At 59.2% G+C, this 113,815-nt stretch carries 106 protein-coding genes, 1 tRNA gene and 2 pseudogenes (1 of these 109 cut by a window edge); 24 read left to right on the top strand and 85 right to left on the bottom strand.

Translation table 11 applies throughout. From position 1 onward, the window contains the following. The 9 genes from prfB to AC6CIA_RS05290 all read right to left on the bottom strand — a co-directional run. Positions 1–363 (bottom strand): peptide chain release factor 2 gene (gene prfB / locus AC6CIA_RS05330; RefSeq protein ID WP_339531639.1). Its coding sequence is split into 2 segments (ribosomal slippage): positions 1–290 and positions 292–363, totalling 1,095 coding nucleotides (it extends 733 nt beyond the left edge of the window); the frame shifts between segments, so codons are not numbered across the junction. 167 nt (positions 364–530) lie between these two features. Next, positions 531–1,532, bottom strand: a complete 1,002-nt coding sequence (locus AC6CIA_RS05325) for a diguanylate cyclase domain-containing protein (protein ID WP_498310937.1) — start codon at positions 1,530–1,532, stop codon at positions 531–533. Between the two features lie 54 nt (positions 1,533–1,586). Continuing rightward, the gene (locus AC6CIA_RS05320; protein ID WP_498310936.1) at positions 1,587–2,594 is read right to left on the bottom strand and encodes a chemotaxis response regulator protein-glutamate methylesterase; all 1,008 of its coding nucleotides are present in this window, start codon (positions 2,592–2,594) and stop codon (positions 1,587–1,589) included. After that, positions 2,591–4,870 carry a hybrid sensor histidine kinase/response regulator gene (locus tag AC6CIA_RS05315; protein ID WP_498310934.1) on the bottom strand — a complete coding sequence of 760 codons (2,280 nt, stop codon included), beginning with the start codon at positions 4,868–4,870 and terminating at the stop codon, positions 2,591–2,593. The genes AC6CIA_RS05320 and AC6CIA_RS05315 overlap by 4 nt, the downstream gene beginning before the upstream one ends. Next, on the bottom strand, positions 4,867–5,559 hold the full coding sequence (locus tag AC6CIA_RS05310; RefSeq protein ID WP_498310933.1) for a chemotaxis protein CheW: 693 nt from the start codon (positions 5,557–5,559) through the stop codon (positions 4,867–4,869). The genes AC6CIA_RS05315 and AC6CIA_RS05310 overlap by 4 nt, the downstream gene beginning before the upstream one ends. Continuing rightward, on the bottom strand, positions 5,556–6,833 hold the full coding sequence (locus AC6CIA_RS05305) for a CheR family methyltransferase (protein ID WP_498310932.1): 1,278 nt from the start codon (positions 6,831–6,833) through the stop codon (positions 5,556–5,558). The genes AC6CIA_RS05310 and AC6CIA_RS05305 overlap by 4 nt, the downstream gene beginning before the upstream one ends. After that, the gene (locus AC6CIA_RS05300) at positions 6,830–7,354 is read right to left on the bottom strand and encodes a chemotaxis protein CheW (protein ID WP_498310931.1); all 525 of its coding nucleotides are present in this window, start codon (positions 7,352–7,354) and stop codon (positions 6,830–6,832) included. The genes AC6CIA_RS05305 and AC6CIA_RS05300 overlap by 4 nt, the downstream gene beginning before the upstream one ends. Continuing rightward, positions 7,354–8,976, bottom strand: a complete 1,623-nt coding sequence (locus tag AC6CIA_RS05295) for a methyl-accepting chemotaxis protein (RefSeq protein WP_498310929.1) — start codon at positions 8,974–8,976, stop codon at positions 7,354–7,356. The genes AC6CIA_RS05300 and AC6CIA_RS05295 overlap by 1 nt, the downstream gene beginning before the upstream one ends. A gap of 149 nt (positions 8,977–9,125) precedes the next feature. Beyond that, a complete protein-coding gene (locus AC6CIA_RS05290) occupies positions 9,126–9,839 on the bottom strand; it encodes a tellurite resistance TerB family protein (RefSeq protein ID WP_498310928.1) in 714 nt (237 codons plus the stop codon). Positions 9,840–10,163: 324 nt separating this feature from the next. On the opposite strand from AC6CIA_RS05290, the gene AC6CIA_RS05285 reads away from it, so the two are divergent. Beyond that, on the top strand, positions 10,164–11,789 hold the full coding sequence (locus AC6CIA_RS05285; RefSeq protein ID WP_498310927.1) for a glucan biosynthesis protein D: 1,626 nt from the start codon (positions 10,164–10,166) through the stop codon (positions 11,787–11,789). A gap of 48 nt (positions 11,790–11,837) precedes the next feature. On the opposite strand, the gene AC6CIA_RS05280 is transcribed toward AC6CIA_RS05285, so the two are convergent. From AC6CIA_RS05280 to AC6CIA_RS05265, 4 genes are all read right to left on the bottom strand, one after another. Next, the gene (locus AC6CIA_RS05280; protein ID WP_498310926.1) at positions 11,838–12,023 is read right to left on the bottom strand and encodes a hypothetical protein; all 186 of its coding nucleotides are present in this window, start codon (positions 12,021–12,023) and stop codon (positions 11,838–11,840) included. A 321-nt stretch (positions 12,024–12,344) separates the two neighbouring features. Then, positions 12,345–13,451, bottom strand: a complete 1,107-nt coding sequence (locus tag AC6CIA_RS05275) for an NADH:flavin oxidoreductase/NADH oxidase (RefSeq protein WP_498310925.1) — start codon at positions 13,449–13,451, stop codon at positions 12,345–12,347. Positions 13,452–13,619: 168 nt separating this feature from the next. Then, positions 13,620–15,329 (bottom strand): single-stranded-DNA-specific exonuclease RecJ, encoded by a 1,710-nt coding sequence (recJ, locus tag AC6CIA_RS05270; protein WP_498310924.1) that lies wholly within the window; start codon positions 15,327–15,329, stop codon positions 13,620–13,622. Between the two features lie 160 nt (positions 15,330–15,489). Next, the gene (locus AC6CIA_RS05265) at positions 15,490–16,032 is read right to left on the bottom strand and encodes a YaeQ family protein (RefSeq protein ID WP_084377281.1); all 543 of its coding nucleotides are present in this window, start codon (positions 16,030–16,032) and stop codon (positions 15,490–15,492) included. A gap of 148 nt (positions 16,033–16,180) precedes the next feature. Between AC6CIA_RS05265 and AC6CIA_RS05260 the strand changes: the two genes are divergently transcribed. Continuing rightward, entirely contained in the window at positions 16,181–17,380 is a 1,200-nt protein-coding gene (locus AC6CIA_RS05260; protein ID WP_498310923.1) for a CaiB/BaiF CoA transferase family protein, read from the top strand. A 203-nt stretch (positions 17,381–17,583) separates the two neighbouring features. Here the strand turns inward: AC6CIA_RS05260 and AC6CIA_RS05255 are convergent, their stop codons facing one another. The 11 genes from AC6CIA_RS05255 to ffh all read right to left on the bottom strand — a co-directional run bounded on the left by AC6CIA_RS05255 (position 17,584) and on the right by ffh (position 27,070). Further along, complete coding sequence (locus tag AC6CIA_RS05255) at positions 17,584–17,868, bottom strand: DUF3509 domain-containing protein (RefSeq protein WP_498310922.1); 285 nt, start codon at positions 17,866–17,868, stop codon at positions 17,584–17,586. A 270-nt stretch (positions 17,869–18,138) separates the two neighbouring features. Further along, the gene (gene thrC, locus AC6CIA_RS05250; protein ID WP_498310921.1) at positions 18,139–19,548 is read right to left on the bottom strand and encodes a threonine synthase; all 1,410 of its coding nucleotides are present in this window, start codon (positions 19,546–19,548) and stop codon (positions 18,139–18,141) included. Positions 19,549–19,650: 102 nt separating this feature from the next. Further along, positions 19,651–20,955 (bottom strand): homoserine dehydrogenase, encoded by a 1,305-nt coding sequence (locus tag AC6CIA_RS05245; protein ID WP_498310920.1) that lies wholly within the window; start codon positions 20,953–20,955, stop codon positions 19,651–19,653. A 127-nt stretch (positions 20,956–21,082) separates the two neighbouring features. After that, positions 21,083–21,814 (bottom strand): thioredoxin fold domain-containing protein, encoded by a 732-nt coding sequence (locus AC6CIA_RS05240; protein WP_339531656.1) that lies wholly within the window; start codon positions 21,812–21,814, stop codon positions 21,083–21,085. 140 nt (positions 21,815–21,954) lie between these two features. Beyond that, positions 21,955–22,851, bottom strand: coding sequence for a site-specific tyrosine recombinase XerD (gene xerD, locus AC6CIA_RS05235; RefSeq protein ID WP_498310918.1), 897 nt, complete (start codon positions 22,849–22,851; stop codon positions 21,955–21,957). Between the two features lie 150 nt (positions 22,852–23,001). Continuing rightward, positions 23,002–23,415 carry an acyl-CoA thioesterase gene (locus AC6CIA_RS05230; RefSeq protein WP_084377295.1) on the bottom strand — a complete coding sequence of 138 codons (414 nt, stop codon included), beginning with the start codon at positions 23,413–23,415 and terminating at the stop codon, positions 23,002–23,004. 84 nt (positions 23,416–23,499) lie between these two features. Continuing rightward, entirely contained in the window at positions 23,500–23,850 is a 351-nt protein-coding gene (gene rplS / locus AC6CIA_RS05225) for a 50S ribosomal protein L19 (protein WP_003175895.1), read from the bottom strand. 45 nt (positions 23,851–23,895) lie between these two features. Continuing rightward, entirely contained in the window at positions 23,896–24,669 is a 774-nt protein-coding gene (gene trmD, locus AC6CIA_RS05220; protein ID WP_498310917.1) for a tRNA (guanosine(37)-N1)-methyltransferase TrmD, read from the bottom strand. After that, positions 24,651–25,187: a ribosome maturation factor RimM gene (gene rimM, locus AC6CIA_RS05215; protein WP_084377299.1), complete on the bottom strand. Its 537-nt coding sequence runs from the start codon at positions 25,185–25,187 to the stop codon at positions 24,651–24,653. Before rimM ends, trmD begins: the two co-directional genes overlap by 19 nt. Positions 25,188–25,192: 5 nt before the next feature. After that, a complete protein-coding gene (gene rpsP / locus AC6CIA_RS05210; RefSeq protein WP_084377301.1) occupies positions 25,193–25,444 on the bottom strand; it encodes a 30S ribosomal protein S16 in 252 nt (83 codons plus the stop codon). Between the two features lie 249 nt (positions 25,445–25,693). Then, on the bottom strand, positions 25,694–27,070 hold the full coding sequence (ffh, locus tag AC6CIA_RS05205) for a signal recognition particle protein (RefSeq protein ID WP_498310916.1): 1,377 nt from the start codon (positions 27,068–27,070) through the stop codon (positions 25,694–25,696). Between the two features lie 234 nt (positions 27,071–27,304). Between ffh and AC6CIA_RS05200 the strand changes: the two genes are divergently transcribed. The 3 genes from AC6CIA_RS05200 to AC6CIA_RS05190 all read left to right on the top strand — a co-directional run bounded on the left by AC6CIA_RS05200 (position 27,305) and on the right by AC6CIA_RS05190 (position 30,916). After that, a complete protein-coding gene (locus AC6CIA_RS05200; RefSeq protein WP_498310915.1) occupies positions 27,305–28,117 on the top strand; it encodes a cytochrome C assembly family protein in 813 nt (270 codons plus the stop codon). Between the two features lie 12 nt (positions 28,118–28,129). Further along, positions 28,130–29,368: a transporter associated domain-containing protein gene (locus AC6CIA_RS05195; protein WP_498310914.1), complete on the top strand. Its 1,239-nt coding sequence runs from the start codon at positions 28,130–28,132 to the stop codon at positions 29,366–29,368. A gap of 237 nt (positions 29,369–29,605) precedes the next feature. Next, positions 29,606–30,916, top strand: a complete 1,311-nt coding sequence (locus tag AC6CIA_RS05190; RefSeq protein ID WP_498310913.1) for an MFS transporter — start codon at positions 29,606–29,608, stop codon at positions 30,914–30,916. A 105-nt stretch (positions 30,917–31,021) separates the two neighbouring features. Here the strand turns inward: AC6CIA_RS05190 and purT are convergent, their stop codons facing one another. The 5 genes from purT to AC6CIA_RS05165 all read right to left on the bottom strand — a co-directional run bounded on the left by purT (position 31,022) and on the right by AC6CIA_RS05165 (position 34,269). Next, positions 31,022–32,203 carry a formate-dependent phosphoribosylglycinamide formyltransferase gene (gene purT, locus AC6CIA_RS05185; protein WP_498310912.1) on the bottom strand — a complete coding sequence of 394 codons (1,182 nt, stop codon included), beginning with the start codon at positions 32,201–32,203 and terminating at the stop codon, positions 31,022–31,024. A 70-nt stretch (positions 32,204–32,273) separates the two neighbouring features. Continuing rightward, positions 32,274–32,741 (bottom strand): preQ0 transporter, encoded by a 468-nt coding sequence (locus AC6CIA_RS05180; protein ID WP_498310911.1) that lies wholly within the window; start codon positions 32,739–32,741, stop codon positions 32,274–32,276. Between the two features lie 151 nt (positions 32,742–32,892). After that, a complete protein-coding gene (locus AC6CIA_RS05175) occupies positions 32,893–33,108 on the bottom strand; it encodes a DUF1289 domain-containing protein (RefSeq protein WP_498310910.1) in 216 nt (71 codons plus the stop codon). Then, the gene (locus AC6CIA_RS05170) at positions 33,105–33,629 is read right to left on the bottom strand and encodes a gamma carbonic anhydrase family protein (protein ID WP_498310909.1); all 525 of its coding nucleotides are present in this window, start codon (positions 33,627–33,629) and stop codon (positions 33,105–33,107) included. Before AC6CIA_RS05170 ends, AC6CIA_RS05175 begins: the two co-directional genes overlap by 4 nt. 37 nt (positions 33,630–33,666) lie before the next feature. Beyond that, positions 33,667–34,269, bottom strand: a complete 603-nt coding sequence (locus AC6CIA_RS05165; RefSeq protein WP_339531667.1) for a CoA pyrophosphatase — start codon at positions 34,267–34,269, stop codon at positions 33,667–33,669. A gap of 146 nt (positions 34,270–34,415) precedes the next feature. Between AC6CIA_RS05165 and AC6CIA_RS05160 the strand changes: the two genes are divergently transcribed. The 7 genes from AC6CIA_RS05160 to nagE all read left to right on the top strand — a co-directional run bounded on the left by AC6CIA_RS05160 (position 34,416) and on the right by nagE (position 42,929). Further along, positions 34,416–34,964 (top strand): NUDIX hydrolase, encoded by a 549-nt coding sequence (locus AC6CIA_RS05160; RefSeq protein WP_498310908.1) that lies wholly within the window; start codon positions 34,416–34,418, stop codon positions 34,962–34,964. Between the two features lie 35 nt (positions 34,965–34,999). After that, positions 35,000–35,503, top strand: coding sequence for a L,D-transpeptidase family protein (locus AC6CIA_RS05155; RefSeq protein WP_498310907.1), 504 nt, complete (start codon positions 35,000–35,002; stop codon positions 35,501–35,503). Positions 35,504–35,766: 263 nt separating this feature from the next. Then, positions 35,767–36,525: a GntR family transcriptional regulator gene (locus tag AC6CIA_RS05150; RefSeq protein ID WP_498310906.1), complete on the top strand. Its 759-nt coding sequence runs from the start codon at positions 35,767–35,769 to the stop codon at positions 36,523–36,525. A gap of 10 nt (positions 36,526–36,535) precedes the next feature. Beyond that, entirely contained in the window at positions 36,536–37,642 is a 1,107-nt protein-coding gene (gene nagA / locus AC6CIA_RS05145) for an N-acetylglucosamine-6-phosphate deacetylase (RefSeq protein WP_498310905.1), read from the top strand. Further along, positions 37,635–38,645, top strand: a complete 1,011-nt coding sequence (locus AC6CIA_RS05140) for an SIS domain-containing protein (RefSeq protein ID WP_498311207.1) — start codon at positions 37,635–37,637, stop codon at positions 38,643–38,645. The genes nagA and AC6CIA_RS05140 overlap by 8 nt, the downstream gene beginning before the upstream one ends. A gap of 36 nt (positions 38,646–38,681) precedes the next feature. Further along, a complete protein-coding gene (gene ptsP, locus AC6CIA_RS05135) occupies positions 38,682–41,195 on the top strand; it encodes a phosphoenolpyruvate--protein phosphotransferase (RefSeq protein WP_498310904.1) in 2,514 nt (837 codons plus the stop codon). A gap of 27 nt (positions 41,196–41,222) precedes the next feature. Then, positions 41,223–42,929: an N-acetylglucosamine-specific PTS transporter subunit IIBC gene (nagE, locus tag AC6CIA_RS05130; RefSeq protein ID WP_498310903.1), complete on the top strand. Its 1,707-nt coding sequence runs from the start codon at positions 41,223–41,225 to the stop codon at positions 42,927–42,929. 167 nt (positions 42,930–43,096) lie between these two features. Here the strand turns inward: nagE and AC6CIA_RS05125 are convergent, their stop codons facing one another. Together AC6CIA_RS05125 and purL are read right to left on the bottom strand one after the other, a co-directional pair. Continuing rightward, on the bottom strand, positions 43,097–43,408 hold the full coding sequence (locus AC6CIA_RS05125) for an NGG1p interacting factor NIF3 (protein WP_498310902.1): 312 nt from the start codon (positions 43,406–43,408) through the stop codon (positions 43,097–43,099). A gap of 4 nt (positions 43,409–43,412) precedes the next feature. Next, the gene (gene purL / locus AC6CIA_RS05120) at positions 43,413–47,309 is read right to left on the bottom strand and encodes a phosphoribosylformylglycinamidine synthase (protein WP_498310901.1); all 3,897 of its coding nucleotides are present in this window, start codon (positions 47,307–47,309) and stop codon (positions 43,413–43,415) included. A gap of 286 nt (positions 47,310–47,595) precedes the next feature. On the opposite strand from purL, the gene mltF reads away from it, so the two are divergent. Next, a complete protein-coding gene (gene mltF, locus AC6CIA_RS05115) occupies positions 47,596–49,056 on the top strand; it encodes a membrane-bound lytic murein transglycosylase MltF (RefSeq protein ID WP_498310900.1) in 1,461 nt (486 codons plus the stop codon). Between the two features lie 50 nt (positions 49,057–49,106). Here mltF and AC6CIA_RS05110 read toward each other — a convergent pair whose 3' ends face one another. The 5 genes from AC6CIA_RS05110 to treP all read right to left on the bottom strand — a co-directional run bounded on the left by AC6CIA_RS05110 (position 49,107) and on the right by treP (position 56,688). Beyond that, positions 49,107–49,391, bottom strand: a complete 285-nt coding sequence (locus AC6CIA_RS05110) for a PTS sugar transporter subunit IIB (RefSeq protein WP_498310899.1) — start codon at positions 49,389–49,391, stop codon at positions 49,107–49,109. A 3-nt stretch (positions 49,392–49,394) separates the two neighbouring features. Next, positions 49,395–51,923: a phosphoenolpyruvate--protein phosphotransferase gene (gene ptsP / locus AC6CIA_RS05105; RefSeq protein WP_498310898.1), complete on the bottom strand. Its 2,529-nt coding sequence runs from the start codon at positions 51,921–51,923 to the stop codon at positions 49,395–49,397. A 186-nt stretch (positions 51,924–52,109) separates the two neighbouring features. Continuing rightward, a complete protein-coding gene (locus AC6CIA_RS05100) occupies positions 52,110–53,330 on the bottom strand; it encodes a maltoporin (protein ID WP_498310897.1) in 1,221 nt (406 codons plus the stop codon). A gap of 148 nt (positions 53,331–53,478) precedes the next feature. Then, a complete protein-coding gene (gene treC, locus AC6CIA_RS05095) occupies positions 53,479–55,125 on the bottom strand; it encodes an alpha,alpha-phosphotrehalase (RefSeq protein ID WP_498310895.1) in 1,647 nt (548 codons plus the stop codon). 120 nt (positions 55,126–55,245) lie between these two features. Further along, positions 55,246–56,688, bottom strand: coding sequence for a PTS system trehalose-specific EIIBC component (gene treP / locus AC6CIA_RS05090; protein ID WP_498310894.1), 1,443 nt, complete (start codon positions 56,686–56,688; stop codon positions 55,246–55,248). Between the two features lie 308 nt (positions 56,689–56,996). On the opposite strand from treP, the gene treR reads away from it, so the two are divergent. Beyond that, positions 56,997–57,701 carry a trehalose operon repressor gene (gene treR, locus AC6CIA_RS05085; protein WP_498310893.1) on the top strand — a complete coding sequence of 235 codons (705 nt, stop codon included), beginning with the start codon at positions 56,997–56,999 and terminating at the stop codon, positions 57,699–57,701. Between the two features lie 142 nt (positions 57,702–57,843). Here the strand turns inward: treR and guaA are convergent, their stop codons facing one another. From guaA to AC6CIA_RS05070, 3 genes are all read right to left on the bottom strand, one after another. Further along, positions 57,844–59,421, bottom strand: coding sequence for a glutamine-hydrolyzing GMP synthase (gene guaA, locus AC6CIA_RS05080; protein WP_498310892.1), 1,578 nt, complete (start codon positions 59,419–59,421; stop codon positions 57,844–57,846). 82 nt (positions 59,422–59,503) lie between these two features. After that, on the bottom strand, positions 59,504–60,973 hold the full coding sequence (guaB, locus tag AC6CIA_RS05075) for an IMP dehydrogenase (RefSeq protein ID WP_339531688.1): 1,470 nt from the start codon (positions 60,971–60,973) through the stop codon (positions 59,504–59,506). A 218-nt stretch (positions 60,974–61,191) separates the two neighbouring features. Then, a complete protein-coding gene (locus tag AC6CIA_RS05070; protein ID WP_498310890.1) occupies positions 61,192–61,740 on the bottom strand; it encodes a sugar ABC transporter ATPase in 549 nt (182 codons plus the stop codon). Positions 61,741–62,129: 389 nt separating this feature from the next. On the opposite strand from AC6CIA_RS05070, the gene xseA reads away from it, so the two are divergent. From xseA to leuA, 3 genes are all read left to right on the top strand, one after another. After that, a complete protein-coding gene (gene xseA, locus AC6CIA_RS05065) occupies positions 62,130–63,509 on the top strand; it encodes an exodeoxyribonuclease VII large subunit (protein ID WP_498310889.1) in 1,380 nt (459 codons plus the stop codon). 3 nt (positions 63,510–63,512) lie between these two features. Continuing rightward, on the top strand, positions 63,513–64,334 hold the full coding sequence (locus AC6CIA_RS05060) for a peptidoglycan DD-metalloendopeptidase family protein (protein ID WP_498310888.1): 822 nt from the start codon (positions 63,513–63,515) through the stop codon (positions 64,332–64,334). A gap of 333 nt (positions 64,335–64,667) precedes the next feature. Continuing rightward, on the top strand, positions 64,668–66,347 hold the full coding sequence (leuA, locus tag AC6CIA_RS05055; RefSeq protein ID WP_339531692.1) for a 2-isopropylmalate synthase: 1,680 nt from the start codon (positions 64,668–64,670) through the stop codon (positions 66,345–66,347). A gap of 190 nt (positions 66,348–66,537) precedes the next feature. Here leuA and AC6CIA_RS05050 read toward each other — a convergent pair whose 3' ends face one another. The 21 genes from AC6CIA_RS05050 to trmJ all read right to left on the bottom strand — a co-directional run bounded on the left by AC6CIA_RS05050 (position 66,538) and on the right by trmJ (position 85,631). Further along, positions 66,538–67,329, bottom strand: a complete 792-nt coding sequence (locus AC6CIA_RS05050) for an amidohydrolase (protein ID WP_498310887.1) — start codon at positions 67,327–67,329, stop codon at positions 66,538–66,540. Next, complete coding sequence (locus tag AC6CIA_RS05045; RefSeq protein ID WP_498310886.1) at positions 67,317–68,465, bottom strand: pyridoxal phosphate-dependent aminotransferase; 1,149 nt, start codon at positions 68,463–68,465, stop codon at positions 67,317–67,319. Before AC6CIA_RS05045 ends, AC6CIA_RS05050 begins: the two co-directional genes overlap by 13 nt. A 241-nt stretch (positions 68,466–68,706) precedes the next feature. Beyond that, on the bottom strand, positions 68,707–70,176 hold the full coding sequence (gene der / locus AC6CIA_RS05040) for a ribosome biogenesis GTPase Der (protein ID WP_084380037.1): 1,470 nt from the start codon (positions 70,174–70,176) through the stop codon (positions 68,707–68,709). Between the two features lie 262 nt (positions 70,177–70,438). Then, positions 70,439–71,590: an outer membrane protein assembly factor BamB gene (bamB, locus tag AC6CIA_RS05035; protein WP_498310884.1), complete on the bottom strand. Its 1,152-nt coding sequence runs from the start codon at positions 71,588–71,590 to the stop codon at positions 70,439–70,441. Continuing rightward, positions 71,583–72,224, bottom strand: a complete 642-nt coding sequence (locus AC6CIA_RS05030) for a YfgM family protein (RefSeq protein ID WP_498310882.1) — start codon at positions 72,222–72,224, stop codon at positions 71,583–71,585. The genes bamB and AC6CIA_RS05030 overlap by 8 nt, the downstream gene beginning before the upstream one ends. A gap of 41 nt (positions 72,225–72,265) precedes the next feature. Then, a complete protein-coding gene (hisS, locus tag AC6CIA_RS05025; protein ID WP_339531697.1) occupies positions 72,266–73,555 on the bottom strand; it encodes a histidine--tRNA ligase in 1,290 nt (429 codons plus the stop codon). A gap of 23 nt (positions 73,556–73,578) precedes the next feature. Continuing rightward, positions 73,579–74,688 (bottom strand): flavodoxin-dependent (E)-4-hydroxy-3-methylbut-2-enyl-diphosphate synthase, encoded by a 1,110-nt coding sequence (gene ispG / locus AC6CIA_RS05020; protein ID WP_084380033.1) that lies wholly within the window; start codon positions 74,686–74,688, stop codon positions 73,579–73,581. 2 nt (positions 74,689–74,690) lie between these two features. Then, on the bottom strand, positions 74,691–75,716 hold the full coding sequence (locus AC6CIA_RS05015) for a RodZ domain-containing protein (protein ID WP_498310881.1): 1,026 nt from the start codon (positions 75,714–75,716) through the stop codon (positions 74,691–74,693). Further along, positions 75,716–76,474: a type IV pilus biogenesis/stability protein PilW gene (gene pilW / locus AC6CIA_RS05010; protein ID WP_498310880.1), complete on the bottom strand. Its 759-nt coding sequence runs from the start codon at positions 76,472–76,474 to the stop codon at positions 75,716–75,718. Before pilW ends, AC6CIA_RS05015 begins: the two co-directional genes overlap by 1 nt. Positions 76,475–76,486: 12 nt before the next feature. Next, positions 76,487–77,635 carry a dual-specificity RNA methyltransferase RlmN gene (rlmN, locus tag AC6CIA_RS05005; protein WP_498310879.1) on the bottom strand — a complete coding sequence of 383 codons (1,149 nt, stop codon included), beginning with the start codon at positions 77,633–77,635 and terminating at the stop codon, positions 76,487–76,489. A 29-nt stretch (positions 77,636–77,664) separates the two neighbouring features. After that, positions 77,665–78,090 (bottom strand): nucleoside-diphosphate kinase, encoded by a 426-nt coding sequence (ndk, locus tag AC6CIA_RS05000; protein ID WP_003175956.1) that lies wholly within the window; start codon positions 78,088–78,090, stop codon positions 77,665–77,667. A 91-nt stretch (positions 78,091–78,181) separates the two neighbouring features. Next, on the bottom strand, positions 78,182–78,382 hold the full coding sequence (iscX, locus tag AC6CIA_RS04995) for a Fe-S cluster assembly protein IscX (protein WP_230152048.1): 201 nt from the start codon (positions 78,380–78,382) through the stop codon (positions 78,182–78,184). 14 nt (positions 78,383–78,396) lie between these two features. Next, a complete protein-coding gene (gene fdx / locus AC6CIA_RS04990) occupies positions 78,397–78,738 on the bottom strand; it encodes an ISC system 2Fe-2S type ferredoxin (RefSeq protein ID WP_084380029.1) in 342 nt (113 codons plus the stop codon). A 3-nt stretch (positions 78,739–78,741) separates the two neighbouring features. Continuing rightward, a complete protein-coding gene (hscA, locus tag AC6CIA_RS04985; protein WP_498310878.1) occupies positions 78,742–80,604 on the bottom strand; it encodes a Fe-S protein assembly chaperone HscA in 1,863 nt (620 codons plus the stop codon). A gap of 51 nt (positions 80,605–80,655) precedes the next feature. Then, positions 80,656–81,177: a co-chaperone HscB gene (gene hscB / locus AC6CIA_RS04980; protein ID WP_339531705.1), complete on the bottom strand. Its 522-nt coding sequence runs from the start codon at positions 81,175–81,177 to the stop codon at positions 80,656–80,658. Positions 81,178–81,185: 8 nt separating this feature from the next. Further along, positions 81,186–81,509 (bottom strand): iron-sulfur cluster assembly protein IscA, encoded by a 324-nt coding sequence (iscA, locus tag AC6CIA_RS04975; RefSeq protein WP_028620147.1) that lies wholly within the window; start codon positions 81,507–81,509, stop codon positions 81,186–81,188. A gap of 29 nt (positions 81,510–81,538) precedes the next feature. Then, positions 81,539–81,925, bottom strand: coding sequence for a Fe-S cluster assembly scaffold IscU (gene iscU, locus AC6CIA_RS04970; protein ID WP_028617851.1), 387 nt, complete (start codon positions 81,923–81,925; stop codon positions 81,539–81,541). A gap of 99 nt (positions 81,926–82,024) precedes the next feature. Next, positions 82,025–83,239 (bottom strand): IscS subfamily cysteine desulfurase, encoded by a 1,215-nt coding sequence (locus tag AC6CIA_RS04965; RefSeq protein WP_339531706.1) that lies wholly within the window; start codon positions 83,237–83,239, stop codon positions 82,025–82,027. A gap of 50 nt (positions 83,240–83,289) precedes the next feature. Next, the gene (gene iscR, locus AC6CIA_RS04960; protein ID WP_339531707.1) at positions 83,290–83,781 is read right to left on the bottom strand and encodes a Fe-S cluster assembly transcriptional regulator IscR; all 492 of its coding nucleotides are present in this window, start codon (positions 83,779–83,781) and stop codon (positions 83,290–83,292) included. Positions 83,782–84,074: 293 nt separating this feature from the next. Beyond that, positions 84,075–84,857: a serine O-acetyltransferase gene (gene cysE / locus AC6CIA_RS04955; RefSeq protein ID WP_498310877.1), complete on the bottom strand. Its 783-nt coding sequence runs from the start codon at positions 84,855–84,857 to the stop codon at positions 84,075–84,077. A gap of 3 nt (positions 84,858–84,860) precedes the next feature. Next, positions 84,861–85,631: a tRNA (cytosine(32)/uridine(32)-2'-O)-methyltransferase TrmJ gene (trmJ, locus tag AC6CIA_RS04950; protein WP_498310876.1), complete on the bottom strand. Its 771-nt coding sequence runs from the start codon at positions 85,629–85,631 to the stop codon at positions 84,861–84,863. A gap of 145 nt (positions 85,632–85,776) precedes the next feature. Here trmJ and suhB point away from each other — a divergent pair, with 145 nt between their 5' ends. After that, the gene (gene suhB / locus AC6CIA_RS04945) at positions 85,777–86,592 is read left to right on the top strand and encodes a type III secretion system regulator SuhB (RefSeq protein ID WP_498310875.1); all 816 of its coding nucleotides are present in this window, start codon (positions 85,777–85,779) and stop codon (positions 86,590–86,592) included. A 222-nt stretch (positions 86,593–86,814) separates the two neighbouring features. Here suhB and AC6CIA_RS04940 read toward each other — a convergent pair whose 3' ends face one another. The 6 genes from AC6CIA_RS04940 to queA form a co-directional block, all read right to left on the bottom strand. Then, complete coding sequence (locus tag AC6CIA_RS04940) at positions 86,815–87,357, bottom strand: glycine zipper 2TM domain-containing protein (RefSeq protein ID WP_084380022.1); 543 nt, start codon at positions 87,355–87,357, stop codon at positions 86,815–86,817. 124 nt (positions 87,358–87,481) lie between these two features. Continuing rightward, positions 87,482–88,396, bottom strand: a complete 915-nt coding sequence (gene secF, locus AC6CIA_RS04935; protein ID WP_498310874.1) for a protein translocase subunit SecF — start codon at positions 88,394–88,396, stop codon at positions 87,482–87,484. 9 nt (positions 88,397–88,405) lie between these two features. After that, positions 88,406–90,274, bottom strand: coding sequence for a protein translocase subunit SecD (gene secD / locus AC6CIA_RS04930; RefSeq protein ID WP_498310873.1), 1,869 nt, complete (start codon positions 90,272–90,274; stop codon positions 88,406–88,408). Between the two features lie 62 nt (positions 90,275–90,336). After that, positions 90,337–90,675: a preprotein translocase subunit YajC gene (gene yajC / locus AC6CIA_RS04925; protein WP_003175975.1), complete on the bottom strand. Its 339-nt coding sequence runs from the start codon at positions 90,673–90,675 to the stop codon at positions 90,337–90,339. A gap of 43 nt (positions 90,676–90,718) precedes the next feature. Further along, a complete protein-coding gene (gene tgt / locus AC6CIA_RS04920; protein ID WP_339531721.1) occupies positions 90,719–91,834 on the bottom strand; it encodes a tRNA guanosine(34) transglycosylase Tgt in 1,116 nt (371 codons plus the stop codon). A gap of 5 nt (positions 91,835–91,839) precedes the next feature. Beyond that, positions 91,840–92,904, bottom strand: coding sequence for a tRNA preQ1(34) S-adenosylmethionine ribosyltransferase-isomerase QueA (queA, locus tag AC6CIA_RS04915; protein ID WP_339531712.1), 1,065 nt, complete (start codon positions 92,902–92,904; stop codon positions 91,840–91,842). A 108-nt stretch (positions 92,905–93,012) separates the two neighbouring features. Between queA and AC6CIA_RS04910 the strand changes: the two genes are divergently transcribed. Then, positions 93,013–93,097 (top strand) — tRNA-Leu (locus AC6CIA_RS04910). 164 nt (positions 93,098–93,261) lie between these two features. Here the strand turns inward: AC6CIA_RS04910 and AC6CIA_RS04905 are convergent. The 10 genes from AC6CIA_RS04905 to AC6CIA_RS04860 all read right to left on the bottom strand — a co-directional run bounded on the left by AC6CIA_RS04905 (position 93,262) and on the right by AC6CIA_RS04860 (position 104,687). Beyond that, a complete protein-coding gene (locus tag AC6CIA_RS04905; protein WP_498310872.1) occupies positions 93,262–93,570 on the bottom strand; it encodes a DUF3077 domain-containing protein in 309 nt (102 codons plus the stop codon). 697 nt (positions 93,571–94,267) lie between these two features. Then, positions 94,268–94,714, bottom strand: a complete 447-nt coding sequence (locus tag AC6CIA_RS04900) for a hypothetical protein (protein ID WP_498310871.1) — start codon at positions 94,712–94,714, stop codon at positions 94,268–94,270. Positions 94,715–95,717: 1,003 nt separating this feature from the next. Then, entirely contained in the window at positions 95,718–97,217 is a 1,500-nt protein-coding gene (locus tag AC6CIA_RS04895) for a TolC family outer membrane protein (protein WP_498310870.1), read from the bottom strand. Then, on the bottom strand, positions 97,214–98,587 hold the full coding sequence (locus tag AC6CIA_RS04890; protein WP_498310869.1) for an HlyD family type I secretion periplasmic adaptor subunit: 1,374 nt from the start codon (positions 98,585–98,587) through the stop codon (positions 97,214–97,216). Before AC6CIA_RS04890 ends, AC6CIA_RS04895 begins: the two co-directional genes overlap by 4 nt. A gap of 18 nt (positions 98,588–98,605) precedes the next feature. Continuing rightward, positions 98,606–100,336, bottom strand: a complete 1,731-nt coding sequence (locus AC6CIA_RS04885; RefSeq protein ID WP_498310868.1) for a type I secretion system permease/ATPase — start codon at positions 100,334–100,336, stop codon at positions 98,606–98,608. Between the two features lie 106 nt (positions 100,337–100,442). Next, entirely contained in the window at positions 100,443–100,868 is a 426-nt protein-coding gene (locus AC6CIA_RS04880; protein ID WP_498310867.1) for a hypothetical protein, read from the bottom strand. A 44-nt stretch (positions 100,869–100,912) separates the two neighbouring features. Continuing rightward, positions 100,913–101,590 (bottom strand): calcium-binding protein, encoded by a 678-nt coding sequence (locus AC6CIA_RS04875; protein ID WP_498310866.1) that lies wholly within the window; start codon positions 101,588–101,590, stop codon positions 100,913–100,915. 589 nt (positions 101,591–102,179) lie between these two features. Next, on the bottom strand, positions 102,180–102,254 hold the full coding sequence (locus AC6CIA_RS04870; protein ID WP_498311206.1) for a DUF3077 domain-containing protein: 75 nt from the start codon (positions 102,252–102,254) through the stop codon (positions 102,180–102,182). Positions 102,255–102,278: 24 nt separating this feature from the next. Continuing rightward, positions 102,279–103,850: a GMC family oxidoreductase gene (locus tag AC6CIA_RS04865; protein ID WP_498310865.1), complete on the bottom strand. Its 1,572-nt coding sequence runs from the start codon at positions 103,848–103,850 to the stop codon at positions 102,279–102,281. Positions 103,851–103,913: 63 nt separating this feature from the next. Continuing rightward, positions 103,914–104,687 (bottom strand): alpha/beta hydrolase, encoded by a 774-nt coding sequence (locus tag AC6CIA_RS04860; protein ID WP_498310864.1) that lies wholly within the window; start codon positions 104,685–104,687, stop codon positions 103,914–103,916. An 88-nt stretch (positions 104,688–104,775) separates the two neighbouring features. Here AC6CIA_RS04860 and AC6CIA_RS04855 point away from each other — a divergent pair, with 88 nt between their 5' ends. Next, positions 104,776–106,215 carry an HD domain-containing phosphohydrolase gene (locus AC6CIA_RS04855; protein WP_498310863.1) on the top strand — a complete coding sequence of 480 codons (1,440 nt, stop codon included), beginning with the start codon at positions 104,776–104,778 and terminating at the stop codon, positions 106,213–106,215. A 23-nt stretch (positions 106,216–106,238) separates the two neighbouring features. Here the strand turns inward: AC6CIA_RS04855 and AC6CIA_RS04850 are convergent, their stop codons facing one another. Then, positions 106,239–107,156: a LysR substrate-binding domain-containing protein gene (locus tag AC6CIA_RS04850; protein ID WP_498310861.1), complete on the bottom strand. Its 918-nt coding sequence runs from the start codon at positions 107,154–107,156 to the stop codon at positions 106,239–106,241. A 106-nt stretch (positions 107,157–107,262) separates the two neighbouring features. On the opposite strand from AC6CIA_RS04850, the gene AC6CIA_RS04845 reads away from it, so the two are divergent. Next, positions 107,263–107,595, top strand: a complete 333-nt coding sequence (locus AC6CIA_RS04845; RefSeq protein ID WP_498310859.1) for a nuclear transport factor 2 family protein — start codon at positions 107,263–107,265, stop codon at positions 107,593–107,595. Then, complete coding sequence (locus tag AC6CIA_RS04840) at positions 107,589–108,365, top strand: SDR family oxidoreductase (protein ID WP_498310858.1); 777 nt, start codon at positions 107,589–107,591, stop codon at positions 108,363–108,365. Before AC6CIA_RS04845 ends, AC6CIA_RS04840 begins: the two co-directional genes overlap by 7 nt. 158 nt (positions 108,366–108,523) lie before the next feature. Here the strand turns inward: AC6CIA_RS04840 and AC6CIA_RS04835 are convergent, their stop codons facing one another. Further along, positions 108,524–108,901: a MerR family transcriptional regulator gene (locus tag AC6CIA_RS04835; RefSeq protein WP_339533274.1), complete on the bottom strand. Its 378-nt coding sequence runs from the start codon at positions 108,899–108,901 to the stop codon at positions 108,524–108,526. 46 nt (positions 108,902–108,947) lie between these two features. Further along, positions 108,948–109,421, bottom strand: a complete 474-nt coding sequence (locus tag AC6CIA_RS04830) for a carboxymuconolactone decarboxylase family protein (RefSeq protein ID WP_498310857.1) — start codon at positions 109,419–109,421, stop codon at positions 108,948–108,950. 429 nt (positions 109,422–109,850) lie between these two features. Between AC6CIA_RS04830 and AC6CIA_RS04825 the strand changes: the two genes are divergently transcribed. Both AC6CIA_RS04825 and AC6CIA_RS04820 read left to right on the top strand, forming a co-directional pair. Beyond that, positions 109,851–110,180 carry a hypothetical protein gene (locus tag AC6CIA_RS04825; protein WP_498310856.1) on the top strand — a complete coding sequence of 110 codons (330 nt, stop codon included), beginning with the start codon at positions 109,851–109,853 and terminating at the stop codon, positions 110,178–110,180. A gap of 81 nt (positions 110,181–110,261) precedes the next feature. Then, positions 110,262–110,633 (top strand): PH domain-containing protein, encoded by a 372-nt coding sequence (locus AC6CIA_RS04820; RefSeq protein WP_339533286.1) that lies wholly within the window; start codon positions 110,262–110,264, stop codon positions 110,631–110,633. 38 nt (positions 110,634–110,671) lie between these two features. Here AC6CIA_RS04820 and AC6CIA_RS04815 read toward each other — a convergent pair whose 3' ends face one another. The 6 genes and pseudogenes from AC6CIA_RS04815 to AC6CIA_RS04790 all read right to left on the bottom strand — a co-directional run. Continuing rightward, positions 110,672–110,929 (bottom strand): hypothetical protein, encoded by a 258-nt coding sequence (locus AC6CIA_RS04815; protein ID WP_498310855.1) that lies wholly within the window; start codon positions 110,927–110,929, stop codon positions 110,672–110,674. Between the two features lie 397 nt (positions 110,930–111,326). Then, the gene (locus AC6CIA_RS04810) at positions 111,327–111,587 is read right to left on the bottom strand and encodes a hypothetical protein (RefSeq protein WP_498310854.1); all 261 of its coding nucleotides are present in this window, start codon (positions 111,585–111,587) and stop codon (positions 111,327–111,329) included. A 220-nt stretch (positions 111,588–111,807) separates the two neighbouring features. Beyond that, a pseudogene (locus tag AC6CIA_RS04805) lies at positions 111,808–112,155 on the bottom strand (RHS repeat domain-containing protein); the annotation flags it as partial. Between the two features lie 108 nt (positions 112,156–112,263). Then, a complete protein-coding gene (locus AC6CIA_RS04800) occupies positions 112,264–112,536 on the bottom strand; it encodes a PAAR domain-containing protein (protein WP_498310853.1) in 273 nt (90 codons plus the stop codon). A gap of 529 nt (positions 112,537–113,065) precedes the next feature. Further along, a complete protein-coding gene (locus AC6CIA_RS04795) occupies positions 113,066–113,425 on the bottom strand; it encodes a hypothetical protein (RefSeq protein ID WP_498310851.1) in 360 nt (119 codons plus the stop codon). After that, positions 113,422–113,815, bottom strand: a pseudogene (locus AC6CIA_RS04790) (hypothetical protein); the annotation flags it as partial. The gene AC6CIA_RS04795 and the pseudogene AC6CIA_RS04790, both read right to left, overlap by 4 nt.

Here is a 113,815-nt window from a genome sequence, read left to right as displayed (position 1 = left end):
TCACCGCTGAACATGCGGCGGAATTCGAGTTTTTCCAGGGATTCGCGCAGGCGTTCGACCTCGGCGGCCACGTCATCGACGGCAGCCTGGTCTTCTTCCTCGGCGGACATCAGCAGCAAGTCTCTGGCATCGGCCAGGCCCGAGTGCATCTCATCGAGGGTTTCCACGATCTGCGCCAGCAGGGAGCGCTCGCGCCCCAGTTCCTGGGCGTAGGTTGGGTTGTTCCAGACAGCCGGATCTTCAAGCTCGCGATTGACTTCGGTCAGACGCTCATGCTTTTGATCGTAGTCAAAGATACCCCCGAATAGTTTCGGAGCGCTCGGACAGGTCCTTGATGCTGTTAAGGATCGGGTTGATTTCCATGGCGGGCAGCACTCGTTGGCGAACTTTTGAAAGCCGGCGAGTATAACGGCAAACGGCTGAAAACGGCAGCCCGCTGGGCCGAAAAGGCTCGACGGCGGCTACGAGGCGCTAAAGTCACGCGCGCGCCTCAACAGCCCTCTTTCAGGCTGGATCACCGGCGTTTCCCATCACTCAATGCCCACCTGATTGCGCCCGTTGTTCTTGGCCAGGTACAAGCCCTTGTCCGCCGCCGAAATCAGCAGTCGGCAATCGGTACCCTGCTGGGGCGTCAGGGTCGCCAGGCCGATGCTGACGGTCAGGCTTGAACCATTGACCGGAGCGATGTGCGGGATTTTCAGCGCCGCGACGGCCAGGCGCAGTTTTTCAGCCACCAGGCGCGCTCCGCCCTGCGAGGTATTGGGCAGCACCAGGGCAAACTCTTCCCCGCCGTAGCGCGCCGGCAAGTCCGATGGGCGGCTGCTGGCATTGCGAATGGTCTCCGCCACTTGGCGCAAGGCTTCATCACCGTCCAGGTGACCGAAGGTATCGTTATAGGTCTTGAAGAAATCCACATCGATCATCAGCAATGACAACTGCAGCTGGTCGCGCATGGCTCGACGCCATTCCAGCTCGAGGTATTCATCAAAATGCCGGCGGTTCGACAGCCCGGTCAGGCCGTCGGAATGCATCAGGCGTTGCAGCACCAGATTGGTATCCAGCAACTGCTGCTGGCTGACCCGCAGCGCGCGGTAGGCCGCATCGCGCTGCAACAGGGTCATGTAGGAACGCGAGTGGTAGCGAATGCGCGCCACCAGTTCGATGTTGTCCGGCAGTTTCACCAGGTAATCATTGGCGCCGGCGGCAAACGCCGCACTTTTGATCAACGGGTCTTCCTTGGTGGAAAGGACAATGATCGGAATATTCTGCGTGGCTGGATGGTTGCGGTATTCGCGCACCAGGGTCAGGCCATCCAGGCCCGGCATCACCAGGTCCTGGAGAATCACCGTCGGCTTGATGCGGATCGCCTGGGCAACCGCCTGGTGCGGGTCGGCGCAAAAGTGAAAGTCGATATTGTCCTCCAGGGCCAGACCTCGCCGCACGGCTTCGCCGATCATCGCCTGGTCGTCGACCAGCAACACCATGGCGGCGTTTTCGTCGGTCTTGAAGTCGTCGAGCTGTAAATCATTCATTTGCGGTCACCTGAATCACTATCTGCAAGCCAGGACAGCGAGCGGTATCGGTCATTATGCGAATACCTCCAGCAATCGTGGCGCAATTCTGTCCAATGGGCGAATTTCAACAGCGGCATCGATGGCCGCCGCCGCTTTGGGCATGCCATACACCGCAGAGCTCGCCTGATCCTGAGCGATGGTCAGATAGCCCCGCTGACGCATCAATTTGAGTCCTTGGGCGCCATCACGCCCCATGCCGGTCAGCAAGACGCCGACGGCATCGCCATTCCAATGGCGGGCGACGCTTTCGAAAAACACGTCGATAGACGGCCGGTAAATCTCGTTCACCGGTTCCGCCGTATAGGCCAGCGTGCCGTTTTTCAGCAGCCGGATATGATGATTGGTGCCCGCCAGCAGCACCACGCCGCTTTGCGGTGGCTCGCCCTGACGGGCCAGGCGCACAGGCAGGCCCGAGGCGCTGCTCAACCACTCGGCCATGCCGGCGGCGAACACCTGGTCTACGTGCTGCACCAGCACAATGGCCACCGGGAAGTCTCGGGGCAAGCCCTTGAGCAGGATTTCCAGCGCTGCCGGGCCGCCCGCCGAAGACCCAATGGCGACCAGTCTCTGACGCTTGCCTGTAGCCCGCTGGGGCGGCGGCTCCGAACGCACCTGGCTGCCGCGCTGGCCAATCAGCCAGCCAATGTTGAGGATCTTGCGCAACAATGGCGCCGCTGCATCTTTCGGATCGCCAACGCCCAGCGCCGGTGTATCCACCACGTCCAGGGCGCCATGGCCCATGGCTTCGAACACGCGGCTGACGTTCTGCTGCCGATCCACTGTAACGATGACGATAGCGCAGGGTGTTTCGGCCATGATTTGCCGAGTGGCCTCCACGCCATCCATCACCGGCATGATCAGGTCCATCAGGATCAGGTCCGGAGTCAGTTCAGCACAGCGCTGCACCGCCTCCAGACCGTTGGTGGCAACCCAAACCAGCTCATGGGCCGGCTCCAGGCTCAGTGCCCGGCGCAGGGCCTCGACCGCCAGCGGCATGTCGTTGACGATGGCGATCCTCATACCCTGGCGCCTCCGATCAACTCGACCACCGCATCCAGCAGGGCATCGTCATGGAAGCTGGCCTTGGCCAGATAGTAATCGGCACCGGCATCCAGGCCCCGGCGGCGATCTTCCTCGCGATCCTTGTAGGACACCACCATCACCGGCAGCGACTGCAGGCGAGTATCACGACGCAACAGTGTGACCAATTCAATACCGTCCATGCGAGGCATATCAATGTCGGTAATCAGCAGGTCGAAGTCTTCCGAACGCAAGGCATTCCAACCATCCATGCCATCGACGGCGACCGCTACGTCATACCCACGGTTAAGTAATAGCTTGCGCTGCAATTCGCGCACGGTAAGCGAGTCATCCACCACCAGAATCCGCTTGCGTGTCACTTCGGCGGTTTGCTGGGCACGTCGGGCGATACGTTCCAGGCGGCCGGTATTGAGCAGTTTGTCCACCGAGCGCAGCATGTCTTCGACATCCACGATCAACACCACCGAGCCATCATCCAGCAGCGCGCCGGCGGAGATGTCCTGAACCTTGCCCAAGCGCTCATCCAGCGGCAGCACCACCAGTGTGCGCTCGCCAATGAAGCGCTCTACCGCAATGCCGTACACCACGTCCCGCTCACGGATGACCACCACTTTGAGGGTGTCATCGCTGGCTGGTCCGGCTGGGCGCTGCAGCAATTGGTGGGCCGCCACCAGACCGACGTGCCGGCCCTCGTGCCAGAAATGCTGACGCCCTTCCAACTGCACGATTTCGTCGGGCGCAAGATCACACATGCGTTCGATGTGCGCCAAGGGAAAGGCATAGGCCTCTTCGCCCACTTCCACCACCAGGCTGCGCACCACCGACAGGGTCAGAGGCACTTCCAGATGGAACCGACTGCCCTGCCCCGCCGTTTGCTCCAGCACCACTGCGCCGCGCAACTGGCGGACCATGTGCTGTACCGCGTCCAGTCCCACGCCGCGCCCGGAGACTTGCGTGACCTTATCGCGCAGACTGAAGCCCGGCAGGAACAGGAACGTCAGCAATTCTTCCTCGCTCAGGCGCAAGGCGGTTTCCAGCGGCGACAGATTGCGATCGACAATCGAGCCGCGCAACCGCTCAAGATCGACGCCATTGCCGTCGTCGCTCAACTCCAGCACCAGCAGACCGGCCTGGTGCGATGCGCGCAGGCGAATCACGCCTTCGGCCGGTTTACCCGCCAGCAGACGCTGTTCGGGCATTTCAATGCCGTGGTCGACGGCATTGCGCAATAAATGGGTCAGTGGCGCTTCCAGCTTCTCCAACACGTCGCGATCGACCTGGGTCTTTTCGCCTTCGATTTCCAGGCGCACCTGCTTGCCCAGGCTGCGCCCAAGATCCCGGACCATCCGCACCTGCCCGGTCAGCACATCGGCAAACGGGCGCATGCGACAGGCCAGCGCGGTGTCATAGAGTACTTGTGCGCGTTGCCCGGCGTGCCAGCCGAACTCATCAAGTTCGGCGGTCTTTTCCGCCAGCAACAACTGGGCCTCGCTCAGCAAGCGGCGGGAGTCGGCCAGCGCTTCCTGCGCTTCCAGGCTCAAGTTGAGGTTCTTGAGCTGGCCGTCCAGGTTGTCCAGGGCACGGGCGCTGTTGCTTTGCACCCGCTTGAGGCGTTGCAGGCTGGCCAGATAAGGCTTGAGACGCTGGGTTTCAACCAGAGATTTGCTGGACAGGTCCAACAGACTGTTCAGGCGTTCGGCCGTGACCCGCAGTACCCGCTCGCCACCTTCGGTCATGCGTTTGCTCTGTGGCGGCACATCACTGCTGACCGATGCGCTGCTCTCTGGCGACAGCGCCAACGGCTCCTCCACCGTGGGGATTGGCTGCGGAATCGGTGCCGGTGCTGGCGCCTTCGCGGCGGGTTGCGACGGGTCGAGCAACTGCTCCATCAAGGCCACGTAGGATTCGATATCCGCGTGGCCGACGGTATTACCCGGCGTGGCAATACGCATGAGCAAGTCGGTACCTTGCAACAGTGCGTCGATATGTTCGGGCTGCAGGTAGAGCCGGCCTTCCTGGGCGCTGACCAGACAATCCTCCATGACGTGGGCGACGCTGACGCCAGCATCCACGCCGACAATCCGCGCCGCGCCCTTGAGGGAATGAGCGGCGCGCATACAGGCTTCAAGCTGGTCGGCCTGGGTCGGATTGCGCTCCAGCGCCAGCAGGCCGGCGCTGAGCACCTGGGTCTGGGTGTCGGCTTCCAGGCTGAACAGTTCCAGCAGCGAGGCATCGCGCATCTGGTCGGGGGTCATGTGAGACTCCGAGTCACGGCGGACAACAGTTGAACCTCGTCCAGCCAGCGCAGGCTGCGACCTTTGAATTGCAATACACCCTGGGTGTAGCGAGCGCTGGCCTGGGTGCCGGAGGCCGAGGCGGCCTTCAACTCGCGTTCATCAATGGCGTGGATGCCGTCCACTTCATCCACCGGCACCACCACCGGGCCGTCCTGCGCCGCGATAATCAGCATTCGCGGCATGATCCGTGCGCCACTCGCACCGCCGCCCGTACTGTCCAACCCGAGTAACTCCACCAGGGACAGGCAAGCCACCAACGCACCCCGTACATTCGCGACGCCAAGCAATGCGCGAGAACGCTGGTGGGGCAAGGAATGGATCGGCTGCAACGGCGCGACTTCCACCAGGCAGCGCGTGGCAATGCCCAGCCATTCCTCGCCCAGGCGAAACATCAACAACGAACGGGTGACCACATCTGCCTGCGCCTCTACCGGCGTCATGCCATGCCGGTCGTCCTGCTGCAAGGCATAGCGATCCAGCAGACGGGTAGCGGCGGCGGAATACACCGAGCAGTTGCGACAGTGAATATGCTCGACCAGCAACGGGCAGGATTTATCACCGTGGATGCCGATACGGTTCCAGCAGTCGTCGATCGCCTGGGTATCGGTCAGCGTCAGGCCTGTGTCCATGGCGTCAGAGCTACTCATCGTTCACGCTCACTGTCAGCGGCTCGCTCGCTGCGGGCGGCCCGTGCTTGCAAGCGACGGGCCCCCGCGGTATCACCCTGGGACTCCAGCAGCGTAGCCAAGTGCAGCAAGGTCTGCTGATGCTGGGGCTCCAGGTACAAGGCTTTTCGATAATAACCCTGGGCTTCCAGGGAGCTGCCGGCTACGTCACTGAGCAGGCCCAGCCAATAGAACACCTGTGCCGATGGCGGATGACTCTGCAAGTAATGTTCGCAGGCGGCACGCGCCTCAAGGCTTTTGCCTTCGTTGGCCAACGTGGCGATCTGCCCGAGCAAGGCGCCCGCGTCCGACTGCACGGGCGCGGGCCTGATCGGCTCCACCGGCGCGATCGAGGTACTGAAAGGCCGGGGTCGCTCGGCAACAGGCGCTGCGCTACGGCGCAACACCGGCGTCGGTAGCGGTGCAAAGACCGGCTCGGGTACCGGCGCTGGTGCGACCTCGGCGTGACGACTGAAGGCGAAGGATTGCGCGACACCAATCGAGCGCATGCCCAAGCGCCCCAACAGGCTGCCTTCGGCAGGACCGATAAAGAGCACACCCTCGACATGGGTCAGGCCTTTAAGCACCTCGAACACCTGTTTCTGGGTCGCCTGGTCGAAATAGATCAACAGGTTGCGGCAAAACACAAAGTCATAGGTCGGCTCATTGGCCAGCAATTGCGGATCCAGCAGATTGCCGACTTGCAGGAACACTTGTTCACGTACCCGGTCGGCAATCCGGTAGCCGTCATCCTGAGCACTGAAATGCCGCTCGCGGTACCCGATGTCCTGGCCGCGAAACGAATTCTTGCCATACACCCCGCGTCGCGCGCGCTCTACCGACAACGGACTGACGTCCATGCCCTGGACCTTGAACTGGTGCGGAGCGAGACCGGCATCGAGCAAGGCCATGGCGATGGAATAGGGTTCCTCACCCGTCGAACACGGCAGGCTGAGGATACGCAGGGCGCGCAGGTGCTTGATCTCGGCCAGGCGCGCGACCGCCAGCCGGGCCAGGGTGGCAAAGGACTCGGGATAGCGGAAAAACCAGGTCTCGGGAACGATCACCGCCTCGATCAATGCTTGCTGCTCGTCAGCGCTGGTTTGCAGGCGCTGCCAGTATTGATCGGCGCTCAGTCCTTGCAGTGCCTGGCTGCGCTGGCGCACGGCGCGTTCGATGATCGCTGCGCCAACCGACGCAACGTCAAGGCCGATGCGTAGTTTAAGGAAATCGAAGAAGCGTTGGTCACTGCTCATTGCGCCTCCCCAGCGGCCAGGCCGGGCGCAAAGAGCATGGCGCGGACGTCTGCCGTCAGCAGATCGGCGACACCGATCCACTGCATCAAGCCCTGTTCATCTTCGCGCACCGGCCCCAGATAAGGCGCCTGGCGATTGTCCAGTCCGTAGGGTTGGAAATCCGCGGGATCGCAACGCAGGGTGTCAGTCGCCTGCTCGAGAACCAACCCCAGCCAGCAGGACTTCTGCGAAGGTTCCGGTGGGTAGTTGACCAGCACCAGCCGCGTGCTGGTGCGAGCCTGGGCCAACACGCCAAAGGTCAGGGCACTGAGGTCGATGACCGGCACCATGACACCGCGATGCGCAAAGATCCCGGCCACCCAGGCGGGAGCATGGGCGATCGGCTTCAATGGCAGGCGCGGCAACACCTCGGCCACTTCCGTGGCCTTGAGGGCATAGCGCTGGTTGCCGATGCGGAACACCAGGAACAATGCCTTTTTCGCGGCCGTAACGGCACCACGTCTAGCCGCCAACTCGCTCATCAGACTTTGAAACGCGACACGCCGCTGCGCAGACCCACCGCGACCTGGCTCAATTCATCAATGGCAAAGCTGGCCTGGCGCAGGGATTCCACGGTCTGGCTGCTGGCATCACCCAATTGCACCAGCGCATGGTTGATCTGCTCGGCGCCGGTGGCCTGGGCCTGCATGCCTTCGTTGACCATCAGCACCCGCGGCGCCAGGGCCTGGACCTGATGGATGATCTGCGACAGCTGTTCGCCCACCTGCTGCACTTCGAACATGCCACGGCGCACTTCTTCCGAGAACTTGTCCATGCCCATCACGCCCGCCGACACCGCCGACTGGATTTCACGGACCATCTGTTCGATGTCGTAGGTCGCCACGGCGGTCTGATCCGCGAGACGGCGCACTTCGGTCGCGACCACGGCAAATCCGCGTCCGTATTCCCCGGCTTTCTCCGCCTCGATCGCCGCGTTGAGTGACAACAGGTTGGTCTGGTCGGCGACCTTGACGATGGTCACCACCACTTGGTTGATGTTACCGGCTTTCTCATTGAGGATCGCCAGCTTGGCATTCACCAGATCCGCAGCGCCCATCACCGAGTGCATGGTTTCCTCCATGCGGGCCAGGCCTTGCTGACCGGAACCGGCGGCCACCGACGCCTGATCGGCAGCCGTGGAAACTTCGGTCATGGTGCGCACCAGATCCTTGGAAGTGGCAGCGATTTCGCGGGAGGTGGCCCCGATTTCGGTGGTCGTCGCCGCCGTTTCGGTGGCGGTAGCCTGCTGCTGCTTGGAAGTTGCCGCGATCTCGGTCACCGAGGTCGTAACCTGGACCGACGAACGCTGGGCCTGGGAAACCAGCGCGGTGAGTTCGCTCATCATGTCGTTGAAGCCGGTTTCGACCGCCCCGAACTCATCCTTGCGGTCCAGATTCAGACGCTTGCTCAGATCGCCCGTACGCATGGTCTCCAGGATATCGACGATACGCTTCATCGGCGCCATGATCGCTCGCATCAACAACAGGCCACACAGACCCGCGGCAAGAACTGCCAGGATCAGCGAAACGCCCATGTTTATTTTGGCGGCTGCCACCGCATTGTCGATAGACGTGGTGGCTTTATCCGCGAGCTGTTTGTCTTCGCTGATGATTTCGTTGAGTTTGGTGCGTCCCGCGGACCAGGCCGGCGTCAGTTGTTCGCTGAAGATTTTACGCGCCTCGGCGTCTCTGTCGGCTTCATGCAGCGCGAGGACTTGGGCGAGTACCTTGTTGTAGTCCTGGCGCAGGACCTCGAAGGCCTTGAACTGAGTTTGATCGCGGCCCTGGCTGATGGTCTGTGCGTAGCTGGCAATGTGCTGATCAAGGCGCGCCTCGAAAGACTTGTAGTCTTCCCGGTCGGCGTCGGAAAAGCCCTGGCTTTCTCGAAAGCCGATCAACTCCTGGGTTTTCTGGTAGCTGTCGACCCAGGCGCCACGGATCATCGAACTGAAAAACACCCCAGGGATCGCTTCGTCCTTGACCGCATGCACATTCACTTCGACCTTCAGCAACCGTGAATACGAGACCACAACCATCAGCAGCATGATCGCGATAATGACCGCAAAGCTCGCCAAAATGCGTTGGCGCAAGGTCCAGTTCTTCACAGTATTTCCTCAAGGGCCGATCAAATGCCGAGGAGTATAGCCGAGCCAGTAACATCATTTATCAATGGCTTGTGGACCACGTCTCAAGGGATACAAAAACACCCCGCAGCCATGACGCATGCGGGGTGTCCGAGAGAACGCTACACCATTCAGACGCTGGCTTCGCGCACCTGTTTTTCCAGCTCGATCTTCAGGCCCGGCTCCAACTTGAGCTGGCGCGCCAGTTCATCCAGGTAAGACTTCTCCATGAAGTTCTCTTCATCCACCAGCATCACGCTGGCGATGTACATCTCGGCGGCCATTTCCGGCGTGCTGGCGGCACGGGCCACGTCGGTGGGATCCAGCGGTTTGTTGAGTTCGGCATGCAACCAGTGTTGCAGTTCCCGGTCGTTGTCCAGCTTGGTGAACTCGCCTTCGATCAACGCTTTTTCGCGTTCGTCGACATGGCCGTCGGCCTTGGCCGCAGCCACCAGGGCCTTGAGAATCGCCTGGCTGTGCTGTTCGACTTGAGCCGGCGGCAGGCGGTCCAGGGTTTGCGGCTCGCCCCGGGGGGCGCCTGCCTGCTGCGCCTGCCAGTTGCCGTAAGCCTTGTAGGCAATCACCCCGAGAGCCGCAAGCCCACCGTAGGTCAGGGCTTTTCCGCCAAACTTGCGAGCTTTCTTGTTGCCCATCAACAAGCCCATGGCTCCGGCCGCCAACGCGCCACCGCCGGCTCCGCCGAGCAGGCTGCCGAGCCCGCCACCACCACCGAGCAACCCACCCAGCGCGCCTTTTTCATCGCCTTTGCGTTGGCCGCCGGCCTTGTTTTGCAACATATCCTGGCCCGACTTGAGCAACTGGTCGAGCAATCCACGGGTATTCATTCGTAGTCTCCACAGACATGTGTTGATAGGACAATAGGCCTCCAGCGTAAAACTAAGTGCCAAAAAGCCCCGCACTAGAGTGCTTCCAGATGTAACGCAGCCGCCCTGGAAAAGTGCGATCACCCGTGGCGGGTCTGACACGTCTTGTTTCACATACAAGGCCATCACACTGCCATCAATGAATTTTCCTTCTTCACCGAACGGCTTAAGCTATTTGGCATCTGTTAAATGTCCATTGCGTTTGGCCGAAGGCATGTCCGAACCGTTCTTTTTGATCCGACACGTGCCAGGAAAGGCACGGGATTGCTCACGACAGGTTGTATTATGCATCGCAGGAATTTGCTCAAAGCGTCCATGGCCATCGCTGCCTACACCGGGCTCTCGGCCAGCGGCCTGTTGGCCACCCAGGCCTGGGCCGCGACTCGTACAGCCGATGGCGATGCCAAGGCATTCGACTTCGACTGGCTCAAGCACCAGGCCAGGCAATTGGCCGGCGAACCGTACCGGGACACCCGGCAAGTGTTGCCGCCAACGCTGGCAACCATGACGCCGCAGAACTTCAACGCCATTGGTTATGACGCCAATCATTCGCTGTGGAAAAACCTCGACGGCCAACTGGATGTGCAGTTTTTCCACGTCGGCATGGGTTTCAAAACCCCGGTGCGCATGCACAGCGTCGACCCGAAGACACGTCAGGCGCGAGAGGTTCACTTCCGCCCCTCGCTGTTTAACTATGAGAAAACCACGGTCGATACCCGGCAACTCAAGGGTGACCTGGGGTTTGCCGGGTTCAAGCTGTTCAAGGCACCGAAACTCGACCGCCACGATGTGGTGTCTTTCCTCGGCGCCAGCTATTTCCGCGCCGTGGATAACACCGGTCAGTACGGCCTTTCTGCCCGCGGCCTGGCCATCGACACGTACGCAAACAAGCCCGAGGAATTCCCCGACTTCACGCAGTTCTGGTTCGAGACACCGGCCAGGGACAGCACGCGTTTCGTGGTCTACGCCCTGCTCGACTCACCGAGCGCCACCGGCGCTTACCGCTTCGACATCGACTGCCAGGCTACCCAGGTGGTCATGGCCATCGACGCACACATCAACGCCCGTAGCGCCATTCAGCAAATGGGGATCGCGCCGATGACCAGCATGTTCAGTTGCGGGACGCATGAGCGACGCATGTGCGACACCATCCACCCGCAGATCCACGACTCGGATCGCCTGGCGATGTGGCGTGGCAACGGCGAGTGGATCTGCCGTCCGCTGAACAATCCGGCGACCCTGCAATTCAATGCCTTCGCCGACAACAACCCGAAAGGGTTCGGCCTGCTGCAGACCGATCATGAATTCGCCAGCTACCAGGACACCGTCGACTGGTACAGCAAGCGCCCGAGCCTGTGGGTGGAACCAACTACCGCATGGGGCGAAGGCTCTATCGACCTGCTGGAAATTCCGACCACCGGCGAGACCATGGACAATATCGTCGCTTTCTGGACCCCGAAAAAACCAGTGGCGGCCGGCGACTCCCTGACCTTCGGCTACAAGCTCTACTGGAGCGCCCTGCCTCCGGTCAACACGCCGCTGGCGCAGGTCAACGCCACGCGTTCCGGCATGGGAGGATTTACCGAGGGCTGGGCTCCGGGAGAGCATTATCCCGAGGTGTGGGCGCGCCGCTTCGCCGTGGATTTCAAGGGCGGCGGCCTTGATCGCTTGCCCGAAGGCACGGGGATTGAACCGGTGATCACCTGCTCCCATGGCGAAGTAAAGGACTTCAGCGTGCTGGTCCTCGATGACATCAAGGGCTACCGCATTCTCTTCGACTGGTACCCGACCAGCGACAGCGTGGAGCCGGTGGAGATGCGCCTGTTTATTCGCAGCAACGAGCGCACCTTGAGTGAAACCTGGTTGTATCAGTACTTCCCGCCAGCCCCGGACAAACGCACCTACACCTGAGGTAAAACGCTCCCACGCGCATTGCCGCGTGGGAGCGCCGCCAGCGCTCTAGAACCGCGACACGTTCTTCATGGCGCCAACCAGGTAACGCATTGCCATCTGATCGCTCTTGCTCAAGGCGCGATAACTCTCCAGCAATTGCGCCTCATCCGAACTCAACCGCCGGCCCTGCAACCACCCTTTGCGGTTGAACAAGAACACCAGAACACCTGCTACACCACTGGGCTTGGCCATGGATTGTTTCTCCGAGCAATAAACGACATTTCCTGAAGCCCATAAGCCTGTGCGGTAAAGCACAAGGCCTGATCGGACACACAGCGATGCTGACTTCCTGGGTCAGAAACCCGCCTTACTTCAAGCGTAGAAACTATCCATGGCGCTGGTGAGATTTTTTAGAGTATTCACTTAAAAAATCACCTTGAACCAAGAGCCTGCAGAAAATTCTTACAGCTGGATTAACCGGGTCGCGGCGTCGCTACATCTGCCCAAGGTCGCTGCACGCGCCCAGAAAAAACCCACCGGCCAGCGGTGGGTTTGAGTGACAGGCGAGGGTCATCAGTCGCGCAGGTCCGACTCGTGAATCGGCTGATCGCGATGGGTCGCTCGCTGATACTGCGCCGGCCAGACTGCCGTGCGCCCACCCAGGTCATCGTCGGCATGCAACGGCCAATACGGGTCACGCAGCAATTCACGGGCGAGGAAGATCAGATCGGCCTGGCCGGTACGCAGAATGTGCTCGGCCTGGGCCGGTTCGGTAATCATTCCCACAGTGCCGGTGGCCATGCCCGACTCCTTGCGCACGCGCTCGGCAAAGCGGGTTTGATACCCGGGGCCTGTAGGAATTTCTGCGTTGGCCGCGGTGCCGCCGGACGACACGTCGATCAGATCGACGCCCAGGTCTTTCAACCGTCGCGCCAGTTCCACGGTTTCGTCCGGGTTCCAGCCGTCCTCGACCCAATCGGTGGCCGACACCCGCACAAACACCGGCAAGTCTTGCGGCCACACGTCACGCACGGCCTCGGTGACTTGCAGCACCAGGCGGATACGGTTTTCAAAGGAGCCGCCGTACTGGTCCTGGCGCTGGTTACTCAGGGGCGATAGAAACTGATGCAACAGATAACCGTGCGCCGCATGCACCTCCACCACCTTGAAGCCGGCGGTCAAGGCGCGTTTGGCGGCAGCCACGAAATCGTCAATGAGTGTCTGGATTTGCCCTTCATCCAGCTGCTTGGGGGCCGTGTGCTGCGGATCGAAAGCGATCGGCGAGGGACCGATCGGAACCCAGCCGCCCTCTTCGGGTTTGACGCTGCCGTGCTTGCCGATCCACGGCCGATGGGTGCTGGCCTTGCGCCCGGCGTGGGCCAGTTGAATGCCTGCCACGGCGCCCTGGGCGTTGATAAAACGGGTGATGCGTTGCAGGGGCTCGATCTGCTCATCGTTCCACAGCCCCAGGTCCTCGGCGGTGATACGGCCATCGGCGGTGACCGCGGTGGCTTCGGTAAAAACCAACCCGGCGCCGCCCACCGCTCGACTGCCAAGGTGAACGAGGTGCCAGTCATTGGCCAGGCCATCCACGGCGGAGTACTGACACATAGGCGACACGGCAATACGGTTGAGCAGGGTCAATTGACGCAGGGTGTAGGGTTCGAGCAACAGACTCATGGGGCACCTCTTCTCATATCCGGTGGGCATAGGCTCCAGGGTTCTGTCTGACCGATACGCGTGACAAGAAGATGATAAGCCCGTCCCCTGCGGGCAGAAAAAGACACGTTCACAAGACCAATCACACAGAGCTTAGAGACTAGTCGACAACCGAGGATTGCACAGGGTTCAGCGGGGTTCGATGTGCGCGATCATCAGTTGCACGGTTTCCTGGCCACGGAATTCATTCACGTCGAGTTTGTAGGCCAGTTCCACCCAGCGAATGGTCGGGTTCGGCCAGACCTCGCGGTCGATACCGAAGGCAATGCCGTCGAGCTTCACCGAGCCGCATTCGCTCTTGAGCACGACTTTGAGGTGACGCTCGCCCACGACGCGCTGTTCCACCAGTTGAAACACACCGTGAAACAAGGGCTCGGGAAAGTGCTGACCCCAGGGCCCGGCGTGGCGCAAGGCGCGGGCCAGGTCCAGGTGAAACTCTTCCACCGCGAGGGTGCCATCGGACAGCAGGCGCCCGGTCAGGTCTTCTTCACGCAACTGTCGGCGCACCTCGGCATCGAAGGCTTCGGCGAACAGCGGGAAATTCGCCTCAGGCAGGGTCAGGCCCGCCGCCATGGCATGACCACCGTACTTGGCGATCAGGTTGGGATGCTGGCTGGCCACTACGGCCAGGGCATCGCGGATATGAAAACCTGGCACCGAACGCCCTGAGCCCTTGAGCAGGCCATCACCGGCATCGGCAAAAGCGATGGTCGGGCGGAAATAACGCTCTTTCATGCGTGACGCCAGAATGCCGATCACCCCTTGATGCCATTCCGGATCGAACAGGCACAAGCCGAACGGCATCGATTCCACCGGCAAATCCTTGAGCTGGGCCAGCGCTTCGCGCTGCATGCCTTGCTCGATGGATTTACGGTCCTGGTTCATGCCATCCAGTTGCGCGGCCATTTCCCGCGCCATGGCGAAGTCGCTGGTGAGCAGGCATTCGATCCCCAGGCTCATGTCATCCAGGCGGCCGGCGGCGTTCAGGCGTGGCCCAAGAATGAATCCGAGGTCGGTGGAGGTGATGCGGGCGTGATCGCGCTTGGCCACTTCGAGGATCGCCTTGATCCCCGGCCGGGCGCGACCGGCGCGAATCCGCTCCAGGCCCTGATGGACCAGGATGCGGTTGTTGGCATCCAGCGGCACCACGTCGGCCACGCTGCCCAAGGCCACCAGGTCCAGCAGTTCGCCGATGTTCGGCTGTGGCGCGTGGTCATACCAGCCAAGGCTGCGCAAGCGCGCGCGCAACGCCATCAGCACGTAAAAAATCACCCCGACGCCGGCCAGCGCTTTACTGGGAAACCCGCAGCCGGGCTGGTTCGGATTGACGATGGCGTCGGCCGCCGGCAATTCATCACCGGGCAAGTGGTGGTCGGTGACCAACACCTTGAGCCCGGCCGCCTTGGCCGCCGCCACGCCTTCGACACTGGAGATACCGTTGTCCACGGTGATCAGCAACTGCGGCTCGCGCTGCAAAGCCACCGCAACAATTTCCGGGGTCAAGCCGTAGCCGTATTCAAAGCGATTGGGCACCAGGTAATCGACATGCGCCGCCCCGAGCAAGCGCAGGCCGAGCGTCCCCACGGTGCTGGCCGTGGCACCGTCGGCGTCAAAGTCGCCCACGATCAGAATCCGCTGGCGTTGCTCCAGGGCCGTCACCAGCAGATCCACGGCAGCGTCGATGCCCTTGAGCTGCTGATAGGGAATCAGCCGCGCCAGGCTTTTATCCAGCTCGGCCTGTGACTGCACACCGCGTGCGGCGTAAAGGCGGGTCAACAGCGGTGGCAGTTCCCCCAGAAAGGGCAGGACGGCGGGCAACGGACGAGGATCGATACGCATGGGGTGACGAGGACTTCTCTAATGACAGATAAAAATTTGCCCCTGCAGGAGCGAGCTTGCTCGCGAAAAAAACAGAGAACGCCTCGGGGTGCCCGATTGCCGGCGTTATCGTTAACGATCTTCGCGAGCAAGCTCGCTCCTACAGGGGACGTGTTTGGTTTCAGCCGCGCTCGCCCACCAGCCACTGAAGCTGGACTTCATGCTGGCCACGATCGTCGGTCACAAAGATCGTACCTTCACTGATCATCACATCCCACTTGATCACGCGGGGCATGTCCTTGGCCAGGGTTTCGAGGATTTCCTGGGGCACGGCCGCGATGTGTACGTTTTTCAGGTTATTGGCCACCGGCACCACTTTACCTTCCCATACGCGCAGGCTGCCGTAGGCCAGCAGACTGGTGCGTTCAGTGCGACGCGAACACCAGGTCAGGCGATCCGCATCCGGCTGACCGACTTCGATCCAGTGCAATACTCGATCATCCAGGCTTTTTTCCCAGAGGGCTGGTTCGTCTACATCTGACAGACCACGACCAAACGCCAACTGCTCGTTGTACCAAAGGGCGTAGGCCAACAGACGCACGGTCATGCGCTCTTCGGTTTCCGAAGGGTGACGGGCGATGGTTTGCTTGACGCTCTCGTACACCGAACGATCGAGGTCGGTCAGGTTGAGTTCAAACTTGTAGGTCGTGGACGGCTGGGCCATGAACGGACTTCTAGAGACAGGAAAAGGCGGCCAGTCTAACCGATGCCGGGGTCATTCAACGAATCCTGCACTGCATCAGGGTTGTCGCCGGATCGATTGCCTATGTTAAAAAGCAGTACATACCTGCCCGACACTTGTAAGGATCCTTATGTCGCTTAACGCCAAACCGCTTGCCGGCCTGAAAGTCATCGAATTGGGCACCTTGATCGCCGGCCCGTTTGCCTCGCGTATCTGCGCGGAGTTCGGTGCCGAGGTTATCAAGGTTGAATCCCCGGACGGCGGCGACCCGCTGCGTAAATGGCGCAAGCTGTATGAAGGTACGTCCCTCTGGTGGTTCGTCCAGGCACGCAACAAAAAATCGCTGACCCTGAACCTGAAACACCCCGACGGCCTGGCGATCCTCAAACAGGTGCTGGCGGATGCCGACATCCTGATCGAGAACTTCCGCCCCGGCGTGCTGGAGAAGCTTGGTCTGGACTGGGACACCTTGCACGCCCTGAACCCGAAACTGGTGATGGTGCGTCTCTCCGGCTTCGGTCAGACCGGGCCGATGAAGGCACAACCCGGTTTCGGCGCGGTGGGCGAATCGATGGGCGGCCTGCGCTATATCACCGGTTTCGAAGACCGTCCGCCGGTGCGTACCGGCATTTCCATCGGTGACTCGATCGCCGCGTTGTGGGCGGTGATTGGCGCCTTGATGGCCTTGCGTCACCGCGAGGTCAATGGCGGCCTGGGACAAGTGGTGGATGTCGCGCTCTATGAAGCCATCTTTGCCATGATGGAAAGCATGATTCCCGAGTTTGATGTCTTCGGCTTTATCCGTGAGCGGACCGGCAACATCATGCCGGGGATTACTCCGTCCTCGATCCATACCAGCGCCGACGGCAAACATGTGCAGATCGGCGCCAATGGCGATGCGATCTTCAAGCGCTTCATGCTGCTCATCGGTCGTGAGGACTTGGCCAACGATCCCGCCCTGGCCAGCAACGATGGTCGCGACAGCCGTCGTGACGAGCTGTATGGCGTGATCGATCGCTGGGTCAATTCACTGCCGCTGGAGCAGGTGATGCAGCAGTTGAACCAGGCCGAGGTGCCAGCCAGCCGGATCTACAGCGCCGAAGATATGCTCGGCGATCCGCAATTCCTGGCCCGGGAAATGTTCCTCAAGGCGCAATTACCGGATGGCAAGGACTTCAAGATGCCCGGCATCGTACCGAAGCTGTCGGATACCCCCGGCGGGTGCGAGTGGGTCGGGCCGCAACTGGGGGAACACAACACCAGCGTGCTCAACTCACTGGGCTACGATGACCTGGCGATCAGTCGCCTGCGCAAGGACGGCGCGATATAAAGCGCGCGCTTCTTCAAGGAAACAGCCGCGCCCTGACAAATCTCGGGCAAAAAGAAACCCCGAGCAGTGGGGAGACAACTCGGGGTTAAACGTGGCCTACAAAGACCAGTACAACAAGCTACAAGCACCGGAGCACAATGCTTGATCCTGTTGTAAAAAATCAGACTGGCCTTGCTGTAGGAAGTTTCCCAATAAAAATAATTTCATGCGAGAACGCTGGCGCGGGTCTGGGCTGCATTGCGCAACGCTGCAATGACCGAAGGTTCCAGGCGTCCTTCAGCGATTTTAAGATCACGGTGCAGGCAATCCACCACGTCAACCCACTCGCGCTTGTCGACCAATTGCGCGCGATTGACTTCCCGTTCGACAACGATAGCGCCGGCCGGATTCTTCACGGTCACCAGACACTCACCCTGCACACCAGAGCTGGTCAGCGTAACCTGATAAGGGCTCAGCGCTTCACCGAGCAATAGGCTGATACTTTCCATCTCGATCACCACTTAATTGGAAAACAAAAATGTCGCCAAAGTGCAGACATTCAAGTGACCTTCGCGCACAGCAGAAAGTTCGCTTTATGACGCAGCACTGTGCTGAGTCAAACGAGCATGCACGGCGAAGATGACAGAGAGAAAACAGGCGTGGGAGAGGTCGCTGAAACCTTGAGCGGGGGCGCAAACCAGCCCCTCAAAACAAAAGGCTGTACAACCTTTGTGGTGAGGGGGCTTGCCCGGGGGTCTTGACTGAACAGGGTCTCGGAATCAGAGCGGCTTGCCGCGATTGCCGTGCTGACTGACAAAGGCCTGGACGGTGCCGAGGTCATTGGCCAAGACCGTGCAACGCTCCTCACGCTCGAACAGATCCGCCAGGTGCGACGGCAGTTCCAGGGCCTTGCCGACGCCGGCCTTTTCCACGGCTTCAGGGAATTTGACCGGGTGCGCGGTGCCGAGGACCACCATCGGGATGTCCAGGCTACGACGGCACTCACGCGCCGCCTTGACGCCAATGGCGGTGTGCGGGTCCAGCAGCTCGCCGGTCTGGGCGTAGACTTCAGCGATGGTTTCGCAGGTCTCGGCGTCGTCCACCGCCAGCGAGTCGAACAGCTTGCGGGTTTCGGTCCAGCGCTCTGGGTCGACGCTGAAACCACCACCTTGCTTGAAAGTGTCCATCAGGTCGGCCAGGGCCGCACCGTTGCGCCCGTGCATATCGAACAGCAGGCGTTCGAAATTCGACGAGACCATGATGTCCATCGACGGCGACAAGGTCGCGTGCAGGGTTTCCTTGACGTACTGATTACCGCTCATGAAACGGTGCAGGATGTCGTTGCGGTTGGTGGCGACGATCAACTGGTTGATCGGCAGGCCCATGTTGCGCGCCAGGTAACCGGCGAAGATATCGCCGAAGTTGCCGGTCGGCACCGAGAACGACACCGAACGCGCCGGGCCGCCCAACTGCAGGGCAGCGTGGAAGTAGTAGACGATCTGGGCCATGATCCGCGCCCAGTTGATCGAGTTCACCGCCACCAGGCGTGTGCCCTTGAGGAAACTCTGGTCGGCAAAGCTGGCCTTGACCATTTCCTGGCAGTCATCGAAGTTGCCTTCGATGGCGATATTGTGAATGTTCTCGCCAAAGAGGGTGGTCATCTGCCGGCGCTGCACTTCCGACACACGGTTATGCGGGTGCAGGATGAAGATGTCGACGTTTTCGCAGTGCTTGCAGCCTTCGATGGCCGCCGAGCCGGTATCACCGGAGGTGGCACCGATGATCACCACGCGCTCGCCGCGCTTCTCCAGCACGTAGTCGAGCAAACGACCGAGCAATTGCAGGGCGAAGTCCTTGAACGCCAGGGTCGGGCCGTGGAACAGCTCCAACACCCACTCGTTACCGTTCAGTTGACGCAACGGCGCGATGGCATTGTGGGAAAACACGCCGTACGTCTCTTCCAGGATCTTCTTGAAGTCCGCATCCGGAATACTGCCGGTGACGAACGGGCGCATGACCCGGAAGGCCAGCTCGTGGTATGGCAGGCCAGCCCAGGAGGCGATTTCCTCGTGGGTGAAACGTGGCAGGTTTTCCGGCACATACAGGCCGCCGTCCGTGGCAAGGCCTGCCAGCAGGACATCTTCGAAATTCAGGGCCGGTGCCTGGCCGCGGGTGCTGATATAGCGCATAGGGGCAAACCTTCGGTTTGGGCTGCAAGCTTCAAGTTGCAAGCTACAAGTTAAAGCGGTCGGCCTTGACTTGCAGCTTGAAGCTTGGCGCTTGCCGCTGAATTAATTCAAATGTTCGACGCGAATCCTTACGACCGGCCCAACCACGCCCTGCAGCGCTTCGAGGGCACGGATGGCATCGTTCATGTGCTGCTCCAGTACACGGTGGGTCAGCAGGATCATCGGGACCAGGCCGTCGTGTTCTTCGACTTCCTTCTGCATGATCGACTCGATATTGATCCCCCGCTCCGACAGGATGCTGGCTACTTGAGCCAACACGCCAGGGTGATCCTTGGCCTGGATGCGCAGGTAGTAGGAGCTTTCGCAGGCTTCGATCGGCAGGATCGGATGCGCCGACAGCGAATCCGGCTGGAAGGCCAGGTGCGGCACGCGGTTCTCCGGGTCGCTGGTCATGGCACGAACCACGTCCACCAGGTCGGCGACCACTGACGAAGCGGTGGGCTCCATGCCGGCGCCAGCGCCGTAGAACAGGGTCGAACCGGCCGCATCACCATTGACCATCACGGCATTCATCACGCCATTGACGTTGGCCAGCAGGCGGTCGGCCGGGATCAGCGTCGGGTGTACACGCAGCTCGATGCCGCTGGCGGTGCTGCGAGCCACGCCCAAGTGCTTGATGCGGTAGCCCAGGGCTTCGGCGTAGTTCACATCAGCAGTGGTCAGCTTGGTGATGCCTTCGGTGTAAGCCTTGTCGAACTGCAGCGGTATGCCAAAGGCGATGGAGGCCAGGATGGTCAACTTGTGGGCGGCGTCGATACCTTCGACGTCAAAGGTCGGATCGGCTTCCGCATAGCCCAGCGCCTGGGCTTCGGCCAGCACGTCTTCGAAGGTACGGCCTTTCTCGCGCATTTCGGTCAGGATGAAGTTACCGGTGCCGTTGATGATGCCGGCGACCCAATTGATGCGGTTGGCCGACAGACCTTCACGGATTGCCTTGATAACCGGAATGCCACCGGCAACAGCGGCCTCGAACGCAACGATCACGCCTTTCTCGCGAGCCCTGGCGAAGATTTCATTGCCATGTACGGCGATCAGCGCCTTGTTGGCCGTGACCACGTGCTTGCCGTTTTCGATGGCCTTGAGCACCAGCTCGCGGGCAACGGTGTAGCCGCCCACCAACTCGACGACGATATCGATTTCGGGGTTGGTGGCAACGTCGAAGACATCGTTGGTAATCGCAATACCGGTCGTCTGGAACTGAGGCTTTGGCGTACGCATGGCAATTTGAGCAACTTCAATCCCACGCCCTGCGCGGCGGGAAATTTCCTCGGCGTTACGCTGAAGTACGTTGAAGGTTCCGCCACCGACGGTCCCTAACCCACAGATGCCTACTTTGACCGGTTTCACTGAAGAACTCCCCATGAAACGGCCGACTCAAGGTCGGCCGTGGAAAACAGCCGCACAACTGCGGCTCACTATTGATGACCCGCCGGCTGGCTGGCGGATCAAGATCGTCAAGGCTTGACGATACTGCTTATTTGGCACCCAGCGCCAGTTTGGCGACTTGTGGGGCAGGCTGGTAGCCCGGAATGACCTGGCCGTCCGCCAAAACGATGGCCGGCGTACCGTTCACGCCAATGGACTGGCCCAGGGCGAACTGCTTGGAAACCGGATTGGCACACGCGGCCGCCTTGATTTCCTTGCCATCGACCATCTTGTCCATGGCCGCCTTCTTGTCAGCCGAGCACCAGACCGCTTGCAACTGTTTGTCACCCGGCGAACCCAGGCCCTGGCGCGGGAACGCCACGTAGCGGACTTCCACGCCCATTTTGTTCAGCTCAGGCACTTCGGCGTGCAGCTTGTGGCAATACGGGCAAGTGGTGTCGGTGAAGACGGTGATGTGGGTCTTGGTCTCGCCAATGGCCGGATACACCACGGTTTCGGCGACCGGAATCGCGTTGATCAGCTTGGACACACCCAGGCGTTCGGCTTTCTCGGTGAGATTGACCGGCTTGCCGTCTTTCAGCTGGAACAGGTAGCCCTGGACAATGTACTGGCCGTCGGCGCTGGCGTAGAGCACTCGGCTGCCCTTGAGCTTGACTTCATACAGGCCAGCCATGGGGCTGGCGCTGATGCTTTCTACCGGTGTTTCAAGCTGGAGGCTTTCCAGGCTCTTACGAATCGTCTGCTCGGCGGCATTATCGGCGACGGCGAAGGTTGAGGCCAACGCAATGGCTGCGGCGGCAAAAATCTGGGTCAAGCGCATGGAAACTCCTGAAGGCAGATGCAGGGACGAAGATCAGGACACCGGTGCGGGACGCGGGTCGGGAATGTCCCCTTTGCAAACCGGCAAAGCCTACCACAGTTGGGCGCAACGGCAGACGCCGGTGGGAAAATAGGCACGTTTCAGCCCCTCGGGTGATGCTTGGCATGCATCTCCTGCAAACGCGCGCGCGCCACATGGGTATAGATCTGGGTAGTGGACAAATCACTGTGCCCCAGCAGCATTTGCACCACCCGCAAATCCGCGCCGTGATTGAGCAGATGCGTGGCGAATGCATGGCGCAACGTGTGCGGAGACAGCGACTTGCCGATCCCGGCGACCTTGGCCTGATGCTTGATACGGTGCCAGAAGGTCTGGCGGGTCATCTGCTCGCCACGCTGGCTGGGAAACAGCACATCGCTCGGACGCCCGCCCAGCAACTCGCCGCGGGCATCGCGCATATAACGCTCAACCCAGACAATGGCCTCCTCGCCCATCGGCACCAACCGTTCTTTGCTGCCCTTGCCCATGACCCGCAACACGCCCTGGCGCAGGTTGACCTGTTCCAGGGTCAAGCTGATCAGTTCGGTCACCCGCAGCCCACAGGCGTACAGCACTTCAAGCATGGCGCGGTCGCGCTGACCGATGGCTTCACTCAGGTCGGGGGCGGCCAACAGGGCTTCGACGTCGGCCTCTGACAGGGACTTAGGCAAGGGCCTGCCCAGTTGCGGCATATCCACTTGTAAAGTGGGATCGACGGCGATCAACTTCTCCCTCAGCAAATAGCGATAAAAACCACGCACACCCGAGAGAAAACGCGCCGTAGAACGCGGCTTATAATTCTGCTCGAGGCGCCAGGCCAGATGGTCAAGAATCAATTCGCGACCGGCGTTGATCAGTTCCAGATGCTTTTCCTGAAGCCAACCGTTGAACAGGGCCAGGTCACTGCGATACGACTGGCGGGTGTTATCCGACAGGCCTTTTTCCAGCCACAGGGCGTCGAGGAAGCGGTCTATCAGCGGGTGATCGATGGCGGGCATGGGGACTCGGGCAGATGACTGGGGTGTCTGGTAGATCCTATCGCGAGCAAGCCCGCTCCCACACGGGTTTTGTGTCGTGCCCGTGTATCGCTGGCAACGATGATCAATGTGGGAGCGGCTTGCTCGCGATAGCCGCGACTCGATTTCAGATCAATCCACAAACCCAGGCAGCACCGGCACCGGCCGCTTGTCGGCATCAATCGCGACAAAGCTGAACACACCCTGGATCGCCTTCTCGCGGCCATCGGCACTCATGCTCTCGACAAACACTTCGACTTCGACCTTGAGGCTGGTATTGCCCACCTTGATTACCCGCCCGATCAACTCGACGATGGAGCCCGCGGGTATCGCATGATTGAAATCAATGCGGTCGGTAGAAACCGTGACCAGCGGCAAACGACAGAAACGTGTGGCGGCGATGAACGACACTTCATCCATCCACGCCAGGGCGGTGCCGCCGAACAAGGTGTTGTGATGGTTGGTGGTCGGCGGGAATACAGCTTTGGTGACGCGGGTGACTGAGAGATCGGTACGACGCTGGATCTCTTCGAGGCGGCTAGTCATGAACAAGTACCAGGGCAATGGGCAAATGACAGGCAACAAAAAAGCAGCCCGTAGGCTGCTTTTTTCTGCATCGGAACGCTGGACTTAAGCCAGTTTTTCCTTGATGCGCGCTGCTTTACCGGACAGGTCACGCAGGTAGTACAGCTTGGCTTTACGTACGTCACCGCGACGCTTGACGGCCATGCTGTCGATTTGCGGGCTGTAGGTCTGGAAAGTACGCTCTACGCCAACACCGTTGGAGATTTTACGAACAGTGAAAGCACTGTTCACACCACGGTTACGCTTGGCGATTACCACGCCTTCGAACGCCTGCAGACGCGAACGGTCGCCTTCCTTCACTTTCACCTGAACGACAATGGTGTCGCCCGGGGCAAAGGTAGGGATCTCTTTGGTCATCTGCTCTGCTTCGAGTGCAAGGATGATTTTGTTAGTCATGCTGTGCTCCTAAGGTAAGTCGTCGGACCTACCATCGATACGTTGTTAACTATCGTCCCGCGCGAGGATGTATTCCTCGAGCAGCTTCTTCTCTTCTCCAGAAAGCGAGCGGCTTTCCAGAAGATCGGCGCGTCGTTCATAGGTCCGACCAAGGGACTGCTGTAAACGCCAACGCCGGATGTGTGCGTGATTGCCACTTAGCAATACGTCGGGAACACGCTGATCCGCATACACCTCCGGTCGGGTGTAGTGCGGGCAATCCAGCAAACCATCCGTGAAGGAATCCTCCTCCGCAGAGTCCACATGCCCTAAAGCTCCAGGCAGCAGTCGTGTAACCGCATCTATCAGGACCATCGCCGGCAGCTCGCCGCCAGACAGGACATAGTCCCCAATCGACCACTCTTCATCGACATGAGCTTCAATAAAACGCTCGTCAATGCCTTCATAGCGACCGGCAATCAGGATCAGTGCTTCCTCATTCGCCAGTTCGCGTACCGCCGACTGATTCAGTTGACGGCCTTGAGGGGACAGGTAAATCACCTTCGCCTTCTCCCCGGCTGCTGCCTTGGCCTGAACCAGTGCATCTTCCAGGGGCTTGATCTTCATCACCATCCCCGGGCCACCGCCGAAGGGGCGATCGTCCACAGTGTGATGTCGATCTGTCGTGTAGTCTCGCGGATTCCAACAAGTCAGCTGCAAGAGCCCTTGTTTCACCGCCCGACTGGTGATGCCGTACTCGCTGATGGCGGAAAACATCTCGGGAAACAAACTGATCACTTCTACGCGCAAATTAGCCACGCTTAGAAGTCCGCATCCCATTCCACCTTCATCTCGCCCGCGACCAGGTCGACGGCCAACACACATTGCTCCGTATAGGGCAACAAGCGTTCGCGATCATCCAGGCTGCCAGCGCAAGGCTTGACCACCATTACATCATTGGCGCCGGTTTCCAGAAGATGATCGATTTTCCCCAGCAATTGCCCGAGTTGATCAATAACCTTCAGACCTTCCAGCTGGTACCAGTAGTACTCGCCGTCGGTCAATTCAGGGAACAGGCTGCGCGGCACGCAGATCTCATAACCGGCCAGAAGACGCGCTTCTTCACGATCATCAAGACCCTTGAGCTTTGCGACCAGGAACTTGTCGTTCCCGCGTCCGCTGACCAGCTCGACCTGTTTCACACTACCTTCGCGCTTGAGCGTCCAGGTCTTGTACTGCAACAGGTTTTCAGTTGGATCAGTAAAGGAATACACCTTCACTTCGCCGCGAACGCCGTGAACAGAGTAAATCTTGCCAATAACGATCAAATCATCAGCAATAGCAGGCGTCGCGTTCATATTGCTCAGGCCGCAGCCTTAGCAGCGTCCTTCAGCAACTGAGCAACGCGCTCAGAAGGTTGTGCACCAACGCTCAGCCAGTAGGCTACGCGCTCTTGGTTCACGGACAGACGGATTTCCTGACCACGGGCAACAGGGTTGAAGAAACCAACCTGTTCCTTGTGCGAACCGTCACGCGGGTTGCGGCTGTCGGTTACGGTCAAGTGGTAAAACGGGCGCTTTTTGGAGCCGCCAAGGGCAAGACGGATTGTTAGCATGTGAACATCGTTCCTGTAGTCGGTGCTGCAAATCTAAATGCACAGCGGGCGTAGGTGCCCGAAAGGCCGCATATTCTAAGGAATATCCGGACTTTTGCAAATGTCTTTTTCTGGCGCCTATCAGCGTGCCATTCAGATCTGCTATAGAGCCGTCGGTTAAAACGGCGAGTCAGCTCCCGCCGTGGGCGGGTTTGCTGGAGAGCCCACGTTGCCGTGGACAGCGCCGGCATGACTGCCGGCGCGAATTTTTTACATCTTCGGCATGCCGCGACCAGGCATCATTCCGCCCATGCCGCGCATCATTTTGGCCATACCGCCCTTGGCGGAGAACTTCTTCATCATCTTCTGCATCTGCTTGTGCTGCTTGATCAAGCGACCGATATCCTGCACCTGGGTGCCGGAACCCATGGCGATCCGACGTTTGCGCGAACCACTGATCAGCTCAGGGTCGCGGCGCTCGGCCGGGGTCATGGAATTGATGATGGCTTCCATCTGCTTGAACTGTTTCTCTGCCGCGCCCTGGGCATTGCCCATTTGCGCCAGGTTCACGCCACCGATGTTCGGCAGCTTGTCCATCAAGCCTCCAAGCCCCCCCATGTTCTTCATTTGCTGCAACTGATCACGGAAGTCTTCGAGGTCGAAGCCCTTGCCCTTCTTCAGTTTCTTGGCCAGCTTGTCGGCCTTGTCCTTGTCGAGCGTCTGTTCGGCCTGCTCGATCAGGCTGAGCACGTCGCCCATGCCGAGGATACGCGAGGCGATCCGCTCGGGATGGAACGGCTCGAGCGCTTCGCTCTTCTCACCCATACCGATGAATTTGATCGGTTTGCCAGTGATCGCACGTACCGACAATGCGGCACCACCACGGGCATCACCGTCGACCTTGGTCAGGATCACACCCGTCAATGGCAGCGCATCACCGAACGCCTTGGCGGTGTTGGCCGCATCCTGGCCGGTCATGGCGTCGACCACGAACAGCGTCTCGACCGGGTTGATCGCGGCATGCAGCGCCTTGATCTCGCCCATCATCTCGTCATCGATATGCAGGCGACCGGCGGTATCGACGATGACCACGTCGATGAACTTCAGCTTCGCTTCTTTAATAGCAGCGTTGGCAATGTCGACCGGTTTCTGGCTCAGATCGGACGGAAAGAAGGTCACGCCGATTTCGCCGGCAAGCATTTCCAACTGCTTGATGGCCGCCGGACGGTAAACGTCGGCCGAAACCACCATCACCGTTTTTTTCTTGCGCTCTTTAAGGAAGCGCGCGAGTTTGCCGGCGGTAGTGGTTTTACCCGCGCCCTGCAAACCGGCCATCAGTACGACCGCCGGCGGCACGGCGCTGAGGTTCAGGTCTTCGTTGGCCGCGCCCATCAGGCTTTCGAGTTCGGCCTGGACGACCTTCACAAAGGCCTGGCCCGGCGTCAGGCTGCGGGACACTTCGGTGCCGACCGCACGCTCCTTGACCGAGTTGACGAAGTCCTTGACCACAGGCAAGGCCACGTCGGCTTCCAGCAATGCCATGCGCACTTCGCGCAGGGTATCTTTAATATTGTCCTCGGTCAGCTTGGCCTTGCCGGTGACATGGCGCAGCGTCTGCGAGAGACGGTCAGTCAGATTTTCAAACATGCGCGATCCTTTCAGGCCCTATTCATCGAAATGCAATGGTAGACCGAGGTAATGGCGGCCCAGGCTGTGATAAATCGCTATTAAAAACAGCGCTTGGCGAGCCTGCGGCGTGGGCAGGTCGCGGATTATAGCGAAGACTGCCGTCATGCACACCCGCTGTCTGGCCCGGTGGTCTTTCGTGGAACGCAGGTGTATGCCAAACTCAGCGGCTTTCGGGCTTGCCTAACAGGACTTATGCTCTCTTTGCCACCCAGTTTGCTACCCAGTCTCGCCGCCGCATTCTTGTACGCCGCTGCGACCCTCTATCAGGGTACCCGTCTTGCCCAACGCACCAGAGCGGACAAACGCCTGCTGGCAGGTCTTGGCGTCTTCGCCCTGATCGCACACACCGCCAGCCTGTTTACCCACCTGATGACGCCGGTCGGCCTGGGCCTGGACTTTTTCAGCGCCGCCAGCCTGATCGCCGCCGCGGTGATTGCCCTGACACTGCTGGCCTGCACGCGCATCCCGGTGGAAAACCTGCTATTGCTGCTCTTTCCCCTGGGAATGCTGACGGTGCTGCTGGCGCAATTCGCCCCCACCGGCACGGTACAGGTGATCGATGAAGAGCCGGGCATCCTGGCGCATATCCTGTTGTCGATCCTGGCCTACGGCATGTTCACCATCGCGGTGTTCCAGGCCTTGCTGTTGCTCCTGCAGGATCACCAGCTCAAGCACAAGCACCCGTCCGGGCTGATCAAGAACTTCCCGCCGCTGCAAACCATGGAAAGCCTGCTGTTCGGCTTCCTCTGGGCCGGTTGGAGCCTGCTCTCGCTGTCGCTGATTTCCGGCTGGCTGTTCGTCGAAAACCTGTTCGCCCAGCACCTGGTCCACAAGACGCTGCTGGCATGCCTGGCCTGGATAGTGTTCAGCGTGCTGCTGTGGGGTCGCAACCGCCTGGGCTGGCGCGGACACAAAGCAATCCGCTGGACCCTGGCCGGTTTCTGCTTGCTGATGCTGGCGTATTTCGGCAGCAAGCTGGTCCGCGAATTCATCCTGCATATCTGACGGACCGCGATCATGCACAATTTGCCCCTGGAGCCGATGTTCGCGGTAGTGGCCCTGCTGGTTTTATGGTCGGCGCTGTTTACCGCCATCGAAGCCGCCCAACACCATCTGCTGGCCCTGCGCCCCGGTACACGCCAGGGCGACAAAGCCGCGGCCCGGCTGAACTTTCCCCGCAACAGCCTGATTCTGTGCAACACCCTGTGCCGCGCCGTGGTGGTGATTCTCTGCACCCTGCTGGCGATCTATGCCTGGGCCGAAAACGGTCCGTGGCTTGGTTGGCTGATTTCCAGCGCCACTTTGCTGATACTGGCCGACTATTTGCCTCGCACCCTCGCCACCCGATATCCCCAAACGGTGCTGGGCTTTGGCAATACGTTGCTGGCGGTACCCTTGAAGATCCTCTACCCGCTGGCCTGGCTGCTCAACGGCGTCAGCCTGTTGCTGTTGCGTCCGTTTGCGCGCAGATCCGGGATCGTCAAACAGAGTGACGAGCCGCAGCCTGATCACGCTGACGAACAGGCATCGGACGCGGCCGAAAACCGCATGCAAGGCTTGCCGGGCATCCATGCCCTGGACAACATCACGGTCAACGACATTCTGGTGCCGCGCAGCGAAGTGGACGGCATCAACCTCGACGACAGGCTCGAGAACATCCTTGAACAACTGCGCAGCAACCAGCGCACGCGCCTGCCGGTGTTCCACAGCGACATCAATCAGGTCGAGGCGGTACTTAACACCCGGCAGGTCCAACATCTGCTGCCGGATGCCAGCCTGACCAAGGAAGCCCTGCTCGCGGCCTGCCATGAACCGTATTTCGTCCCGGAAAGCACACCGCTGCAACTGCAATTGCTGAACTTCCACAAACAGCAACGCCGCCTGGGCATGGTGGTGGACGAATACGGCGAAGTGCTGGGCATCGTCACCCTGGAAGACATTCTCGAAGAGATCGTCGGCGAATTTGAAAGCGAGCAAAGCCTGGACAATCCGCTCATCCAGCCGCAGCCGGATGGCCGCTACGTGATTGACGGTGCCGTATCGATTCGCGAACTGAACAAATGCCTGGGCTGGCACCTGCCCAGCGACGGCCCCAAGACCCTGAATGGGCTGGCGACCGAAGCGCTGGAGACCATTCCGGACTGCGCGGTATGCGTGAAAATTGGCCGTTACCGCCTGGAAATCCTTGAAACCGAGGACAACCGGGTGAGCAAGGTGCTGATCTGGCATACCGGCACGCTGCCGATGGCGGTTTAGACCAAAGATCCGTGCCCGAGGCCTTGTTTGATCTTCGGCGCCCTTCCTATAATCCCGCAGGCTTACCCAAGCCCCGCCCGACCGCGTGCTACCCGCACTGAGCGCGTCCAGGCAGTGCTTTATCGTGTCTGACCGGTACGCTCCGATCCCGAGCCGCCCCGCGCACTACCCTGATCCATGGGTGTTCGACCAATAATAATTCGCGCCAAGCGCGCAACGACCATCAGGGGTACGTCAATGAGCACCACCTATAACGAGGCCGCATCCGCCGCGCCGCTCAACTCGACCCGCCGTGTTGCAACCGCGAGCATTGTCGGCACCGCCATCGAGTTCTACGACTTCTATATCTACGCCACGGCCGCCGCACTGGTGATCGGCCCGGTGTTTTTCCCGCAAACTTCCGGCACCGCGCAGATGCTCGCGGCGTTCCTGACCTTTGGTATCGCCTTTATCGCCCGGCCATTGGGCTCGGCACTGTTCGGCCACTTCGGTGACCGGATCGGGCGCAAATCGACGCTCGTGGCGTCCTTGCTGCTGATGGGCGTCTGTACCACGCTGATCGGCTTGCTGCCGGGCTACGACACCATCGGCGCCTGGGCGCCGATCCTGCTTTGCGTGCTGCGCTTTGGCCAAGGCCTCGGGCTGGGCGGGGAATGGGGTGGCGCGGCGTTGCTGGCGACCGAAAACGCACCGAAGGGCAAACGCGCCTGGTTCGGTATGTTTCCGCAGTTGGGGCCCTCCATTGGTTTTCTCGCCGCCAACGGCCTGTTCCTGATTCTGGCCATGAGCCTGAGCGACGAGCAATTCCGTAGCTGGGGCTGGCGCATTCCGTTCCTGCTCAGTGCCGCGCTGGTCATGGTCGGCCTGTACGCACGACTGAAACTGCACGAAACCCCGGTATTCGCCAACGCCGTCGCCAAGCAGAAGCCGGTGAAAGTGCCGCTGGTGGAGCTGTTCAGCCAACACTGGATGCCAGTATTGCTGGGCGCGGCGGCGATGGTGGTGTGCTATGCACTGTTCTATATCACCACCGCATTTTCCCTGAGCTACGGCGTGACAACACTGGGCTACAGCCGCGAAACCTTCCTCGGCCTGCTGTGCTTTGCGGTGTTGTTCATGGGGGCGGCGACGCCGCTGGCGGCCTGGGCCAGTGACCGTTATGGTCGCAAACCGGTGCTGATCACCGGCGCGGTGCTGGCCATTCTCTCGGGTTTCACCATGGAACCGTTGCTGACCCACGGCTCGACCTGGGCGGTGGCGCTGTTCCTGTGCCTCGAACTGTTCCTGATGGGCGTGACCTTCGCACCAATGGGCGCGCTGCTGCCGGAGTTGTTCCCGACCCGCGTGCGATATACCGGCGCGTCAGCGGCGTATAACCTGGGCGGGATTGTCGGCGCATCGGCGGCACCGTTCTTCGCGACCAAGCTGGTGGCGATGGGTGGCCTGAGTTATGTCGGCGGGTATGTATCGGCGGCAGCGCTGTTGAGCCTGATTGCAGTGCTGTGCCTGAAAGAGACGCGGGATAATGATTTGAATCGCGTCGCCTGATAGATCGCTATCGCGAGCAAGCCCGCTCCCACATTGGATCATCGTTGCCAGGCTATAAGGGCACGACACAAAACCAGTGTGGGAGCGGGCTTGCTCGCGATGCTTTTAGAGTTCTACAACCACAGCCTGCGAAGCACGGGTCGCCTTGGCCCGCGCCGCGTCAATCGACTCATCGCGCGCCAAGGCCACGCCCATGCGGCGCTGGCCATTGACTTCTGGCTTGCCAAACAGCCGCAACGCGGTATCCGGCTCGCTCAAGGCAGCGCCGAGATTGGCGAACGCGGTCTGGGTCGACTGCCCTTCCACCAGGATCACCGACGAAGCCGACGGCCCGAACTGACGGATCAACGGAATCGGCAAGCCCAGAATCGCCCGCGCATGCAGGGCGAACTGCGACAGGTCCTGGGAAATCAACGTCACCAGCCCCGTGTCGTGCGGACGCGGCGAAACTTCGCTGAACCACACCTGGTCGCCCTTGATGAACAGCTCGACACCAAACAGACCACGGCCGCCCAGCGCTTCGGTCACGGCTTTGGCGACACGCTCGGATTCGGCCAACGCAACCGGGCTCATGGCCTGCGGCTGCCAGGATTCCTGGTAGTCGCCCTTCTCCTGGCGATGCCCCACCGGCGCGCAGAACGTGGTGCCACCGATGTGACGCACGGTCAGCAAGGTGATTTCGTAGTCGAAGTCGATAAACCCTTCGATGATCACCCGCCCCTTGCCGGCACGGCCGCCTTCCTGGGCATATTCCCAGGCTTTCTGCACGTCATCGGCACTGCGCAACAGGCTCTGGCCCTTGCCCGACGAACTCATCACCGGCTTGACCACACACGGGAAGCCCAGGTCTTCGACGGCCTTGCGGTAGTCTTCCACGGTGTCTGCAAAGTGATACGGCGAGGTCGGCAGGTCCAGCTCTTCAGCGGCCAGGCGACGGATGCCTTCGCGGTTCATGGTCAACTGCGCCGCACGGGCGGTGGGGATCACGGTGAAACCTTCGGACTCCAGCTCCACCAGGGTGGCGGTGGCGATGGCTTCGATTTCCGGAACGATGAAGTCCGGTTTTTCAGCTTCGATCACTGCACGCAGGGCGGCGCCGTCGAGCATGTTGATCACATGGCTGCGATGGGCAACCTGCATCGCCGGCGCGTTGGCGTAACGATCCACGGCGATCACTTCCACGCCCAGGCGCTGCAGCTCAATTACCACTTCCTTGCCCAACTCACCGCAGCCACACATCAATACACGGGTCGCGGTGGGCGACAATGGAGTTCCGATTCGGGTCATCACAGGTCCTCAGGGCAGCGGATCAGGGGGGAGAAAGGCCGGCATTTTACATGAACCACGGCAATTGGCCTCAGTTGGCGACACGCTGGCGACGCAGACGCCAGGCCATCGCCAGCCATACCACGCTCACCCCGGCAAATTTCGAAGCCAGGGCGGTACCGACCACGACGGGCGTGAGCGCGCCAATCATGCCGAAGAAAATGAAGGTATCGAGGGGAATGCTCAGCGCCGAACTGAGCCACAACCGGTCGTGCAACGGGCGCTTGGTGATACTGAACACCAGCCAGTCGATGCATTCGGACACCGCGAACGCCGTGGCGCTGGCGAATGCGATGGATGGATCGGAGGTGATGTAGGACAGCACCAACGCCACCAACATGGCGATAATCGCGCCATGGCCGAAGCGGGTTTGCACCATGTCCCGCAGGATAAACACCAGGCCGCCCCAGGCGGACCAGATGACATCCAGGTGAGGGGCGGTGGAAAAGGCGAAGTTGATCAGCACGACGCTGCTGATGTAGGCAATCAGAAAGAGCATGAGGCGAGGGACCCGTGAGCAAGGGGCACAGGGTACTTCACATTTGGAAATATGTCGTCTGGGAGGGCCTCTTCGCGAGCAAGCCCGCTCCCACAGTTGACCGCATTCCTACAGGTTAAACACGGTCAGGCTTGCTCGCGAAAGCGGTGGCTCAGGCGCCAGACTTCCTGGGTAACATCCACACCACCCCACTCGCCACCGCCCGCTCATGGCACAAACCCAGCACCGCCCTGCGCTCGGCATTGTCCATCAGCCCCCAACGGGTAATTTCCGCAGCGGTGCGCTGGCAGCCGGTGCAGATATCGTCGTCATCCAGCGCACAAATGCTCACGCAGGGCGAAGCGACGGGGCGCTCGATCGGGTTCATTCTTCCTGCTCGACCAGGTCACGGGCATAGCGCTGGGAGTTATGCACATAGTGAGCAGCGCTGGCTTCGAGCATTCTTTTCTGCTGCTCAGTCAGTTCGCGCACCACTTTGCCCGGCGAGCCCATCACCAGAGATCCGTCGGGAATTTCCTTGCCCTCCCCGATCAGCGAGTTGGCGCCAATGATGCAGTTCTTGCCGATTTTCGCGCCGTTGAGAATGACCGCGTTGATACCGATCAAGCTGTAGTCGCCCACCGTGCAACCGTGAAGCATGGCGTTATGGCCGACGGTCACCCCCGTGCCCAAGGTCAGCGGGTAACCCATGTCGGTATGCATCACCGTGCCATCTTGAACATTGCTGTTCTTGCCGATCAGGATCAACTCGTTGTCGCCGCGCAATACCGCGTTGAACCAGACGTTGGCCCCCTCTTCCAACTTGACCCGGCCCACGAGCGTGGCATTCGGGGCCACCCAACTGTGGGGATGGGTTTCGACTCGGGCGTCGCCCAGGCGGTATTTCATGGTCTGTTCCTCACGGCGCGCCATACGAAACGATGGCTCAGGTATTGATGAAGCTTTTCGGCGGACGGTGCAGGCTGATGTCGGCATCGTCATACAGCAGGTTGATCAGCTCGACGATCATGATCGCCGTCAGGCCCCAGATCTTGTATTCACCAAATCGATAACTGGGCACGTACCAACTGCGCCCTTGGTAATCGATGCGATGCGTGTGCTCACGGGGATCCTGGCGGAAAAACTCCAGGGGCACGCTGAACACCGCGGCAATTTCAGCATCGTTGGCCAGGTATTCGACGTAATCGGGGATGACCCCCACATAAGGTGTGACACGAATGCCGTGCAGGGAGATCAACGGGCTCAACGGGCCGATCACTTCCACCAGGCCCGGTGGCAGGCCGATTTCCTCTTCGGCCTCGCGCAGCGCGGTGAAGACCAGGTCCGGGTCCTCGGGGTCACGGCGCCCGCCGGGAAACGCCACTTCACCGCCGTGGGTCGACAGTCCGCTGGCGCGCAGGGTCAGGATCAGCTCGGGTTCGTCACTGCGGGTAATCGGCACCAGCACGGCAGCCTCGGGGAAACGACTGTCAGTTTCCAGAGTGCGTGGTGTGTGATTGCTTACACGGCGAAGTAGCTCGTCCAGCATGAGTCATCTCGATCTGTTGACTACCTTGCATCATGCACCAAAGCGTGCGGACGCCCAAGCCCAAAACCCGGGCCGTGTCGCGAAACGACAACTTGCAGGGCAAAGCCCTGCACGCCAAGATAGGCACAGTCCCCAGGAACCCAAGCATGAATTTCTGCAGCCAGTGCGGCAAACCGGTCACCCAACGCATTCCCGAAGGCGACGCACGCTTGCGGCATGTCTGTGACCACTGTCAGACCATTCACTATCAAAATCCCAACATCGTCGCTGGCACCGTACCCGTCTGGGGCGAGCAAGTGCTGTTGTGCCGTCGCGCCATCGAGCCGCGCCTGGGCTACTGGACCCTGCCCGCCGGGTTTATGGAGAACGGCGAGACCGTTGAACAGGCGGCGGTACGCGAAACCCTGGAGGAAGCCTGCGCCAGAGTCCGCGACCTGAATATCTACACCTTGATCGACGTGCCGCACATCAGCCAGGTGCATATTTTCTACCGCGCCGAGCTGATCGACCTGGATTTCCAGCCAGGCATCGAGAGCCTCGAAGTGCAGCTGTTCGATGAAGCCGATATCCCTTGGTCCGAGCTGGCTTTCCGCACCGTCGGACGTACTTTAGAATGCTTTTTCGCCGACCGTCGGCAACAGGTGTTTCCAGTGCGCAGCGAATCAGTGCCGCCGCTGACTCAACCGGCAAAATAACCCTCCCGGGCCGACTTCAAAGGGATATTGTTTCAATGCGTTGGTTGCTCGCTCTGTTCTGCCTTTCGTTTGTCAGCCTGTCATCGGCGTCCACTCTGGCCACCTTGGGCGGCAAGCCGGTCGAGAAAGTCCTGGTGCTCAAGTCCGCCCATCAGTTGCAACTGATCAACGATGGCAAGCCTTTCAAGACCTACCGTATTTCCCTGGGTAAAAACCCCAAGGGTCACAAACTTATCGAAGGCGACCGCCGCACGCCGGAAGGTTTCTACTGGATCGACTGGCGCAAGACCAGCGACCGCTTCAACCTGTCCATGCACATCTCCTACCCGAACATCAGTGACGCCGCCCGCGCCCGCCGCGAAGGGGTCAAGCCCGGCAGCATGATCATGATCCACGGCACGCCAGACAGCGAAGACTACCCGGAACAGTGGTTTCACACGCTGGACTGGACCGATGGCTGCATCGGCATGCGCAACGTCGACATGCGTGAAGTCTGGAGCCTGGTGAAAGACGGCACGATGATCGAGATTCGGCCGTAATCCTCGACCGCTGGTAAATTAATTCAAAAATATTTCCCTCCCCCGACACCACCCGCCGGTGAATACCAGTTCACTGCGCGGACTGTATAGCCCTGCGCGCAACAAAGACCTCTCTAATACCACTGAATACCGGGCACCATGAAAGGCCCCATAAACCATTGCGTGCACCGTTCTGGTCGCATTGACATGGTATTTAAGTGGTATTAATTTTCCGCTCAATACCGGGCGACAACACTCCAATAACCGCATCGGAAACCTGACAGATGAATCCCATCCTGGCCTTGCGCCCCGACGATAAACAATCCATGCCGCTGTACCTGCAATTGGCGCGCAAACTGGAAGCGGCGATCCATGCCGGCCAGTGGACCTCCGAACAGGCTCTGCCGTCGGAGCGCGTGCTCAGTGAGCAGTTGAGCATCTCGCGGGTCACCGCCCGCAAAGCCCTGGAAGTGTTGTTTGCCCAGGGTTTGATCCGTCGCAGTCAAGGTTCAGGCACCTTTATCACGCCACGCCTGGAACAACCGCTGTCACGCCTGTCGGGTTTCAGCGAGATGTTGCGCCTCAAGGGCTTTGTGCCCGGCTCCCAATGGCTGGAGCGCGATATCACCCCGCCGACCCACGAAGAACTGATCCGCCTGTGCCTGTCGACCAACGACAAGGTGGCGCGACTCAAGCGTTTGCGTAAAGCCGATGACACGGTGATGGCCATTGAAATGACTGCCGTCCCGGCCTCGGTGCTGCCGCAACCGCAGGCATTGGGCAGTTCGCTGTATGAATACTTCGAAAGCATCGGCAAGCCCATCGTCCGCGCCTTGCAGCATGTACAGGCAATCAATGCCTCGGACGAGTTCGCGGGCCTGGTGGGCATCGCGCCCGGCACCGCCATGCTGCTGATGACCCGTGTCGGTTACACCGCCGATAACACGCCGATTGAAATCACCGACACCTACTGCCGCAACGACTACTACGACTTCGTCGCAGAGCTGCGTCGGTACGACTTTGCCGCCGAACTGCGGCCCTAGAGAACTGCCCATGTCCGAAGACAATATCCTCACCCCCCAAGGCTGGTTTCGCGGCCGAGTGGTGCACCGGCACGGCAAGGTCAGCGCCATTGAAGGCGTCCCTTGCGACCCGGCCGATAACGAGCTGCCCTACCTGCTGCCCGGCTTTATCGACCTGCACGTACATGGCGGTGGCGGCAAAGACATCATGGAAGGCGCCGACGCCTTCGAGACCATCACCCGCACCCACGTGCGTTTTGGTACCACCTCGCTGCTGGCCACCACCATGACTGCGCCGGTGGAGGAAATCTCCAGCGTGCTCGGCCAACTCGGCACGTTCTGCGAACAGCGTCCTGCGGGCAGCGCGCGGGTGCTCGGGGTACACCTGGAAGGTCCCTACATCAATCCGGGAAAACTCGGTGCTCAACCTAACTTCGCCCACACCGCGCTGATGGCAGAAGTCGAGGAGTACCTGCGCCTGGCCCCGATCCGGGTGATCACCATCGCCCCGGAAATCGCCGGCCATGACGCGCTGATCCGCAGCCTCAGTGCACGCGGCGTGCGCATGCAGATCGGCCACACTTTGGGCAGCTATGAGGAAGGCGTGGCCGCCCTCGCCGCCGGCGCCACCAGTTTCACCCATCTGTATAACGCCATGAGCCCGCTGCATCACCGCGAGCCGGGCATCGTCGGGGCGGCCTTGGCCCATGCCCGGTACGCCGAGTTGATTCCGGACTTGCTGCACGTGCACCCCGGCGCCATGCGTGTAGCCCTGCGCGCGATTCCCTGCCTGTACTGCGTCACCGATTCCACGGCCGCCGCCGGCATGCCCGACGGCGAATACAAGCTGGGCAGCCACACCGTGACCAAATGCCTGGGCGGTGTGCGACTGGCCGACGGCACCCTGGCCGGCAGCACCCTGACCATGGATCAGGCCCTGCGCAATCTGGTGAAAATCGGTCTGCCTATCAGCGAAGCCTCGCAACGCCTGTCGCAATTTCCTGCGGACTATCTGGGCCTGGAAGAACGCGGTCGCCTGCAACCCGGCAGCTTTGCCGACTGCGTGCGCCTGGATCGTTCCCTGAACCTCACCGACGTAATGGTCGAAGGAGAAACCATTGACTTCAAAAATGCTTGAAGAGGCGCTGTCCTCCTGTGAGGCCGTCGAGGCTCAACTGCAACGCCTGGAACCGATGCTGGCGGACGTCGCCGGCCGTCTGCGCCGCCAACCGCCGCAAGTGGCGATGACCGTAGCCCGCGGCAGCTCGGATCATGCCGCCAGCTACTTTGCCTATCTGACCATGCAACACCTGGGAATCCCCGTGGCGTCGCTGCCGATGTCAGTGGTGACCCTCTCGCAATCGCCGCTGAAAGTCAGCGGCCAGGTGGCCTTTGGTTTCTCGCAGTCGGGACAGAGCCCTGACCTGGTCAACAGCCTGCGTGTATTGCGCAAGCGTGGGGCGTTGAGCGTTTCCCTGGTCAATGCCGAGGACTCGCCACTGGAGGCCGCGTGCGAATTCCACGTGCCGCTGTGCGCCGGACCGGAACGCAGCGTCGCCGCCACCAAGAGCTTTATCGCCACGTTGAGCGCCAGTGCGCAATTGATCGCTCACTGGAATCAGGAAGATCCGCTGCTCGAAGCCTGCCAAGCGTTGCCCGCCGGCTTGCGTGAAGCCGCGACCCAGGATTGGAGCCTGGCCATCGAAGCGCTGCGCGACTGCCAGCGCCTGATGGTGATCGGGCGTGGCGCCGGTTTTGCCATCGCCCAGGAAGCCGCGCTCAAGCTCAAGGAAACCTCGGCGATCCAGGCCGAAGCCTTCAGCAGCGCCGAAGTGCGCCACGGGCCGATGGCCTTGATCGACGATAACTACCCGCTGCTGGTCTTCGCCCCGCGCGGCGCCGAACAGGCGGGCCTGCTCACATTGGCCGAGGAGATGCGCCAACGTGGCGCCCGCGTACTGCTGGCCGCTCCCGATGATGTGGCCGAACGCGACCTGACCTTGAGTCGCGCCGAGCACCCCGCTCTCGATCCGATACTCGCGATCCAGAGCTTCTACGTGATGGCCGCCGGTCTGGCGCACGCCAGGGGCATGGATCCGGACCAGCCCCGTCACCTGAGCAAAGTGACCCGCACCCACTAAGTGGACTGCAGCGATTTCCTGATGAGAACCGTGCCCATGCCGAACAATAAAAACCACCTCACCCTCAGTGCGCCCTTGAGTGGACCCGTGCTGAAGCTGGGCCACGTCCCGGACGACGTCTTCGCCAGCGGCGCCATGGGCGATGGCATTGCCATCGACCCGCTTAACGATTGCCTGTACGCCCCGTGCGCGGGCACGGTGATGCATGTCGCCCGCACCGGACATGCGCTGACCATTCGCGCCGACAACGGGGCCGAAATCCTCTTGCATGTGGGCATCGATACGGTCGAACTGAATGGCGAAGGCTTTGCCTTGCTGGTCGAAAAAGGCGCGCGGGTCGGCAACGGCCAGGCCTTGGTACGCTTTGACCTGGACCGCATCGCCCGTCAGTGCAAAAGCCTTATCAGCCTGATCATCCTGACCAACGGCGAGCACTTCGAACTGCGGCCGATCAACCTGCAGACGGTAAAGCTCGGTGAGCCGCTGGTGCACATCTCGCCACGCAGCACCTCGGCCACAGCGGCGCTGCCCGTCGACCACGCCAGCAGTGAAGCCAGCGCCAGCATTCGCATCACTCACCGTGGTGGCCTGCATGCGCGTCCCGCTGCGCTGATCCGCAAGACGGCTCAAGACTTCAGCAGCCAGTCGCACCTGCATTTCGCCGGCAAGTCGGCCTCCTGTGACAGCCTGACCGGGCTGATGGGACTGGGCATCGGCGAGCAGGACGAGGTACAGGTCAGTTGCCGTGGCATGGATTGCGAAGCGGCCTTGCAAGCCCTGCTCGGTGCGCTGTCTGTGCCTGTCCACGAGGCTGCCCCCGCGCCAGTGGCCGTTGCCCCACGTCGCGCCCCCGCCGAAGCAGGGGTGTTGCAAGGCGTCTGCGCCGCGCCAGGACTGGTCTGCGGGCCCTTGTTCCGGCTGAACGGGATTGAGTTGCCAGCCGACCCGCGCAATCACGCGGTCGACGAACAGTTGCAGCATCTGGACGTTGCCCTGGAGCAGGTCCGTGGCGAAATCCGCGACACGTTGAACCAGGCACGTCGACGCAAGGACGAGGAAGAAGAACAGATTTTCGCCGCGCACCTGGCGCTGCTGGAAGACCCCACACTGCTGGAAAGCGCCACCCGCGCCATCGAACAAGGCAGCGCCGCCACCCATGCCTGGCGCGATGCGATCCAGGCTCAATGCACGGTGTTGCTGGACTTGGGCAAACCCTTGTTTGCCGAACGTACCAACGACCTGCGGGACCTGCAGCAACGGGTGCTGCGTGCACTGTTGGGTGAGGCCTGGCACTTCGAGTTGCCCGCGGGCGCCATCGCCGTCGCGCATGAATTGACCCCCTCCGACCTGCTGCAACTGAGCGAGCAGCAGGCCGTCGGTATCTGCATGGCCGAAGGCGGCGCGACGTCCCATGTGGCGATTCTTGCCCGAGGCAAAGGTTTACCCTGCGTGGTTGCACTGGGCGGGGAGGTGCTGGAAGTGCCGCAAGGCCAGCGCGTGGTACTGGACGCCAGCAACGGCCGCCTGGAACTGACACCCAGCGAAGCACGCCACGCCGAGGTCCAGCAGATTCGCCAGGCGCAGCAACTCAAGCGCCAGCAGCAACAAGCGCAGGCCCAGGCGCGCGCGCGCACCCTCGACGGGCTGGGTATTGAAGTGGCCGCGAACGTCGCGTCCAGCAACGAGGCGCTGCTCGCCTTTGCCAACGGCGCGGATGGTGTCGGCTTGCTGCGCACCGAGTTTTTATTTGTCGACCGTCGCACCGCACCCGATGAACAGGAGCAACGCCAGGCTTACCAGGCGGTACTGGATGCCATGGGCGACAAGCCGGTGATCATCCGCACCATCGACGTCGGCGGTGACAAGCAACTGGACTACTTGCCATTGCCCGTTGAGGCCAACCCGGTGCTGGGCTTGCGCGGCATTCGCATGGCACAGGTGCGTCCCGAACTGCTCGACCAGCAACTGCGCGCCCTGCTTCAGGTCAGCCCGTTGCAACGTTGCCGGATCCTGCTGCCGATGGTCAGCGAAGTCGACGAATTACTGCACATCCGCCAGCGCCTGGACCAGTTGTGCGTCGAGCTGGAACTGAGTCAACGCCCGGAGCTGGGGGTGATGATCGAAGTCCCCGCCGCGGCGTTGATGGCCGAACAATTGGCCGAACACGCGGACTTCCTGTCCATCGGCACCAATGACCTGTCCCAATACACCCTGGCGATGGACCGCGACCACGCGGGCCTCGCCGCTCGAGTCGATGCCTTGCACCCGGCACTGCTGCGACTGATCGCCCAGACCTGCAGTGGAGCCGCCAAACACGGGCGTTGGGTGGGTGTCTGCGGCGCGCTGGCGTCCGACCCGCTGGCGACACCGGCGCTGATCGGCCTGGGGGTCAGCGAGCTGTCCGTCAGCCCGCCGCAAATTGCCGAAATCAAAGACCGCGTGCGCCATCTGGATGCCGCGCAATGCCGGCAACTGAGCCAAGACCTGCTCAACCTGAGCAGCGCCCAGGCCGTTCGCCAAGCCTGTCATCACCATTGGCCGCTGAGCTGACAACAACAAGAAAAAAGGAGACACGCCATGTACCAACACTTTATCGAAGGCCTGCAACGCCTCGGCCGTGCGCTGATGCTGCCGATCGCGATCCTGCCGATCGCCGGCCTCTTGCTGCGCCTGGGCGATACCGACCTGCTGAACATCGCCGTGATGCACGATGCCGGGCAGGCGATCTTCGCCAACCTGGCGCTGATTTTCGCCATCGGTATCGCCGTGGGTTTCGCCCGCGACAACAACGGCACCGCCGGCCTCGCCGGTGCCATTGGTTACCTGGTGATGATCTCGACCCTCAAGGTGATGGACAGCACCATCAACATGGGCATGCTCGCCGGGATCGTCAGCGGCCTGATGGCCGGCGCGCTGTACAACCGCTTCAAGGACATCAAGCTGCCGGAGTACCTGGCGTTCTTTGGTGGACGACGATTTGTGCCGATAGTCACCGGTTTTACCGCTGTCGGCCTGGGCGTGATCTTTGGCCTGATCTGGCCACCGGTCCAGCACGGCATCAACAGCTTTGGCGCCTTGCTGATGGAAAGCGGCAGTCTCGGCGCGTTCGTGTTTGGCGTGTTCAACCGCCTGCTGATCGTCACCGGCCTGCACCACATCCTCAACAATATGGCGTGGTTTGTCTTCGGCAGCTTCACTGATCCGGTGACCGGCGCGGTGGTCACTGGCGACCTGACCCGCTACTTCGCCGGCGACCCCAACGGCGGCCAGTTCATGACCGGGATGTTCCCGGTGATGTTGTTCGGCCTGCCGGCGGCGTGCCTGGCGATGTACCGCAACGCCTTGCCGGAACGGCGCAAGATCATGGGCGGGATTTTCCTGTCGATGGCCCTGACGTCGTTCCTCACCGGGGTCACCGAACCCATCGAATTTGCCTTCATGTTCCTCGCGCCTTTCCTGTATTTGCTGCACGCGCTGTTGACCGGCCTGTCGATGGCCGTGACCAACCTGCTGGACATCCACCTCGGCTTTACCTTCTCCGGCGGATTTATCGACATGGTGCTCGGTTGGGGCAAGTCGACCAATGGCTGGCGGGTGCTGCCGGTAGGCCTGGCTTATGCGGCGATCTACTACACGGTGTTCAACTTCTGTATCCGTCGCTTCAACTTGAAGACACCCGGACGCGAAGACGTCCAGGTCGCGCACGCCGAGGTCATGACCGACAACCAGCGCGCCTCTGCGTATATCCGTGCATTGGGCGGCGCCGACAACTTGCTCAGCGTCGGCGCCTGCACCACGCGCCTGCGCCTGGACATGCGCGACCGTAACAAGGCGGTGGATGCCGAGCTCAAAGCGCTGGGCGCAATGGCGGTGGTGCGCCCGGGCAATGGCGGCAGTCTGCAGGTGGTGGTCGGGCCGATGGCCGACAGCATTGCCGATGAGATTCGACTGGCGATGCCCTCCTTTGTCGAGGCAACACCTGGGCCGGTCGCGCCTGTGGATAAACCAACGGCGGTCAATCTGCAGGAAGCGGAAAAATGGCTGAGCGCCCTGGGCGGCCGCGCGAATGTACGCCAGTTGGAAGCGGTGGCCATGACGCGGTTGCGCGTGGAATTGGGGGATGGGTCGGTGGTGTCGGAACCTCAACTGACAGCGCTCGGATGCCAGGGTGTGAGTTCGCTGGAAAGCGGCGTCTGGCATCTGTTGATTGGCGACAAGGCTACGGGATTGGGTGAGGCGATGGAGCGGTTGGTCAATGGCCGCGAGGTCAGCGCCGGGGTTTAAAGGTGTGCTGGCTTTTATGGCCATTCGCGAGCAAGCCCGCTCCCACATTTGAGGGTATTCACAGTTCAAAATGTGGGAGCGGGCTTGCTCGCGATGAGGCCTCAAAGCCAACAAAAAACCCGCTGACCAAACTGGCCAGCGGGTTTCCTGTTTTTACAGCCGACGAATCAGAAATTCGCCAACTGCCACACTTCATACGCCGGTGTTTCATACGGATGGCTGAGTTTGAGCGCAGCCACAACAGCCACAATCAACTCATCCGCCACCACCAGCTCAACCTTCCATTCTTCAACCACTTCGACCTGGCCCACCTGCCCGATAAACGGCTGGCTGCCGTCCAGCGCGCGGAACTGGCCCTGGCCCAGCACTTGCCAGGCGCAGCACTCGTAGTCGCCGATGCGCCCGCCGCCCGCTTCGAAGACGGCTGTTTTCACCGTTTCGACATGGCTGTCGGGCACAAAGAAGGCCAGCTTGTACATCGCCTTAGTTCACCCACACGCGAGCGTTGCGGAACATGCGCATCCACGCGCCGTCCTCGTTCCACTCTTCCGGCCGCCACGAGTTCTGCACCGCGCGGAAGACCCGCTCCGGGTGCGGCATCATGATGGTCACGCGACCGTCGCGGCTGGTAAGGCCGGTGATACCGCGTGGCGAGCCGTTGGGGTTAGCCGGATAGGTCTCGGTGACCTTGCCATGATTGTCGACGAAACGCAGGGCCACGGTGCCGGACAGGTCGGCTTCCAGCAGGGCTTCTTCGCTCTCGAACTCGGCATGGCCTTCACCATGGGCGATGGCGATGGGCATGCGCGAACCGGCCATGCCTTGCAGGAAGATCGAATTCGATTCCTGCACCTGCACCATGGCGACACGGGCTTCGAACTGCTCGGAACGGTTACGCACGAAGTGCGGCCAGAACTCGCTGCCCGGGATCAATTCGCTGAGGTTGGACATCATCTGGCAACCGTTGCACACGCCCAGGGTGAAACTGTCGTTGCGTTCGAAGAAGCCCTGGAACGCGTCACGCGCGCGGCTGTTGAACAGCGCCGACTTGGCCCAGCCTTCACCGGCACCCAGTACGTCACCGTAGGAGAAGCCACCGCAGGCCACCAGGCCCTTGAATTCGTCGAGGTCAACGCGACCGGCGAGAATATCGCTCATGTGCACGTCGATCGCGTTGAAGCCGGCACGGTCGAACGCGGCCGCCATCTCCACCTGGCCGTTGACGCCCTGCTCGCGCAGTACCGCAACTTGTGGGCGAATACCTTTCTTGATGTAAGGCGCGGCGACGTCCTGGTTGACGTCGAAGCTGAGCATGGTGCTCAGGCCAGGGTTGTCTTCTTCCAGGATCGCGTCGAATTCCTGCTCGGCGCAGTCGACGTTGTCACGCAAGCGTTGGATCTGGTAACTGGTCTCGGCCCACTGGCGTTGCAGCAGACGGCGCTGGCCTGCAAATACGGTATCGCCGTTGAAGGAGATATTGACTTCACCGTTGTTGATCGGCTGGCCGATCACCGCCACGCAATCGTCCAGGCCGGCAGCACTGAATTGTGCAAGTACGTCCGGCGTCGCATCCTGGCGCACCTGAATCACCGCACCCAATTCTTCGTTGAACAGGATGCCGTTGATCTCGGCGGCATCTTCGGCAACGCTGTCGAGCACGATATTCAGGCCGCAGTGACCGGCAAACGCCATCTCTACGACACTGGTCAGCAAGCCACCATCGGAACGGTCGTGGTAAGCCAGCAGGTGGCCGTCGGCGTTGAGGCCCTGGATGACGGCGAAGAACGCTTTCAGGTCTTCGGCGTCATCGACGTCCGGTGCGTGCTTGCCAAGCTTGCCATGCACCTGAGCGAGAATCGAGGCGCCCATCCGGTTCTGGCCACGACCCAGGTCGATCAGGATCAGGTCGGTGGTGCCCTTGTCCATGCGCAGTTGCGGGGTCAGGGTCTGACGGATATCGATGACCGGGGCAAAGCCGGTGACGATCAGCGACAGCGGCGAGGTGACGCTCTTGTCCTGGCCTGCATCGTTCCAGCGGGTGGCCATGGACATCGAGTCCTTGCCCACCGGGATGGTGATCCCCAACTCCGGGCACAATTCCATGCCGACGGCTTTCACGGTGTCGTACAGACGCGCGTCTTCGCCAGGATGGCCGGCGGCGGACATCCAGTTGGCCGACAGCTTGATATCGGACAACTTGCCGATGCGCGACGCCGCGATGTTGGTCAGCACTTCACCAATAGCCATGCGCCCCGATGCCGGTGCGTCCAGCAGGGCCAGCGGTGTACGCTCGCCCATGGCCATGGCTTCGCCAGTATCGACGTCGAAACTGGTGGCGGTGACGGCAACGTCAGCCACTGGAACCTGCCACGGGCCGACCATCTGGTCACGGGCCACGAGGCCGGTGATGGTGCGGTCGCCGATGGTGATCAGGAAGCTTTTGCTGGCAACGGCCGGGTGGTGCAGCACGCGCTCGATGCTGTCGGCCAGTTCCAGGGCCGCTGGGTCGAAATCGTCACCCAACTCGGCTTCGCGAACCGCCGAACGGTGCATGCGCGGGGCCTTGCCCAGCAACACTTCGAGGGGCATGTCCACCGGGCTGTTGCCGAAGTGGCTGTCGGTGACCGTCAGTTGCGGCTCGGCAGTGGCTTCGCCGACCACGGCAAACGGGCAACGCTCGCGTTCGCAGATGGCCTGGAAGCGTGCGAAGTCTTCAGGACCGACCGCCAGAACGTAGCGTTCCTGGGATTCGTTGCTCCAGATTTCGTGCGGGGCCATGCCCGGCTCGTCGTTTGGAATGTTGCGCAGTTCGAAACGGCCACCACGCTCGCCATCGTTGACCAGTTCCGGGAAGGCGTTGGACAAACCGCCGGCGCCGACGTCGTGGATAAAGCTGATCGGGTTCTTGTCACCCAACTGCCAGCAACGGTCGATGACTTCCTGGCAACGGCGTTCCATCTCGGGGTTTTCGCGCTGCACGGAAGCAAAATCCAGGTCTGCCGAGCTGGTGCCGGTGGCCATCGAAGAAGCCGCGCCGCCGCCCAGGCCGATCAACATCGCCGGGCCGCCGAGGACGATCAGCTTGGAGCCGACCAGAATCTCGCCTTTCTTGACGTGTTCTTCACGGATGTTGCCCATGCCGCCGGCCAACATGATCGGCTTGTGGTAGCCGCGCACTTCATCGCCACGCGGGGTGGTGATGGACTGTTCGAAGGTACGGAAGTAGCCGGTCAGCGCCGGACGCCCGAATTCGTTGTTGAACGCGGCGCCGCCCAGCGGGCCTTCGATCATGATGTCCAGCGCGTTGACGATGCGCTCAGGCTTGCCGTACGGCACTTCCCACGGCTGTTCGAAGCCCGGGATCTGCAGGTTGGACACGGTGAAGCCGGTGAGACCCGCCTTTGGCTTGGCGCCACGGCCGGTTGCACCTTCGTCACGGATTTCACCGCCGGAACCTGTGGCTGCGCCCGGGAACGGGGCAATCGCGGTCGGGTGGTTGTGGGTCTCAACCTTCATCAGGATGTGCACCGGCTCCTGCACCGCGCCGTACTGGCGGGTTTCAGGGTCCGGGAAGAAACGGCCGGCGACAGAACCGACGATGACCGAGGCGTTGTCCTTATAAGCAGACAGAACGCCTTCGCTGTGCATCACGTAGGTGTTCTTGATCATGCCGAACAGGCTTTTTTCCTGGCTTTCGCCGTCAATGTCCCAACTGGCGTTGAAGATCTTGTGACGGCAATGCTCGGAGTTCGCCTGGGCGAACATCATCAGTTCGATGTCATGGGGATTGCGCGCCAGGCCGGTGAAGGCGTTGACCAGATAGTCGATCTCGTCTTCCGCCAGGGCCAGGCCCAGCTCGGTGTTGGCCTTTTCGAGGGCGGCGCGTCCGCCACCCAGCACGTCGATCGCGGTCAGCGGCTTGGGCTCGGCGTGGCTGAACAAGCCAGCAGCCTGTTCCAGCTGGCTCACAATGATCTGGGTCATGCGGTCATGCAGGCTGCTGGCGAGCAGCTCGGCCTCGGCTTCGCTGAACTGGCCCGCGACGTAGAAGGCGATCCCACGTTCCAGACGCTGGATTTTCTCCAGGCCGCAGTTGCGGGCGATGTCGCTGGCCTTGCTCGACCAGGGCGAGATGGTGCCGAACCGTGGCAGGACCAGGAACAAGCGGCCGCTGGGCTCTTGAACTGGAACGCTGGGACCGTACTTCAGAAGGCGCGCCAGCACTTGCTGTTCGTCGGCGGTCAAGACACCGTTGACGTCGGCGAAGTGAGCAAATTCAGCATACAGGCCAGTAACAGCTGGAACCTTCTGGCTCAGTTGCTCAAGGAGTTTGCTGTGGCGAAAGGCAGAAAGGGCAGGAGCGCCGCGCAGGATCAACATCTTCGGGACAGCCTCGGGAAGGGGTGTGCTTTGAGGCCGTGCATTCTAGCGTAAACCATCGCCAACGGCACCCGAAACGGCACCGCTGGCCGCTGCCGAACGTCAGTTGGCCGAATCAGCTCGCCATCGAGGCCGCATCCGCTCCATTGCGGACAGTTATTTTAATCGTCATATTTTTCACCCAACCCCCGTTTTCAAGGCTTCCAGCGCGGTTTCAAGGGTGCTACCAGACAAGACCCGTGCTGTCGAGATATGGCGCCGAGGGTCCTTTGCGTATACTGCGCAGATGTTCTTCCCGACTGCTTTGCGCCCGCGATGCGCCAAATGGCTCATCGCTACCGGACTCTTCCTGATGCTCAGCGCCTGTGTTGATAAGCCCAGCACGCTAGAGCGAATCAAGGAGGACGGTGTATTGCGGGTGGTCACACGGAACAGTCCGGCCACCTACTTCCAGGACCGTAACGGCGAAACCGGTTTCGAATACGAACTGGTCAAGCGCTTCGCCGACGACCTGGGGGTAACACTCGAGATCCAGACCGCCGATAACCTCGACGACTTGTTCAGCCGCTTAGGCAAACCCAACGGGCCGGTACTGGCCGCCGCGGGCCTGGTCAGCAGCGAGCAGCGGCGGCAACAAGTGCGCTTCTCGCATCCCTACCTGGAAGTCACCCCGCAGATCATCTACCGCAACGGCCAATCCCGCCCCACCAGCGCGGCAGACTTGGTGGGTAAAAAGATCATGGTGCTCAAGGGCAGCACCCATGCCGAACAATTGGCCGCGCTGAAACAGAAAAATCCCGCAATTGAATACGAAGAGTCCGACGCTGTTGAAGTGGTCGATTTGCTGCGCATGGTCGATGAAGGTCAGATCGACCTGACGCTGGTGGACTCCAACGAAGTCGCCATGAATCAGGTGTACTTCCCCAAGGTCCGCGTCGCCTTTGACCTGGGAGACGCCAGCGATCAAAGCTGGGCCGTGGCGCCGGGCGAGGACAACAGCCTGCTCGATGAGGTCAACAGCTACCTGGATAAGGTAGAAAAGAACGGCACCCTGCAACGCCTGAAAGATCGCTACTACGGCCATGTTGATGTGCTCGGGTATGTCGGCGCCTATACCTTCGCCCAACACCTGCAGCAGCGCTTGCCCAAGTACGAGAAGTTCTTCAAGGCCTCGGCCAAGGAAGAAAAAGTCGACTGGCGACTGTTGGCTGCGATTGGCTACCAGGAATCCCTCTGGCAACCGACAGTCACCTCGAAGACCGGCGTGCGTGGCTTGATGATGCTGACGCAGAACACCGCCCAGGCAATGGGCGTGTCCAATCGCCTCGACGCCCGGCAGAGCATCAAGGGCGGCGCCAAATACATCGCCATGATCAAGAATGAGCTGGACGACAAGATTGAGGAGCCCGACCGCACCTGGTTCGCCCTCGCCGCCTACAACGTTGGCGGCGGTCATCTGGATGACGCGCGCAAACTGGCGAAGCAGGAAGGGCTGAACCCCAACAAGTGGCTCGACGTGAAAAAAATGCTGCCACGCCTTTCACAGAAGCGCTGGTACAGCAAGACCCGCTACGGCTATGCCCGGGGCGGTGAACCCGTGCATTTCGTGGCCAACATCCGCCGCTACTACGACATCCTGACCTGGGTGACCCAGCCGCAACTGGAGGGCGAACAGGTGGTTGAAGGCGCCCTGCATGTGCCGGGCGTGGACAAGACCAAGCCGGCGCAAGACACCCCGCCACTCTAAAGACCGTTCTCTAAAGACACCGCCGCGCCCACATTTTGCTCTCCACTGGGCTAAAGACCAGTGAGTAGATGTACGACACCACCCTCCAGCACCATCACATCCGGTATACCTGCTGCCTTCAACGCCGCCGCATCCAGGCGCCCCGCATCCTGCAGTTGCACCCGGACCCGCGTCAGTGCCACGCGCTGTTGCGATTCAAGGTTGCCCGCGCCACCCAACGCCGCCAGCACAGCGGGCGCCAACAATGTTTCAGCCTCGGCGGCGGTGGGCGGTGTTTCAAGAATCAAATCCGGCGTCAGGGCTTTCCAGAACGCCTGCTGCAATTTCTCGAACATGACTCAGTTCTCCACAACCAAAGGGGTTTCGACGGCCATCGCCGGATATCGGCGCAACGCCTCACGTACTTGCGCGGCATCTTCCAGGTCCAACACCTGACGGGCGATCAATTGACAGTCAGCCAGGTCCAGCTCGCGCACCGTGGCCTTGATGGTCGGGATCAACGGCACGCTGACGGACAACTCATCCACGCCAAGCCCGACCAACAGCGGTACCGCCAGCGCTTCAGAAGCCAAGGCACCACACACCCCCACCCATTTGCCATGGGCATGGGCGGCCTTGACGGTGGTGGCAATCAACCGCAGCACGGCCGGATGAAAGCTGTCGGCCTGACTGGCCAGGCGCGGGTGATCACGGTCCATGGCCAAGGTGTATTGGGTCAGGTCGTTGGTGCCGATAGAGAAGAAGTCCACATGCGGCGCAAACACATCGGCCATCAACGCCGCCGACGGCACCTCAATCATGATTCCCAGCTTTGGCAGTTCCTTGAGCCCCAAGGCCTGGGCTTCCTCTTCAAGCATCTTGCGCGCCAGGCGCAACTCCGAGAGCAGGCTGACCATTGGCAACATGATGTGCAGCCGGGCCAGACCGGCGCTGCCCAGGATGGCGCGAAACTGTTCACGCAACAGTTCTGGACGCTCCAGGCACAGGCGAATGCCGCGCAGACCGAGGAACGGGTTGGTTTCGCGCTCCATCGGCACATAGCCCAGCGGCTTGTCGCCGCCCACATCCAGGGTCCGCACCACCAGGTTGCGCTCGCCGCCAAGGGCGCGGGCGATGGCGCAGTAGGTCGCGGCCTGTTCAGCAGAGCTCGGCGCGCGGTTGCGATCGAGGTAGAGGAACTCCGAACGCAGCAAGCCGACACCTTCACCACCCAGGGACAGGGCCTGCTCCACTTCTTGCAACGAAGCAACGTTGGCCGACACCTCGACGTGATGACCGTCGCGGGTGATCGCGGCCCGCTGCGCCTGCTCCATCTCGCGCTGACGGCGTAAAACCTGCTGTTGCCGAGAAGCCTTGAAGTGCTCGATTTCGGCCAAGTCGGGCTCCAGGCGCAGTTCTCCCTTGTCGGCGTCCAGCAGCACCTGCTTGCCCTTGGCCAAGTGCAATACCTGAGCGGGCACGCCGCAGATCGCCGGCAAGCCAAGGGCGCGGGCCAGGATCGCGACATGGCTGGTTGCGCCACCGCCCACGGTGACGAACCCCAGCACCTTGCGGGTGTCGAGACTGGCGGTTTGTGAGGGGGTCAGCTGCTCGGCGATAAGAATGGCCTGCTCCGGCAAGTCCCAGACACTGTCGTTGATACCGAGAATCAGCTTCAGCACCCGTTGGCCAACATCCGCCAAATCGACCGCGCGCTCGGCAAGCAGCGCACTGCCCAGTCCCTGAAACAGCGTCGCCGTGGCGACCGTGGCCTGCTTCCAGGCAAACGCCGCACTCTTGCCGTGAGCCAACCCCGCATGTGCCTGTTCCAGCAACGTCGGATCTTCCAGCAGTTCCTGGTGGGCCCGAAAAATCTCCGCCTGGGCGCCGCCCGTCTTGGTCTGCAAAGCTTGCAGGGCTTCGGTCGCCTGCAGCAGGGCACGCTCCAGCGCAGCGCGCTCGGTGGCTTCTCCCCTGCCGACCTCGGTGATGCTCAACTCGGGTTCCGCAACCTGGACCACCTGGCCAAACGCCGACCCCGGTGACGCACAAACGCCACGCAAGACGCTCGCAGAGGATACCGGCGCGACCTCTTCAGGCCTGTCAACTTGAGCCGACAGCGTTTCGCCACAGCCTTCGACCAGCATCATTGCCAGCGCCTGGATGGCCACCTCGGCATCCGCGCCAATCGCGCTCACTTGCACGATATCGCCCTGTGCGGTTTGCAGCGCCATGAGCGCTACCAGCGACTTGGCATTGGCGCTCTGGGTCTGTTTGTGCAGGCAAATACTCGCATTGAAACCTTTGGCGGCCTGAGCAAAGACAGCCGCCGGACGCGCATGCAAGCCGTTGGCATTGGGCAGCGTCACGGGCTTGGAAAACAGCGCTTCACCCTGCTCTTGTTCATCCGCGACCGTGCCCGGCTCGGCCGTCACACGCAACAGCGATTGCCCGGCCGCAATCAGTCCGGCCTCCGGGACCAACAGGGCAAACGGCTCGCCGCTCACCACCAGCATCAAGGTCAGCAAACTGCGGGCATTGAGTGCGACAAAGTCGGCGTCAAACTCGATCAACGGCTGACCGGCCTCGACCCGCTGTCCTTCCTTCACCCGTCGCGTAAAACCCTTGCCCGCCAGGTTCACGGTGTCCAGGCCGATATGCATCAGCACCTGGACACCGTTGTCAGCAGTGACACTCACCGCATGCCCACTGTCCTGGATATTGCTGATCACCCCGGCCAACGGCGCGCAGAGGATTGGCGAGGTCGGATCGATACACACGCCATCGCCAATCATGCGACTGGCAAATACCGGGTCCGGCACCTGATCCAGCGGGAGCAACACCCCCGCCAGGGGCGCCAGCAGTTCCAGGGTTTGAGTTGTGGTCATGACTTCACCTGTTATGTTGTTCTGTAAAAATCATAGGGCGGATGCAAATTCCAAGGTGACGAATATCCAAATGTGGGAGCGGGCTTGCTCGCGATTGCGGTGGGCCAGCCAACAGATATATCGCCGCATACGCCGCCATCGCGAGCAAGCCCGCTCCCACATTGGTCCGTGTTCGATCCCATGGATTTATTTCCACCAGTACTCAACCTGCACACCAAAGTTCGAGCCATGTCGCGCCGAGCCGTAACTACCGGTGTCGGACAATGCCGAGCCCGCCGCCAGTTCATTGGCCGCACGCTTGGCCGCTTCGTTCCAGGCCGCGTAGGTGTAATACACGCGTATTTCCGGCCGCGCCCAGAACGCTGGGCCCTTGGGCGACCAGGTCGGGGCGAAGGTAAATTTGCTCAGCTTGCGGGTGCCGCCGCTGGCATCGACCTGATCGTGACCAAGCTCGGCGACTAGTTTGAACTGCTCGGTGAGGGCGTAGGCCGGGCGCACACCCAGGGAAATCCAGGTCTGGTCCTGGCGACCGGGGCGGATATCCTTCTGGTAAACCGCCTCGACCTGACCACCCAATCGCGGCGTCACTTGCCAGTCGAAAAACTCCACCGCGCGGTAGCTTTTGCTGCTCTTGTCCAGGGCCGTATTGCCGGTGTAACCCAGGCCCGTGCCCGGCCCTTCACCGTACTGCAAGGCGAACTTGTTCTTGCCGCCAAAGAACGGCGTCTGCACGTGCTGGGCGGTGAGCGCCCAGCCGCTGTTGGCGTCGCGACCACCGGCTTTCTCGATGTAGCTCAAACCCAGTTCCAGCTCGCCACCGGGATTGGTCTTGAAACCGGCCACATTGAAGTCGTGGCGGGTGGCGTATTCCTTCTGGTACAGATTGTCCTTGCGTGACAGCGCGTAGCTGTACTTCAAATCGCCAATCAGCACGTCTTCGATACCACCGCCGGTGGCGCTCTGGTTCCAGTAGTAAAAGTCGGAGATATGAATGTCATTACGCTTGTAGTAGCGGCGACCAGCCCACAGCGACCCGCCGTTGAGGCTGGGCATGTTCGACCACTGCGCATACATCTGCGGCATGCGCGCCGAGCCGTTGTTTTCCCCCTGGAACTTCAGCTCTCGGTCGTACTTGTTGTACAGCGAGGCCATGGCATCGACGCTCAATACCGAGCCGTCGTCAAGGGTGAACAGATCCTGGCGCAACTCCAGCTCGCCATACTGTTCGCATTCGTTGCCCAGGCGGTATTTGGTCTGTGCGCCCGGCAACTGGAAACATTGTTGCGGACCACTGCCCGTTGAAGTCCCCGCGCCACTGCGCAGATAACCGGAAAATTCCAGGGCCTGGGCGGCCAAGGCAAACGTCATGCTAGAAGTAAGAAGGCCCAGCTTTATTATTTTTTTCATGAAGCGCTCCATTTCTTTTTATTGTTTGTGACGCGATGTTTGTAGGAGCGAGCGTGCTCGCGAAAATCGTCAACGATGACGCGGGCATCCTGGATGCACGCGGCGCTTTCAGGTTTTTCGCGAGCAAGCTCGCTCCTACAAGGGGATGTCAGTCGGTCAGATGCAGCACAAAGGATTCGTAAGGGCGCAGCGAGACCTGCACCGTGCGCGCCGGACAGTCGGGGTAGTTGCTGATCAGCAGGCGTTGTTCGGTGGTCTCGCCGATGACCTCGCGGGGCAGTTCGACCTGACACTGCGTGCCGTAGAAATTGTTCAACACCAGCAGGCGTTCGCCCTGCCCTTCGCGCAGGTACGCCCAGACCTGGGCGTGCTTCGCCAGTAATGGGCGATACACACCCTCCTGAATCAGAGGCTCGACGCGGCGCATCGCGATCAGCGCGCGGTAGTAATGCAGCACCGACTCGGGATCATCCAACTGGCTTTGCACATTGATCTGCGCCGCATTCGCCGGGATGCCGATCCACGGTTCGCCACGGCTGAAACCCGCGTTGTCGTCGGCATTCCATTGCATTGGCGTGCGCCCGTTATCCCGCGATTTCTGCATGATCGCGGCCATGTTGTCGGCTTCGGACTCGCCGGCATCGCGCTTGAGGCGGTAAATGTTCAAGGTCTCGACGTCACGGTACTGCTCGATCCTGTCGAAGCCCGGATTGGTCATGCCCAACTCTTCGCCCTGGTAGACAAAAGGCGTGCCCTGCAAAAAGTGCAGCGCCGTGGCCAGCATCTTCGCCGAGGCCACGCGATACTCGCCGTCATCGCCAAACCGCGAGACCACCCGCGGTTGATCATGGTTACACCAGAACAACGCATTCCAACCGCCGCCCGCCTGCATGCCCAGTTGCCAGTCGGAAAAGATGCGCTTGAGCTGCTGGAAATCGAAGTCCGCCCGCACCCACTTTTGCAGGTTGGGGTAATCGACTTTCAGGTGATGAAAGTTGAAGGTCATCGACAGTTCTTTCGACTCGGGGCGCGAGTAGCGAACGCAGTGTTCCAGGCTGGTGGACGACATCTCACCCACGTTGATCAGGTCATGCCCTGCAAAGACTTCGCGGTGCATTTCCTGCAGGTACTGGTGAACATTCGGGCCATCGGTATAGAAGCGACGGCCGTCGGTGTTGTCCTCGGGAAAGTCCGCGGGTTTGGAGATCAGGTTGATCACGTCCAGGCGAAAACCGCCGACGCCCTTGTCACGCCAGAAGCGCATCATCTTGAACACCTCGGCGCGGACCTTGGGGTTGTCCCAATTGAGGTCGGCCTGGGTGTGATCGAACAGGTGCAGAAAGTACTGGCCGGTTTGCGCTTCGTATTCCCAGGCCGAGCCGCCGAACTTGGATTCCCAGTTATTCGGTTGGTCGCGCCAGATGTAGAAATCGCGATAGGGATTGTCGAGGCTGCTGCGCGCCTGCTGGAACCACGCGTGCTCGATGGAGGTGTGATTGACCACGATGTCGAGCATCAGCTTGATCCCGCGCTTGGCGGCTTCGCTGATCAGCAGGTCACAGTCGGCCATGGTCCCGTAGCTGGGATCGATGGCGTAGTAATCACTGATGTCGTAACCGTTGTCGCGTTGTGGCGAGCGCAGGAACGGCGTGATCCACAGGCAATCGACGCCCAGCCACTTCAGGTAATCGAGTTTGTCGACGATCCCCAGCAGATCACCGGTGGCGTTACCCGCGTGGCTGTGGAAGCTTTTTGGGTAGATCTGGTAGATCACCGAATGTTGCCAGTCTTGCATGGTGGGTTCCTTCAATGGGTTGTGTGCTGGCCTTGAGGGCCCCTTCGCGAGCAAGCCCGCTCCCACAGGCTGGAATGCATTTGAAAATGTGGGAGCGGGCTTGCTCGCGATAGCAATGGATCAGGCGACCCGATACCCCGGCCGAACGATTTTCATGCTCAACGCACAGGTCAAGACAAACGGCACGACCATCGCCACCACCATGCCAATCACAAACATCGGGATGGCATGGGGCACGATCGAAATGAAACCGGGCAAGCCACCGACGCCGATCGCCGAGGCCTGGACCTTGTTCAGCGACAGGAAAATACTGCCCAGCGCCGAGCCCAGCAGGGCCGCATAGAAGGGAAACTTGAAGCGCAGATTGACGCCGAACATCGCCGGTTCAGTGATGCCGAAATAAGAGGAAATCGCCGACGTCGAGGCCATGCTTCTGTCCCGGGCGTTGCGGCTCATGTAGAACACGCCGAGCGCGGCGCTGCCCTGGGCCAGGTTGGACATCACGATCATTGGCCAGATAAAAGTGCCGCCCTGGGTGGAGATCAGTTGCAGGTCCACGGCGAGAAACATGTGGTGCATGCCGGTGATCACCAACGGCGCATACAACAGGCCGAAAATCGCGCCGCCAAGCATCGGCGCCAGGTCGAACAGCGTGACCACGCCTTCGGTGATCAGAATGCCCAGGTGCCGGGTCACCGGGCCGATAATCGCCAGCGCCAGCACGCCAGTGACGACGATAGTGGTGATGGGCACCACCAGCAGTTGAATCGCATTCGGCACCCGCGCCCGCAGCCATTTCTCAATGACGCTCATGACGTAGGCGGCCATCAGGATCGGCAGGATTTGCCCTTGATAGCCGACCTTTTCAATCTGGAACCAGCCCAGGATATCGAAGTACGGCAAGCTCTGGCCGTCGAGACCGGCGACCGCCTTGCCATAGTTCCAGGCGTTGAGCAGATCCGGGTGCACCAGCATCAGGCCGAGGACGATGCCAAGGATTTCACTACCGCCAAAACGCTTGGCCGCCGACCAGCCCACCAACGCGGGCAGGAACACGAACGAAGTGTTGGCCATCAGGTTGATCAGGCTCCACAGGCCCTCCAGGTTTGGATAGGCTTCCAGCAGCGTCTGCCCCTCGATAAACATGCCTTTGGCGCCCATCAGATTGTTCACCCCCATGAGCAGGCCGGCAATGATCAGCGCCGGCAGGATCGGCATGAACACATCGGAAAACACCCGCACCAGCCGTTGCATGGGATTGGTTTTATCCGCGCCCTTCTGCTTCACGTCGGCAATGGTCGATGCGGCCAGGCCCGTCTCTGCCCGCAACGCGGCATAGACCTTTTCCACCTCGCCGGGGCCGATCACGATCTGAAACAGCCCGCCGGTAAAAAACGAGCCCTTGACCAGGTCGACCTGACTCAATTCGGCATTCCTGACCAGGCCTGGGTCCTTGAGGGCCAGGCGCAGACGGGTCACGCAGTGGGCAGCTTGCTCAAGGTTGTCGCTGCCGCCGAGACTGCGGAGAATCTCGCGGGCAATGTTCGGGTAGTCGTGGCTCATGCTTGATATTCCACTTGGTTTTTTTGTTATTGAGGGCAGTCATTGACAGCACGCCGAGGAGCAAAGTACTCGTCTGTACGAGTTAAATCAACAACTCGTATAGACGAGTTACAATTTGTTTATTTTATTGACCACTTGTAGGAGCGAGCTTGCTCGCGAAAAACCCGAGAGTGCCGCAGGATGTCAGATTTTTCGCAGCAAACTCGCCCCTGCCGCGATTGGCGATATCCAAGGGCCCGATGGACAAACCCCACCTCTGCCACTAAGGTTCCTGCCTTGAATGCAAACGCTGCACAGAGCCCTCCCCCATGAGCAAATACAACCAGATCTATACCGATCTGCTTGCCAGCATCACCACCGAACGCCTGCAACGCGGCACGCGCCTTCCCTCCGAAACCGAACTGATGGACGCCTACCAGGCCAGCCGTGGCACCGTGCGTCGAGCCATCGAGCAGTTGCAGGAGCGCGGCTTTGCGCAAAAAATCCATGGCAAGGGCACTTTTGTGCTGTCACCCAACCCCATCGAATTCCAGCTCGGCGGGATCGTCAGCTTTCTCGAGACCCACGCCGACCTCGGGGATGACGTGCGCACCGAAGTGGTGGATTTCAGCCAGTTCCCCCTTGAAGGTTCATTGCTGGAACATATCGAAGCCGCACCCGGCAGTTTGATCACCCGGATCAAACGGGTACGACGCATCGGTGGCAAACGGGTGATTCTCGACATCAACCACTTCGTCGCCGACCTGATCCCGGGGCTGGACCAGACGATTGCCGAGCAGTCGATCTACGCATTCATCGAACAAACGTTGCACCTGCACATCAGCTACGCCCAACGCACCATCGAAGCCTTGCCCCGAGGCAAGGACGATCAGGCACACCTCGACCTCGACGGCCAGAGCCATGTGATCGTGGTCAGCAACCAGACGTTTTTGCAGGACGGGCGACAATTCGAGTACACCGAATCGCGGCATACGCTGGATAAGTTTTACTTTTCGGATATTGCACGGCGATAAGGCCACGCGAAGATCAAAAATGTGGGAGCAAGCCCGCTCCCACACTTTGAACGGTGACGTTTGATTTACCGACTCACAAAATACAAAACCCCGGCTCAAAGGCCGGGGTTCTGTTATTCAGCGTTCACCTGCTGGCGCAGGATCACTCCCACTCGATCGTCGCCGGCGGCTTGCTCGACACGTCATAGGTCACGCGCGAGATGCCTTCGATTTCATTGATGATACGGCCGCTGACGGTTTCCAGCAGTTCGTACGGCAGGTGTGCCCAACGGGCGGTCATGAAGTCGATGGTTTCCACGGCGCGCAGGGCCACGACCCAGGCGTAGCGACGGCCATCACCCACGACACCGACCGACTTGACCGGCTGGAACACCACGAAGGCCTGGCTCACCTTGTGGTACCAGTCGGCCTTGCGCAGTTCTTCGATGAAGATGTGGTCGGCGCGACGCAGCAGGTCAGCGTATTCCTTTTTCACTTCACCGAGGATCCGCACGCCCAGGCCCGGGCCCGGGAATGGGTGGCGGTAGACCATGTCGTACGGCAGGCCGAGTTCCAGACCCAGACGGCGGACTTCGTCCTTGAACAGCTCGCGCAACGGTTCTACCAGCTTGAGGTTCATTTCCTCAGGCAGGCCACCCACGTTGTGGTGGGACTTGATCACGTGGGCCTTGCCGCTCTTGGCGCCGGCCGACTCGATCACGTCAGGGTAGATAGTGCCTTGGGCGAGGTACTTGATGTTGTCCAGCTTGTTGGACTGGGCATCGAAGACGTCGATGAAGGTACGACCGATGATCTTGCGCTTCTTCTCCGGGTCGGACTCGCCGGCCAGGTTGTTGAGAAACTGCTCCTCGGCGTTGGCGCGGATCACCTTGACGCCCATGTTCTCGGCGAACATGGCCATCACCTGCTCACCTTCGTGCAGGCGCAACAGGCCGTTGTCGACGAACACACAGGTCAGTTGATCACCAATGGCCTTGTGCAGCAGCGCCGCGACCACCGAGGAGTCAACGCCGCCGGAGAGGCCGAGCAGGACGTTGTCGGTGCCGACCTGGGCACGCACATTGGCGATGGCGTCTTCAGCGATTTTCGACGGGGTCCACAGGGCTTCACACTCGCAGATATCGAGGACGAAGCGCGACAGGATGCGCCCCCCTTGCTTGGTGTGGGTCACTTCCGGGTGGAACTGCACACCATAGTAACGACGCTCGTCGCTGAACATGCCGGCAATCGGGCAACTCGGGGTGCTGGCCAGGATGTGGAAGTCCGCCGGCATTTTGGTGACTTTGTCACCGTGGCTCATCCACACGTCGAGACCGAACAGGCCGTCGGCGTCGATGTGATCTTCGATGCCGTCCAGCAGGCGGCTTTTGCCGACCACGTCGACGCGGGCATAACCGAATTCACGCAGCTCGGAACCTTCGACCTTGCCGCCCAGTTGCTCGGCCATGGTCTGCATGCCGTAGCAGATACCGAAGACCGGTACGCCGAGGTCAAATACTGCCTGTGGGCAACGCGGGCTGTTGGCTTCGTGTACGGACTCGGGGCCGCCGGCGAGGATGACGCCTTTTGGAGCGAATTCGCGAATCGCTTCGTCGTCCATGTCGAACGGATGCAGTTCGCAGTACACGCCGATTTCACGCACGCGGCGGGCGATCAGCTGAGTGTACTGGGAACCGAAATCGAGGATCAGGATGCGGTGGGCGTGAATGTCGAGGGCCATGAGATCAGTCTCGTCTAATGAATCAGAAACAACTCGGGGCTGAATAAGACAGCCCCGGTTACTTAACATTTTGCTGGAAGGCTCAACCTACGCGGTAGTTTGGCGCTTCCTTGGTGATCTGCACGTCATGCACGTGGGATTCGGCCATGCCGGCACCGGTGATCCGCACGAACTCAGGCTTGGTGCGCATTTCTTCGATGTTGGCGCTGCCGGTGTAGCCCATCGAGGAGCGCAGGCCGCCCATCAGCTGATGGATGATGGCGCTCAGGGTGCCCTTGTAAGGGACACGCCCCTCGATACCTTCCGGAACGAGTTTCTCGGCGCCTGCCGAGGAGTCCTGGAAGTAACGGTCGGAGGAACCTTGAGCCTGGGACATGGCGCCCAGCGAACCCATGCCACGGTAAGCCTTGTAGGACCGGCCCTGGAACAGCTCGATCTCGCCCGGAGCTTCTTCGGTACCGGCGAACATCGAACCCATCATCACGCAGGATGCACCGGCAACGATGGCCTTGGACAGGTCACCGGAGAAACGGATACCACCGTCGGCGATCAACGGTACGCCGGTGCCTTCAAGGGCCGCGGCGACATTGGCGATGGCGCTGATTTGCGGCACGCCGACACCGGCAACGATACGGGTGGTGCAGATCGAGCCCGGGCCGATACCGACCTTGACCGCGTCCGCGCCCGCCTCGGCCAGGGCCTTGGCAGCAGCGCCGGTAGCAATGTTGCCACCGATCACTTGTACTTCAGGGAATTTCTCTTTGACCCAACGAACACGGTCGATCACGCCTTTGGAGTGACCGTGGGCAGTGTCGACCACGACCACGTCGACCCCGGCAGCCACCAGCGCCGTGACGCGGTCACCGGTGTCTTTACCGGTACCGACGGCAGCGCCGACACGCAGGCGACCTTGGTCGTCCTTGCTCGCCAGCGGGTAGGCCTTGGCTTTTTCGATGTCGTTGACGGTCATCATGCCTTTGAGGGCAAATTTCTCGTCGACGATCAGCACGCGTTCGATACGGTGTTTGTGCAGCAGTTCGCGAACGTCGTTCTTGTCGGCGCCTTCCTTGACGGTGACCAGACGCTCTTTAGGCGTCATCACTTCACGGACGGTGACTTCAAGGCGGTTCTCGAAACGCACGTCACGGGAAGTGACGATGCCGACCAGGTCGCCATCGTGCAGCACCGGAACGCCGGAAATATTGTGCATGCGAGTGAGTTCGAACAGGTCACGCACGGTCGCTTCAGCGTCGATGGTGATCGGGTCCTTGACCACGCCAGCTTCGTAACGCTTGACCTTGCGCACTTCGGCAGCTTGCTGCTCGATGGTCATGTTCTTGTGGATAATGCCGATGCCACCTTCCTGAGCCATGGCGATTGCCAGACGGGCTTCAGTAACGGTGTCCATGGCGGCAGAAACCAGGGGAATATTCAGCTCGATGCCACGGGTTAGGCGGGTCTTGAGACTGACTTCGTTAGGAAGTACCTCGGAATAACCGGGCACTAGGAGAATGTCGTCGAATGTCAGAGCTTCTTGGCTGATACGCAGCATCGCGGGGGCTCCCGAGCGGGAAAATGGAAGCGCGCCATTATACTCAGACACCTGTCGGGGCTCAACGTAAAACTCTGACAATATTGGTAATACTGATAGAAGGGTAAACCTTGTTGCTTTTCTGTAGGAGCGAGCTTGCTCGCGAAGAACGCCAGGGCACCGCGTTAAAACCAGACAGCCCACATTATCGTTGACGATTTTCGCGAGCAAGCTCGCTCCTACAGCTCGACTTTGACCCAACTGATCTTGTGGTCCAGCCAGTCGGCAAATTCGTCGATAAAGCTCTGCTTGAACCCCGCCTCCGCCCAATTGTTGAAGATGAACCCCAGGTTGGAGAAGCCGCATTCCTGCAGGAACAGGAAACCATTGATGTCGTCTTCATGCCCGCACAACGGGCAGGTGAAGTTATCGGTGTGGCCGGGCATCCAGTCCTCCAGGCTTTCGAACAGCGCCTCGCCGACCTCCTTGCGGCATTCCGGGCAGCCGGCTTCTTCCAGAAACCCCTTGGCTGGTGTGTAGATGCAGCGCTTGTAGATAATCTCCAGACCGTTGACCGGTTCGTTGAACGGCAACGCTTCGGGGTACAGCACCACGGCGCGGGCTCCGTCGGCGAGGGCGTAGCCCATGCGGTTGCCGGTGCGCCCGCAGGTAGTGAGCTCTTCCTTGATGATGTTCTTGCGCACCAGCCAACGCACAATCGCCCGGGCCCGGGGCTCGTGGACGGGCAAGGTGGAAATTTTCGGGACAAGGATGCTTTGGGAATTCATGGGAGTCCTGCGGTGTGGCATCTGACGCCTTCGCGAGCAAACCCGCTCCCACATTCGACGGCGTTCCTACAGCAAAAACGCGGTCGAATGTGGGAGCGGGCTTGCTCGCGAATAGGCTTTGAAGGCTGGCAGCTTAATCCCTGGCACCCACAGGTCAAGTACTCAAATAGCGGGCAATCAGCGCGATACCGCTGACCAGCACCAGCCCGTCGATGCCGCTGAAAGACCACTGACTCATGAGTTCGACCGGGCTCATCGGACATTCCTTGTTAGAGAGATCGGTCACTTTAACCAACACGCCGGGTTGCCCCCCCTATCTTCGCGTTCAGTCTCGGCGCCGATAGAGCAGTTCTGTCAAACACTGGGTGAATGCCTATAAACTGCCGTCCATGATTAAAGATCCCTTTGCCCGTCTGGGCCTGGACCGCGAAGTCCTGACTGTCAGCCAGCTCAACGGCCGCGCGCGGGTGTTGCTGGAAGATGTGTTCACCAATATCTGGGTCGAAGGCGAGATTTCCAACCTCGCCCGCCCGGCCTCCGGCCACGTGTACTTCACCCTCAAGGACAGCGGCGCGCAGGTGCGTTGCGCATTGTTTCGACAGAATGCCGCCCGGGTGCGCCAGGCCTTGAAAGATGGCCTGGCGGTCAAGGTACGGGGCAAGGTCTCGCTGTTTGAGGGCCGCGGCGACTACCAGTTGATTCTCGACACCGTCGAACCGGCCGGCGATGGCGCGTTGCGCCTGGCGTTCGATGCCTTGAAAGAGAAACTCAGCGCCGAAGGCCTGTTCAGTGCTGAACGAAAAGTACCGCTGCCGGCCCATCCACGGCGGATCGGCATTATCAGTTCGCCGACTGGCGCAGTGATTCGCGACATCATCAGCGTGTTCCGTCGCCGCGCCCCACAGGTGCAACTGACATTGATCCCCACCGCGGTCCAGGGCCGCGAAGCGGTCTCGCAGATTGTTCGAGCGCTCAAGCTGGCCGATGCACGGGGCTTCGACGCACTGATCCTGGCCCGTGGCGGCGGCTCGCTGGAAGACCTCTGGTGCTTCAACGAAGAGCCGGTGGCGCGTGCCGTGGATGCCTGCGTGACGCCAATCGTCAGCGCCGTGGGCCATGAAACCGATGTGTCCATCAGCGACTTCGTGGCCGATGTACGCGCGCCCACGCCTTCCGCGGCTGCCGAGCTGCTCGCACCGGACGCCAGCGACCTGGTGCGCCAGGTCGAAAGCTTGCACCGGCGCCTGGTCATGCGCATGCGCAACCGCCTGATGCATGACCGCCTGCGCCTGGAAGGCATGGCCCGCCGCCTGCGCCACCCTGGCGAACGCCTGCGCCAGCAAGCCCAACGCCTGGACGACCTGGACATGCGCCTGCGCCGCGCCTTCGAGCGCAACCTCAATACCCGTCGCGAACGGCTGATCCGCCTGGAAACACGCCTGGCCGGCCAGCACCCGGGCCGACAACTGGCGATGCTGCGCCAACGCCTGGACAGCCTTGCCGAACGCCTGCCGCGCGCCATGCGTGAAGGTCTCAAGGCCCGTCGCCTGCAGTTGCAAAGCCAAGTGCAAACGCTGCAGGTGGTCAGTCCGTTGGCGACGCTCGGACGCGGTTACAGCATCCTTCTGGATGAGCGCGGCCAGGCCATCCGCGACGCCGCCCAAACCCATACCGGCCAGCGTCTTACCGCACGTCTGGGCGAAGGCCAATTGCAGGTCCGGGTGGAGGATAACCACCTGACGCCCGTCACCCTTTCATTACTGGATTGATTCATGCCGCGTTTTTTAAGTTTGCTGATGCTGTTGTGCCTGACCTTTAACGCCCATGCCGACAGCTACATTACCCGAGCCTTGAACAAACCAGTGCCCGGCGGCGTGGCCGTGGTGGACCTGGGCGCCTCGGCCGCGGCACCCAAGGCCACCTTTCAAGGCAAACCGGTCTTGGTGGTCAAGGAGCAGGACAACTGGCTCGCCATCGTCGGCATTCCACTGGGCACACCACCTGGCAATCACCGGATCAGCAGCGGCGGCCGCAACCTGCCTTTCATCGTGGGCTTCAAGAAGTACCCGGAACAACGCATCACCCTGAAGAATAAAAGCCAGGTCAACCCGGCGCCGGCACAGCTCAAGCGCATCGAGAAGGAGTTGGCGACCCAGATCAAGGCCTACCGCACATTCAGCCCGAACATCCCCAGCAATCTGATATTGGACAAGCCGGTGAACGGCCCGCTGTCGAGCAAGTTCGGTGTTCGCCGGTTCTTCAATGGCGAGGAACGCAATCCCCACTCCGGCCTGGACTTTGCGGTGCCCGCGGGCACACCGGTCAAGACCCCGGCACGCGGCAAGGTGATCCTGATCGGTGACTACTTCTTTAACGGTAAAACCGTATTCGTCGACCATGGCCAAGGCTTTATCAGCATGTTTTGTCATCTGTCGAAGATTGATGTGAACGTGGGCCAACAGCTGGCACGCGGGGCGGTGGTCGGCAAGGTGGGCGCCACTGGCCGCGCAACCGGACCGCATATGCACTGGAATGTCAGCCTGAACGACGCGCGGGTGGATCCGGCGATCTTCATTGGCGCTTTTACCCCTTGATCCGGATTGCGCACCCTTGGCAGGGTGCGCAAACAAAACAAGCCAAAAGGTAAATTTCAAGCATAAAATCTCGCCTACCACCTAAAACCCAGAAATCCTCTCAATTTTTTTCGACTGCTTGCCATCTTGAATCCCGACGGTTAGGGTTGAGCTTATGAAAACCTCTCACACCCTCATTCAGCTTCGTCAGCACCGCAGCCTGTGCCTTGTCAGCGCACGACTGCCAGGCTGAATCGAACTGCCTCGCCTCTTGCTTCACCTCAATAACAGCATCCCTAATAAACGTTTTCCGGCAGGCCGCCTCTTTTCGGCCCTACAACAAGGATTCTTCTGATGAGCATGCTCAAAGACCCGTCTTCGAAATACCGTGCGTTCCCGACCATTGATATCCCGGACCGCACCTGGCCGTCGAAGACCATCACTGCCGCGCCGATCTGGTGCAGCTCCGATTTGCGCGACGGCAACCAATCGCTGATCGAACCGATGGATGCGGTCAAGAAACTGCGCTTCTGGAAGACATTGGTCGCTGTCGGCGTCAAGGAAATCGAAGCCTCGTTCCCGGCCGCTTCGCAAACCGATTTCGACTTCGTGCGCACGCTGATCGAAGACAATCACATCCCCGAGGACACCACCATCCAGGTGCTGACCCAGGGCCGTGAAGATTTGATCGCCCGCACCTTTGAATCCCTGCGCGGGGCGAAGAAAGCCATCGTGCATTTGTATAACGCGACCTCGCCATCCTTCCGTCGCATTGTCTTCAATCAGGACAAGGACGGGATCAAGGCGATCGCGGTCAACGCGGCCAAGCTGTTCGTCAAATACGCCGCCCAGCAGCCGGAAACCCAGTGGACGTTCGAGTACTCACCGGAAACCTTCAGTGCGACCGAGCTGGAATTCGCCAAGGAAGTCTGTGACGCGGTGATCGAGGTCTGGAACCCGACACCTGAGCACAAGGTGATCCTCAACCTGCCGGCTACCGTCGAATGCGCCACGCCGAACATCTATGCCGACCAGATCGAGTGGTTCGGTCGCCATATCAACCGTCGTGACAGCGTCATCATCAGCCTGCACACCCACAACGACCGTGGTACCGGGGTTGCGGCAACCGAGCTGGGCCTGATGGCCGGCGCCGACCGTGTCGAAGGCTGCCTGTTCGGCAACGGCGAGCGCACCGGCAACGTCGACCTGGTGACAGTGGCCTTGAACCTCTACACCCAAGGCGTGGATCCCGAGCTGGATTTCTCCGATATCGACGGTGTGCGCAAAGTCGTCGAAGAGTGCAACCAGATCCCGGTACACCCGCGTCATCCATATGTGGGCGACCTGGTCCACACTGCCTTCTCGGGCTCCCACCAGGACGCGATCCGCAAGGGCTTTACCCAGCAGAAGCCGGACACCCTGTGGGAAGTACCGTATTTGCCAATCGACCCGGCCGACATTGGCCGCAGCTACGAGGCGGTGATTCGCGTCAACAGCCAGTCGGGCAAAGGCGGGATCGCTTATTTGCTGGAACAGGAATACGACATCAGCTTGCCACGTCGCATGCAGATCGAGTTCAGCCAAGTGGTACAGGCGGAAACCGATCGCGTTGGCCTGGAGATGACTGCACCGCAGATTTACGCGTTGTTGCAGCGTGAATACCTGCAAGCCAACACCCCGTACGCGTTGGTCAGCCATCGCCTGCAGGAAGAAAACGGCAACAGCACGGTGGAAGTGGAAGTGTCCGGCAAAGGCCAGGGCGAAACCAACCTGCGCTGGCACGGCAAGGGTAACGGCGCACTGGAGGCGCTGGTGGCCGGCCTGCCGATTGGTGTCGAAATCATGGACTACAACGAACACGCCATCGGCGCCGGCACCCATGCCAAGGCGGCGGCTTACATTGAGCTGCGGGTCAACGGCGAGCGTTCGGTACACGGTGTGGGCATCGATGAAAACATCACCACGGCCAGCTTCAAGGCGCTGTTCAGCGCGCTGAACCGCTCGCTGAGCCAGTTGGAAGCGAAAGCGGCGTAAACCTACGCTGAAATACAAAAGGCCCCTGGATTGAAAAAACCAGGGGCCTTTTTGCTTTGGGTCTAGGGTGAGGCTGATGGCCTCATCGCGAGCAAGTCGAATCGTCGCACCGCCGCTCCCACATTCGACCGCATCCGCCTGGGGGAATGCGGTCGAATGTGGGAGCGGGCTTGCTCGCGATAGCAATTTGTCAGACAAATTGAAAGCTATCGGCATCCAGGTTAGCCGGGAAACGGCTGCGATAGTCCGCCAGTGCCGCGGCATCCAGGCACACCTGGAAAACCCCGTCCGCCTCCCCCGCGCTGAGCAGGCTTTCGCCCTGGAAGTCCAGCACCTGACTGTCACCGGTATAGGCAAAGCCCTTGCCGTCTGTTCCGACGCGATTCACCGCCGCCACATAACACAGGTTTTCGATCGCCCGTGCCGGCAACAAGCGATTCCAGTGCTGGCGTCGCGCGCCCGGCCAGTTCGCGGTGTACAGCAGCAGGTCGGTGTCCTGGGCGTCACGGCTCCACACCGGAAAGCGCAGGTCATAGCAAATCAATGGGCGAATGCGCCACCCCTTGAGCTCGAACTGCACCTGGCGTTCACCGGGGGTGTAGTGATTGTGCTCGCCGGCCATGCGAAACAAGTGGCGTTTATCGTAGTGCAACACCTCGCCATCCGGCCGCGCCCACAACAGGCGGTTGCGATGGCTGCCGTCTGCCGCCTGGATAATCACGCTGCCGGTAATCACCGCAGCGTATTTGCGCGCCTGGGCCTTGAGCCACTCGTGGGTCGGTCCGTGCTCTGCTTCCGCGAGGGTTTCGGACTCCATCGAGAAGCCGGTGGTGAACATCTCCGGCAGCACAATCAAATCCGCGCCCCTGGCCTGCTCCAGCAGCGACTCGAAATGCTCAAGGTTCGCCTGGCGGTCATGCCACGCCAGGGAGGTCTGTACCAGGGCAATATTCAGATCGGGTAACTCACTCAAATCACGCATAGCTTCTCGGCTGCTTGGCGCAGCGTCTCCTCGCGCTTGGCAAAGCACAGGCGCACCAGGCGCCGGCCCTGCGGTGGGTTCTGGTAGAACACCGAGACCGGAATGCTGGCCACGCCATGTTCGCGGGTCATCCACAGCGACATGTCAACGTCATCCAGATCCGGACGGACCCGTGAGTAATCCACCAGTTGGAAGTAAGTACCGGCCACCCGAGTAAAGCTGAAGCGGGATGACGCCAGCAAGTCGCAGAACAGGTCACGCTTGGCCTGATAAAACCCCGGCAGTTCTGCAACATGTTCAGGGTGCTCGGCCATGTAGTCCGCCAGCGCGTACTGCAGCGGCGTAACGCCACAGAAACTGACGTATTGATGCACCTTGCGCAGCTCGGCGCTGAGAGCCGGTGGCGCGATCACGTAGCCGGTTTTCCAGCCGGTGACGTGGTAGGTCTTGCCAAAGGAACTGACCACAAAGGCCCGTTGATACAGCTCTTCATGGGCCAATACGCTGACATGGGGCACGCCGTCGAAGACCAGGTGTTCGTAAACCTCATCGCTGACCAGATAAATATCACGATGACGGATCAGTTCGGCCAGTTGCTCCAGTTCGGTCCGACTGATCAGCGCGCCACTGGGATTATGCGGGGTGTTGAGAATGATCATGCGCGTACGCGGTGACAGCGCGGCCTGGATCTGCTCGAAGTCCAGGCTGAAATCCTCCAGCCCCAGTTGCACGTGCACACAGCGACCGCCGGCAAGTGCTACGGAAGGTTCGTAGCTGTCGTAGCACGGATCAAACACGATGACTTCATCGCCGCTGCGGATCACCGCCTGGATTGCGCAGAAAATCGCCTGGGTGGCGCCGGGCGTGATGGTCACTTCGGTGTCGGGATCGACCGTGACGCCGTAGCTGCGCGCCAGTTTGGCCGACACTTGCTGCCGCAGCGCCGGCAGGCCGGTCATCGGCGCGTATTGGTTGTGGCCGCTGGCGACGTGCCTGCCCACCGCATCGAGCAGCGCCTGGGGGCCATTGAAGTCGGGAAAACCCTGGGACAGATTCAGCGCGCCGGTCTCGGCGGCGAGTTGCGACATCGTGGTAAAAATCGTGGTGCCGACATTCGGCAGCTTGCTGGTGATCATGGAGCCCCCTCCAGGTGAGCTGCAAGTTTTAAGCTGCAAGCTGCAAGGGGTCAATCGCCAGGCACAAAAAACGGCTATGGAGAAGGAGTGCCAATCTTTGTAGGCGCTAGCTTGCTCGCGAAAAATCGTCAACGATAACGTGGGCTGTCTGGTTTTAACGCGGTGCCCTGACGTTCTTCGCGAGCAAGCTCGCTCCTACAAAAGCCTTTTTTGTGCGGCGATGGGGTTGCCAGCCTGAAGCTTAGCGCCGATCTTTACGCTTCTTGTCAGCCTTCTTGTTGTGACTCATCAAGCGACGTTTCTTGTTCACTTGACGGTCGGTCAGGCTGTTCTTGTTGCCTTCGTACGGGTTCTCGCCACCCTTGAACTCGATACGGATCGGCGTACCGACCAGTTTCAAGACACGGCGGTAGGTGTTTTCCAGATAACGAACATAGGACTTCGGCACCTTCTCGATCTGATTACCGTGGATCACGATAATCGGCGGGTTGGCACCGCCCAAGTGGGCGTAACGCAGCTTGATCCGACGGTTGTTGACCATCGGTGGCGCGTGCTCGCCCACGGCGTCCTCGAGGATCTGGGTCAGGCGGTTGGTCGGCCAGCGGGTGACCGCCGACTTGAACGAGTTCTGCACAGACGCGTAGAGGTTGCCCACGCCGGTGCCGTGCAGCGCCGAGATAAAGTGGATGTCGGCGAAGTCGACAAAGAACAACCGACGCTGCAGCTCGACCTTGACGTAGTCGCGCTCGCTTGGCGTCATGCCGTCCCACTTGTTGATCGCGATCACCAGTGCCCGACCCGCCTCAAGGGCGAAGCCCAGCAGGTTGAGGTCGTGGTCGACCACACCTTCGCGGGCGTCCATGACGAAGATCACCACGTTGGCGTCCTTGATCGCCTGCAGGGTCTTGACCACCGAGAACTTTTCAACCTCCTCGTGGATCTTGCCGCGCTTGCGTACACCGGCGGTATCGATCAGCGTGTACTTCTCGTCGTTACGCTCAAACGGGATGTAGATACTGTCGCGGGTAGTGCCGGGCTGGTCATACACGATCACCCGGTCTTCACCGAGCATGCGGTTGACCAAGGTCGACTTGCCGACGTTCGGACGGCCAATAATGGCGATCTTGATCCCGTCTTTTTCGCTCGGCCCAGGAATGCGCTTGGCTTCCTCACCTTCGGCAACGATCTCGTCTTCGCCCTCTTCTTCCTCGACGTCATCCCGAGGGAAGTCACGCAGGCAGATTTCCAGCATCTGGGTGATGCCGCGACCGTGGGCACCGGCGATCGGGATCGCGTCGCCCAGGCCCATCGGGCTGAATTCGGCGCGGGCCAGTTCAGGATCGATGTTGTCGATCTTGTTGGCCACCACGTAGGAGCGTTTGTTGCGTTTGCGCAGGTGCTCGCCAATCATCTGGTCAGCAGCGGTGTAGCCCGCACGGGCATCCACCAGGAACAACACGACATCGGCTTCTTCGATAGCCAGCAGCGACTGCTCGGCCATCTTTTCGTCCATGCCATGCTCGTCACCGGAGATACCGCCGGTGTCGACAAGAATGTAGGAGCGCCCTTGCCACTTTGCCTCACCGTATTGGCGATCACGGGTCAGACCGGACAAGTCGCCGACGATGGCGTCGCGAGTCCTGGTCAGGCGGTTGAACAAGGTGGACTTGCCGACGTTAGGTCGGCCCACCAGGGCGATTACGGGAACCATGCGGCTCTCCACTTCGTTATTTCAGAAAATACAAAAGCCGCTGCAAGGCAGCGGCTGGTGCTCGGGGCGGCATTTGATCTGCCACATACCCCACCCAACACTGATCACTGTAGGAGCGAGCTTGCTCGCGAAGAACGACAACGATAACGCGCCTAACCTGATTAAACGTGTGTTCCTCAGGTTCTTCGCGAGCGAGCTCGCTCCTACAAGAAACAAAAAGCGTTGTAGCAGGGCCGCCTGGGAGTTACCCCAAGCATAGTTCTTACTTGATGGTCAGGGCTTCCAACTTGCCGCTGTTACCAAACACGTAAAGCATGTTGCCTACAACCAGCGGACGGGCACGCAGGCCGTCGCTGTCGATACGTTCGCGGCCGACAAAACGACCATCCACCTGGCTCAGCAGGTGCAGATAACCTTCCAGGTCACCTACCACCACGTAGCTGGAGAACACTTCCGGTGCCGACAGTTGACGACGGGCCAGCGAGTCATTGCTCCACAAAGCAGTGGTGGAACGCTCGTCGACGCTCTCAACAGTGCCGGACGCCAGGCTGACGTAGACGCTGCCAAACCCCTGGGCGACACCCGCATAGCTGGAAGCATCACGCTGCCAGAGCACGCGACCGCTTTGCAGGTCCAACGCCGCTACACGACCCTGGTAAGTCGCGACATAGAGGGTTTCACCCGACAGCAGCAAACCGCCGTCGATATCCACTACGCGGTCCAGCTCGGAACGACCTTGTGGAATCGCGACCCGCGATTCCCAGGCCGGTACGCCGTTCTGGATGTTCAGGGCGACCACTTTACCGGTCGACAGGCCAGCCAGTGCCAGGTTATTGGTCACAACCGGACCGCTGGTACCGCGCAACGTCAGGACCGCGGGGGTACTGTCATACAACCAGCGTTGCTCGCCCGTAGTGGCGTCAAGGCCAATCAGGCTGTCATCCTGGGTCTGCACGACCACGACATCACCGTTGGTGGCAGGCGGCGCGAGGACTTCACTGGTCACGCGAGCGCGCCATTTCTCTTCACCGGTGCTCGAATCCAGTGCCACGACTTCGCCCTTGAGCGTGCCGATCATCACCAGGCCATAACCCACGCCGACGGCGCCGGATACTGGCAGTTCGAGGTCTGTCTTCCACTTGACGTCGCCGTTCATGCGATCCATGGAAACCACTACGCCGGTGACGTCAGCCGCCACAATGTTGTCACCGTCGATTGCCGGTACCAACATGTTGTAGGTGTCACCCTGACCGTCACCGATGGAGCGGCTCCACTGCTTTTGCAGGACCACTTCTTCCTTGAAGCTGGTCAGCTCGGCAGGCGGCAGTTCTTTTTTGCTGTTGCTGCTGCAACCCGCGGCCAAAACGGCCAGAGCCAGCAATGCTGCATGTTTCCAACGGATCACGTCACGCATCCCCTTTGGCCAGGTCGTCCAGCTTGGTTTGTAAGCCACCGACCGCTGCTTCATCAGACAGCGCGGCCTTGGCTTTTTGGTACGCAGCATTGGCTTCGTCGGTACGACCCAATTGGACCAGCAGGTCGCCCTTGAGCTCTTCACGAGTAGCCAGGAATGCCTTGTCAGCATCGCCGTCGAGCAGTTTCAGTGCTTCGTCGGCCTTGTTTTGGGCTGCCAGAACCTGAGCCAGGCGCTGACGTGCAATTTCACCCAGGGTCGGGTTGGCCGGCTTGTCGGCGACGGCTTTCAATTCGGCCACGGCATCATCCAGCTTGCCGGTGTCGACCGCGACTTTCGCGACGAACAGGCTACCGTACTGGGCGTAGGTGCTACCGCCAAATTCGCTTTTCAGCTTGCCGGCCAGATCCGCCACCTGGGCAGGGTCAGGCTTGCCATTCGGCGTCAGCGTGGTTTCCAGCAGTTGCTGATAGAGCATCGAGGCGCCGTGCGACTGATTGCTCTGATACTTCTGGAAAGCCTGCCAACCGAACACCACCACTAGCGCCAGCAAGCCGCCAGTGACCAGGGGTTTGCCGTTGCGCTGCCACCAGTCCTTGAAATCGGCCAGTTGCTCATCATCAGTACTCGACACCCCAATACTCCTTAATCGCTAAATTCGGCTGTTTGACAGCTTCAACCCTGCACGATGCAGGTGGCCAAATGCGCAGCGAGCGCATCAAAGGCAATGCTTTGTTGTTCGCCCTGGCCACGCAGGGGTTTGAAACTTACCACTTGCTGGGCCAGTTCATCATCGCCCAGGATCAGTGCATACAATGCACCGCTCTTATCGGCTTTCTTGAATTGGCTTTTAAAACTGCCGGCACCGGCATTCACCTGCAAGCGCAGGTTCGGCAGTTGGTCGCGTAGCTGTTCGCTCAAGGCCAGGCCAGCCAGTTCGGCCGCCTCGCCAAAGGCGCACAAGTACACATCCACCTGACGGGAAATTTCTTCGGGTACCTGCTCCAGGGTTTCCAGCAGCAGGATCAGGCGCTCGATCCCCATGGCGAACCCCACACCGGTGGTCGGCTTACCGCCCATTTGTTCCACCAGGCCGTCGTAACGGCCACCGGCACACACCGTACCCTGGGCGCCAAGCTTGTCGGTGACCCACTCGAAAACGGTCTTGCTGTAGTAATCGAGGCCACGTACCAGCTTGGGGTTGATGACAAAAGGAATACCGGCCGCCTCCAGGCGGGCCTTGAGCCCCTCGAAGTGCGTGCGGGATTCATCATCCAGGTAGTCGGCCATTTTCGGCGCGTCGACCAGTACCGCCTGGGTGTCGGCATTCTTGGTATCAAGTACGCGCAACGGGTTGGTTTTCAGGCGACGCTGGCTGTCTTCATCCAACTGGTCCAGGCGTGCGGACAGGAACTCAACCAGGGCTTCACGGTAACGGCCACGGGATTCACTGGTGCCCAGGCTGTTGAGCTCGAGCTTGACCGCGTCACGGATCCCCAACAGGCCCCACAGGCGCCAGGTCAACACGATCAGCTCGGCATCGATGTCCGGACCGTCGAGGTTGAAGACTTCCAGGCCAATCTGGTGAAACTGGCGATAACGGCCTTTCTGCGGACGCTCGTGGCGGAACATCGGGCCGATGTACCACAGCTTCTGCGGCTGACCGCCACCGGTGAGGCCATGCTCCAGCACAGCGCGCACGCACGCGGCGGTCCCTTCCGGACGCAGGGTCAGGGAGTCGCCGTTGCGGTCTTCGAAGGTGTACATCTCTTTTTCGACGATGTCGGTCACTTCACCGATGGAGCGCTTGAACAGCTCGGTGAACTCGACGATCGGCATGCGGATCTGCTTGTAACCGTAGTTATCCAGCAGACGCGCGACCGTGCTCTCGAAGTAGCGCCACAGCGGCGTCTGCTCGGGCAGGATGTCGTTCATGCCACGAATGGCTTGCAGAGACTTGCTCACATCTAGTCCTTAAATTCGTTCAATCAGCCGCGCGCGATCAGCGCTGCGTCAGCTTCGACCTTTTCGGCCGCTTTCTCGCGGATCAACCTTTCCAACTGATCCACCAGATTGTCATTCGTCAATTTCTGCGACGGCTTGCCGTCGATGTAAATCAGGTTGGGCGTGCCACCGGTCAGGCCGATATGCGCCTCTTTGGCTTCACCCGGGCCGTTGACCACACATCCGATCACCGCCACATCCAGCGGCACCAGCAGGTCTTCCAGGCGCACTTCCAGTTCGTTCATGGTTTTCACCACGTCGAAGTTCTGCCGCGAGCAGCTCGGGCAGGCAATAAAATTGATGCCACGGGAACGTAAATGCAGGGATTTGAGAATGTCGTAGCCGACTTTCACTTCCTCTACCGGGTCCGCCGCCAGGGAGATGCGAATAGTATCGCCAATCCCGTCGGCCAGCAGCATACCGAGACCCACCGCAGATTTCACTGTGCCTGAACGTAAACCACCGGCTTCGGTGATGCCCAGGTGCAGCGGCTGGACGATTTCCTTGGCCAGCAGACGGTAGGCTTCTACCGCCATGAACACATCGGAAGCCTTTACGCTGACCTTGAAGTCCTGGAAATTCAGACGCTCCAGGTGCTCGACGTGACGCAGTGCAGACTCCACCAACGCCGCAGGTGTCGGTTCGCCATATTTCTTTTGCAGGTCTTTTTCCAGGGAACCGGCGTTCACGCCGATGCGAATCGGGATCCCGCGATCACGGGCGGCATCCACCACGGCGCGCACCCGGTCTTCACGACCAATGTTACCCGGGTTGATCCGCAGGCAATCGACGCCCAACTCAGCCACACGCAAGGCAATCCGGTAATCGAAATGAATATCGGCGACCAGCGGCACCTTGACCAGTTGCTTGATACGACCGAACGCTTCGGCGGCGTCCATGTCCGGAACCGAAACCCGCACGATATCGACGCCGGCCGCTTCCAGACGGTTGATCTGGGCAACGGTGGCGGCCACATCATTGGTGTCGCTGTTGGTCATGCTCTGCACCGCGATAGGGGCATCGCCCCCCACCGGCACCGAGCCGACCCAGATCTTGCGCGATACGCGACGTTTGATTGGAGATTCGCCGTGCATGACTATTGTCCCAACTTCAGGCGAGCGGTCTCGCCACTGGTGAACGGCGCCACGTCCACGGGCTGGCCGTTGTAGACCACTTGCGCGCCACGGGCAAAGCCCAGACGCAGCGCCAGAGGGGGTTTGCCGACCTGATCCAGCGTATCGCCCTTACGCTTCAGTCCGCTGAACAGCACCTTGCCAGTGCCATCGCTGACTTGCGTCCAGCAGTCAGCGACGTAGGTAATCTGGACACGGCCATCGCCCATCACCGTGACGGGCGCCTGGGCTTCGGGGGCTGCTGCAGTCGGCGTAGTCGGCGCAACCGGAGCAACGGGTGCAACCGGCGTCTGGGCCGGATCGACGGGGGCGGGAGCCGGGGCAGCCGGGGTAACCGGGGTAACCGGAGCAGTGACGCCAGGAGCAGGTTGCACAGCGGTCGCGGCCGGATCGGCGCCGGCCTCGGCAGCCGGTTGACCCGTTTGCAAATCCAGGCTCTGACCTTGCGGCGCAGTCTGTCCCTGAACCACAGCCTGATCTTCCGGCTCGTCCAGAGGATGAATCTGGGTGGTACCGTCGGCGCTTTCGACTTCGACATGCTCAAGGGCGTTACTGGTCAGGTCCTTGCTGCGCAGGGAGGCCTGGTCCTGCCACCAGAGAAAACCGCCGCCGATCACAGCGATCAGCAACAACAGGCTGACGATGCGCAGAATCGTGTGGGAAACCCGCACTGGTTCTTCGATACGACCCAGGCCGTGAACGCTGCTGCCTTGGGAATCGGTGCCGGTGAATTGGTCGAACTCCTGGACCAGAGCCGCCTGGTCGATGCCCAGCAACTTGGCGTAGGCGCGGATGTAGCCGCGGGCAAAGGTGTGCCCCGGCAGCTTGTCGAACGCACCGTTTTCCAGGTTGCCCAGGGAAGTGGTGGTCAAATTGAGCTTGAGGGCCACTTCGGCCAACGACCAACCATTGCTTTCGCGGGCCTGACGCAAGGTCTCGCCTGGGTTTACACGATTAGCGGCTACAACTTCCGGGTGCGCGGCTTTCATCATTGCTCCGACAGGTATTGCTGATATTCCGGCGTACCGGGATAGAGTCGTTCTAATTGCTGGCCAAAACGTGCGGCCTTGTCGCGTTCCTCATGAACCGCAGCCAAGCGCACGCCGAGCAATAGACTACGTGCATTTTGCCCGCTGAGCAGGCTAAAACGTTCGTAATAGTCACGTGCTGGCACATAATGCCTGTCTTCATAGGACAACTCAGCCATTTCGAGCAAAGCCCGAGGCTGGCGTTGGTTCAAGTGCAGGGCTTTTTCCAGTTGCCGGCGAGCGCTGTCACGCTGCCCGAGGCGTATCGAAGTCACACCGAGGTTCTCGAAAACCCGGGAACGCTCAGGATAGAGGGTATCGGCTGCCGCTTGCTGAAAATAACCGGAAGCTTCGGCGAAACGTGCCTGCTGGAACAGGAAACTGCCATAGTTATTGAGCAGCCGCGGATCACCGGGTCGCACGGCCAGCGCCTTGCGCAAGTACTGCTCCGCCAGCTCGGGTTCGGCCTGGGCCTGGAATACCAGGGCCAACGCCGCATTGGCATCAGCGTCCTGACCGTCAAGGACCAGGGCTCTCTGCAACGGCACCTTGGCCTGCTCGCTCAAACCCTGGCGCAGATACCCCAAGCCCAACTGCACATAGGCAGCACGCGCCTCATCACGTCCCTTGCCGGTTTGCAACGGACTGTCAGCGCCCGAGGAAACGCAACCGGCCATCAGACCGGCAAAAAGCAAAAGCAGCGCAAGGCGCAAGGGCATAGAGATCCTCTCTCAGGTTCGGGTCGCGGCGTTCTGCGCCATATCACTGTCAGCGCTCAATTCGCGCACGGCGATATAACGCTCGCTGCGACGGGTGCGGTCCAGCACCTGTCCTACCAATTGGCCACACGCAGCATCAATGTCTTCACCACGGGTGGTGCGGACGGTGACATTGAAGCCGGCCTGGTGCAGTTGATCCTGGAAACGGCGGATAGCGTTGTTGCTCGGCCGCTCGTAGCCAGAATGGGGAAACGGGTTAAACGGAATCAGGTTGATCTTGCACGGGATGTTCTTGAGCAACTCGATCATCTCGACCGCGTGCTCAACCTTGTCATTGATGTCCTTGAGCAAGGTGTACTCGATGGTCAGCACGCGCTTTTCGCCCAGGGACGACATGTAGCGCTGGCAAGACTCGAGCAGCATCTTAAGCGGATACTTCTTGTTGATCGGCACCAATTGATTACGCAATGCGTCATTGGGTGCGTGCAGGGACAACGCCAGGGAGACGTCGATGTGCTTGGACAGCTCATCGATCATCGGCACCACGCCGGAGGTCGACAGGGTCACGCGGCGCTTGGAAATGCCGTAGCCCAGGTCGTCCATCATCAGGTGCATGGCCGAAACGACGTTATCGAAGTTCAACAGCGGCTCACCCATGCCCATCATCACCACGTTGGTGATGGCACGGTCGACGGTTGCCGGGACGCTGCCAAAGGATTTGTTGGCAATCCACACCTGACCGATAACTTCGGCGGCGGTGAGGTTGCTATTGAAGCCTTGCTTGCCGGTGGAGCAGAAACTGCAGTCCAGGGCACAGCCTGCCTGGGACGAAACGCACAAGGTGCCGCGCTTGCCCTGGGGAATGTAGACGGTCTCGACGCAACTGCCGGACGCCACGCGCACCACCCACTTGCGGGTGCCGTCGCTGGAGATGTCCTCGCTGACAACTTCCGGACCGCGAACCTCGGCAATGCTCTTGAGCTTGTCGCGCAGAGCCTTGCTGACGTTGGTCATGGCGTCGAAATCATCGACGCCAAAGTGGTGAATCCATTTCATTACCTGACCGGCACGGAAACGCTTCTCCCCGATTGAGTCGAAGAATTTTTCCATTTCCTGTTGGGTCAGACCCAGCAGGTTGGTTTTAACAGTCGATGTAGTCATGGATTCACCCTCACTCTTTAAGCCGATGCTTAGCGAGCGGTTACTTCAGTAGCAGCGAAAAAGTACGAAATTTCGCGAGCAGCAGCGGCTTCGGAGTCCGAACCGTGAACAGCGTTGGCGTCGATGGACTCAGCGAAATCAGCACGGATGGTGCCGGCAGCAGCTTCTTTAGGGTTGGTGGCGCCCATCAGCTCACGGTTCAGAGCGATAGCGTTTTCGCCTTCCAGGACCTGAACGACAACCGGGCCGGAGATCATGAAGGCAACCAGGTCGCCGAAGAAGCCACGAGCGCTGTGCTCGGCGTAGAAGCCTTCAGCTTCAGCCTTGGACAGTTGCTTGAGTTTCGAAGCTACAACCTTCAGGCCGGCTTTTTCGAAACGAGTGGTGATCTCGCCGATGACGTTTTTTGCAACTGCGTCAGGCTTGATGATGGAGAAAGTACGTTGAACAGCCATGGTGTAACTCCAGAAACGGTAATTTGCGAAAAATTAAACCCGCGAATTATACGCGGGTTCTTGGGTATTGCCTAACTGCGTAAGGGAGGCTTCAGTCCTGTTCTTCTTTCCAGGCAGTCTGGATAGCTTCAAGCACCTTTTCACCGCCGCGATCCCGATCGTCTTCAAACCCTGGCAAGGCCATGACCATGTCACGCAAAGCGACAAAGTTCACCGAATAAGGATCCATATCCGGATGGCCGTCGGCCAACAGAATAGCGATCTCTTGCACATCAACCCATTTAAGACTCATGACACTTCCTTGAATCAGTGCGGCGCTTCGGCTGCATGGTTGAGCGAATATTTCGGAATTTCAACGGTGAGGTCTTCGGTGCCGACGATGGCCTGACAGCTCAGGCGCGATGTCGGCTCCAGGCCCCACGCTCTATCAAGATAGTCCTCTTCCAACTCATCAGCCTCTTCGAGGCTATCGAAACCTTCGCGGATGATGCAGTGACAAGTGGTACAGGCGTTGACGCCACCACAGGCACTTTCGATCTCGATGTGGTTGTCATGCGCGACGTCGAGAAGGGACTTGCCGGTCTCAGCCTCCACAACCATACCGTCCGGGCAATGCTCGGCGTGTGGCAGAAAAATGACCTGCGGCATCAGTTATTCCTCAATTTCATTCAGGTTGCGGCCCGCCAGGGCGGCTTTTACCGTCTGGTCCATACGACGGGCGGCAAAGGCATCGGTTACTTGCGAAAGGCGCTTGGTCTGCTGTTCGATGGCGTAACCATCGGTGCCTTTCATCAATTCGGCCAACTCTTGCATCTGCAGGTCGATGACCATGCGCTCTTCGGCGTCCAGCAAACGCTCGCCGTCGGCCTCAAGAGCACCCTGCACCGCTTCGAGCAGGCGCTGGGCGTCAACTTGCTGCTCACGCAACACACGGGCGACCTTGTCGTCACCGGCATATTGGAACGAGTCCTTGAGCATCTTGGCGATTTCGCCATCGGTCAGGCCGTAGGACGGCTTGACCTGGATGCTGGCCTCGACGCCCGAGCCCAATTCACGCGCGGCCACACTGAGCAAGCCGTCGGCGTCGACCTGGAAGGTCACGCGAATCTTCGCCGCGCCCGCCACCATCGCCGGGATACCGCGCAATTCAAAGCGTGCCAGGGAACGGCAATCGCTGATCAGCTCGCGCTCTCCTTGCAGCACATGAATCATCATGGCTGTCTGGCCATCTTTGTAGGTCGTGAAGTCCTGGGCGCGGGCGACGGGGATGGTGGTATTACGCGGAATCACCTTTTCCATCAAGCCGCCCATGGTTTCCAGCCCCAGGGACAAAGGAATCACATCGAGCAACAGCAACTCGCCGCCATCGCGCTTGTTGCCTGCGAGGGTATCGGCCTGAATCGCCGCACCAATGGCGACCACTTGATCCGGGTCGATTTCGGTCAGCGGCTGGCGCCCAAAGGCTTCGGCGACAGCTTCGCGAACACGCGGCACACGGGTCGAACCACCCACCATGACCACCGCAGCAACATCTTCCAGCTCGACACCGGAATCACGCACGGCACGGCGACAGGCCTTGAGGCTGCGAGCAACCATCGGCTCGATCAGCGCATCGAAGGCTTCACGACTCAGCTGCGCCGACCAGGTACCGTAGGAGACTTCAACGCAAGCTGCATCAGTCAACGCCTCCTTGGCAGCACAGGCGGCCTGCAGCAGATTACGTTGCGCGCCCGGATCCAGGTCAGCGGACAACCCGGCGCTGTTGATAATCCAGCCAGCAATGGCGTGATCGAAGTCATCGCCACCCAGCGCACTATCGCCACCGGTGGCCAGCACTTCGAACACGCCGCCGGTCAGGCGCAGGATCGAAATATCAAAGGTGCCGCCGCCCAGGTCGTAAATCGCGACCAGGCCTTCGGCGTGCTGGTCAAGCCCGTAGGCCACGGCGGCCGCGGTCGGCTCATTGAGCAGGCGCAATACGTTGAGGCCGGCGAGTTTCGCCGCATCCTTGGTGGCTTGCCGCTGAGCGTCATCGAAATACGCCGGAACGGTGATTACCGCCCCGACCAATTCCCCACCCAAGGTGGTTTCGGCGCGCTGGCGCAGCACCTTGAGAATTTCCGCCGACACTTCCACCGGGCTTTTCGGCCCTTGGACGGTGTCGATGAACGGCATGTGGGACTCACCACCGACAAAGCGGTACGGCAGTTGATCGCCCAATTGCTTGACGTCGGACAAACCACGCCCCATCAAGCGCTTGACCGACAACACGGTGTTCAGCGGGTCCGTAGACGCCGCCAGCTTGGCCGACTCGCCGACTTCGGTACGGTCGGCGTGATAACGCACCGCAGACGGCAGGATAACCTGGCCATCGGCATCGGGCAGCGGCTCGGAAAGGCCGCTGCGCAATGCAGCAACCAGCGAATTGGTGGTACCCAAGTCGATACCCACCGCCAGGCGACGCTGGTGCGGTTGTGGACTTTGGCCGGGTTCGGCGATCTGCAGTAGAGCCATGGTAATCAGGTCTTATCTGTCTATCAGGCGTGCAATCGGGGCAGCACTGGGTTAATCGTCGAGGCGCTCTTCTAACTGGCGCACTTCGTAGGTGAGCTTGTCGAGGAACTGCATGCGCCGCATCAGGCGTTCGGCCTGCTCGCGCTGCGCTGCATCATCCCAACAGGCTGCGAAGCTTTCGTTGAGTTCGTCCTGAGCCACTTTCAGACGACGCTTGAAGACCGCGACACCCGCCAGATCGGCTTCGTCCTGCAAGTCTTCGAGTTCTTCGCGCCACTGCATCTGTTGCAGCAAGAAGTCCGGATCATGCACCGTGACCTCAAGCGGCAACTCGCCACCGTTCAACGCAAGCAGGTAACGCGCACGCTTAGGTGGGTTTTTCAGCGTCTGATAGGCTTCATTGAGGCTGGCCGACTGCTCCAGTGCCAACCGCTGCTCACGCTCGGAAGCGTCGGCGAAGCGGTCGGGATGCACCCCACGCGCCAGTTCACGGTAGCGCGTGGCGAGCTGATCGAGATCCAGCCGAAAACTCGGCTGCAGATCAAATAAAGCGAAATGACAAGGAGTACCCACAAATAGCCTCAGATGTTGAAGCTTTCGCCGCAGCCACATTCACCGCGCACGTTGGGGTTGTTGAACTTGAAGCCTTCGTTCAACCCTTCCTTGACGAAATCGAGTTCGGTGCCGTCCAGGTAGCTCAGGCTTTTCGGGTCGATGATCACTTTCTCGCCGTGACTTTCGAACACCTGATCTTCCGCAACCACCTCATCGACAAACTCCAGCACGTAGGCAAGGCCGGAACAGCCCGTGGTGCGAACACCCAGACGAATTCCCTCACCTTTACCGCGCCCATCCAGGGAGCGTCGCACGTGCCGCGCAGCCGCTTCTGTCATGCTGATAGCCATCGTTGACTCCTTACTCGTCGCCAAATTGCTTAGATCAAGCCTTTCTTCTGCTTGTAGTCGCGAACCGCCGCCTTGATGGCGTCTTCCGCGAGTACCGAGCAGTGGATTTTCACTGGCGGCAAGGCCAGCTCTTCGGCCAACTGGGTGTTGCTGATGGTGACAGCCTCATCCAGCGTCTTGCCTTTCATCCACTCGGTCGCCAGGGAGCTGGAGGCGATGGCCGAACCACAGCCATAGGTTTTGAACTTGGCGTCTTCGATAACGCCAGCGTCGTTGACCTTGATCTGCAGGCGCATCACATCGCCGCACGCCGGGGCGCCGACCATGCCGGTGCCGACATCAGGATCTTCCGCGTCCATCTTGCCGACGTTACGCGGGTTTTCGTAGTGGTCGATGACCTTTTCGCTGTAAGCCATGGTACTGAATCCTCACTCATCAGGGCCGCTCTGGAACCCTGTAAAAACGCCTGCGTTTTCCGCCACGTTCCTACAGAGCTTGGGTGGCGGCTTCTATAGTTAGTGTGCCGCCCACTCGATCTTGGAGATATCGACACCGTCCTTGTACATGTCCCACAGCGGCGACAGGGTACGCAGTTTGGTCACAGCCTCGCAGACTTTCTGCGCGGCGTAGTCGACTTCCTCTTCGGTGGTGAAACGGCCGAACGTAAAGCGGATCGAGCTATGCGCCAGCTCATCGTTGCGGCCCAGGGCGCGCAGGACGTAAGACGGCTCAAGGGAGGCCGAGGTGCAGGCCGAACCGGACGAAACCGCCAGATCCTTGAGCGCCATGATCAGCGACTCGCCTTCGACATAGTTGAAGCTCAAATTCAGGTTGTGCGGTACACGGGCGGTCATGCTGCCGTTGACGTAGAGTTCTTCGAGGTTCTCGACCTGCTTGTAGAAACGCTCGTTCAACGCCTTGATGCGCACGTTTTCGGCAGCCATGTCTTCCTTGGCCACACGGAAGGCTTCGCCCATGCCAACGATCTGGTGGGTCGCCAGGGTGCCGGAACGCATGCCGCGCTCGTGCCCGCCGCCGTGCATGGTGGCTTCGATGCGCACGCGAGGCTTGCGGCTCACGTACAGGGCGCCGATGCCTTTGGGACCGTAGGTTTTGTGCGCCGAGAACGACATCAAGTCGACTTTCAGCTGGGACAGGTCGATGTCGACCTTGCCGGTGGACTGCGCCGCGTCGACGTGCAGCAGCACGCCCTTGGAACGGGTCAGCTCGCCGATGGCCGCGATGTCGTTGACGGTGCCGATTTCGTTGTTCACGTGGATGACGGAAACCAGGATGGTGTCTTCACGCATCGCCGCTTCAATCATCGCCGGGGTCACGATGCCGTCGGTGGTCGGTTCGAGGTAGGTGACCTCAAACCCTTCACGTTCCAGTTGGCGCATGGTGTCGAGGACAGCCTTGTGCTCAATCTTGGTGGTGATCAGGTGCTTGCCTTTGGTGGCGTAGAAATGCGCCGCGCCCTTGATTGCCAGGTTGTCGGACTCGGTGGCACCGGAAGTCCAGACGATTTCGCGTGGGTCGGCATTGACCAGGTCCGCGACCTGACGACGAGCGTTCTCGACCGCTTCCTCGGCTTTCCAGCCGAACACGTGGGAACGGGAGGCCGGGTTGCCGAAGTTTCCGTCAACCAACAGGCATTCACTCATCTTTTGCGCAACACGCGGATCAACCGGGGTGGTCGCTGAGTAATCAAGGTAAATCGGCAATTTCATGGACTTTCTCCTAAATCAGGCTGGCTGGCGTGCCGTTAGCTCTGCGGCTGTCACTCGACGGCGGACGCTTCAATCTTGTCCAGAAGCGGCGCCTTGGTGTTGCATCGGCGCTGGTCCTGACGCTGGGCTACTTCTTGCACCTCACGGCGAGTTACAAGATCAGCCAAGCTGATACCACTCAAAAACTCATGGATCTGCAGGCTCAGGTCACACCACAAGTGGTGCGTCAGGCAGGTATCGCCGGCATGGCAATCACCCAGCCCCTGACATTTGGTGGCATCGACGGATTCGTTCACCGCGTCGATCACCTGTGCAACCTGGATACCCTGCATGTCGCGAGACAACTGATAACCGCCACCAGGACCGCGAACACTGGAAACCAGGTTGCTGCGGCGCAACTTGGCGAACAATTGCTCGAGGTAAGACAGGGAAATGCCTTGGCGCTCGGAGATATCGGCCAGGGACACCGGGCCATTTTGCGCGTGCAGGGCCAGATCCAGCATGGCGGTCACCGCATATCGGCCTTTTGTAGTCAGTCTCATGGACAAATACCAAGGTGCTTCAGAATGGGAGCAAGTATGCTATTCCCGAGTATTTAAGTCAACTATAAGACCTAGTACTTTAGTCAGGAATACCCGCAAAAAGGGCGCGCGAATCATAGCAGGAAGGGCCGGGGACGAACAGCGGGAACAAGGGCGAACCGCAGACCAATGGAGAGCGAATGTGGGAGCGGGCTTGCTCGCGAACGCGGTGAATCAGTCGATATACTCGGCGACTGACACTCCGCATTCGCGAGCAAGCCCGCACACCTGGGTTTTGCGCTGATCCCTGGACTTCAACTGGCCTTTGTGGCCGCCTCGTCCTTGATTTCGGCGAAATCTTCTTCGCGCAGCTCTGGAAGGTCTTTGGCACAGTAGGTACTGCCCAGTTCTTTCAGCGCCCCGCACATTCCATCGAGCTTGCCATCCACCGCCTGCAGGTGATCGAGCAACTGGCCAATGGCGCGCGCCACCGGGTCGGGCATGTCTTCACTGACACCATAGGCATCGAAGCCGATCTTCTCGGCCATCGCCTTGCGCTTGGCTTCCTGCTCGTCGCCGACTTCCGGCTTGACGATGATCCGCCCCGGAATCCCCACCACGGTCGCACCCGGCGGAACAGCCTTGGTGACCACCGCATTGGAGCCGACCTTGGCGCCGGCGCCGACAGTGAATGGGCCCAATACCTTGGCGCCCGCCCCCACTACCACGCCGTCGCCCAGGGTCGGGTGGCGCTTGCCCTTATTCCAACTGGTGCCCCCCAGGGTCACGCCCTGATAGAGGGTCACGTCATCGCCGATTTCGGCCGTTTCACCAATCACAATGCCCATGCCGTGGTCGATGAAGAAGCGACGCCCGACTCTTGCCCCCGGATGAATCTCGATCCCGGTCAGCCAGCGACCGAAGTTCGACACCAGTCGCGCCAGCCATTTCCAGCCCATGCTCCATAAGGCACCCGACAGACGATGAATCCAGATCGCATGCATGCCCGGGTAGCAGGTCAATACCTCGAAGGCGTTGCGCGCCGCCGGGTCACGGTGGAAAACACTCTGGATATCTTCTCGCAAACGCTCGAACATTTTTTAATCCTTCCGCTTAAGAAGCTCGCCACGGGCCGCTTTCTGGGTTTCCGTGAGGATGCCACGCAATATGTTCATTTCCGCTCGACTGACTGAACTGCGCCCGTACAGTCGACGCAAGCGCGCCATCAAATGCCGTGGTTTTTCGGGATCGAGGAATTCGATGGCCACCAGGGTCTGCTCCAGGTGTTCATAGAACCGCTCCAGCTCGTCCATGGTGGCCAATTCGCCACTTTTGCTCGACGCAACCTCTTCCTTTTCTACCTTGCTCGGCTGCCCTGCGGCTGCCAGCCAGGCCATACGCACTTCATAACTCAACACCTGCACCGCAGCCCCAAGATTCAACGAACTGAACTCGGGATCTGATGGAATATGCACGTGATAATGACATCGCTGCAGCTCTTCATTGGTCAAGCCGGAATCTTCACGACCGAATACCAACGCGATTTCAGCACCACCGACCGCTTCCTCGACCACTTTGGCCCCGCACTCGCGGGGATCAAGCAGCGGCCAAGGAATTCGACGGTCGCGAGCGCTGGTGCCGAGCACCAGATTGCAGCCGACCAAGGCCTCTTCCAAAGTGGCGACGACCTGAGCTTTTTCAAGGATGTCATTGGCGCCGGATGCACGAGCATCAGCCTCGTGGTGCGGAAACAGGCGCGGTTCAACCAGCACCAGGCGCGTCAGCCCCATGTTTTTCATGGCTCGCGCCACCCCACCGATATTGCCGGGGTGACTGGTATTGACCAAGACGACACGAATGTTTTGCAGCAAGGGAGGCGCTCTCGGACACGGGAAAGGGGAGCAAATCTTACAGAACAGCCTAAGGTTATGCCATGAAAGCGAACGTCGTCCTTCACCTGAAGAAAGTTTCTGCTAGAATGCCCGGCTTTCTTTAACAACCTTAGGTGACACATCCATGCAGCCCATGCTGAATATCGCGCTGCGCGCCGCCCGCAGCGCCAGTGAATTGATCTTCCGCTCCATCGAGCGCCTGGATACCATCAAGGTCGACGAAAAAGACGCCAAGGATTATGTGTCCGAGGTGGATCGCGCCGCCGAACAGAAAATCATCGACGCCCTGCGCAAGGCCTACCCTACTCACGGCATCCTCGGTGAAGAAACCGGTTTGCACAAAGGTAGCGGCGAAGGCGAAGACTACCTGTGGATCATCGACCCACTGGACGGCACCACCAACTTCCTGCGCGGCATCCCGCATTTTGCCGTGAGCATTGCCTGCAAATACCGCGGCCGCCTGGAACACGCCGTTGTACTGGATCCGGTTCGCCAGGAAGAATTTACCGCCAGCCGTGGCCGTGGCGCCCAACTGAACGGTCGTCGCCTGCGCGTCAGCGGCCGCACCAGCCTGGACGGCGCCCTGTTGGGCACCGGCTTCCCGTTCCGCGATGACCAGATGGACAACCTGGAAAACTACTTGGGCATGTTCCGCTCCCTGGTTGGCCAGACCGCAGGCATCCGTCGCGCCGGCGCCGCCAGCCTCGACCTGGCCTATGTCGCCGCCGGTCGTTTTGATGCGTTCTGGGAGTCAGGCCTGTCCGAATGGGACATGGCGGCAGGCGCGCTGCTGATTCAAGAAGCCGGCGGCCTGGTGAGCGACTTCACTGGCGGTCACGACTTCCTGGAAAAGGGTCACGTCGTAGCCGGCAACACCAAATGCTTCAAGGCGGTGCTGACGGCTATTCAGCCGCACCTGCCGGCTTCGCTGAAGCGCTAAGCGAGCAAGCACAAAAAAAGCACCTTTCGAGGTGCTTTTTTTTGCCTTGGATTTGCTTGCGCCTGAAATGCCAGCCACACCACCAAGCAAATGTGGGAAGGGGCTTGCTCCCGATTGCAGTGGGTCAGCGCCTGATTGGCTGACTGATCCACCACTATCGGGAGCAAACCCCTTCCCACATTTTGAATTGCACAGTTTTTTGAATCTGCGCCAGGCCCGGGATTATTGCTGGTTTTGACCCAGGATCAGACGCCCTTCCTTATCCACCGGAATCTGCCCACCAGGATCACGCTCCATGCGCACCGTGCCTTCCTTGCCATCCAGGTTATAACGCACGTCATACCCGACAACCTTATCGCTGATGTCATTCACGGTGTTACAGCGAGTCTGCGTGGTGGTGTAGGTATCACGATTCTGCATGCCTTCCTGCACCTTGTTACCGGCATAACCACCACCCACTGCGCCAGCCACGGTCGCGATCTTCTTGCCGCTGCCGCCACCGATCTGATTCCCCAGCAAGCCACCGGCCAGGGCACCGACCACAGTGCCGGCGATTTGATGTTGATCCTGCACCGGACGCTGCCGGGTCACGGTGACGTCCTTGCAGACCTCACGCGGTGTTTTGATCTGGGTCTTGACCGGCTGCACTGCCAGTACTTGCGCATACTCAGGGCCGCTTTTTACCAGGCTGTAGGTGGCGACAGCACCCCCGGCAGTCACACCGACAGCACCCAATACCGCACCAACCAGTAACGACTTGTTCACGTGAACCTCCTGACCATCACAAGCGGACCGAAACGTCCGCGCTATACCCAGCCTTGGAGCAAAAAAAAAGGCGTGAGTTCAATCCTCACGCCTTCTTTTGCGACAGCCGACCAACAAACGCCCATCAAGGACGGTCGTCAATCTCCTTGTCGGTCGCGACCGGAGGAATCAGGTCTTCACTACTGAGGTCCAGCCAGATCAGCACCACGTTAGCGATGTAGATCGACGAGTAAGTACCCGCCAGCACGCCGATGAACAGCGCCAGAGAGAAGCCCCACAGGTTGTCGCCACCGAAAATCATCAGTGCGGCGATCGCCAGCAGAGTCGAGATCGATGTCGCCATGGTCCGCAGCAGGGTCTGGGTCGTGGAGATATTGATGTTCTCGATCAACGTCGCCTTGCGCAGCACCCGGAAGTTCTCGCGAACCCGGTCGAATACCACGATGGTGTCGTTGAGGGAATAACCAATGATCGCCAGTACCGCCGCCAATACGGTGAGGTCGAAGGTAATCTGGAAATACGCCAGGATACCCACGGTCACGATCACGTCGTGGATCAGCGAGACGATAGCGCCCACCCCGAACTTCCACTGAAAGCGGAAAGCCAGGTAGAGCATGATGCCGCCCAACGCCATCAGCATGCCGAGGCCGCCCTGGTCTCGCAGCTCTTCACCGACTTGCGGGCCAACGAATTCGACGCGCTTGACCGACGCCGGGTTGTCGCCGCCGACTTTCTGCAAGACGTCAGCGACTTGCTGCCCCAGTTGCGGGTCTTCGCCCGGCATGCGCACCAGCAGATCGGTGGTCGCGCCAAAGCTCTGTACCACGGCTTCGTCGTAGCCGGCCTTGACCAGCTCGTTGCGCACCTGGCCAACGTCGGCCGGCTTCTCGTAAGTCAGCTCGATGAGCGTACCGCCGGTGAAGTCCAGACCGTAGTTCAGGCCCTTATGGAACCAGCTGAACAACGCCAGAACAGTAAGGAGCACGGTGACGCCGAACGCAATGTTGCGAACGCCCATGAAGTTGATTGTACGTAACATGGCAGCCCCTTAAATCCACAACTTCTTGAAGTCACGCCCGCCAAAGATCAGGTTGACCATTGAACGGGTCACCATGATGGCCGTGAACATCGAGGTAAAGATACCCAGGGACATGGTCACCGCAAAACCCTTGACCGGGCCGGTGCCCATGGCAAAGAGAATCCCGCCGACCAGCAATGTGGTCAGGTTGGAGTCGAGAATTGCGGTAAATGCCCGGCCAAAGCCTTCGTTGATTGCGCGCTGCACGCTCATGCCAGCCGCAATCTCTTCACGAATCCGCGAGAAGATCAGCACGTTGGCGTCCACCGCCATCCCCATGGTGAGGACGATACCGGCGATACCTGGCAGGGTCAGTGTAGCCCCCAGCAGCGACATCAGGGCCAGCAACAGCACCATGTTCACCGACAGCGCAACGGTCGCGATCAGGCCAAAGAAGCGGTAGATGGCGATGATGAACAACGACACGAACAGCATGCCCCACAGGGACGCATCGATACCCTTGGTGATGTTGTCAGCACCCAGGCTCGGACCGATCGTGCGCTCTTCGGCGAAGTACATCGGCGCCGCCAGGCCACCGGCACGCAGCAGCAGTGCCAGCTCCGACGATTCACCCTGGCCATTCAGGCCAGTGATCCGGAACTGAGCCCCCAGCGGCGATTGAATGGTCGCCAGGCTGATGATCTTCTTCTCTTCCTTGAAGGTCTGTACCGGCACGTCTTTCTCGACGCCGTTGACCATTTGCTTGGTGTAGGTGGTGACCGGACGCTGCTCGATGAAGATCACCGCCATGCTGCGACCGACGTTGCTGCGCGTCGCGCGGCTCATCAGTTCGCCACCGTGGCCATCCAGACGGATGTTCACTTCCGGCGTGCCCTGCTCGCCGAAACCAGCCTTGGCGTCAGTCACCTGGTCGCCCGTGATGATCAGGCCACGCTCGATCTGGGCGGGCGGGCGATTGCCTTCGCGGAACTCGAAGGTCTCGGACGTCGCCCGGGAAGCACCCGGCTCAGCCGCGAGACGGAACTCAAGATTGGCCGTCTTGCCGAGGATCCGCTTGGCTTCCGCGGTGTCCTGCACGCCTGGCAACTCGACCACGATGCGATTGGCACCCTGACGCTGAACCAAAGGCTCGGCCACACCCAGCTCGTTGACGCGGTTACGTACCGTGGTCAAGTTCTGCTTGATGGAGTATTCACGGATTTCCGCCAGCTTGGCCGGGGTCATCGCCAGACGCAGCACCGGCTGACCATTGAGGTCGGCGGGAACAATGTCGAAATCATTGAAGTTCTTGCGAATCAGCGCACGGGCTTGTTCACGGACTGCTTCGTCGGCAAAGCCCAGCTGGATGGCACCGTTGAGCTGCGGCAGGCTGCGATAACGCAGGCGCTCTTTACGCAGCAGGCTCTTCACGTCGCCTTCGTAGACCTTAAGGCGTGCGTCGAGGGCCTTGTCCATGTCCACTTCCAGCAGGAAGTGCACACCACCGGACAAGTCCAGGCCCAGCTTCATCGGATGCGCGCCAATGCTGCGCAGCCATTGCGGAGTAGTCTGTGCCAGGTTCAGCGCGACGACATAGTCATCGCCCATCACCTTGCGCACGACATCCTTGGCTGGCAATTGGTCTTCTTGCTTGGTCAGGCGCAACAAGCCGCCTTTCGCATCAGCCGCCAAGGTTGCCGCCTTGACCTGGATACCCGCATCGACCAGCGCTTTGCTGGTGCGGTCCAGATCAGCCTGGGTGACCTGCAGCGCAGTGCTGGCGCCAGTGATCTGGATCGCCGGGTCATCAGGATAGAGATTGGGAGCGGAATAAATAAAACCGATCGCCAGCACCGCCAGGATCAGTACGTATTTCCACAGAGGGTATTTGTTCAGCATCACGCCGCCCGCTTATGACGCGGGGCGCCTTGCGCGCCCCGTCGATTGGTAAAGGTTGGAACTTAGATCGCTTTGAGCGTGCCTTTTGGCAGCGTGGCGGCGATGGCGCCTTTCTGGAACTTCATTTCAACGGTGTCGGAAACTTCCAGAACCACGAAAGCATCGGAAACCTTGGTGATCTTGCCAGCGATACCGCCGGTGGTGACCACTTCATCGCCTTTTTGCAGGCTGCCCAGCAGGTTCTTCTGCTCTTTGGCGCGCTTGGCCTGTGGACGCCAGATCATCAGGTAGAAGATGACCAGGAAGCCGACCAGGAAAATCCACTCGAAACCACCACCCATAGGGCCAGCAGCGGCTGGTGCAGCGGCGTCAGCCATAGCGTTAGAGATAAAAAAGCTCATTTAGCACTCCAGTTGCAAATAGTGAATCTTAGGGTCGGGAAACTCAGTCCAAGGGCGGCACGGGCAGCCCGCGCTTGGCATAGAAGGCATCGACGAAGGCGGCCAATGTACCCTGTTGAATAGCCTCGCGCAAACCAGCCATCAGGACTTGGTAGTGACGCAAATTGTGGATGGTATTCAACATGCTACCCAGCATTTCCCCACACTTGTCCAGATGGTGCAGATAAGCACGGGAGAAGTTCTGGCAGGTATAGCAATCACAGGTGGGATCCAGCGGCGAATCATCATGGCGATGGAACGCGTTACGGATCTTCAGCACGCCTGTATCGATGAACAGATGCCCATTGCGGGCATTACGGGTTGGCATCACGCAATCGAACATGTCCACACCGCGGCGCACACCCTCTACGAGATCTTCCGGTTTGCCAACGCCCATAAGGTAACGAGGTTTGTCAGCCGGCATCAGGCCCGGCAGGTAATCCAGCACCTTGATCATCTCGTGCTTGGGCTCGCCCACCGATAAGCCGCCGATGGCCAGGCCGTCAAAGCCGATCTTGTCGAGACCTTCCAGGGAGCGTTTGCGCAGGTTTTCATGCATGCCGCCCTGCACAATGCCGAACAACGCCGCGGTGTTGTCACCGTGGGCATTCTTCGAGCGCTGGGCCCAGCGCAGCGACAATTCCATCGAGACCCGCGCCACTTCTTCATCGGCCGGGTACGGCGTGCATTCGTCAAAGATCATCACGATGTCGGAACCCAGGTCACGCTGGACCTGCATCGACTCTTCCGGCCCCATGAACACCTTGGAGCCGTCCACCGGCGAGGCGAAGGTCACGCCCTCCTCCTTGATTTTGCGCATGGCGCCCAGACTGAACACCTGGAAACCACCGGAATCGGTGAGGATCGGACCCTGCCACTTCATGAAATCATGCAGGTCGCCGTGCTTCTTGATGACTTCCGTACCTGGACGCAGCCACAGGTGGAAGGTGTTGCCCAGGATGATTTCGGCGCCGGTGGCAACGATGTCCCGGGGCAGCATGCCCTTTACCGTGCCGTAGGTACCGACCGGCATGAACGCCGGGGTCTCGACGGTGCCACGGGGAAAGGTCAAGCGGCCGCGACGGGCTTTGCCGTCGGTGGCCAACAATTCAAACGACATACGACTCATGGTTGTCCCTCTGGGCCCGCTTCTTTAGGGGCAGTCGGCGCCGGATTGCGGGTGATAAACATCGCATCCCCGTAACTGAAAAAACGGTATCCGTTGTCGATGGCGGCTTTATAGGCAGCCATGGTTTCTGGATAACCCGCAAAAGCCGAGACCAGCATCAACAGCGTGGACTCCGGCAAATGAAAATTGGTCACCAGGGCATCGACCACATGAAACGGCCGGCCCGGGTAGATAAAGATATCGGTGTCGCCACTGAACGGCTTGAGTACACCGTCGCGCGCCGCACTCTCCAGGGAACGCACGCTGGTGGTGCCGACCGCCACCACTCGCCCGCCGCGCGCCTTGCACGCATTGACCGCGTCCACCACCTCTTGGCTGACCTCCAGCCATTCGCTGTGCATATGGTGGTCTTCAATGTTATCCACACGCACCGGCTGAAACGTCCCGGCCCCCACGTGCAGCGTCACATAAGCCGTCTCGACGCCCTTGGCGGCAATCGACTCCAGCAATGGCTGATCGAAATGCAGCCCCGCCGTCGGTGCCGCTACCGCGCCCAGTCGCTCGGAATACACCGTCTGGTAGCGCTCGCGGTCCGCGTCTTCGTCGGGGCGGTCTATATAAGGAGGCAGCGGCATATGCCCGACCCGCTCCAGCAGCGGCAATACTTCTTCGGCGAACTTGAGTTCGAACAACGCATCATGGCGCGCCACCATCTGCGCCTCGCCACCGCCCTCGATCAAGATCGAAGAGCCCGGTTTGGGCGACTTGCTGGAGCGCACATGGGCCAGCACACGATGGTTGTCCAGCACCCGCTCCACCAGAATTTCCAGCTTGCCGCCGGACGCTTTCTGGCCAAACAGCCGCGCCGGAATCACCCGGGTATTGTTGAAGACCATCAAATCGCCTGGGCGCAAATGCTCAAGCAAATCAGTGAATTGACGGTGTGCAAGGGCACCGCTGACCCCGTCCAGGGTCAACAGTCGACTGGCGCGACGCTCGGCCAAAGGGTGGCGAGCGATCAGCGAATCAGGCAGTTCAAAAGTAAAGTCAGCAACGCGCATGATGGGGTTCGTCTAGCAGGGCCGGGAAGTCTAGCGGAAATAGTGAAAATAGACCATGAAACGTGATTGACCAACGGTAATCTCATCTCTATACTTCGCCGCCATTGAGCCCTGATGGCGGAATTGGTAGACGCGGCGGATTCAAAATCCGTTTTCGAAAGGAGTGGGAGTTCGAGTCTCCCTCGGGGCACCATCTTAAAGAAAGACCTTGAAATTCAAGGTCTTTTTTTTCGCCTGCAGAAAAGTGGGTGACCAGCGCATTCACTGCTCACCACCCACTATCTATCTGAAACACGATCTACTGTGGGAGCGGGCTTGCCTGCGATGACGCCAGCCCCAACACCTCAAATCCCCTGCCTACACACCAACCCCTTCCCCCTCCTCAGTGACCCCATTCGGCAACATCCCATTCGCCAAATCATCCACCACCGCCTTCGCCATCTCCCCCAAATAATGTGCGGCCCAGGCGTAGCGATCTGCGCTGTTGTCCATCGCTGCATCCAATGCCAGCATTTTTGAACAATGGAGAAGCTCGGAGGCATGCTCGAGGGCATCGCGTATGGGTACGCCGGAATTGACGCGGAATAGGTGGTGGAGGTTGGGCTGTTTGCCGCAGGTGGAAAAGGTGATGACGCCGAGGGTTTTGTTGGGGGGTGGGTTGATCATTGGGCACCTCCCAGATGGGTGGAGGTGCGGGTTGAGGAATTGCGAGGGTACGATGATCAGAAATGTTCATTGATTAAGCTCCTATTAAGTGAGCCTATTGTTTTCGGATTATCAGGTCCGGTCGCTGGATTGGAAGCGACGGTGGAAGGTAGCGCAGGACCGGTCGGGACTGGAAGGCAGGATCTGTGGCGAAAGGTTTCCGGCAGACCGACCGGGATTAGGCAAGGGTTGGCGGAAAAAAAGTCGTGATCTGCTCCTTATTTACGCCTCAACAGGTAAGGGATACTCCGACAGGCTGCATTCGGCCAATAGCGGACGGCGGCAATGGGCAGATAACGGCCAAAAGCAGACTGTCCTGCAGCGGGGGTTAGTCCAACAGCCTGTCGACCACCTTGGCGTACATTTCTGCATTCCCTAAGCCCAAAGGCTTGCTAGCCTGATCATCCTTTTTCGTGGATACAGTAAAAGATGTAGGAAATTAGATCAGTAAAAATAAATCTGTCACCTTTTGCAGTCACCTTTTGCACTGATCTATTTTTCGAACCCCGAACCTGAGATTTCCCTGCAGTTTCCGGCGTTCTCTTTTTTCTGTGTTTCTATCTGGGCTGCTTGCATTCGGGAGATTCCGAGAACATTAGTCGGTGGGGATCCGGTTCAGGACAAATTTGAGCGGGAGTGCTCGTTGGCCATTGCGATTCTAGGATTCGTGATTTCGCTTGTGTGTCTCGTCTTCGCTGCGCTCAGGAGCACCGGCAGTATTGCTCATATTTGGGGGGCTTTTTCCGTGGTTGTGGCGGCTTCCGGCGGCCTCGGTATCCTCCTCCTTTTCGTGATGATCTCCATAAAAATCCAGCGCCTGGAATATGGACGCTACAACCGCCCTCCAGCGAGCTAGGTCCGCTTGGTATTGGCCGCTGCTCAGGTCCGTAGGCCTGCGACTCGCACTGGAAGAGACGAGAAAGGCATAGCGGATGAAGGGGACGACGGATAAAGGAATAAAGGAATAAAGGGATAAAGGGATAAAGGGATAAAGGGATAAAGAAGGGATAAAGGGGACGGATTTAATTTCTCTACTCAAAATGTCCGCTTTTGGCCGAAAGCCGCCATTTAGAGACGACAGATTTCGGCCAAAACTACCGCTCACGACGGGTATCTATCGACCCGTAGCGGACATTGTATACATGTGCGAGCATCTAACAGAACAAGTTCACGCCTCCTTCCTCGATCAGTTAGTGAGCACGATGGTGTACATGCGTGCTTCTATAACTGGGGGGGGGGTGTATCGCTTACAATATATACCGACACTATTGAAGAATCATTCTTATGTGTCTGTTGACTTCGCTAAGTGACATATTGCGCCTATTGAATTCGCAATCTAGGAAATCGCCCTCATCAACCCCTGCGTCATTTTCAAAACCCGAACGAATAAAATAGTTACAATGATTTTCATACAGGTAGTAATGAAGCTCGCCAAATAAGTCCAAAAAATCAACATCATAAAAGCATTCTGAAATTCGCTCTGACTCATGATGCGATGCTCGCTTAGTCGAGCCGTCGGAATAGGTGAATAACTTTTCAAGATGATTTAAAACACTTTGCTCGATGCGTTCAAGTTCGGATCTAGATATGTTGTCTCTGCACTTAAATGCGCAAAACAGATGGTAGCTTGGGCTCTCTGAGCTAGATGACCTGCTAGTGAGGTCACCCATGGTTATTCCAATTTTGGCAAATTGCCTATCTCTAGTATTAGCGCCAAGATACAGCCACTTAGTTGTTGACTCAAAATTTAATTTTGATTGGTTATGAATATATTCCATTTTATAGCAGGCGAATGGATCAGGCTCTAAGTCGTAATCTCTTCTTGTTCTTTTCAATTCTGTTATCTCAAATTAATTTAACTGGTAAAAAGTTGATCGTTAGGGGCAGCAGCGACCATCACTGTTGTACCAGTTTACTCGTTGCTGTCCTCGGCCTTGAAGACCCGCATGGCCTGCCGATCACGTGTGCCATAGTCGCTTTCTTTTAATATTGTAGAAAAGGGGACTAGAAAAGGGGACTGATTTATTTCTGAGAAATAAATCAGTCCCCTTTTTTTTCAAATGCTGACCGCTCGACGTCCGGAAAATATCCGGATATTTCAGCCCCCCCTAAAATAACATTCTTCTGTTCAGGGCCAAGACATCATCTTCAGAGAATCGGCCCGCATAAAACTGCACTTTAGGATAGGCCTGAAATAATTCAATCACTGCGCGTAGCAAATCCCTCCGGGCTTGATAGGTCTGATTCTCGGCATCCAGAACGTCCGAGTTGGTACGTTCACCACCTATTACACTCTTGCGCAAGGCCGCTACCAGATCGGAACCATCGGTCGCGCTCTGACGCAGCATATGGATTCTTTGCATGCTGGTCGTACAGGTCCGATAGTATTTTTCTACCAGATATTCTATGCCGTTACTTTTGTCTTGCAGGTCGTAACCCGCACGTTCCAGCTGACGGTGTGCTTGCTGTTTGGCGTAATAGCTTGATCCGCCGCTGAACAGCGGTATTGAAACCTGCAGGCCGATGGTTCTGCTGTGGTAATCGCGTCCGCTGTTATTGATGTTGTCGGAGTCGACCCGGTCCTGTGTCGCAAAAAGTGAAAGGCGAGGCATGAATTGCCCCTTCTCCCGCTCAATGCTCAGTTCGCTATAACTGACTGCCAGGCGAGCCGCTTGAATTTCCGGGTTCTCCGTCAGGGCATCATCGAGCAGCGTTTGTTTGTCGACACCTTGCAGTGGCAATTGCTCCGAGTACAAGTCGATGGACATCAGCTGCGATGCCTGGATTTCTTCGCCTAGCAGCATTGACAGTTCTTTCAGGGCATCCGCCAAGCCATTTTCGTAATCCACCAGTTGTGCGCGGATAGTGCCCAGCCGCGAGCGTGTTTCCAGGATGTCTACGCGGGTGCCTTCCCCTTGGGCGAAGACGGTTTCATTGTCATGTAGGGTATTTTGATAAGTGCGCAACTGATGACGGGTCAGTTCGAGCAAGTCACGGGCCAGCACAGCATTCAGGTAGACATCGATCAAGGAAATGGCCTGCTGCTGAAGTTGCAGTCGATACTCGATCTCGGCATGCTCCGCACGCAGTTTTCCCATGCGGTAGGTGCTGATGGCCGAATAGTCGAAAAGCACCTGCTCAACGTTCAGGCTGGTTCTCTTTCCAAAGAATCGATCGTCGATAGTATCGTCCTGGCCCACCAGGCTGGCTGGCTCAAGACGTTCCGACCGGTCCGTGCGGTTGCGCATATAGTTGATGGACACCTTGGGCAACAGGGCGGCTCGAGCAATATCCTCTTCATTCAAACCAGCATCACGAGCCACTTTTGCTGCCAGTGTTTTCGGGTTGTTGAGCAGCATGCTCTCGTAAGCCCGCACCAGGTCGATATTGGCTCCACCCGTTGACACCGCATTGACCGATGCCACAGATCGTGGATGTGAAAGGTCCGGCAGGTTTCGCGGCACTGATTCTGCCTGCACGACACTCGACCAGCCTGCGATGCATAACAGGGCAAGCGATGTCAGGGAACATGGCCGGAGTGTTCTCTTGCGTCGGAACACTTCAGGCAGGATGGATTTATCTTTCATCGTTTCGTATTTATCGTTCAATTCTCTGTCAGCGCCAGGCGTGTACGATCGCGAAGCGGTTTGAGCAGGTATGCCATTAACGTGCGTTCGCCAGTTTTGATAAAAGCGGTTACCGGCATACCGGGCACCAACGACAGCCCCGGTGCGATCTCCTGCCCCTGGAGATCACTCACATTGATTTCTATTCGGTAATAGGGCTGGTTCTTCGAGTCTTCCATCCTGTCCGCAGAGACCGTCTTGACGGTACCCAGCCGCTTGGGTGTGGTCGTGCGGCTGAACGCCATGAACTCCAGCTCGACCTGCAGGCCGGAATGAACCTTGTCCACCTCCGACACAGGCAAGCGTCCCTCTACCATCAGCGGTTCGTTCAACGGGACGATGTCCATCAGCTTCTCCCCGGGATTGACGACGCCGCCATGGGTAAATACCGACAGACCGGCCACGATACCCGTCGCTGGAGAGATGACGTTGCTGTTCTCTACTTCGTATTGCGCCGTATTCAATCGTGACTGCAAATCTGTCATGTAAGTACGAACTTCGCTCAGCTCGGTGCGCAGTTCTTTTTGATACTGGGCTTGCTGGGAAACCAGTTGCGCTTTTGCCTCGTTTACACTTTCTTTCAGCGAACCCAAACGACCCTGATCATCGGCAATCGACCCCAGCAGTTGATAATATTGGCGCTCTGCTTCCAGGAAACGATTTCGCGCCAGCAGTCCCTCATCGACCAAAATCCGCTGACTCTCAAGCTGACGATCAAAGCCACGGCGCTGATCCTCGCGTGAGCGCAAGATCCGTTGCACGCTGTTAATCTGCTCGAGTGTGCCGCGCAATGTTGCTTCCAGTCCGTCCTGCACTGCCTTTTGAGCACGCAGGCGACTATCGAACAACTGCTGCTGAACGCGAACGATGGCCTCTATCTGTGGGTTGCTTTCCCGCTCTTGCAGCAGGCTTTCATCAAAATGGACTTCTGGCAGTCCATCGCGTTCGGCCGTGAGGCGGTTCCAGGTAGCCAGCCTGGTCAAGTATTGCAGCCGCAACGAATCGAACTGATTCGAGGTCAATGTGGAATCCAGTTCAACCAGTACCTGGCCAGCTTCTACCCGCTCTCCCTCCACGACATGAATCTTTTGTATCTTGCCGCCTGCAAGTGGCTGAACGGCCTTGCGATTGCCACTGACAATGACTTTCGCCTCTATGGCTACACCTGCATCCAGCGGGGCCCATAACGCCCACCCCAAGAAACCGATTACGCCAAACAAGACGATAAGCCATCCCAGATGAACGTAATATCTGTCCTCCTTGGAGGATGAATTGCCTTTGTCGCACGCCGCATTCATCGAGTCAGCTACCATGCTTTCTATAAAGTCGGAGCAATGTTTTTGATTGCTCAATGCTTGTGGGGTCGAAAATCAAGGCGTCTCTACGGCAGCCCTGGCATTCATTGCAAGTTTCTGCGTTCTCGCCATGACTTCAGTCAGCGGCCCGAAGTCCACTCTGGTGCCTGCTTTCAGAATCAGCATCTTGTCCGCCTGTCTTGCAACGTTGGGCTTGTGCGTAATCAATACCAGGGTGATCCTGGCTTGTTTCATTCTGAAAATGGCTTGCGCCAGCATGGCTTCGCCCAGGTCATCCAGATTGGAGTTAGGCTCGTCCAATATGATCAAACTTGGATTTCCATAAAGCGCACGTGCCAGGCCTACTCGCTGGCGTTGCCCGCCCGATAATCCCATGCCGTTGTCACCCAACTGAGTCTGGTAGCCTTCCGGTAGCTGAAGAATCAATTCGTGCACGCCAGCCATCTGGGCTGCTGCAATGACTTTGGCTTCGTCCAGGGTATCGAAGCGGGCAATATTTTCAGCTACTGAACCTGAAAACAGCTGTACGTCCTGGGGCAAGTAACCAAGGTGTCTACCGAGGGTTTCAGGTTGCCACTGATCCAACGGCACATTGTCCAGGCGTACCTTGCCGCGTAGTGGCTCTAGCGCATTGACCAGGCACCGCCCCAGCGTACTTTTACCCGCACCGGAGGGACCCACGATTACCAGGCTCTCTCCTGGCGCCAATTTGAAGCAGATATTTTGCAGCAGCATCTGCGCCCGGTCAGGCGAAGTAACCGTCAATTGCTCGACGATGACTTCCCCTGTCGGTTGGGGGAATGCCATTCCCTTGTCCTCAGGTGGGAAGGCGTCCAGTAGCTGGTTGAGGCGGCGGTGCGCTTCCTTCACATTGGTCCAACTGCGGGAGGCGCCAATGATCTGATCGATCGGTGACAGGGCTCTGCTCATCAGCACTGACCCTGCGATCATCATGCCGGGCGTCATTTCATGTTCCAGAACCAGCCACGCGCACAGTCCCAAGCCCAATGACTGCATGACCAGTCTCAGGGCTTTGTTGAATCCCAGTAGTGTCGCCATGCGAACATAGGCGACACTTTGCTCGCGCACATAGGATTGATGCTGTACAGCCCAGCGACGCCGAAGATTCGCGAGCATACCCATGCCAGCGATCACCTCGGCATTGCGCAGGTTTGCATCGGCGCTACGGCTCGACGCAATCATCATTTCTCCGGCGTTTTTCAAGTGGCTGCGACTTATGCGTTCATTCAGCCAACCTGATGCTAGCAATATCAGGGTGCTGCCCAGGGCGAAAAACCCTAGCGCCGGGTGAAAATAGAACATGGCCAATATATAGATCGGAGACCATGGTGCATCGAACAAAGCCAGTAACCATTGGCCTGTAATGAATTGGCGCAGTTGCTGCAAGTCTTCCAGTGGCCGTGCTGCATTGCCCTTGCCGGTTTTCAGGTTGGCGTCGAATGCAGCATCGAAGACGCGAGGGGCCAGTTTTTCATCGAATCCAACACTCAGGCGCCATACCAACAGACTTCGTATCCATTCCAGTGCCCCGATAAATGTATAGATCATCAGGACAATCAGCGTCAGCATCCACAGCGTAGTTTCATTACCAGAGGCGAGAACCCGGTCATACACTTGCAGCATGTAGATCGTTGGGGCCAGCATTAAAATGGCTATCACGCCTGAAAACAGGCCGACGTGAATGAAAATGCCTCGGTAAGTCAGTAGTACGTCTGCAAGCTCACCACGTCCGGTGTTCGATGGCTTGAGATTAGTTGTGCTCATTGCATGCCAATCCTGCGCAATGTTTTTCTCCGAATAGCGTGCGATAAAAAAGCCCGCCGAAGCAGGGCTTTTTTTATGAGCGGGTTAAAGACTGGCTCAGTTGGCTCTATGCTTTTGCTGAAAACCGAGATTGCCAAGAAGCAGAGGAAGATGTGTTTGCATCCATGACTTCCCCGCCTACAGCCTTCGCTATCATTGCGGCACGAAGCGAGCCCAAATCTCCAGAGTTATCACCAGGGAGATTCAGGTTTTTCAGCTGTGCGGCGTAGGTGTCGGTAAACGCTACCGCGCCAGACTTGTAAATTGTCGCAACAAGCTGATCACCCTTCATGACAACGTTGGCTGCATTGTGGGGAGCGTTATCGGCATCAAGACGACCTATGCCTCGTTCCACTTCTTCGGCTTTACGCAGACCTTCAGCTGCGGCCTTCAGGTCATGAGCGAAGTTGGCGTTCGATTTGACCAGCGGAAGATTCAAGCCTGCAATGCTGCGCGACGTTGTCGCCAAAGGTATGCCTTTAGAAATTTCCATGAACTACACCTCCTTTTGTTCAACTCTTTCAAGTCCTAGGAAACTTACGCCAACGCCAGGTTCTGCAACGAGGTCTCGGTGTACGAAGCCTGGTCAGTGGGCAGCAACTGGGACAGATCGAACCCGGCACCAGTGCTGTCTGCCAGGTATTCGATATTGGTATTGACATTGTTCAGGTAGAAGTCCTGAATAAGGACCCCATGCTGAATGAGTCCATTCTGATCCACGCCTTCCGAAGTGTACAGCAGAAGGTCATTGTTGACCGCTTGATAGTGGATGTTGGCAAATGTGGTGTTGGTAAACTGCAGGGTATCAACACCACCCCCATAGCCCGGAACTTCGGCAGCCGTCTTGCCGTCGTTGATGATATCGATACCGGAGTTTACGGAGTATAGATAGAGGTCGTTGCCGTAATTGCCATACAAACGATCATTGCCCGCGCCACCAAACAACACGTCGTTTCCAGCTCCGGCGGGGGTGAGGAGATTGTCTCCGACGATAAGATCGTCTCCATCGCCTCCGTACAACTGATCGGATCCCTGATCGCCTATGATCGCATCGTCTCCGCCGTTGCCATAGATTACATCATTGCCTGTGCCTCCTTGGATAATGTCGTAGAAATTACTTCCATAGATGGTATCATTTCCACCAAGTCCATAAATGAAGGACATTTCGCTAGCCGATAAAACGTTGTCGTTGTTGTCGCCAGTAATAGTAGCCATACTTATCTCCATATAAGAATATAATTAACTAGCCGTAGGCAATGCTCCAGACAAATGCTTACGTGCGGCATGGAGGCTATCATACTGCCATTACCGTTGTGAATCCTGCGCAGAGCGGGCGGCCGCGATTAGTGACTAATCGCGAAAATTCGCCATGTGTCGGTACGGCATTTTTTGGTAGACCAGGGAGTCTATCCATAACCAGTCTCTTGTAGATATTGTTCACAGCTCGTCGGAAATTGGATGGAGAAATCCGATCAAGCTTCCACCCACACCAGTCCTTATTGGAGGCAGGTAGGGTGTACACTTCACCGTACAACGTGGAAGTGTAAACATGCAAAAAACCATGTTAATTATACAGTTATGCTATTATTCGAGTCTCCCTCGGGCACCATCTTAAAGAAAGACCTGGCAATTCAAGGTCTTTTTTTTCGCCTGCAGAAAAGTCCCTGACCGGCGAAGCTGTCCCTCACCACCTACCATCAACCTGAAACACGCGCCCACAGGAATTTGGCTTAACTGACCGGGATTAGCCCTTCCCCTCCTCAGTCACCCCATTCGCCAAATCATCCACCACCCGCTTCGCCAACTACCCCAGGTAATGCACGGCCCAGGCATAGCGATCGGCGCTTTTTTCCATGGCTGACTGAAAGTCAGTGAGCATAGGGTGCCTCAGTATTCTCATGAATTACCGATGCAGCGCTGTGGCCGTGACCCCATGCGCAGCGAGGACAAGCTCTGCTGCTCGTTCGGCGATGACGACGCACGGTGCCATCGTGTTGCCAACGGTAATTCGCGGCATGATCGAGGCATCAGCGATGCGCAGTTTATCGATGCCATACACGCGCAGTTGATGGTCGACCACCGACATCGTATCTCGGCCCATTTTCGCGGTGCAGGACTGGTGCCAGTAAGTCACGGCAGAGCTGCGGATGAACTGCTCCATAGCGCGATGTTCTTTCGGCCCGGGCACAACTTCGCGCTTGACCAACCCGTTGAAGGCTTCGCTGTTACCGAGCGCCCTGCACAGGTCGATCGACGCATACGCCGCGGTCATATCCTCGGGCGCGCTCAGCGAGTTCGGCTCAATGAGTGGGGCATCCAGTGGCCCGGCACCCGACAGGCGCAAACGTCCTCGACTGGCAGGCCTGGCCAGCCCTGCGAACATTGTCCAGCCATGTTGTGGCGGCTCAATCGCGACCTCAGCCGGAGAGGGTACCGCGAACGCCAGCTGACACTGCAACAGGTCCGGGACATCCAGACGACTGTCGCTTTTCCAGTACAACGTGGTTTCGCACCCGCCACTACCGACTGCCTGGGGTTGCAGGTACTCCCACGTACAGCCAAAGGCGAGATGGTCCTGAAGGTTCTGGCCCACGCCGGGAAGGTGATTGACCAATGCGATGCCGTGGTTTCGCAGTTCATCTTCCGGGCCGATGCCCGATTGCATGAGCACCTTGGGTGTTTGCACCGCGCCCATGGACAAGATGACCTCGGCTGCGGCATAGAAGCACTGCCGCTCACCTGCGATTACCACTTCGACACCGATAACCCGTGTACCGATAAGCAATACGCGGGTCACCAATGCCCCTGTCAGAACCGTCAAGTTCGGATAGTGCAAGCGTGGCCGGATGTAGGAGTCGTAAACGGATTCGCGCTTGCCCTGGTTAATGCGCAGGTCGGTAATCGCGACCCCGCCCGGGCCTTCCATCATCTCGCCATTGGGACTCTCGAATCGAGGGATACCCAGGCGGCTGGCTGCCTCCAGGGTTGCCCATGCGAGGGGCTGGGGCGTGGCCGGCTGTTCGACATGCACGGGGCCACCTGAACCACGTCGAGTGGCATCAGGGCGGCCTTGCCAGTTCTCGATCCTGCGGTAGTAATTGAGTATCGAATCGTAGCCCCAGGCCGGGTCGCCGGACTCGGCAGCGAAATGCTCCCAATCGGAGCGGTGCCCACGAGACCAGACCATCACATTGATGCTGGAGCCGCCACCGAGTCCTTTACCCATGTTCAGGGATAGCCGTCGACCATTGAGGTGTGGATTGGGTTGCGCCTCGAATGCCCAGTCGCGCTTTGAACCGAGGTTCATCGGCCATTGCGCCGGTTCGGTAACCTCGGGGCCCGAGTACCCTTCGCCCGCTTCAATCAGCAAGACGCGTGCGCTTTTCTGATCGGCAAGACGGGCCGCGACCACGCAGCCCGACGTGCCTGCACCACACACAATGAAGTCATAGTGTTGCTCACGCAGATGATTCATGCGGACGCTCCGTATCGATGCAGCGATTGAGTTGCGGTCAGCAGTGGCGTCATTTCCCTGCGATCACTGCTCGCCAACACTGTGCACGGCCTTGAGAATCACTGCGGCGACCTCGGCCGGCTGCGACTGCTGGGGAACATGGCTGGAGTGCACCTCTGTAACGGTGGCACCGATACGCTTGGCGGCAGAGCGCTGGACGTCGGGGTGGATCATCCGGTCTTCTGTGGCGAGCAGATACCAGGACGGTTTGGTCTTCCAGGACGACACGGTCGTTTTATCTTCGAAGGCAGATGCTTTGATGGGACCTTGCGTGGCGGTCATGACGGCGGTCTGCGCTGCCGGGAGATCCTGGGCGAAGTCCTTGGCCATGCCTTGCGGCGTCAAATAGAGGAAACCGTTGCCGTCTGCCTTGATCTGACTGATGCCAGGTGGCGTGGGCGCACCTTTACCTTGTTCGCCGCTGGTTTGCCCGGCCTCTGGCGCGAAGGCGGCGACATACACCAGCGCGCTGACCTTCTGGTCGCTACCGGCCTCGGTAATCACGGTGCCGCCCCAAGAGTGCCCGACTAGCACCACCTTGCCCTGCTGGTTGCTTAACACGCGGCGCGTAGCGGCAACATCGTCGGCAAGCGAGGTGAGCGGGTTTTGCACAACCGTAACGGCCACCCCTTGGGCTTGGAGCAATGGCACCACTTTGGCCCAGTCGGAGCCGTCGGCGAACGCGCCGTGTACGATCACCACGGAGGGTGTTGTATCCTGCGCGTGGCTGGCGCTTGCGATGAAGGTACCGGCTAGGGCAAAGGCGACGGTAGCGACTTTCGATTTGAATGTTTTCATTGGATGAGCTCCTGTTCGGGAGTTCAAATTCTGCTGACTAGCCTGCGTTGTGGGCATCGGTCAATTATCCGACCCCGGGACATTTTTCATGGATAGTGCGTTGCAACTGGACATCTCCCTGGGCGGAGCATTGGCGACGATCGCCCAGGTCGGCGACCTCAGCATGGGACAACCACTCGGTCATTCCCGGCGCGTTGCCGCACTGGCGCGGATGCTGGCGCAGGCCCGGCACGGCGACGGTGAGCACCTGAGGGTAGCGGAACAAGTTGCCTTGCTGCGCTGGTCCGGTTGCACCGCCAATGCCGAAGGCTTTGCGGATCTGTTGGGCGACGACGTCGATGGCCGCCGTGCGATGCTCGATTTGACGCTGGGCAATGAGCAAATGAATGCGGTGCACCAGGCAGCCCCGCTTGCCGTCGTGCACTGTGAGGTATCCGGGGCAATCGCCAAAACCCTCCAGCTCGGTGCCGACGTCGAGGCGGGCTTGTGTCGCGTGTTCGAAACCTACGATGGCACTGGCCGGCCGCTGGGCCTGACCCATGAGCACATTCCGGAGGTCGCCTATCAGGTGGTACTGGCAGGTGATCTGGATATTCTCAGTCGTGCACACGGCCTGGACGCGGCGCTACGCTGGATCAGAGAGCAGTCGGATCGGCGCTATCCCGCGTCGCTGGTAGCGTTGCTTCTGGGGAACGCAAAGGACTGGCTGGCGGATCTGGAAACGCTTTCGAAAACGGTTGACCACGCGCATGAACAGCGTTGCGTCTCACTGACGTTGGTGGGAGACATAATCGACTTGAAGCTGCCGTGGTTGGCAGGGCATTCGCGACAGGTAGCGCATGTCGCCGTGGAAGCTGCACGCCTGTGGGGGCTGCGTGAACCCACGTTGACAGACATTGGCAAGTCCGCGCTCATCTACGGTCTCGGCCGGGCAGCCGTTTCGAACCACCTTTGGAATACCCCAGGGACGCTGCCATACGGCGCTGCGGAGCGGGTGCGTCTTGTCCCTTACTGGACGCAACAGGCGCTTCGACCTATCACGGAACTGGCCGTGCCCGCAGAGATTGCGACCCATGCTTATGAACGGCTCAACGGTAGTGGCTATTTTCGAGGCGTGGCGGGTGATGCGCTGTGTGCCGAGCATCGCCTGTTCGCCACATCGGTCGCCTGGGTCGCGCTAAGGGAAGCCAGGCCATGGCGATCGGCCCACGGCGAAGCGGATGCAGCCAGGCTACTCAGACAGGATGCTGGCAGTGGTTTGTTCGACAACGATGTTTGCGAAGCCGTCATTGCCGCCGCAGGTGGCGAGCGTCGGATGCGTCAACCGAAGACTTCGTTACTCACGACTCGCGAGTGCCGCATCCTGCTGGAGATCAGCCGTGGTGCCAGCAACAAGCAGGTGGCGCGGCTGCTGGAGATCAGTCCGAGCACGGTTCGCACGCACATGGAAAGCATCTTTCGCAAACTGGAATGCTCGACCCGGGCAGCCGCTACCTTGAAGGGGCTGACACTCGGATTGATTGCCTGAGCCAGGTTCGGGTTAAGCCTGAATCAGGCGAGCCCGTCCTGATCGGCTTGACTGGCGCGTGCCAGGTCGATGAAGGCCTTGGCTGCCGCGCTGGGGTTGCGGCGGTTCGGGTAGTACAGGCACAGCTTGTCTCTGGGCGGGGTCCAGTCTTCGAGAGTGCGCACGAACTGTCCGCCGCGGATTTCGTCGTGAACGTCCTGTTCCATGAAAAAACCGAGCCCCATGCCTTCCTGCACCGCCACCTTGACCACGCTGGATTCATCCAGCGTAAGCGGCCCGCTCACATCGAGACGAGTCACTTCTCCGTCCCGCTCGAAATGCCACGGAAAAATCGCCCCATTCGGTAGTCGAACGCGAATGCATCGATGCTGGAGCAACTCGGATGGCGTTCGCGGTTTGCCGTATTTTTCGAAGTACGTCGGCGAACCGACCACAGCGTACCGTTGCGGCTGCCCGAGAGGGATCACAATCACGTCGTTCGGAACGAGGCTTGCTGAGCGCACGCCGAAATCGAAGCCGTCAGCAACGATATCCACCAGACGGCCTTCGGTGACGAGGTCGATGTGTACTTTCGGATGATGCTGCAGGAACTCCATCACCAGTGGCAGGAGCGCCGATCGGGCAGCGCTGGCGAACGTATTGATACGCAGCGTGCCCGAGGGCCCGGCGTTATGCGATCGCACTGCATCGAGTGCCGCACGCAAATCCTGCAAGGCTGGCCCCACCTGCTCGAGAAATATCCTGCCCGCGTCGGTGATGGCCACGCTACGGGTAGTGCGATTGAACAGCCGAGATTCGAGGCGCGCTTCCAGTTGGGCAATGGTGTGGCTCAACGCGGTGGTGGAGACATCGAGATCGATAGCGGCTTGCCGAAACGAACCCCTGCGTGCGACCGCTATAACAGCGTCCAGCTCACTGAGGCCTAAACGATCTTGCGACATAGATTATCCTGAATTTCGGGATGGGTCATAAAGGTTTGTCCCAGTTGAACAAACTATCCGTCAGGCAGCAAGATCGCTCCAGGAAATCCATCCAGGAGACCAGGATATGAGCCTTCAGCTTCCCGACGTCGTACAGACATACTTTGCGGTCAGCAATGGTGGCGATGCAGCACAACTTGCGAGCTGCTTCCGCTCTGACGCCACGGTTTGCGATGAGAGAAAAACATACGCAGGAACGGCTGCCATCGAAGCCTGGCAACAGGAGGCACGCAGAGTTTTCATCTATCAGGTCCAACCCCTGCAAGCCCTGCACAGGCAGGGCAGACTGACAGTCATTGCGCACCTTGTCGGGAATTTCCCCGGTAGCCCGGTTCAGCTGAGTCACGTCTTCACGCTGGAGGGCGGTCAAATCCGTTCCTTGGAGATCACGCCATGCTGAATCTGGGTTTGACTGGCAAGCGGGTCCTCGTCACCGGTGGCACCAAAGGCATCGGCAAGGCTGTCGTCGAGTTGTTACTGGCCGAGGGCGCGAAGGTCATCACCTCGGCCAGGCAGGTGGACGTTGAAATGCCGGGCGCTCTTCTGATTGCGGCTGATCTTTCGACCCGGGAAGGTTGTGACGTGCTGATCGCCGCGATCCAACAGCGGCTGGGTGGCGTGGACATAATGATCCACGTCCTGGGGGGTTCGTCGGCACCCGGCGGCGGTTTTGCCGCGTTGGACGAAGAACAGTGGCAACGAGAGCTCAGCCTGAACCTGTTGCCGGCGGTGCGCCTCGATCGCGCCTTGCTCCCGGGTATGCTGGAGCGCAAGGACGGGGTCGTCATCCACGTCACCTCCATCCAGAGTCGGCTGCCACTGCCGGAAGCTACAACAGCGTACGCGGCGGCCAAGGCCGCGCTTTCGACGTACAGCAAAAGTTTATCGAAAGAGGTTTCGCCCAAAGGCATCCGCGTGGTTCGGGTTTCGCCGGGCTGGGTTGAAACCGAAGCGTCGGTCGCATTAGCCGAACGACTGGCGCAGGAGGCAGGTACTGACTATCAAGGTGGTAAAGAGATCATCATGAAAGCACTTGGGGGTATCCCGCTCGGCCGCCCATCGACGCCTTCCGAAGTGGCTGACCTGATCGGTTTCCTGGCTTCGCCGCGAGCGGCATCAATCACCGGAAGTGAGTTTGTGATCGACGGCGGAACAGTACCAACGGTTTAGCCGTCTGTTTGCAGGAAGGCGCAAAATTCTGCCCCAGCGGCCATCATTTGGCCGCGTGTGGCGGCCCTGCGTTTTAGCGCAACGATACCCTACGTGAGTGTTTCAGAAGGCATCATCGAACATGTCGGCCGCATTCCGCTGAGCCCTTCGCGCCGGTGCTAAACATCCTCCTTAGCCTCAAGCCCACGGTAGTGATCAATCTTGGCTTGCAGTGCCGCGACGGCTTTTTGCATGGCAACAATTTCGGCCTGTACATCCTGTAGATGGCTTTCCAGCATCTGACGACGCTCGGCAACCGTTGAATCCCCGGCGCTGCGCAGCTTGGCGAATGTTTGCATTTTGCCGATGGTCATGTGAGTGGTGCGTAAACGCAGCAGAAACTCCAGCCACGCTATATCCGTCGGCGCATAAAGCCGTTGCCCGCCCACCGCACGGGCGACAGGTGCCAACAGCCCGATGCGTTCGTAGTAGCGCAAGGTATAGGCCGTGAGGCCGGTGCGCTTGGCGACTTGGTCAATCGTCTGGGAAGCGTTCATAAACACACTCCTTAACCATCGGGGTTCGGCAATGCGGTGGTCGCGCTCACTCGGGAGGTGCGGCAGCAATTTTGATGCCTCGCTTGGCAAACACTTCCCGCGCTGCGCTGATGCCATTCAAGGCGCTTTGAAAGCCCGCATACACCGCCATCTGGATGATGATTTCAACGATTTCTTCAGGTTTGCAACCAACATTCAACGCCCCCTCTATATGCACCTTGAGTTGAGGTTGCGCGTTCCCCAACGCAGTCAGGGCCGAGATGGTTGCCAGCTCGCGTGTACACAGCGCGATACCAGGCCTGGAAAACACATCACCATAGGCGAAGTCGACTATCCAATCACCCAGCTCGGGCGAGATATCGCTAAGCGAGTTGATTACGTTGTTGCCGGCGGTCCCGGTGATTCTTTCCAGGGCCTCTGTCCCTTTCGCTCGTCGACTATCCGCTTCAGTTGCCGACACCGGAAGTGCGACTGCTGAAAGCACGAGCCCGGTTATAGCGCTAAGTTTTTTAAATGTCATGACCTATCTCCTTGTTTAAGCCGCGCTACGGACCTGGCCGTTTTGGCGGTGCAACAAGAAGGCTATTGGTTAGAGCGCGCTCTAAGTCAAGCGCTAGGTGCTTTCAGTTAAAGGGAAGCAGAATCGACCGGGAATAGGTAGCCGCGGGCGTTAAATCCCCCCTTGTTCCACGCAAAAGCCGTCAACAAAAACGTGTGCATCCTGAATACACAGGGCGCCTATGAGTTCTTCGCGAGCAAGCTCGCTCCTACAACAAGCGTTGGCTAGTGTGTTGGTTTTTGTGATGCTCACCCCGCGCGCCATAGGCACTTCAGCTATCTGCATACGCGTGGTAACTCCCTGAGCTGGCGCACAAATCCCCAAAGTCTTTTTTTTCCGCCGCAGAACAGTGATCATCGCCCTCCCCCAGAACCCCGAGGAACCGAAACCATGGAATTAACGCTGGAAGCTGTTGCGCTCTTCGCACTTAAACTGGTGCACGAGACCGACGGCGGCAGCCCGATATTGCGAGATGATCCGGTGATGGACGGATATGAGCGGGAAGTGTTTGGGTTGTTGGTGCGCAACGGAGATCTGGCAACCATCCAGCGTAAGCTGAACGAATGTATGGAATCGGCCTTGGAGGCTCTGGGAGGCGCCAACACGGTGCTGGGGCGTGAACTGCGAAAGCTGGCGACTCGGGTCGACCAGGCTTCAACGCTAAATGAACTGAACGCCCCGCTCGACGCCCTCAAGGACTATCTCAAGGCTATCCTATAAACGCGACCTGCTTCTGTAGGAGCAAACTTGCTCGCGATGGGCGTCAACGCGCCCTCCCTGACAAACCACAAGGCCCGACCGATGATCGACTTCAACAACAAAGGTTTCTTCAAGCTCAAACAAAACAACGAATACGCTGAACGCGTTGCGTCCCTGTTGCTGGATGACGAACAGGTTGTGGACGCCTACAAAGCCATGCGCGACGGCGTGGTCTTCACGACCAAGCGCATCATCGCCGTGAACGTACAAGGCATCACCGGCAGCAAGAAGGACTTCACTTCACTGCCGTACAAAAACATCGTGGCGTACTCCGTGGAAACATCCGGCACATTCGACCTCGATTCGGAGTTGGAAATCTACTTTTCATCCCTGGGCAAAGTGAAGTTCGAATTCACGGGCCAGACCTCCATCGTCGAAATCTCACGGCTGATTTCCAAGCACCTGCTCACCTGACCCCGCAATCAACAAGCACTTTCAGGTCGCAAACTTTCTCAAAACACATAGGTCAGTCCCGAATGACACTTACTTAAGTGGGATTTTTTGCCGTTGTGCAGGCGCTCTTTGAGGTTGCCGCGTTCGTCGTAGCTGTAGTGGACGCCGACGTAGTCACGCAGCAGGTTGTCGAGCAGCTTGGGTGGGCCGTAGTGATTGGGACGGCGCGGAGCCTGCGGGTCCAGTAGATTGCTGGCCGGGTCGAAGGCGAAGGTCTCTTCGTCTTTGATGGTGCTGGCGGCAAGTAATCGACCCAACGGATCATAGCGGTAGCTGAGTGCACCGCGACGGGTGTCGTCGATGTGGGTCAGTTGGCTGGCGGCGTTTTGGCATCGGTGATGACCACGGGCAGGTTGTCGCTGTTGTAGGTTTACTGGGTGGTGTTCTCCAGCGGGTCGACGGTTTCGATGATGTTGCCGCGTTGAGTCGTACCGCCGCAGGCATAAGCATTAACGCGATCAAGCCAATGCCGATGATGTCCAGTTGTTAAAGAGCAGTGCGTCGGATGTACGGCACAGTGAAAACTACTGCGATCAGGGCTGCGCCACAGGCGATCCTGATGCCATCAACTTCCACTGGAAGTTGAGTCCGAAGTACGTGACGGACTCGATCACCGAGCCGCTTTTGTCTGTGGTGTCCTGCGAATAACAGGCATTAATTAGACGTGGTCGTTACTATATCTTTATTCAAAATAATAATGTCTACGTGCTTATCATATGAAAAATTGCTTGTTACATCCTGAAGATGCAGGTGCTCAACTTCGTTTTTTTTCATTTCCATGGCTGCGTTAATAAAAAAAAATCCGATCAATTCTAGTGTGTTGGCATCAGCTACAATTGATATTTCATCAAGTTTTAGCTCATGACTGGAATTGATGGCAGTTCCGTGAATGGTGAAGGCGTTTAGCTTTTTCATATATCAAAACCTTTATCTCTCAAAAATCTTTTTCAGTGCGAGTTAGGCCCGAGATGTCTCCGCGAGATCCATGGCTTTGGGTGCCATCTTGGTTTATGACGATTTCTTTGCGTCTAGATTTGCACTCGCAGTGAGCATGGGTTTTTTGATGTGTGTTCTCTACGTGAGGGGGATCAATGCGAACTCTGCCATTTCCTACGGGTTGCCAGCGTCCAGATTTAGCCAGCCCAAACGGATCAACCCACTCAACTGGATTCGGCCCATACACATAGACATTCAGCCCGCCCGCAAACCCAATCGGGTCCTTGGCAATAAACCGTCCTACCTGTGGATCATAGTACCGATAGCGGTTGTAGTGCAGCCTGGTTTCCAGATCGAAGTATTGCCCCTGAAAGTGCAGTGGATTGCGGATGTCGGTCTGTTTGGCGTGTTCGCTTCGCTGTTCCTTCGCCAGTCCTCAGGATTTGTAGATGCCAGCCCAGGCGATATCGCCCTGTTCGTCGGTCAGTTCCATCGGCGTACCGAGGTGGTCGCATGGGTACCAGGCCACTGCATTGAAGGTCACAGGCATCGCTGTGGGTGAGCAGATGATCTTCGGCGTCGCGCACGTTGACGCTGACATCGGTGCGATGAAGTCATGCCAGCGTCATCAAACTGTTAAAGAGCCGGTGGCCGCTCAGCGATGAACGGCGCCATGAGAGCCGCTGGCGATCAGAGTGGCACCGGAGGCGGCCTTCATGTCGATCAGTGCCACCGGGACACCGTTGATGGAGTAGCCTCTGCTGCCCTCAATGATCGGGAAGGCGCCCTTACATAAGGGGCATGTCACCATGCTGCCTTTGCCCGCCATGGGTTTGCCGTTGAGTTGGGTGTGAGGGATGGATTCGGTGACAACACCGCTGTATTCTGTCGTGCCGCCGAAACGAATGATTTTTTCATAACAGCACATTCATAATATTTGAAATATTATTCTTTAAGGAAGCATTTAAATTTTTTTATTTTGACAATATATTTAGACCTAAAGCAATCCCTTCCTTGCCTTGGCTGATTGAGCTTTTCGCAGAATTTTTTAAAAAATTAATTGCAGAGCTCGGTTCGTATTAGCGCGCAACAATATCTGCCACAACCCAGCAGAAATCCAAGCTTCTATATTTATGGCAATTACTACCTATAACTTTCAGTAATCTGTTTTTTTGCAAGAAGGAAAGCCTTTCAATGTCTGTCGAGAAACGAAGCAAGAATGAGTCCATCCCAGGCCTCACAAAAAGCATCTCTGCTGATAGAATTTAAAAATTCAAGTCAAGGCACTCATCAGAATAAAATCGCATCCTAATTTCATCTGACCGTAGTCATTGTAAAGTTTTTAAAGCCTTACTCTCCTTGTTATCATATTCCCCATATAAACCCCGCCTTAATCTCTCCATGCATTCTCCTTCGAACATATAAAGATCACAACGTATTTAGTCGATCAGTCGGTATTAGTTTTTATCTTTCAGGTTTTTTAAAGCTCTGGAGCGTTTCGAGAATTGTTCGATATCATCCAAGGCATCTCTGGCTCTACCGGAAAGCTCCGTGTTTTTCAAAAGACTGATTAACAGTGGAATCGTAATTTCCTCACTTATGGATTTATGTATTCGTGCCACATGCCCTAGACATGTAATGGCTAGGCCTGTTACATTTGAACTTTTATTTTTATTTATCTGATCAATACATTTCTCTTGAACCCAGTCGGGATCATTTATGTTGAATGTCATATACATAATTGCATCTACGATTGTTTTTTCGTCATCAGATTCAAGTAGTAAATTTATGTCTTCCTTGTTATGTGATTTGGTCATGTCTTTCTCCTGATTTTTCCCTTGTTTGTTATCTGCCCAGTTCTTCTGAGTGAATTTTTTTGGTCGTTATGAAGATCACACCAGCACCGTACATGCCCATGAAATTCCTCATTTCCATTTGGAAGTACTTGTGTTCTGTCAAGGACGACGAATTCGCTGTTTTTGGTATCAACTCCGACCCTGCGAGGGGATGAGTCTTTAACTTGAACAGAGTTATCCAGCGCCACCTGCCCGTTTGAGGGGGCTCGACTCTTAACTGAATTATCTGTAGTGCTATGGTATGGGGCGTCTTTATATACTCTTGCCAACCCAAACGGATCAATCCACCCAACCGGATTCGGCGCATACGCATAGACATTCAGCCCACCCGCAAACCCGATCGGGTCCTTG

This window comes from Pseudomonas sp. GQ91, from assembly GCF_059758795.1.
Note: the sequence above shows the minus strand (reverse complement) of the source record. Positions and strands in the feature narration are given on the sequence as shown.

What these genes read in the sequence shown, in the direction of transcription:
- AC6CIA_RS05325 (WP_498310937.1), bottom strand. Translation starts at nt 1,532, where the DNA reads ATGAATGATTTACAGCTCGACGACTTCAAGACCGACGAAAACGCCGCC.
- AC6CIA_RS05320 (WP_498310936.1), bottom strand. Translation starts at nt 2,594, where the DNA reads ATGAGGATCGCCATCGTCAACGACATGCCGCTGGCGGTCGAGGCCCTG.
- AC6CIA_RS05315 (WP_498310934.1), bottom strand. Translation starts at nt 4,870, where the DNA reads ATGACCCCCGACCAGATGCGCGATGCCTCGCTGCTGGAACTGTTCAGC.
- AC6CIA_RS05310 (WP_498310933.1), bottom strand. Translation starts at nt 5,559, where the DNA reads ATGAGTAGCTCTGACGCCATGGACACAGGCCTGACGCTGACCGATACC.
- AC6CIA_RS05305 (WP_498310932.1), bottom strand. Translation starts at nt 6,833, where the DNA reads ATGAGCAGTGACCAACGCTTCTTCGATTTCCTTAAACTACGCATCGGC.
- AC6CIA_RS05300 (WP_498310931.1), bottom strand. Translation starts at nt 7,354, where the DNA reads ATGAGCGAGTTGGCGGCTAGACGTGGTGCCGTTACGGCCGCGAAAAAG.
- AC6CIA_RS05290 (WP_498310928.1), bottom strand. Translation starts at nt 9,839, where the DNA reads ATGAATACCCGTGGATTGCTCGACCAGTTGCTCAAGTCGGGCCAGGAT.
- AC6CIA_RS05285 (WP_498310927.1), top strand. Translation starts at nt 10,164, where the DNA reads ATGCATCGCAGGAATTTGCTCAAAGCGTCCATGGCCATCGCTGCCTAC.
- AC6CIA_RS05280 (WP_498310926.1), bottom strand. Translation starts at nt 12,023, where the DNA reads ATGGCCAAGCCCAGTGGTGTAGCAGGTGTTCTGGTGTTCTTGTTCAAC.
- AC6CIA_RS05275 (WP_498310925.1), bottom strand. Translation starts at nt 13,451, where the DNA reads ATGAGTCTGTTGCTCGAACCCTACACCCTGCGTCAATTGACCCTGCTC.
- recJ (WP_498310924.1), bottom strand. Translation starts at nt 15,329, where the DNA reads ATGCGTATCGATCCTCGTCCGTTGCCCGCCGTCCTGCCCTTTCTGGGG.
- AC6CIA_RS05265 (WP_084377281.1), bottom strand. Translation starts at nt 16,032, where the DNA reads ATGGCCCAGCCGTCCACGACCTACAAGTTTGAACTCAACCTGACCGAC.
- AC6CIA_RS05260 (WP_498310923.1), top strand. Translation starts at nt 16,181, where the DNA reads ATGTCGCTTAACGCCAAACCGCTTGCCGGCCTGAAAGTCATCGAATTG.
- AC6CIA_RS05255 (WP_498310922.1), bottom strand. Translation starts at nt 17,868, where the DNA reads ATGGAAAGTATCAGCCTATTGCTCGGTGAAGCGCTGAGCCCTTATCAG.
- thrC (WP_498310921.1), bottom strand. Translation starts at nt 19,548, where the DNA reads ATGCGCTATATCAGCACCCGCGGCCAGGCACCGGCCCTGAATTTCGAA.
- AC6CIA_RS05240 (WP_339531656.1), bottom strand. Translation starts at nt 21,814, where the DNA reads ATGCGCTTGACCCAGATTTTTGCCGCCGCAGCCATTGCGTTGGCCTCA.
- xerD (WP_498310918.1), bottom strand. Translation starts at nt 22,851, where the DNA reads ATGCCCGCCATCGATCACCCGCTGATAGACCGCTTCCTCGACGCCCTG.
- AC6CIA_RS05230 (WP_084377295.1), bottom strand. Translation starts at nt 23,415, where the DNA reads ATGACTAGCCGCCTCGAAGAGATCCAGCGTCGTACCGATCTCTCAGTC.
- rplS (WP_003175895.1), bottom strand. Translation starts at nt 23,850, where the DNA reads ATGACTAACAAAATCATCCTTGCACTCGAAGCAGAGCAGATGACCAAA.
- trmD (WP_498310917.1), bottom strand. Translation starts at nt 24,669, where the DNA reads ATGGGATGCGGACTTCTAAGCGTGGCTAATTTGCGCGTAGAAGTGATC.
- rimM (WP_084377299.1), bottom strand. Translation starts at nt 25,187, where the DNA reads ATGAACGCGACGCCTGCTATTGCTGATGATTTGATCGTTATTGGCAAG.
- rpsP (WP_084377301.1), bottom strand. Translation starts at nt 25,444, where the DNA reads ATGCTAACAATCCGTCTTGCCCTTGGCGGCTCCAAAAAGCGCCCGTTT.
- ffh (WP_498310916.1), bottom strand. Translation starts at nt 27,070, where the DNA reads ATGTTTGAAAATCTGACTGACCGTCTCTCGCAGACGCTGCGCCATGTC.
- AC6CIA_RS05200 (WP_498310915.1), top strand. Translation starts at nt 27,305, where the DNA reads ATGCTCTCTTTGCCACCCAGTTTGCTACCCAGTCTCGCCGCCGCATTC.
- AC6CIA_RS05195 (WP_498310914.1), top strand. Translation starts at nt 28,130, where the DNA reads ATGCACAATTTGCCCCTGGAGCCGATGTTCGCGGTAGTGGCCCTGCTG.
- AC6CIA_RS05190 (WP_498310913.1), top strand. Translation starts at nt 29,606, where the DNA reads ATGAGCACCACCTATAACGAGGCCGCATCCGCCGCGCCGCTCAACTCG.
- purT (WP_498310912.1), bottom strand. Translation starts at nt 32,203, where the DNA reads ATGACCCGAATCGGAACTCCATTGTCGCCCACCGCGACCCGTGTATTG.
- AC6CIA_RS05180 (WP_498310911.1), bottom strand. Translation starts at nt 32,741, where the DNA reads ATGCTCTTTCTGATTGCCTACATCAGCAGCGTCGTGCTGATCAACTTC.
- AC6CIA_RS05175 (WP_498310910.1), bottom strand. Translation starts at nt 33,108, where the DNA reads ATGAACCCGATCGAGCGCCCCGTCGCTTCGCCCTGCGTGAGCATTTGT.
- AC6CIA_RS05170 (WP_498310909.1), bottom strand. Translation starts at nt 33,629, where the DNA reads ATGAAATACCGCCTGGGCGACGCCCGAGTCGAAACCCATCCCCACAGT.
- AC6CIA_RS05165 (WP_339531667.1), bottom strand. Translation starts at nt 34,269, where the DNA reads ATGCTGGACGAGCTACTTCGCCGTGTAAGCAATCACACACCACGCACT.
- AC6CIA_RS05160 (WP_498310908.1), top strand. Translation starts at nt 34,416, where the DNA reads ATGAATTTCTGCAGCCAGTGCGGCAAACCGGTCACCCAACGCATTCCC.
- AC6CIA_RS05155 (WP_498310907.1), top strand. Translation starts at nt 35,000, where the DNA reads ATGCGTTGGTTGCTCGCTCTGTTCTGCCTTTCGTTTGTCAGCCTGTCA.
- AC6CIA_RS05150 (WP_498310906.1), top strand. Translation starts at nt 35,767, where the DNA reads ATGAATCCCATCCTGGCCTTGCGCCCCGACGATAAACAATCCATGCCG.
- nagA (WP_498310905.1), top strand. Translation starts at nt 36,536, where the DNA reads ATGTCCGAAGACAATATCCTCACCCCCCAAGGCTGGTTTCGCGGCCGA.
- AC6CIA_RS05140 (WP_498311207.1), top strand. Translation starts at nt 37,635, where the DNA reads ATGCTTGAAGAGGCGCTGTCCTCCTGTGAGGCCGTCGAGGCTCAACTG.
- ptsP (WP_498310904.1), top strand. Translation starts at nt 38,682, where the DNA reads ATGCCGAACAATAAAAACCACCTCACCCTCAGTGCGCCCTTGAGTGGA.
- nagE (WP_498310903.1), top strand. Translation starts at nt 41,223, where the DNA reads ATGTACCAACACTTTATCGAAGGCCTGCAACGCCTCGGCCGTGCGCTG.
- AC6CIA_RS05125 (WP_498310902.1), bottom strand. Translation starts at nt 43,408, where the DNA reads ATGTACAAGCTGGCCTTCTTTGTGCCCGACAGCCATGTCGAAACGGTG.
- purL (WP_498310901.1), bottom strand. Translation starts at nt 47,309, where the DNA reads ATGTTGATCCTGCGCGGCGCTCCTGCCCTTTCTGCCTTTCGCCACAGC.
- mltF (WP_498310900.1), top strand. Translation starts at nt 47,596, where the DNA reads ATGTTCTTCCCGACTGCTTTGCGCCCGCGATGCGCCAAATGGCTCATC.
- AC6CIA_RS05110 (WP_498310899.1), bottom strand. Translation starts at nt 49,391, where the DNA reads ATGTTCGAGAAATTGCAGCAGGCGTTCTGGAAAGCCCTGACGCCGGAT.
- ptsP (WP_498310898.1), bottom strand. Translation starts at nt 51,923, where the DNA reads ATGACCACAACTCAAACCCTGGAACTGCTGGCGCCCCTGGCGGGGGTG.
- AC6CIA_RS05100 (WP_498310897.1), bottom strand. Translation starts at nt 53,330, where the DNA reads ATGAAAAAAATAATAAAGCTGGGCCTTCTTACTTCTAGCATGACGTTT.
- treC (WP_498310895.1), bottom strand. Translation starts at nt 55,125, where the DNA reads ATGCAAGACTGGCAACATTCGGTGATCTACCAGATCTACCCAAAAAGC.
- treP (WP_498310894.1), bottom strand. Translation starts at nt 56,688, where the DNA reads ATGAGCCACGACTACCCGAACATTGCCCGCGAGATTCTCCGCAGTCTC.
- treR (WP_498310893.1), top strand. Translation starts at nt 56,997, where the DNA reads ATGAGCAAATACAACCAGATCTATACCGATCTGCTTGCCAGCATCACC.
- guaA (WP_498310892.1), bottom strand. Translation starts at nt 59,421, where the DNA reads ATGGCCCTCGACATTCACGCCCACCGCATCCTGATCCTCGATTTCGGT.
- guaB (WP_339531688.1), bottom strand. Translation starts at nt 60,973, where the DNA reads ATGCTGCGTATCAGCCAAGAAGCTCTGACATTCGACGACATTCTCCTA.
- AC6CIA_RS05070 (WP_498310890.1), bottom strand. Translation starts at nt 61,740, where the DNA reads ATGAATTCCCAAAGCATCCTTGTCCCGAAAATTTCCACCTTGCCCGTC.
- xseA (WP_498310889.1), top strand. Translation starts at nt 62,130, where the DNA reads ATGATTAAAGATCCCTTTGCCCGTCTGGGCCTGGACCGCGAAGTCCTG.
- AC6CIA_RS05060 (WP_498310888.1), top strand. Translation starts at nt 63,513, where the DNA reads ATGCCGCGTTTTTTAAGTTTGCTGATGCTGTTGTGCCTGACCTTTAAC.
- leuA (WP_339531692.1), top strand. Translation starts at nt 64,668, where the DNA reads ATGAGCATGCTCAAAGACCCGTCTTCGAAATACCGTGCGTTCCCGACC.
- AC6CIA_RS05050 (WP_498310887.1), bottom strand. Translation starts at nt 67,329, where the DNA reads ATGCGTGATTTGAGTGAGTTACCCGATCTGAATATTGCCCTGGTACAG.
- AC6CIA_RS05045 (WP_498310886.1), bottom strand. Translation starts at nt 68,465, where the DNA reads ATGATCACCAGCAAGCTGCCGAATGTCGGCACCACGATTTTTACCACG.
- der (WP_084380037.1), bottom strand. Translation starts at nt 70,176, where the DNA reads ATGGTTCCCGTAATCGCCCTGGTGGGCCGACCTAACGTCGGCAAGTCC.
- bamB (WP_498310884.1), bottom strand. Translation starts at nt 71,590, where the DNA reads ATGCGTGACGTGATCCGTTGGAAACATGCAGCATTGCTGGCTCTGGCC.
- ispG (WP_084380033.1), bottom strand. Translation starts at nt 74,688, where the DNA reads ATGCACGGCGAATCTCCAATCAAACGTCGCGTATCGCGCAAGATCTGG.
- AC6CIA_RS05015 (WP_498310881.1), bottom strand. Translation starts at nt 75,716, where the DNA reads ATGAAAGCCGCGCACCCGGAAGTTGTAGCCGCTAATCGTGTAAACCCA.
- pilW (WP_498310880.1), bottom strand. Translation starts at nt 76,474, where the DNA reads ATGCCCTTGCGCCTTGCGCTGCTTTTGCTTTTTGCCGGTCTGATGGCC.
- rlmN (WP_498310879.1), bottom strand. Translation starts at nt 77,635, where the DNA reads ATGACTACATCGACTGTTAAAACCAACCTGCTGGGTCTGACCCAACAG.
- ndk (WP_003175956.1), bottom strand. Translation starts at nt 78,090, where the DNA reads ATGGCTGTTCAACGTACTTTCTCCATCATCAAGCCTGACGCAGTTGCA.
- iscX (WP_230152048.1), bottom strand. Translation starts at nt 78,382, where the DNA reads ATGAGTCTTAAATGGGTTGATGTGCAAGAGATCGCTATTCTGTTGGCC.
- fdx (WP_084380029.1), bottom strand. Translation starts at nt 78,738, where the DNA reads ATGCCGCAGGTCATTTTTCTGCCACACGCCGAGCATTGCCCGGACGGT.
- hscA (WP_498310878.1), bottom strand. Translation starts at nt 80,604, where the DNA reads ATGGCTCTACTGCAGATCGCCGAACCCGGCCAAAGTCCACAACCGCAC.
- iscA (WP_028620147.1), bottom strand. Translation starts at nt 81,509, where the DNA reads ATGGCTATCAGCATGACAGAAGCGGCTGCGCGGCACGTGCGACGCTCC.
- iscU (WP_028617851.1), bottom strand. Translation starts at nt 81,925, where the DNA reads ATGGCTTACAGCGAAAAGGTCATCGACCACTACGAAAACCCGCGTAAC.
- AC6CIA_RS04965 (WP_339531706.1), bottom strand. Translation starts at nt 83,239, where the DNA reads ATGAAATTGCCGATTTACCTTGATTACTCAGCGACCACCCCGGTTGAT.
- iscR (WP_339531707.1), bottom strand. Translation starts at nt 83,781, where the DNA reads ATGAGACTGACTACAAAAGGCCGATATGCGGTGACCGCCATGCTGGAT.
- cysE (WP_498310877.1), bottom strand. Translation starts at nt 84,857, where the DNA reads ATGTTCGAGCGTTTGCGAGAAGATATCCAGAGTGTTTTCCACCGTGAC.
- suhB (WP_498310875.1), top strand. Translation starts at nt 85,777, where the DNA reads ATGCAGCCCATGCTGAATATCGCGCTGCGCGCCGCCCGCAGCGCCAGT.
- secF (WP_498310874.1), bottom strand. Translation starts at nt 88,396, where the DNA reads ATGTTACGTACAATCAACTTCATGGGCGTTCGCAACATTGCGTTCGGC.
- secD (WP_498310873.1), bottom strand. Translation starts at nt 90,274, where the DNA reads ATGCTGAACAAATACCCTCTGTGGAAATACGTACTGATCCTGGCGGTG.
- yajC (WP_003175975.1), bottom strand. Translation starts at nt 90,675, where the DNA reads ATGAGCTTTTTTATCTCTAACGCTATGGCTGACGCCGCTGCACCAGCC.
- tgt (WP_339531721.1), bottom strand. Translation starts at nt 91,834, where the DNA reads ATGTCGTTTGAATTGTTGGCCACCGACGGCAAAGCCCGTCGCGGCCGC.
- queA (WP_339531712.1), bottom strand. Translation starts at nt 92,904, where the DNA reads ATGCGCGTTGCTGACTTTACTTTTGAACTGCCTGATTCGCTGATCGCT.
- AC6CIA_RS04905 (WP_498310872.1), bottom strand. Translation starts at nt 93,570, where the DNA reads ATGATCAACCCACCCCCCAACAAAACCCTCGGCGTCATCACCTTTTCC.
- AC6CIA_RS04885 (WP_498310868.1), bottom strand. Translation starts at nt 100,336, where the DNA reads ATGAGCACAACTAATCTCAAGCCATCGAACACCGGACGTGGTGAGCTT.
- AC6CIA_RS04880 (WP_498310867.1), bottom strand. Translation starts at nt 100,868, where the DNA reads ATGGAAATTTCTAAAGGCATACCTTTGGCGACAACGTCGCGCAGCATT.
- AC6CIA_RS04875 (WP_498310866.1), bottom strand. Translation starts at nt 101,590, where the DNA reads ATGGCTACTATTACTGGCGACAACAACGACAACGTTTTATCGGCTAGC.
- AC6CIA_RS04865 (WP_498310865.1), bottom strand. Translation starts at nt 103,850, where the DNA reads ATGAATCATCTGCGTGAGCAACACTATGACTTCATTGTGTGTGGTGCA.
- AC6CIA_RS04860 (WP_498310864.1), bottom strand. Translation starts at nt 104,687, where the DNA reads ATGAAAACATTCAAATCGAAAGTCGCTACCGTCGCCTTTGCCCTAGCC.
- AC6CIA_RS04855 (WP_498310863.1), top strand. Translation starts at nt 104,776, where the DNA reads ATGGATAGTGCGTTGCAACTGGACATCTCCCTGGGCGGAGCATTGGCG.
- AC6CIA_RS04850 (WP_498310861.1), bottom strand. Translation starts at nt 107,156, where the DNA reads ATGTCGCAAGATCGTTTAGGCCTCAGTGAGCTGGACGCTGTTATAGCG.
- AC6CIA_RS04845 (WP_498310859.1), top strand. Translation starts at nt 107,263, where the DNA reads ATGAGCCTTCAGCTTCCCGACGTCGTACAGACATACTTTGCGGTCAGC.
- AC6CIA_RS04840 (WP_498310858.1), top strand. Translation starts at nt 107,589, where the DNA reads ATGCTGAATCTGGGTTTGACTGGCAAGCGGGTCCTCGTCACCGGTGGC.
- AC6CIA_RS04835 (WP_339533274.1), bottom strand. Translation starts at nt 108,901, where the DNA reads ATGAACGCTTCCCAGACGATTGACCAAGTCGCCAAGCGCACCGGCCTC.
- AC6CIA_RS04830 (WP_498310857.1), bottom strand. Translation starts at nt 109,421, where the DNA reads ATGACATTTAAAAAACTTAGCGCTATAACCGGGCTCGTGCTTTCAGCA.
- AC6CIA_RS04825 (WP_498310856.1), top strand. Translation starts at nt 109,851, where the DNA reads ATGGAATTAACGCTGGAAGCTGTTGCGCTCTTCGCACTTAAACTGGTG.
- AC6CIA_RS04820 (WP_339533286.1), top strand. Translation starts at nt 110,262, where the DNA reads ATGATCGACTTCAACAACAAAGGTTTCTTCAAGCTCAAACAAAACAAC.
- AC6CIA_RS04810 (WP_498310854.1), bottom strand. Translation starts at nt 111,587, where the DNA reads ATGAAAAAGCTAAACGCCTTCACCATTCACGGAACTGCCATCAATTCC.
- AC6CIA_RS04800 (WP_498310853.1), bottom strand. Translation starts at nt 112,536, where the DNA reads ATGTGCTGTTATGAAAAAATCATTCGTTTCGGCGGCACGACAGAATAC.
- AC6CIA_RS04795 (WP_498310851.1), bottom strand. Translation starts at nt 113,425, where the DNA reads ATGACCAAATCACATAACAAGGAAGACATAAATTTACTACTTGAATCT.